This window comes from Iamia sp. SCSIO 61187 (assembly GCF_019443745.1).
Classification (GTDB): Bacteria; Actinomycetota; Acidimicrobiia; order Acidimicrobiales; family Iamiaceae; genus Iamia.
On sequence record NZ_CP050948.1, the window covers coordinates 3,173,160 to 3,286,476 of the forward strand.

Sequence of the window (113,317 nt, forward strand, 5' to 3'; positions counted from 1 at the left end):
GGCCCCGGAGCGGGCGTACGTGGACATCGAGGAACGCTGACCGTCCCCTCCGGCACCCCCTGGGCGCCACCCGCCGGCTGGCGGCGCCCCGATCCGGTCGCCCTGGCGGCGCCCATCGGGCGCCGGCTGTGGTCCCGGGCCATCGACATCGCCCTGGGCCTCCTCATCCTCTACATCGTCTCCCGGATCGTGCCCGAGCCCCGGCTCCTGGCCCGTCTGGTGCTGATGATGGGCGCCATGACGGCCTACGAGGCCCTGTTCACCATCCACCTGCGGGCCACGCCCGGGAAGCTGGCGACCGGGCTGCGGGTCGCCGAGCTCGACCGGGTCCGGGTCGAGCCGACGACGGCGTGGACCCGAGGCGTGGTCACCACCATCGGCAGCCTGGCCGTGATCCTCACCCTGCCGGCCCTCGGCCTGATGACCCGCGACGTCGCCGGCCTCACCTTCGGCGGCACCGTGGTCCTGATCGCCGGCGGCTACGCCCTCACCGTGCTGACCTTCCCGTCGCGGCGGGGCATCGCCGACCGCATCGCCGGCACCATCGTCGTCCCCTTCGAGGCCCCGGAGGTCATCACCTCGGCGGCGGTGGCGGCCGAGGACCAGGCGTCGAAGCCGCAGCCGCTCACGGCCTGGGGGCCGGTGGCCACCGTCGACGCCCGCCGGCGGGCCCGGTCGGCGCGGCTCGACGACGCCCCGCTCCTCGTCCTCGCCCTGGTCGCGGTGACGGTGGCCTGGACCTTCGACGCCGCCCCGGTCGCCATCGCCCTCGCCGTCGTGTTCGCGGTGCTGTTCGTCCTCGACGAGGCGGTCCGCATCGGCCGCGACGGCGGGACCGCCGGGCACCGCAAGGAGGGGCTGGCCGTGCTCGACGAGGCCACGGGCGAGCCCCCGGGGCGGGCGGCGGCGTTGGCCCGGGCGGTGACCCTCGCCGTGTTCTGGCTGTTCCCCCCGTTGCTGGTCGTCCTCGCCCTCTGGGTCCAGCTGTCGCCGACCGGGCGGGGCCCCCACGACCTGGTGGCCGGCACGGTCGTGGTCGAGGTCCCGGGAGGTGCCGGCTGATGGCCGTCCCCCTGCGCGACGACAGCCCCCGCCGGCACGTGCCCTGGGTGGTGCTGGCCCTGATCGGGGTGAACATCGCCGTGTTCCTCCTCCTCCAGCCGGCCAGCCTCCAGCGGGGCGAGGCCGACGCCGGGACGCTCACCGAGGCGTCGGAGCGGGACCTCGTCGAGCACTTCGCCGCCTGGGGGGCGGTGCCGTGCGAGATCCGCAGCCTCGAGTCCCGCAGCGACGGCGCCGTCTGCACCGAGGACGCCGACCGCCCGATCATCGACCGCAAGCCCGTCCCCGCCTCGATCGTCACCGCCATGTTCCTGCACGGGAGCCTGGCCCACCTGGCGGTGAACATGCTCTTCCTCTGGGTGTTCGGCGCCGCCGTCGAGGACCGCTTCGGCCCCGGGCCGTTCCTCGGCCTCTACCTGGTCGGGGGGATCATCGGGACCCTGACGTTCGTGGCGTTCAACACCGGCTCGGCCGCACCCCTCGTCGGCGCGTCCGGGGCCGTGTCGGCGGCCATGGGCGCCTACCTGCTGATCGGCGCGCGCCGGCGCATCCTCGCCTTCGTCGCGCCCCTCCCCCTCATCGCCGTCACCCTGCCGGCGTGGGCCCTGCTCGGCCCCTACCTCGTCAGCCAGCTGGTCACGCCCGACGACGCCGCGGTGGCGTGGCAGGCCCACGTGGGCGGCATGGTGGCCGGCTTCGTGATCGCCGTGGGGCTCCGCTTCTTCATCCCCGAGGCCGGCCTCACCCGGCGGGCCCGCCGTCAGCGCGCCGCCGCCCCGACCCCGGTGGACCCAGCCACCTGGACCCTCCCCGACCGCCCCCCGGTCGAGGCCTGAGGCCGACCGTGCGCGTGCGCCCCGCGACCGCGGCCGACGTCCCCGTCCTGCGGGAGGTGGAGCGGCGGGCCGGGCGGGCCTTCGCCGATGCGGGGCTGCCCGAGGTCGCCGCGGCCGAGCCGCCGTCGGTGGAGGCCCTGGAGGGCCACGCCGCCGACGGCCGGTGCGCGGTGGCCGTCGACGACGACGAGCGTCCGGTGGGCTACGTCATCGTCGACCGGGTCGACGCCTGCGCCCACGTCGAGCAGGTCTCCGTCGACCCCGACCACCAGGGCCAGGGGATCGGCCGGGCCCTCATGGCGTGGGCCGAGGAGTGGGCCCGGGCCGACGGCCGCCAGGGCGTCACCCTGACCACGTTCCGGGACGTGCCGTGGAACGCCCCGCTCTACGAGCGGCTCGGCTACCGCGTCCTGCCCGCCGACGAGGTCGGGCCCGGGCTCATGACCGTCGTGTCCGACGAGGCCGCCCAGGGCCTCGACCCGGCCGCCCGCGTCTGCATGCACAAGGACCTGTCGCCCGCCCCCTCGTGACCTCGCTCGGTCAGTCGCCGACGTCGATGAGGATCTTGCCGACGTTGGCGTTGGCCTCCATGTGGCGGTGGGCCTGGGCGATGTCCGCGAGACGGTAGCGGCGGTCGATCACCGGTCGGATGGTGCCGTCGGCGTACCAGGGCAGCACCTCGCGGGCGAAGCGCTGGGTGACGGCGACCTTCTCCTCGAGCGGTCGGGCCCGCAGCACGGTGCCGACGAGGTGGGCCCGCTTGGGCAGCATGGCGCCGAGGTCGATCTCGGTGCGACCGCCACCCATCACGCCGACCTGGACGATGGTGCCCCCGACCCGCAGGGCCTTGAGGTTGCGGTTGAGGTAGTCGCCGCCGACCACGTCGAGGACCACGTCGACGCCCTGCCCGTCGGTTGCGGCCCACGCCGCCTCGACGAAGTCGTCGACCGTGTAGTCCACGACGACGTCGGCCCCGATGGCCTTGCACGCCTCGACCTTGACCGTCGAGGTCGTCGTGACGACGCACGCCCCCATGGCCTTGGCGATGGGGATGGCGGCGGTGCCGACACCCGAGGCCCCGGCGTGGACCAGGGCGACGCGCCCGCTGGTGAGCCCGCCCCGCACGACGAGGGCGTCCCAGGCGGTGATGCCCACCTCGGGGACCGCAGCGGCGTCGGCCAGGCCCAGAGCGGCCGGGACCGCCATCAGCTGGCGCTCGTGGACGGCGATGCGCTCGGCGTAGGCGCCACCGCTGACGATGCCCATGACCTCGTCGCCGACCTGCCAGGCCGTGGCCCGCTCACCGAGGGCGACGACGGTGCCGGCCAGCTCCATCCCGGGCACCTCGTGGGCCCGGGGCGGCCCGGGCTCCGGGTAGAACCCCCGCCGCTGGAGGAGGTCGGCCCGGTTGAGAGCCGTGGCCCGGACGGCGACCAGGACCTCCTCGGGACCGGGGACCGGCTCGGGGATGTCCTGGAGGGCGAGGACGTCGGCGTCCCCCGGCTCGGTGATCACGACGGCACGCATGGCCCGGAGGGTATTGCAGCCGCGTCCGGCGCGAGCCGTGGCGGGCCGTCCGCCGCCGACCTCCCACCGTTCCTGGTACGGATCATGCGCCTCAGGGACGCGATCGGTCCCAAGAACCGAGCGAGGGGACGCCGACCGCGACGCCCGCCGTCGACGGTGGCCGCGACGATCTGGTTGGGGCCCATCGGGCGGCGCCGCTACAGTCGCTCCGCGCCTCTAGCTCAACGGCAGAGCAATGGACTCTTAATCCACAGGTTGGGGGTTCGAATCCCCCGGGGCGCACCACTCAGAGCGGATGCGCGGCGGCGAGGCCCGGCGGTGCGGAGCAGGCCCCGCGGTTTGGCCCGGCGGCGCGACGGGGAGCACCCCGGTCGCCCGCAGACCGGAGGCCGTCGTGACCGTGGCGCCACCTGCGCTCGTCGGGGGGATCCTCTCCACCGACGCCTACCAGCTGACGATGGCCCAGCTCTACCACCGGATGGGCCTCCACGAGCGCCCGGTCCGCTTCGAGCACCTCTTCCGGTCGTACCCGGACTACGGCACCCACGCCGCCGGCTACTGCATCGCCGCCGGCCTGGCACCGTTCGTCGACTGGGCGCGCAGCGCTGCCGCGACCGACGCCGACGTGGCCGCCCTCCGCTCCCACCGCGGGCGGACGGGTGAGCGGCTGTTCACCGACGACTTCTGCGCCTGGTTCGCCACCGCGTCCTTCGCGGACCTGCGCATCGCCGCCGTGCCCGAGGGCCGTGTCGTCCACCCCAACACCCCCGTGGTCGCGGTCGAGGGCTCGTTGGCCTCGGCCCAGCTGGTCGAGACGGCGCTGCTGAACCAGCTCGGGTTCGCCACGCTCGTCGCCACCAAGGCGTCCCGGGCCGTCGCCGCGGCGCGCGGCAGGCCCGTGGTCGAGTTCGGCATGCGGAGGGCGCAGGGGCGCGGCGCCGACGCCGCCTCGCGGGCTGCGGTCGTCGGCGGGGCGCTGTCGACATCCCACGCCGCCGTCGCCTACCAGCTCGGACTGACGCCGTCGGGCACCCACGCCCACTCGATGGTGCAGGCGTTCATCGCCCTGGGGGAGGGCGAGCTGGGTGCCTTCGAGGCCTACGCCGACGTCTACCCCGACGACTGCCTCCTGCTGGTCGACACCGTCAACACCCTCGAGTCAGGGCTCCCCAACGCGATCCGCGTGTTCGAGCGCCTCGCCCGCGCCGGCCACCGGCCCGTCGGCATCCGCCTCGACTCCGGCGACCTGGCCCACCTCGCCGTGCAGTCGTCCCGGGAGCTCGACGCCGCCGGCTTCGCCGACGCCTCCATCGTCATCTCGAGCCAGCTCGACGAGATGGCGATCTGGCAGATCACCGAGCAGATCGTGGCCGAGGCCCGGCCGACGGGCCAGGACCCCGACCACGTGATCGGCCGGCTCGTCTTCGGCGTCGGCTCCCGGCTGGCCACGAGCCACGGCGCGCCCAGCCTCGACGCCGTCTACAAGCTGGTGGCCATCGAGCGCGACGGGGGGTGGACGCCGACCATGAAGGTCTCCGACGCTGCGACCAAGGTGCTCAACCCGGGGCGGAAGCGCCTCTGGCGGGTCTCCGACGGCGCCGGCATCGCCACCGCGGACGTCATGTCGACCGCCGACGAGGAGCTGACCCCCGGGTCGGACCTCGTCCTGCACCACCACGGCCGGGACGACGTCAGCCGGACCGTCGCGGCCGCAGCCTGGTCCACCGCCGAGGACCTCCACCTCCCGGTGCTCGACCAGCAGGAGATCGTCTACCCCGGCGGCGGCGAGGCCCTGGCCGACCTGGGTGAGGCGTCCCGGCGCCGGGAGGCCGACCTGGCCGCCACCGCCCCGGGTGTGCGGCGGATCATCAACCCCCACGTGCACCACGTCTCCATCACCGAGGAGCTGTTCCGCACCAAGCAGGAGCTCATCGCCCGGATGACGTGAGCCCCGGGGCCGGCACGGGTCACCGCCCGACCCACGTCGATGAGAACAGGTTCTCGCGCCGAGCCGCAGCGCCGACGAGCACGGGGGGTAGAACTCGTTCTACTGTGGGGGCACCGGGCACCCCGTCCGGCGAGGAGCGCACCCCATGCACATCGCGTTCACCGAGGAGCAGGACGCCCTCCGCAAGGAGCTGCGGGCGTACTTCGCCGACCTCATGACCGAGGACGTCCAGGAGGCCATGGCCTCGGGGCAGGGCGAGTACGGCGGGGGCGAGCTCTACAAGCGCCTGGTCCGCCAGATGGGCGAGGACGGCTGGCTCGGCATCGGGTGGCCGAAGGAGTACGGCGGCCAGGCCCGCTCGATGGTCGACCAGCTGATCTTCATGGACGAGGCCAGCCTGGTGGGCGCCCCGGTGCCGTTCCTCACCATCAACACCGTCGGCCCGACCCTGATGCAGTACGGCACCGACGCCCAGCGCGACGAGTTCCTGCCCAAGATCCTCAAGGGCCAGATGCACTTCTCGATCGGGTACTCCGAGCCCGGCGCCGGGACCGACCTGGCGTCGCTCTCCACCCGGGCCGTGCGCGACGGCGACGAGTACGTCGTCAACGGCCAGAAGATGTGGACGAGCCTCATCCAGTACGCCGACTACGTCTGGCTGGCGGCCCGGACCGACCCGGACGCGGCCAAGCACAAGGGCCTGTCGATGTTCCTCGTCAGCACCGACTCGCCCGGGTTCTCGTGGACCCCGGTGCCCACCGTCAGCGGCACCACCACCAGCGCCACCTTCTACGACGACGTGCGGGTCCCCGCCGAGAACCTCGTCGGCGGCGAGAACAACGGCTGGAAGCTGATCACCAACCAGCTCAACCACGAACGGGTCGCCCTCTGCTCGGCCGCCCCGGTGCAGAACATGCTGGCCGAGGTGCGCCGCTGGGCCCACGACACCCACCTCCCCGACGGCCGCCGGGTGATCGACCAGGAGTGGGTGCAGCTGCACCTGGCCCGGGTCCACGCCAAGGTCGAGTTCCTCAAGCTCATCAACTGGAAGATCGCCTGGGGGGTGCGCAACGGCGTCGGGCCCCAGGACGCCTCGGCGACCAAGGTCTTCGGCACCGAGCTCTCGATCGAGGCCTACCGGGCGCTCATGGAGGTGATCGGCCAGGAGGCGACGATCACCCGTGGCTCCCCCGGGTCGGTCCTCAAGAGCCGCCTCGAGCGCATGTACCGGTCCGCGCTGATCCTCACCTTCGGGGGCGGGACCAACGAGGTGCAGCGCGACATCATCGCCATGGTCGGCCTGGGCATGCCCCGGGCCCCCCGCTAGGAGACGACGTGGACTTCGCCCGCACCGAGGAGCAGGACGAGATCGCCGGCCTGGCCGGCACGATCCTCGCCGACCTCGTCACCGTCGACCGGCTCAAGGCCGTCGAGGGCGGCGACGCCGACGGCGACGCCACCGGCGACCGCTTCGACCGGGAGGTCTGGCGGGCCCTCGCCGATGCCGGCCTGCTCGGCGTCGGGCTCCCGGCCGACCTGGGCGGCTCGGGGCTCGGCATCGTCGAGCAGTGCCTCGTGCTGGAGCAGGTCGGCCGCACCGTGGCCCCCGTGCCGGTGCTGGCCTCGTGCGTCCTCGGCGCCCTGCCCATCGCCACCTACGGCTCCGCCGCCCAGCGGTCACGGTGGGTGCCCGGGGCGGTCACCGGCGAGACGATCCTGACCGCGGCCCTGGTCGAGCCGGCCAACCGCTGGCCCGAGCACCCCACGACGACCGCCACCGGGTCGGTCGACGCCGGCTGGCGCCTGACCGGGACCAAGACGTGCGTCCCGGCCGGGACCGTCGCCGACGCCATCGTCGTCTCCGCCACGGGCGAGGACGGGTCGGCGGGCCTGTTCCTCGTCGAGGCGGGAGCCGACGGGATGGCCGTCGAGGCCCAGCGGGTCACCAACCGCGACCTCGAGGCGCAGATCACCCTCGACGGTGTCGCCGCCGAGCTGCTCACCGACGACCCCGGCGCCCTCCCGTGGCTGGTCGAGCGGGCCACGGTCGCCCTGTGCGCCCAGGCCGCCGGCGTGGTGGTTCAGGCACTGGAGATGACCGCGGCCTACACCAAGGAGCGGGTCCAGTTCGACCGCCCCATCGCCACCTTCCAGGCCGTGGGCCAGCGCGCCGCCGACGCCTACATCGACGTCGAGGCCACGCGCCTGGTGCTGTGGCAGGCGGCGTGGCGGCTGGCCGAGGGCCTGCCGGCGTCGACCGAGGTCCAGGTGGCCAAGTACTGGGCCGCCGAAGCCGCCCACCGCGTCGGGCACACCGCCGTGCACCTCCACGGTGGCACCGGCGTCGACGTCGACCACCCGATCCACCGCTACCTCATCGCCGCCCGGGAGCTCGAGCTCACCCTCGGCGGTGCCACCGACCAGCTGCTCCGCATCGGCGCCGCGCTGGCCGCCACCCGCGAGTGACCGCCCCCTGACCACGCTCCCCGGAGCACCCCACGCCGCGACCTAACGTCGCCCGAGCACGAAGAGGAGGCGCATGGACTTCGACGAGAGCGCCGAAGAGGCCGCGTTCCGCAAGGAGGCGCGCGGCTGGCTGGAGACCTACGCCGGATCGGACGAGGCGCGGGGCGTCACGCGCGTCCCGGGCGAGGACGAGGCCGCTTTCGTCGAGCGGGCCCGGCCGTGGCAGGCCCTCCTGGCCGAGCACGGCTGGGCCGGCATCGCCTGGCCGGCGGCGTACGGCGGACGGGGCGGGACGGCCGCCGAGGCCGCCATCTTCCGCGAGGAGGCTCTCCGCTTCGGGCTCCCGACCGGCGCCTTCGCCGTCGGCGTCCAGATGGCGGGTCCGACGATCATCGCCCACGGCACCGACGAGCAGAAGGAGCGGTACCTGGCCCCCCTCCTCCAGGGCGACGAGGTGTGGTGCCAGCTCTTCAGCGAGCCCGGGGCCGGGTCGGACCTGGCCGGCGTCTCGACCCGTGCCGTCCGCGACGGCGACGAGTGGGTCGTGAACGGGCAGAAGGTGTGGACCTCGGGCGCCCACTACAGCGACTTCGGCATCCTGCTGGCCCGCACCGACCCCGACGCCCCCAAGCACAAGGGGATCACCTACTTCCTGATCGACATGCGCCAGCCCGGCGTCGAGATCCGGCCGCTGCGCCAGATCACCGGGGCCTCGCACTTCAGCGAGGTCTTCCTCACCGACGCCCGGGTCCCCCACGATGCCGTGCTCGGCGAGGTCCACGGCGGGTGGGGCGTCGCCATGACGACCCTCGCCAACGAGCGGGCCTTCATGGGCGGCCACAGCAGCGGGCCCACCCTCGACGACCTGCTCGCCCTCGCCCGGGACTGCGGCGCCAGCAGCGATCCCCTCGTGCGCCAGGGGCTGGCGGCGGCGTGGTCCCGCAAGCAGATCATGGGCTACATCGGGATGCGGGTCCGCACCGCCACCAGCCACGGCCGGCCTCCCGGCCCCGAGGCCTCGGTGATGAAGCTCATGGCGGCGTGGAACATGAAGGCCAACGCCGAGCTGGCCCTGGCCATCGAGGGCGCCCACGGCATGCTCGCCGGCCCCGGCGCTCCCGAGCAGGGGCGCTGGCAGCAGCACTTCCTGAGCGCCCCGTCGATCCGCATCGCCGGCGGCAGCGACGAGATCCAGCGCAACGTCATGGGCGAGCGGGTCCTGGGGCTGCCCCCGGACCCCCGCGTCGACAAGACCGTGCCCTTCCGGGACCTCCCCCGTGGCTGACCGGGGCGAGGGCGCGCTCTCGCCCGCCGAGCTCACCGCCGAGCAGCAGGAGCGGCGGCGGCGGCTGATCGACGCCGCCTTCGAGCTGGGCGCCGAGGGCGGCTACGACGCCGTGCAGATGCGCGACGTGGCCGCCACCGCCAACGTGGCCCTGGCCACCATCTACCGGAACTTCTCGTCCAAGGACCACCTGCTGGCCGCGGCCATGACCGAGTGGACGGGCCGGCTGCGGGACCGGGTCGCCCACTCCCCGCCCCGCGGCGACACCGCCACCGAGCAGATGATCGACGTCCTCCAGCGCGCCTGCGGCGCCATGCAGCGCCAGCCCAAGCTGAGCATGGCCCTGGTGCGGGCCCTGTCGTCGTCCGACGCCGGCGTCCGCCAGGGGGGCAGCGAGGTGCGGATGTCGATCGCCTCGATGGGCGAGCCGATCCTGTCCCACCTCGAGCCCGAGGTCCGGGCCGACATCCTCGCCGTGCTCGGGCACGTCTGGTACTCGAGCCTGGTGGGCTGGGCCAACGGGCGCACCGGCTTCGACAACGTCACCGCCGAGCTCGAGCGGGCCTGCCGGGTCCTGATCACTCCCTACGAGGCCTGACCCTCTCGCATTGCGGAACGGTATGCTCCGTGCATGCCACAGCTCGTCACGCGCCTGGACGACGACCTGGCCGAGGCCGTCGATGCCCTCGTCCGCGACGGCGTCGCCACCAGTCGGTCCGACGCCGTGCGACTCGCCCTCCGTCGCCTGGTCGACCGGCACCGCCGGGACCAGATCGGCGACGCCATCGTCAAGGGCTACCGGCGAGTACCCCAGGCCGACGACGAGGCTGCGTGGTCCGACGCCGCCACAGCCGCCATGGTGGCTGAGGAGCCCTGGTGACGACGCCCCTCCAGGGGGACATCTGGTGGGCCGAGACGGAGGGCAAGCGGCGTCCGGTCCTCGTCGTCACGCGGGACGAGGCCATCCCGGTCCTGCGATGGGTCACCGTGGCTCCGGTGACCCGCACCGTGCGCGACATCCCCACCGAGGTACCACTCGGTCCCGACGAGGGACTGCCCGACCACTGCGCCGCTGCGTTCGACAACGTCCAGCCCATCCGACGCGCCCTCCTCACCGAGCACGTGGGGGCGCTGGGACCGCAGCGGCGAGACGAGATCTGCCGTGCGCTGCGAGCCCTGTCGGACTGCTAGCGCGGGTCGTTCACGAGGCGACGACCACCCGGCCGCCGCCGGTGCGCTTGGCCTCGTAGAGGGCGGCGTCGGCCCGGGCGACCAGGTCGTCGAGGCTGGTCCCTGCGCTGGTCACGCCGACGCTGGCGGACACGGCCACGGTCGACCCGTCGGCCAGGACCACCGGCGCCGACACCGCGCCGACGAGGCGCTCGGCGATGACCTGGGCCTCGTCGACCCCGGCCCCGGGGCAGACCACGGCGAACTCGTCGCCCCCCAACCGGACGACGTCGTCGTGGGGGCGGACCGCGCTGCGCATGCGATCGGCCACCTCGACCAGCACGGCGTCGCCGGCCTGATGGCCGATGGCGTCGTTGATGGGCTTGAACCCGTCGAGGTCGACGTACAGCAGCGCGGTCTGCGGGTCGGGCGATCCCGCCCACCGGTGGTGGAAGGCGGCTCGGTTGAGGAGACCGGTGAGGTCGTCGTGGGTCGCCGCCCGGCGCAGCTCGGCGACGGCATCGTCGCGGGCGAGGGCGACGTCGAGCACGGCGATGGCGCGCTCGATGTGCTGGGCCTGGTTCAGGGACGGGAGGCGCGTCGCCGTCGGCCACACGACGAGGGCGGCGTCGGGCGCCTCCCTCCTTGCCGCCGCGCACGGCGTGGCACCACGCCGGTCCTCGGCCGTCGAGGTCGGCGTGGTGCTCGGCCTGGCCCGAGGCCAGCACCCGGCGGGCCATCTGCCGCGACGCCTCGTCGCAGCGCGGCGGCACGTCGCTGCACGCGACCAGCGCGCCGTCGTCGCCCAGCGCCAGGACCATGGCGTCGGCCTCGACCGGCAGGCCGCGCAGGGAGTGGGCCACACCCGTCATGACCACACCCAGGGGATCGCCGGCGGCCACGCCCTGGACGACGTCGAGCAGCAGCCGGTTGGTGGCCTCGTAGGTGATGACCAGGGCGAACCCGTCGATGATCCCGTCATCGTGGCGGTTGCGAGCCCAGACCTCGAGGCTGCGACGCACGCCGTCGACGCCGGTGAGGTGGAACGTGTGCGGTCCGCCGATCTCGTCGGAGTCGATCTGGTGCCCGGACTCCAGGTGGCCCAGCACCGAGGCGACCTCGTCGGCATCGACGAGGTCCACCACGTTGCGGCCCTCCCACGCGTCGCGCGCCAACCCGGCGATGTCGGTGGCCAGCGGGGTGGCCGACTTCAGCTGGCCCGCACCGTCGGTCAGGAACACACCGACCGGGAGGGCGGACAGCACCTCCTCCACACCATCGGGCAGCACCCTCCCCCGTCGGCGGGCCGGGGACCGACCTGAGGGGCGCGCCGCGTGCTTCTGGTCACCCCTGGCGTCAGATGGCGGTGGCCCGGTCGGCCCAGTAGGGGTCGCGCAGCTTGCGCTTGTAGAGCTTGCCGTTGGGGTCCCGGGGCATCTCGGTCGTGTAGTCGATCGACTTCGGCAGCTTGAACTTCGCCAGCCGCTCGGCGCAGTGGGCCAGCAGCTCGGCGGTGAGCTCGTCGCCCGGCTCGGCGCCGGGGGCGGCCTCGACCACGGCCTTGATCTCCTCGCCCCAGTCCGGGTGGGGGATGCCGAAGACGGCGGCGTCGGCGACCTTCGGGTGGGTGAGGAACGCCCCCTCGATCTCGGCCGGGTAGATGTTCACGCCGCCGGAGATGATCATGTCGGACTTGCGGTCGTTGAGGAACAGGTAGCCGTCCTCGTCGAGGTATCCGATGTCGCCGACGGTGAAGAAGCCCTCCTTGCGGTTGGCCTCGGTCTTGTCCCGGTCCTTGAAGTACTCGAAGTCGGCCGTGGCCAGCTTCATGTAGACGGTGCCGGGGACGCCGGGAGGGGCGTCCTGGTCGTCGTCGTCGAGGACGCGGATCTCCGAGGACGGCCACGGCAGGCCGACGGTGCCCGGCTTGGCCAGCCACTGCTCCGGGCTGACGACCGTCCCCCCGCCCTCGGTGGCGGCGTAGTACTCCCAGATCGACGGCCCCCACCAGTCGAGCATCCGCTGCTTGATCTCGACCGGGCACGGTGCCGCGGCGTGGACCATCGACCGGGTGGACGACACGTCGTAGCGGGCCTTGACGTCGTCGGGCAGCGCCAGCAGCCGGTGGAACTGGGTCGGCACCATGTGGCTGGAGGTCACCTTGTACCGGTCGATCAGCTCGAGCATCGACTCGGGCGTCCAGCGGTCCATCAGCACGACGGGGTGGCCGAGGTGGAGCGAGGCCCCCACGAAGGCCAGGACGGCCGTGTGGTAGAGCGGCGAGCCGCAGAGGTGGACGTTGTCGTCGCCCGGCTTCACCCCGAACATGCCGAGGAAGTACTGGCTGCCGACGGCCGAGGCGTCCGGCGGGACGCCCGACAGCTTGCGCCGCACCCCCTTGGGCTTGCCGGTGGTGCCCGACGTGTAGTGCATGGCCTGGCCCCCGGCCCGGTCCTCCGGTGCGATCGTGAGCTGGCCCTCGGTGAGCTCGGCGAAGGGCCGGAAGCCGGGGACGTCGCCGACGGCGAAGCACTGCTCGGGCGGGAGCGAGGTCTCGACGGCGGCCGAGGCGCAGGCGTCGGCGAAGCGCTCGTGGGCGACGAACACGTCGGCCTCGGAGTCCTCGACGATGAAGGCGATCTCCGGTCCCACGAGGTGGTGGTTGATCGGCGTGATGTACCAGCCGGCCTGCAGGGCGGCGAAGTAGAGGGCCAGGACCTCGATGCTGTTGGGCATCACCAGGGCGATGCCGCCGCCGGGCGGCACCCCGGCCTCCCGCAGCCCGTGCACCAGCTGGTTGGCCGTGCGCCCCAGCTCCCCGTAGGTCACCTCCCGCCCGTCGGGCCCCACCACCGCCATCCGATCGGGCTCGGTCTCGGCCAGCGTCCAGAACCCCACGGCGTCGCTCATGGCCGAAGGGTAGAACGCGTTCTCGCCCCTGTCGACCGCATGCCTGGTCACCTGCGGTAGAACCGGTTCTCCCCCTCCGGAACTCGGTGGCAGATGTGGGGTGTTCGTCCCACATCTGCCGCCGAGTTCGGAGGGATCGGCCGGCGCGGGTCAGCCGTCGGCGGGGACGGGGGCGGGGGCGACCGGGGCCAGGGCGACGTCGTCGCGGAGGGGGCGGTCCTGGAGGCGCCAGGCGACGACGATCGACACCACGGCGACCGGGACGGCGGCGAGGAAGACCACCGGGACGGCGTCGGCGAAGGCGGCCGGGCCGCGACCCTCGCCGACGAGCTGGGCGTTGAGGATGCCGCCGAAGATCGGGATGCCGACCGTGTTGCCCAGCGAGCGGAACAGCAGGGCGGTCGAGGTGGCGATGCCGAGGTCCTTGGCCGGGGCCGCGTTCTGGGCGGCCAGCAGCGACGGCTGCATCACGAACCCGGCGCCGGTCCCCAGCACCAGGGCGAAGAGGCCGATCGTCAGCAGCGGCGTCGCCGCCCCGAGCGTGGCCAGCAGGCCCATGCCCACCAGCATCAGGATCGACCCCGAGAACGGCCAGGTGCGGTAGGCGCCCGAGCGCTCGACCCGACGACCGGCGATGAGCGTCCCGGCGGCGGCGCCGAACATGAGCGGCATGAGCGTGAACCCGGCCCGGGTCGGCGTCACCCCCCGCACCTCCTGCACGAACAGGGGGATGAAGAAGATCCCGCACCACAGCAGCAGGCCGCTGGTGAAGTTGACCACCACGCAGACCCGCATCACGCCGTCGCGCAGGAGGGACAGCGGCAGCACCGGCTCCGGCGCCCGCTGCTCCTGACGCACGAAGAGCAGGAAGAGGACCACGGTGCCGATGGCGAGGGCGACCATCCGTCCCGAGCCCCACGGGACCTCGTTCCCGCCCAGGGTGGCGATGAGGACGAGCCCGGCCAGGGCGCTGGCGAGCAGCGCCGAGCCGGGCCAGTCGAGGGCGTGGGGGACGCGCCGGTACGGCAGCTTCAGCCGGGTCACGACGACGAGCATCGACACGGCGCCGACCGGGAGGTTGATCAGGAAGGCCCACCGCCAGCTCAGGTGGTCGACGAAGAACCCGCCGACGAGGGGCCCCGACACGCTGGCCACGGCGAAGATCACGCCCTGGTAGCCCATCCACCGGCCGAGCTGGCGGGCGGGCACCACGTCGGCGATCACGGCCATGGCCAGGGCGCCCAGCCCCCCGCCGCCGAGCCCCTGGACGAAGCGGGCGACGAGGAGGGTGTCCATCGTGGGCGCCAGCCCGCAGCCGGCCGAGGCCACGAGGAACACGGCGATGGCGGCCAGCAGGACCCGCCGCCGGCCGTAGAGGTCGCCGACCTTGCCGTAGAGGGGCATGGTGGCGACCACGCCCAGGACGTAGGCCGTGATGACCCACGTGACCCGGGAGAAGCCCCCCAGCTCGTCGGTGATGGTGGGGAGCGCGGTGGCGACGATGGTGCCGTCGAGCGACGACATCACCTGGGCCAGCTGGACCCCGACGAAGACGAGGAGCGGCCGTGTCGCGGCGCCCGTCGCAGGTGCGCCGGCGTCCCCCGCCCCGGCGCTAGGCGGTCCTGTAGTCGTGGAACGGGCCATCACGCTCCGACAGCGCGTCCTTGAGGCCGATCTCGTCGATGCGGTCGATGAAGGCGGCGAAGCTCTCCTGCTTGGTGCCGAGGGCGCACAGCTCGGTGCCGGCCCGGATCCCCGTCCGCAGGCCCATGACGTCCATCTGCCGGTGGACCGTGCGCTTGTTGAGCGACGAGATGTCGGTGGGGACCAGGGCGATGCGCTGGGCCACGGCCAGCACCTCGTCGTCGAGCTCGGCGGCGGGGAAGGCCCGGTTGGCCCAGCCCAGCTGCACCGCCTCGTCACCGCTGATCGAGTCGCCCGTCAGCATCATCTCCATGGCCTTGCGCATCCCGAGGAACCAGGCGTGGAAGTGCATGTCGGGCACGCCGAAGCGCGTCGCCGGGTAGCCCATCTGGGCGTCGTGGGCCACGTAGACGAGGTCGCAGCCGGTGGCCAGCTCGCTCCCGCCGGCCAGGCAGTACCCGTGGACCTGGGCGATCACCGGCTTCTGGAGGTCCCAGATCCCCATCCACGTCTCGGTGACGTGGCGGGGCCACTGGCCGTCGCCGGGGGCGGTGTGGTGCGGGTACGGCAGGCCCTCGTTGCCGCCGCCGAGGTCGTAGCCCGCCGAGAAGCAGGTCCCGGCGCCCCGGACGATCGAGACGCGGACGGCGTCGTCGACGTCGGCCGCCTCGAGGGCGTCGATGAGGTCGCCCCGCAGCTTGTGGTTGAGGGCGTTGCGCTTCTCGGGCCGGTTGAGGGTGATGCGGCGGATGCCGGGGGCGGGCTCGTCGACGAGGACGAGGCTCTCCCCCGGCACCCGGGGCCCCCGTCCGGCGGGGACCGGCGCCGATCCGTTGCCTCCGCTCGAGTACTGGTCTCCCGACGGGCTCACTTGATGGCCCGGGTGTCCATGTCGGACGAGATGCGGTCGAGCCGCTTGTCGGGGACCTCGTCGATCGGGGTGGCCACCTCGTCGACGCGCGGTCCGACCTTGGCCGCCAGCGGGGCGAGGGCGTCGAGGTCGAAGCCGTACATCTCGGCCGCGTTGCCGGCCAGGATCTGACGCATCTCGGCCTCGGGGGCGTCGTGGAACCGGGCCCGCAGGTTCTCCCGGGTGTACGGGTAGGTGCCCTCGTCGTGGGGGTAGTCGCTCCCCCACATGAACTTGTCGATGCCGATGACGTGGCGGGCGTCGGCGTCGGCCTGGCGGGGCTGGCTCACGCCCATCCACACGTTCTGGTGGAAGTACTCGGTGGCGTCCTTGGGCAGGACGTGGTCGGCGCCGTAGCGGATCTCGCCGGTGGCCCCGGTCTCGCGGATGCCCCGGATGGTCGTGTCGAGCCGCTCGAGCAGCGGCGGGACCCAGGCGCAGCCGGCCTCGGTCAGCACGACCTTGAGGCGGGGGAACCGCTCGAAGACGCCCGAGAGGATCATCTGCACGAGCGGGCGCTCGGTGTAGAAGGACACCTCGTTGATGTAGAGCAGCATCGACACCGGGTACGGCCCGTAGTCCGGGTTGCCGGTGCCGCTGTGCACGTTGATCGGGACCTCGAGGTCCTGGAGGACCTCCCACAGCGGGTCGTAGCAGCGGTCGTAGAGCGGCTTCACCCACTTCACGTCGGGGGCGATGTTGGGCAGCAGGATGCCGCCCCGCAGCCCGTGCTCCTTGATCCACCTGACGTCGGCGATGGCGTCGTCGACGTCGTTGAGGAAGATCTGGCCCACGCCGGCCCGGCGCTCGGGGAACTCGTTGCACCAGTCGACCAGCCACCGGTTGTGGGCGTGGACGCCGGCGTGGCGGTGCCGGTACTCCTCGGCGGTCGGCGGCTTGGCGAAGAGGACGAAGCTGGGGAAGAACGGCGGCACCGTGTTGGGGAACACGACCTCGCCGACGATGCCGTCCTCCTCCTGCTGGGAGTTGCGCATCTCGTTGTCCCAGTTGCGCAGGCGGCGCTTGTCGCCCAGGTCCTTGTACGGGTTCTTGTACTCGCCCCGCCAGGCGTCGAAGTCCTCGTGGAAGGCGGGGTCGAGGTACTCCCGGTAGGCCTTGTGGCTGCCACCGGCGTGGCAGTCGGCCGAGATGATCGTGTAGCGCTCCGCGGCCTCGGGGGGTGCGGTCTGCGGCTCGGTCGTGGTCATGGGATCAGCCTTCCAGGTCGGCCATGAGGCGAGTGGTGACGTCGACGTACTCGTCGACCATGTCGACGACCACCTGCTTGGTGGTGCGGATCTTGTTCATGCGGCTCACGATCTGCCCGACGGGCATGCCGACGAGCTCGCGGGGCGGTGACGACCCCATCTTCTGGCTGGCGTAGGAGTTGAGGATGAACTGGAGCGGCATCGGCAGCGTGCCGGGCGACTCCGGTGCCTCCCACGCCTCGGTCCACGCCGTGCGGAGCTGGCGGGCCGGCTTGCCGGTGTAGGCCCGGGAGCGGACGGTGTCGCTCGAGGTGGCGGCCAGCAGCTTCTCGGTGACGACGGTCGACGAGCCGTTCTCGGCGACGGTGAGCCAGATCGACCCGGTCCACACGCCGGCGGCGCCGAGGGCCATGGCCGCCGCCATCTGGCGCCCGGAACCGATGCCGCCGGCCCCGAGCACCGGCACGGGCGCGACGGCGTCGACGACGTCGGGGATGAGCACCATGGAGGCGACGTCGCCGGTGTGGCCGCCGGCCTCGTAGCCCTGGGCGATGATGATGTCGACGCCGAGCTGGACGTCGCGGACGGCCTGCTCGACCCGCCCGATGAGGGCGGCGACCTTGACGCCCTGCTCGTGGGCCTGGTCGATGGCGGCCTTGGGCGGAGGGCCGAGGGCGCTGGCCAGCAGGGCGATGGGGTGCGACAGGGCGATGTCGATCTGCGGGGAGCCCGTGGCCGCGGTCCAGCCCAGGACCCCGGCGCCCAAGCCGGCGCCCGACTCGAGCTCGCCCGAGCGGGCGGAGGTGTCGACGCCGTGGTCGGCGAGGATCTTGTCGACGTAGTCCCAGTGGTCCTGGGGGATGTGCGACCGCAGCTGGGCGCCGATGTCGGAGACGTCGTCGATCCCGGCGTCGCGGTCGACGGTCTTGACCGGCATGACGACGTCGACGCCGTAGGGCCGGCCGCCGACGTGCTCGTCGATCCAGGTCAGCTCCTGCTCGAGCTCGTCGGGCGAGAACGCCAGCGCTCCGAGGACGCCCATGCCACCGGCGTTGGTGACGGCCGCGACCACGTCGCGGCAGTGGGAGAAGGCGAAGATCGGGTACTCGATCCCGAACGTCTCGGTCAGGCTCGTCATGGGGTCTCCTCCGCGACCTTCCGGGCGCGCGTGTAGTCGGGCTTGCCGCTGGGCTGGCGGGGGACCTCGGCCACGAGGTGCAGCTGGCGCGGCGCCTTGTAGCGGGCGAGGCGGCTGCGGCAGTGGTCGGCCAGCTCGTCGAGGGTGGGGGTCTCGCCCGGACGGGGCTGGACGACGGCGGCGACCTTCTGGCCCCACCGCTCGTCGGCCACGCCGAGCACGAGGGCGTCGAACACCTTGGGGTGGGCCTTGAGGGCCGACTCGACCTCCTCGGGGAAGATCTTCTCGCCGCCCGAGTTGATGCACTGCGACCCGCGCCCGAGGAGGGTCATGGTGCCGTCGAGCTCGAGCCGGGCGATGTCGCCGGGGACGGAGTGGCGCTTGCCGCCGACCTCGATGAACGTGGCCGCCGTCTTGACCGGGTCCTTGTAGTAGCCGATCGGCACGTTGCCGCCCCGGGCCAGGCGGCCCGTCTCCCCCGGCTGCACGGGCTCGTCGTCGATGCCGATGATCACCGAGTCGGGCCCGAGGGGGACGTTGATCAGGCCGTCGCCGGTCTGGGTGGCACCCTTCTCGACGAGGCGCAGGCCGTTGAACCCGCCCTCGGTGGAGCCCACCGCCTCGCTGATGAACAGGTCGGGCAGCAGCTCGAAGAGCTGGTCCTTCACCACCGGCGAGAACACCGCGGCCGTGGAGCTGATGGCGACGAGCGAGGAGGTGTCGTAGCTGCCGGCGCGCAGCTCCTCGATCAGCGGGCGGGCCATGGCGTCGCCGGTGATGGTGATCACGGCGATGCGGTAGCGCTCGACCGCGTCCCACACCAGCGCGGGGTCGAACCTGGGCAGCAGGACGTTGGTGACGCCCTTGAACAGCCCGCCGAGGGTCCCCCACTGGGCGGCGCCGTGCATCAGGGGGGCGAGCACCAGGCCGACCGGCGGCTCGGCCTCGGCTGCGACCCGGGCCAGCTGGTGCTCGTCGGTGATCCGCTCGCCCGTCACGAAGTCGATGCCCCCGCCGAGGGTGCGCCAGACGTCCTCGTGGCGCCACATCACGCCCTTGGGCATGCCCGTGGTGCCCCCGGTGTAGAGGATGTACAGGTCACCGTCGTCGCGTGGGCCGAAGTCCCGCTCGGGCGACTGGGCGGCCAGGGCGTCCTCGTAGGCGACGGCCCCGGTCTCGGTCGGCGCCTCGGTGCCGTCGTCGATCTGGATGAGGTGGCGCAGCATCGGCAGCTCGTCGCGCACGGCGGCGATGCGGTCGGCGAAGGCGGCCTGGAACACGACGGCGACGATGTCGGCGTTGTCGAACAGGTACACCAGCTCGTCGGTGACGTACCGGTAGTTGACGTTGATGGGGACGGCCCGCAGCTTGTAGGCGGCGAGCATGGCCTCGACGTACTCGATGCTGTTGAGCGAGTAGATGGCGACGTGGTCGCGCTCACCGATGCCCTGGGCGGCGAGGTGGTGGGCCAGCCGGTTGGCCCGCGCCTCGAGCTCGGCGAAGGTCACCGACCGGTCACCGCAGATCAGCGCGGTGCGGTCGGGCACGGCGTCGACCGTGTGCTCGGCGAGGTCGGCCAGGTTGAACGCCATGGCCGCAAGTAGAACACGTTCTCTCCGGATCGGCAACGCGTCGCATCGTCCCTGGTCGGGCGGGGTCGGTGGCGGACCCAAGTAGAATGTGTTCTACTTCGCCTGTGCCGTCGGACACAGACACCACGTTCACCATGGAGCTCATGTACCGGCGGAGCCTCGGCCCCGTGGTGGGGGCGTTCCTGACCGGGCTGCGGGACCAGCGGCTGCTCGCCAGCCGCACCGCCGAGGGTCGGGTGATCTGCCCCGCCCTCGAGTACGACCCCGACAGCGGCGACGCCGTCGACGACCTCGTCGAGGTCGGGCCGGGCGGGGTGGTGACGGGGTGGACCTGGGTGCCCGAGCCGCTCCGCAAGCACCCGAGCGACCGCCCCTTCGCCTGGGCCCTCGTGCAGCTGGACGGGGCCGACACGGCGCTCGTCCACGCCCTCGCCGCCGACGGTCCCGACGCCGTGCGGACCGGGATGCGGGTCGTGCCCCGGTGGGCCGACGAGCGCACCGGCCACATCACCGACATCGCCTGCTTCGTCCCCGAGGAGGGCTGATGGCCGAGGACACCGCCACCGAGGACCCGGGTGCGCCGGTGCGGTTCATGCCGCAGCTGATCGGGCTCGACTACACCATCAAGACCAACCCGGTGGCCGCCGCCTTCGGCGCCGCCCTGGCCGACGGGCGCATCACCGGCCACCGCTGCCCGAGCTGCCAGCGGGTCTACGCGCCGCCGAAGGGCTTCTGCCCCATCTGCGTGGTGCCGACGGGCGAGGCCGACCTGGTCGAGGTGGCCGACCGCGGCCTGGTCACCTCGTGGACGGTCCTCACGCCGATCCAGTACGCCGGCCAGAAGGAGCGGGAGGACTACGCCCTCGCCAGCATCCTCCTCGACGGCGCCGACGGGACCATCGGCCAGCAGCGGCTGGTCGACGTGCCCCTCGACGAGATCCGCATGGGCCTCCGCGTCGAGGCGGTGTGGGCCCCACCCGACGAGCGGGTCGCCGACGACCGGGGCTACGGCCTCGGCTCCGCCGTCAGCGGGTGGCGTCCCACCGGCGAGCCCGACGCACCCCCCTCCGCCTACCAGGAGCACACACTGTGAGCGAGCGCAGCGAGCGAACTCGGCGGCACGGGAGCGAGCGAGCTCGACGATACGTGCGCGAGCGCCACGGACGCGAAGTGCCAGGCACCTCGCGTCCGCCTGGACGCAACGTGCCAGGCACCTCGCGTCCAGGACGGGGGCGTGGTCGATGAGAGACGTCGCCATCGTGTCGTTCGCGACCACGGGTCCCCTGCCCGCGGTGGACGACACCGAGACCCAGATGCTGTTCCCGGTGATCTCCGAGGCCATCGAGCGCTCGGGCATCCCCCGGGCCGACATCGGATTCACCTGCTCGGGCAGCGCCGACTACCTGGCCGGCACCCCGTTCGCGTTCGTGGGCAACCTCGAGGCGGTGGGCGCCTGGCCCCCGATCTCGGAGTCGCACGTCGACATGGACGGTGCCTGGGCGATGTACGAGGCATGGGTCCGGCTCCAGCACGGTGACGTCGACGTGGCCCTCGCCTTCTCCTCGGGCATCTCCTCGCGCAGCGACCTGCGGGAGGTCCTGTGCCTCCAGAACGACCCCTACTACCTGATGCCGCTCTGGGCCGACCACGGGTCGCTCGCCGGCCTCCAAGCCCGGGCCGTGGCCGAGGCCGGGTTGGTCGACGAGGTCGTCGACACCGTCGCCGCCCCGCCGGCGTCGGACGGCGCCGCCGCCGTGATCATGGTCGCCGGCGATCGGGCTCGGGAGGTGTGCGAGCGGCCGGCGTGGATCCGGGGCATCGAGCACCGCAGCGACCCCCACTACATCGGCGTGCGCGACCTGGCCGACGTCCCGTCGGCGCAGGTGGCCGCGGCGGCCGCGGGTGTCGGAGGCGGGCCGATCGACCTGGCCGAGCTCTCGGCCGCCCACCCCCACGAGGAGGTCCTGCTGCGGCGGGCCATGGGGCTGGCCGACCTCGTCGAGGTCAACGCCGGCGCCGACCCGCTGATGGTGGCCGGCCTGGCCCACATCGGGGCCGCCGCCACCGCCATCCACGAGGGGCGGGCGGGCCGGACCCTCGGCCACGCCGCCTCGGGCCCGTGCCTGCAGCAGAACCTGGTCTGCGTGATGGAAGGAACCCCCTGATGGCCGAGCGCTGCGCGGTGGTCGGCATCGCCCAGACCCACCACAAGAAGGTCCGCGACGACGTGTCGCTGGCGGGGCTCCTGCGGGAGGCCGGCCAGCGGGCGCTCGACGACGCCGCCATGACGTGGCGCGACGTCGACGCCGTCGTCATCGGGACGGCCCCGGACTCCTTCGAGGGCGTGATGATGCCCGAGCTCTACCTGGCCGACGCCCTCGGGGCCGCGGGCAAGCCGATCATGCGGGTCCACACCGCCGGCAGCGTGGGCGGCTCGACGGCGATCGTCGCCACCCACCTCGTGCAGTCGGGGGTGCGCAAGCGGGTCCTGACCATCGCCTTCGAGAAGCAGTCCGAGGGCGACACCACCTGGGGGCTCTCGGGCGGTCGCAGCGGCGGGGTCGGCGCCGGGGGCTACTTCGCCCCCCACATCCGGGCCTACATCGAGCGGTCGCAGGCGCCCGAGTACGTCGGGTGGATGGTGGCGGTGAAGGACCGCCTCAACGCCCTCAAGAACCCCTACGCCCACCTCAAGGTGCCCGACATCACGCTGGAGAAGGTGCGCGACTCCCCCATGGTGTGGGAGCCGGTGCGCCGGCTCGAGTCGTGCCCGGCCTCCGACGGGGCCTGCGCCATGGTGCTCACCGACGAGGCCGGCGGCGACCGCGCTCCCCGCCCGCCGGCGTGGGTGCACGGCACCGCCATCCGCAGCGAGCTGGGCCAGTTCCCCGGGCGCGACCCGGTCAACCCTCAGGGCGGGCGCGACTGCGCCGCCGACGTCTACGCCCAGGCCGGCATCACCGACCCCCGGCGCGAGGTCGACGTGGTCGAGATGTACGTGCCGTTCAGCTGGTACGAGCCGATGTGGCTGGAGAACCTCGGCTTCGCCGACGTCGGCCAGGGCTGGAAGCTCACCGAGGACGGTGTCACCGAGCTGACCGGCGCCCTGCCCGTCAACTGCTCGGGTGGGGTGCTGTCGTCCAACCCGATCGGTGCCTCGGGGATGCTCCGCTTCGCCGAGGCGGCCATGCAGGTCCGCGGCACCGCCGGCGAGCACCAGGTCGAGGGGGCCCGCACCGCGGTCGGCCACGCCTACGGCGGTGCCGCCCAGTTCTTCGCCATGTGGGTCGTCAGGAGCACCAAGCCGTGAGTCGAGCGGAGCGAGACGAGCAGACGAGATGACGTCAGAGCGCCCAGCACAGCTGCCGACCACCCCTCCCGAGGAGCACCTGCTGGTCGAGCGGGACGGACCGGTCCTGATCCTGACCATGAACCGGCCCGAGCGGCGCAACGCCCTGTCGCCGTCGATGATGGCGGGGCTGTCCGACGCGTGGGACGAGGTCAACGCCAACCCGGAGATCCGGGTCGCCGTCCTCACCGGCGCCGGTGGGTCGTTCTGCGCCGGCGCCGACCTCGACGCCATGACCCAGCAGGCGCCGGGGGACGTCTTCGATGAGGGCGGCGAGGCGACCGACACCATCGCCGCCGGCGTCATCAAGCCACTGCTCAAGGGGTTCCTGCTGGACAAGCCGCTGATCGCCGCGGTCGAGGGGCCGGCCGTCGCCGGCGGCACCGAGATCCTCCAGGGCACCGACATCCGCATCGCCGGCGAGAGCGCCCGCTTCGGGGTGTCCGAGGTCCGCTGGGGCCTGTACCCGCTCGGGGGGTCGGTCGTGCGCCTGCGCCGCCAGATCCCCTACGCCGTCGCCGCCGACATCCTCCTCACCGGCCGCCACGTCCGGGCCCCCGAGGCCCGGGACCTCGGCCTCATCAGCGAGGTCGTCCCCGACGGCACCGCCCTCGACCGGGCCCGCGAGGTCGCGGCCCAGGTGGCGGCCAACGGACCGGTCGCCGTCCAGGCGGTCCTCCGGGCGCTGCGGGCCACCGAGTGCCTCCCCGAGGCCGAGGCCATGCCGATCGACTCGGCCATCGGCATGGAGGTCTTCAAGAGCGACGACGCCAAGATCGGTCCGCTCGCCTTCATGGAGAAGCGGACCCCCGAGTTCACCGGGAAGTAGGAGCCACCATGCCCGACGCCACGCCCGACGCCCGCCCCCAGATCGACCTGCTGGACTTCGACCGCTTCACCGAGGGCATCCCCCACGAGTGGTTCACCTGGCTGCGCCGGAACGAACCGGTCCACCACCACCCCGAGCCCGACGGGCCCGGCTTCTGGGTCATCACCAAGCTCGACGACGTGACCGTGTGCAACCGCGACGCCGGCACCTTCTCGTCGGCCGCCGCCCGGGGAGGGGTGGTCGGGCTCACCGAGCGCCCGCCGACCGAGGGCGACGCCCCCAGCGAGGCCGGCAACCTCATGCTCTTCATGGACCCGCCGGACCACACCCGCTACCGGCGCCTGGTGAACCGGGGCTTCACGCCCCGGATGATCGGCCAGATGGAGGTCCACATCCGGGACCTGACGACGACGATCCTCGATCGGGTGCTCGCCTCCTCAGGCCCACAGGGCGAGTCCGACTTCGTGGTCGACATCGCCGCCGAGCTGCCGCTCGAGGTGATCGCCGAGCTGATCGGCGTGCCCACCGAGGACCGCCACAAGATCTTCGACTGGAGCAACCGCATGATCGGGGCCGACGACCCCGAGTACGCGGTGTCGCAGGAGAAGCTCTTCGAGGCCCAGGTCGAGATGTTCATGTACGCCCAGGGCCTGGCCGAGAAGCACCGCCAGAAGCCCGAGGACGACATCATCAACGCCCTCCTGAGCGCCGAGGTCGACGGCGAGTCGCTCTCGGACATGGACTTCAACCTGTTCTTCCTGCTGCTCTCGGTGGCCGGCAACGAGACGACCCGCAACGCCATCTCCCACGGCATGAACGCCTTCCTGGAGAACCCGGACCAGTGGGAGCTGCTGGCGTCGGACCCGGACCGCCACATCAAGGGCGCGGTCGAGGAGATCCTGCGCTGGGCGTCGCCGGTGCTCTACTTCCGCCGCAACGCGACCCAGGACTTCGAGCTGCGGGGCCACACGATCAGGGCCGGGGACAAGATCAGCATGTGGTACATCTCGGCCAACCGGGACGAGGACCACTTCGAGGACCCGTTCCGGTTCGACATCACCCGGGACCCGAACCACCACATCGCCTTCGGCGGCGGCGGACCCCACTTCTGCCTGGGCGCCCAGCTGGCCCGCATGGAGATCCAGGTGCTGTTCGAGGAGCTGGTGAAGAGGGTCGACCACGTCGAGTCGCTGGGCCCGCCCGACCGCCTGCGCAGCAACTTCATCGGCGGCATCAAGCACCTGCCGGTCCGCTTCCACCCCCGCTGATGGTCGGAGTGGGTCTGACCCACTCCGACCGGTTGGGGTCAGTCGCGGCGGACGGCCTCGACCATGCGGTCGGTCTGGGCCTGCTGCTCCCAGGAGAGGCGGGCCAGCCAGAAGCGCAGGAACTGGGCCATCGAGTAGCGCAGGAACACGGCGGCTCCGACGAGGGCCACGGTGAGGCCGATCAGGGCGATCACGATGGCGTCGCGCTGCTGGAGCGGGTTCGTGGTGCCGTGACCGATCGTGTAGGCGACGATGCCGATCACCACGCCGGCCACCATGAGGCCCACGCCGACGCGGAGGAACGTCCGGTCCCGCGAGCTCGACGTGTCGGGCAGCTTCATGTCGGCGATCTCCGCGGTGAACTGCTCGACGCGGGTCGGGTCCTGGAGCATGGGGTCTCTCCTATCCACCCAGGTACGCCTGGGAGAGGCTGGCTTCGAGGTCGTGGGGGGTCCCGGTCTCGACGATCCGCCCGTGCACCATGACGGCGGCCTCGTCGGCCACGTCCATCACGATGCGGGCGAACTGCTCGACGAGAAGGATCGTCGTGCCCTCGGCGGCCACCTGGCGCACCCGGGCGTAGAGGTCGTCGACGACGATGGGGGCCAACCCCATCGAGAGCTCGTCGAGGACGAGGAGGGCGGGGTCGGTGGCCAGGCCGCGGGCCATGGCCACCATCTGCTGCTGGCCACCCGACAGGGTGCCGGCCGTCTGGGCCATGAGCGGGCCGAGCTGGGGGAAGCGGTCGACGGCCCGGTCGAGCACGGCGTCGAGCCCCCGCCCGCCGTGCGTCATCATCCAGAGGTTCTCGCGCACGGTGAGGTTGGGGAACAGGCCCCGGCCCTCGGGGATGAGGCAGAGGCCCCGCCGGGCCAGGTCGTCGGGGCGGGCGCCGTTGACCCGCCGGCCGGCCACGAGGACGTCGCCGGTCGACGCCGGGAGCAGCCCGGCCACGACCTTGAGGGTGGTGGACTTCCCGGCCCCGTTGGGCCCGAGGATGGCGACGACCCGGCCGGCGGCGACGGTGAGGTCGATGCCGTGGAGGACGTCGATGCCGTCGTAGCCGGCCCGCACGCCGCGCAGCTCGAGGATGGGGACGGGGCCGTCGAGGACCGCCGGCTCGGCGGGCGGCTCCGGATCCTTGGCCAGGCGCGGACGGTGCCCGTTCGTCGACGCGCCCGGGTCGCCGGCTCGCTTGCTGCGCTCGCCCGGGTCGCCGGCTCGCTCGCTCACGGCTCCGCCCCCTCGGCGACCTTCCGGGTGCCGAGGTAGGCCTCGAGCACCGCCGGGTCGGACTGGATGGAGGCGCAGTCGCCCACGGCGATCATGCGGCCCAGGTCGAGGACGTGGACGGTGTCGCACACGTCCATCACCAGCGCCATGTCGTGCTCGACAAGCACCACCGCCGTCCCGGTGGCGGCCAGGTCGGTGAGCAGTCCGCCGAAGCGGGTGGTCTCGGCGTCGTCCTGGCCCGAGGCGGGCTCGTCGAGGAGCAGCACCCGGGGCTTGCACGCCAGGGCCCGGCCCAGCTCGACGAGACGGCCCTGCCCGGTCGGCAGGGCGGTGACCCGCTCGTCGGCCACGGCCCGCAGCCCGACCTGGTCGATGATCTCGTCGGTGAGGGCGGCGGTGTCGGTGCGGTCGCGGGACCAGCGGCGCCGGATGTCGGCGGCGACGCGGATGTTCTCGCGCACCGTGAGCATCGAGAACAGCTCGAGCTGCTGGAAGGTGCGGGCCAACCCGATGCGCGCCCGCCGGTGGAGCTTGAGCCCGGTGACATCGCGGTCGTCGATGAGGATGCGCCCGGAGCTGGGGGCGAGCAGGCCGGTGATGGCGTTGAACATGGTGGTCTTGCCGGCGCCGTTGGGCCCGATGAGACCGGTGATCTGGCCCGCCTCGGCGCGCAGGGAGGCGTGGTCGAGGGCGAGGTGGCCCCCGAAGCGCACGCTGACCTCCCGCACCTCAAGCACGGGCGCCACCCCCCTCGACCGGCGGCGCCGGCTCGCGCCCGGCGGTCACGGCCGCCACCCGCGAGGCGGCGGCGCCGACCGGCGGCGGGTGGTCGAGGTCGAGGTCCTCGAGCGCCAGGGCCTCGTCGATGCGGGCCAGGTGCGCGGCCCGCCAGGGCACGGTGACGCCGACCCAGTCGAGGTCCTCGGGTGCCTCGCCCCGGTCGGGCGCCGGCCCGTCGGACGCAGCCCGGCGGCGGGCCCCCTCGGAGGCGACCAGGTAGGCGGCGGCGACCAGGAGGACGAAGGGCCAGTTGGCGATGACGTCGGCCAGGCGCAGGGCGTAGGCCACGGCCATGGCCCCGACCATGGCCAGCAGCGCCGGCGTGTCGGCCCGCAGCGGGGCCAGCCGGCGCTGGATGATCGGGAGCACACCGCTCGGGTTGCGTCCCAGCCCGATCCCGGTGAGACCGGGCGTGACGGTGTTGATCTTGGCGAGCAGGGGCCCGAGGGCGGAGGTGAGGGGGATGAGGCCGTAGAGGGAGAACCCGGCGAAGAGGGCGGCGCCGACCAGCCCGGCCCCGCCGACGACCACGAGCATGAACAGCGGCAGCCCGGTGATGAGGTTGAAGCGCTCGGGGGCGACGGTGCCCAGCTGCATGCCGTAGAGGGCACCGCCCAGCCCGGCGATGCCCGCCGAGAGCATGAACACCGCCAGCCGGGGCCACATCAGGTTGAGCCCGAAGGTGGCGCAGGCGGCCTCGCTGTCGCGCATGGCCACGAGCGCCCGCCCGAAGGGGCTCCGGCGCACGGCGGCCACGACGAGGGCGACGGCGGCGAAGGCGACGGCCGAGAGGACGACCTGCGACTCGCGGGAGTTGAACTCGTAGCCGAAGACGGACAGCGGGTCGATGCTCGTCGAGCCCAGCTCGAAAAGGCTGATGTGCACCGGCCCGACGTCGAAGTCGGGCAGGTTGAAGATCCAGCGGTCGAGGGCGACGGCGAAGGCGGCGGTGGCCAGGGCCAGGTAGATGCCCGAGAGCCGCAGCACGGGCAGGGCGACGAGGCCGCCCACGGCGGCGGCGAACACGACCGCCAGCACGATGCCGAGAGGCGACCCGCCCTGCCCGTGGTGGGCGGCGGCGATGGCGCCGACCCCGGCGAAGCTCAGCTGGGCGAGGGAGATCTGGCCGGCGTAGCCGACGAGGGGCACGAGCGAGAGGGCGACGATGGCCAACGGGAAGATCTGCCCGTAGGTGATGAGGCTGCTGGTGTCGAGCGTCGTGACCATCACGACGGCGGCGACCACCACGCCGCCGGCCAGCATGGCCATGCCCGAGGTGGACGGGGCCGGGAAGAACTCGCGCAGGTGGCTGCGCGTCCGGAGCCGGGGGTTCGGCAGCGCCAGCAGGACGAGGAAGAGGATGATCGCCGCCGCGGCCGAGCGGAAGGCGGCGAGGTACTGGTTGCTGGGCAGGTAGGCGGCGAGGTAGCCCTCGGTCAGGCCGATGACCATGGCGCCCACGAAGGTGAGCGGCAGCGACCGGAGCCGGCCGAAGATGGCGGCGGCGTAGGCGTTCACGATCAGGAGCGACAGCGAGGCCGATTCCAGCGACAGCGACGGGGCGATGAGGATGCCGCCCACCGCGGCCAGCGAGCAGCCCACCGCCCAGCTGAGCAGGGCGATGCGGTCGGGGCGGGCCCCGTTGAGCAGGGTGAGCGAGCGGTCGTCGACGTTGGCCCGCATCGAGACCCCGATGCGCGTCCGGTACAGGAGGAACCGCAGCCCCAGCGCCACGACCACCGCGGTGACGATGGTGATGGCCTGGTGGTAGGTGATCGAGGTGACGCCGAGGTCGATGCGCTCGCCGTCGAAGAACTTGCTGTTGGGCCGGCTGTTGCCCGGCTCCCAGATCAGGTTGGCCAGCCCGATGGTGCCGACGAGCAGGCTGATCGACACGACCAGCTTGGTGGCCTCGCTCGTCCCGACGAGGCCCCGCATCACCACCCGTTCGAGCAGCAGGCCGAAGCCGGGGGCCAGGACCAGCAGCACGATCCCGAGGGCGATCGGGGCCGGCCACCCCCAGTCGAAGCGCAGCTGCCAGTACGTGAAGGCGGCCAGCATCCCGATGGCGCCGTGGGCGAAGTTGAAGATGCCGGTGGTCGCGTAGGTCAGGACGAGGCCGCTGGAGATGACGGCGTAGATGGCGGCCAGGCTGAGCCCGACGATGGTGAAGACCAGGAACGTCTCCATCCGCGCTACTCCAGCTCGTCGATGCTCTTGCCCACGTCCTCCAACGTGACCCCCTCGCCGTAGTCGCCCTCGAGCGTCACCACGCTGTCGTCGGCGCAGCGGAACAGGCCGTCGGTGGTCTCGAAGTCGTCGGGGACGGCGAACCCGTCGGGGCTGGCCTCGACGACCATGGCGCAGCGGGGGCCCTTCCCGGAGCTGGGGTCGGTGGCGGCGTGGAGCCCGCCACCGGTCCAGTCGGTGATGCCCGAGGCCTCCTCGAAGACGCAGGCCCGGGTGACCTCGGAGCCGCAGGCCTTGACCGCGGTCGCGAACAGGAGCCAGGCGGAGAAGGAGTTGTAGCCCAGCAGGGCCTCGCTCTTGCCCTCGGGGAGGTGCTCCTCGAACAGGTCGAGGTACTGCTGGGTGGCGGGGTTCTCCTCGGCCAGGAACGGGGGGACGACCGACGCCAGCATGAAGACGTTGCGGATCGACGCCCCGCCGACCTCGATGAAGGTGGCGTCGAGGGCGTTGCCGCCGACGACGGCCCAGTCGAGCTCGTAGGAGATGTCGTCGAAGGCCTGGAGCAGCTTGGCGAAGTTCTCGGGCTCCCCGGTGTAGACGAGGCCGCGCACGCCGTCGCTCTGCATGGCCTGGGCGAACGGGGTCCAGCTGGCCTCGCCGATGGCGTTGTACTGGGCCTCGTAGGTGATGTCCCACCCGAGGGACTCCACCGCCTCCTGGTTCTGGGCGTCGACGACCACGGTCGAGGGGACGTTGCCGGTGAGGAACCCGACGTCGCCGGTCGAGTCCGGGAACCGCTGCTCGATGTACTGGAACGTGGCGATGGGCAGCTCGTCGAGGGCGGTCGGCAGCGGGCGCACGGCGAGGTCGGCACCGCGGGCGGCGGAGGACACCTGGTAGGCGGGGATCTCGGGCAGCAGGCACCCGAGGCGCTCCTCCTGGCCGGTGTCGTCGAAGACGCCACCGCCGCCCACCAGCATGAAGTCCTCCTGGCAGGCCTCGGTGATGCGCTGCTTGTACTCGGTGATCTTGGCGTCGCGCTCGACGACCTCGATCTCCCGGCCGTTGATGCCGCCGGCCTCGTTGCACCAGGTGGTGAACACCTCGGTGGCGTCGAAGAGCTCCTGGTTCAGGCCCTGGCGCCCGACGAAGCCGGGGTCGGAGATGGTGCCCACCTGGATGCTGTCCGAGGTCACCCCCTGGGCGGTGTCACCGGTGGCGTCGCCGGGGCCGCAGACGTCCTCGAGGTCGCCGAAGGAGCCGGCGCCGCCGCCGTCGGGCTCGCCGCCCCCACCCTCGGGGGCGGTGGTCTCCTGGGCCCCGGTCTCGGTCTCGTCGTCGCTCCGCGTGCAGCCGGCGGCGACCATGGCGAGGGTGACCAGGACGGCGAGCACGGCGGCGGATCGCCGTCGGGCCGTCGTCCTCGGCCTCGGAACCCGTGCTGCCCTCGAGCCTGACCGCATTAGCGAACCCCCTGGAACCGGTGTGACGGCCGCCACCGTACACGCGATGCGCCCCGCTCGCGAGAACACGTTCTCGCGCCCCTCGGGCCCGGGCGGCCGCCCACCTGGGAGAACGCGTTCTACGTGTTCGCGGCCGAGGTCGGACGGAATAGTTGCACGCGCAACCATGTTCTCCTGAACGACACGTGAAGGAGACGTCATGGCAGAGATCGAGCTCGGGTTGGACACCTTCGGGGACGTCACCGTCGACGGCGACGGCCGTCCGGTCCCCCAGGCCCAGGTCATCCGGGACGTGGTCGAGGAGGCGGTGCGGGCCGACGAGCTCGGCCTCGACTTCATCGGCATCGGCGAGCACCACCGGGCCGACTTCGCCGTCTCGGCCCCCGAGGTCGTGCTGGCCGCCATCGCCGCCCGCACCGAGCGCATCCGCCTGGGCACGGCGGTGACCGTCCTCAGCTCGGACGACCCCATCCGGGTCTTCCAGCGCTTCTCCACCCTCGACGCCCTGTCGCACGGGCGGGCCGAGGTGATCCTGGGTCGGGGGTCGTTCACCGAGTCGTTCCCGCTCTTCGGCCACGACCTGGCCGACTACGAGGTCCTCTTCGAGGAGAAGCTCGACCTCTTCACCGCCCTCCTCGCCGAGGAGCCCGTCACCTGGTCCGGCACCACCCGGGCGCCGTTGGACGGGGCCCGGGCCTACCCCGAGACCGAGGCCGGGCTGCGGGCGTGGGTCGGCGTCGGCGGCAGCCCCGAGTCGGTGGTCCGGGCCGCCCGCCACGGGCTGCCCCTCATGCTCGCCATCATCGGTGGCGACCCGCTGCGCTTCGCCCCGTTCGCCGACCTCTACCGGCGGGCCCTCGCCGAGCTGGGCCAGGACCCGCAGCCCATCGGGATCCACAGCCCCGGCCACGTCGCCGCCACCGACGAGCTCGCCCGCGAGCAGCTGTGGCCCCACTACCGGGCCATGCACGACCGCATCGGCCGCCAGCGGGGCTGGCCCCCCATGACCCGCGAGCAGTTCGACCTGGCCGCCGGCCCCACCGGCGCCCTGGCCGTCGGCTCGCCCGAGACCGTCGCCGCCAAGGTCGTCCGGGCCGTGACCGCCCTCGGCGCCAGCCGCTACGACATGAAGTACAGCGCCGGCACCCTCCCCCACGACCTCATGCTCCGGAGCATCGAGCTCTACGCCACCGAGGTCGCCCCCCGGGTCCGCGAGGAGCTGGCCACCACTGCCGCCGCCTGACCCCGACCGACGCGTTCCTGCGTCAGCAGCAGGAGAGGACCTCCCGGCAGCGGCGCGGGAACGCGGGCGTCAGGTGAGACCGAGGCCCGTCTTGAGGAGCTGGATGTCGTCCATGCGGTGGGCCTCGGACGTCTCGCAGATGACGGGGGCGTCGGCCCGCTTCACGATCTCGACGAGGATGTCGGGGTCGATGGTGCCGTGGCCCAGGTTGGCGTGGCGGTCCCGGCCCGACCCGGCCTCGTCCCGGGAGTCGTTGCAGTGCACCAGGTCGATGCGGCCGGTGATGGCCAGGATGCGCTCGACCGAGCTGGCCAGCTCCTCGCCCGCGGCGTGGGCGTGGCAGGTGTCGAGGCAGAAGCCGATGCCGCTGTCGCCGATGTGGTCCCACAGCCGACCGATGGTGTCGAAGTGCCGGGCCATGGCGTGGTCGCCGCCGGCGGTGTTCTCGAGGTAGACGGGGACGTCGGTCTCGAGCTGGTCCATGGCCTTGGCCCAGCGCTTGAACCCCTCCTCGGCCGAGTCGTCGGCGGTGACGTGGCCGCCGTGCACGATCACGGCCCGTGCCCCGATGTCCGCCGCCGCCTCGCAGGTCTGCTGGAGGATCTTGCGGCTCGGGATCCGGATCTTGTTGTTCGCCGAGGCCACGTTGATGGGGTACGGGGCGTGGACGTAGACGGGGACGGGCGAGGCCCGTAGGGCCTCGGCGTCCTCGCGGGGCGGTGGCTTCTTCCAGCTCTGCGGGTCGCCCAGGAACATCTGGAAGCAGTCCGCCCCCTCGGCCACGGCGGCGGCGATCGGGTCGGAATCGGAGCGGAGGTGCGAGCCGACGAGCATCCCAAAGAGGGTACGGCGTCGGCGGAGCCGACCCTGTCAGGGCGGCGGGCGGGGTCGGAGGACGTGTACGGCGTGGGCGGAGGGTCAGCGGTCGGGCAGGCGCACCACGGTGAAGAAGAACTCGTCGACCTGGCGGACGACGTCGACGAACCGCTCGAAGTCGACAGGCTTGGAGACGTAGGCGTTGGCGTGCAGGTCGTAGCTGCGGAGGATGTCCTCCTCGGCCGACGAGGTCGTCAGCACCACGACGGGGATGCGGCGCAGCTCCGGGTCGGCCTTGATCTCGGCCAGGACCTCGCGACCGTCGCGCCGGGGCAGGTTGAGGTCCAGCAGGATCAGGTCGGGCCGGGTGGCGTCGGCGTACTTCCCCTCCTTGCGGAGGTAGGCCAGGGCCTGCTCGCCGTCCTCGACGGTGGCGAGGGTGTTCGTGACCTTGCTGTGCTCGAGCGCCTCGGAGGTGATGAGGACGTCGCCCGGGTCGTCCTCCACCAGGAGGATGTCGATGGGGCGGGCGTCGGGGGTGAGGCTCACAGGGGGCTCCGTTCGATGGTGGGGAGGGTGATGCGGAAGCGGGCGCCGTCGCCGTCGTGGGCGTCGACCTGGATGGTGCCACCGTGGTGCTCGACGATCTTGCGGCACATGGCCAGGCCGATGCCCGTCCCCTCGTACCGGTCCTTGGCGTGCAGCCGCTGGAAGATGATGAAGATGCGCTCGGCGTACTCGTCCTCGATGCCGATGCCGTTGTCCTCGACGACGATCTCGTGGCCGTCGGGGATCTCGACCGCCGTGATCCGCACGCGGGGAACCACGTCCTCGCGGTGGAACTTCACGGCGTTGGCGACCAGGTTCTGGAACAGGGCGACCAGCAGGGCGGGCTCGCCCCGCACCGTGGGCAGCGGGTCGGCCTCGATGGTGGCACCGGACTCCTCGATGGCGGCGGCCAGGTTGGAGCGGGCCTGGTCGAGGGCGTCGTCGAGCGGCACCTCGACGGCCTCGCCGACCATCCGCCCCACCCGGGAGAACGAGAGCAGGTCGTTGATGAGGACCTGCATGCGCTTGGCACCGTCCACGGCGAACTCGATGTACTGCTCGCCCCGCTCGTCGAGCTGGCCGCCGTAGCGCTTCTGGAGGAGCTGGCAGAACGACGCCACCTTGCGGAGGGGCTCCTGGAGGTCGTGCGAGGCGACGTAGGCGAACTGCTCGAGCTCGGCGTTCGAGCGGCTGAGGTCGGCGTTGGCCTGGTCGAGCTCCTCGGCCTGCTGCTGGAGGGTGAGGTGCGCCATCTCGACCGCGCCGAGGTCGGCCACGATCCGCTCGCGCATCATCTCCATGGCTGCGGCGAGCTCCTGGAGCTCGGCCAGCCCCACCGGCGTGACCTCGTGGTCGAAGGCGCCCTCGGCCACGACCCGGGCGTCGGCCCGCAGGGACTCCAGGGGGACCTCCACCTGGCGACGCACGAGCCACCACAGGGCGCCGACGGCGGCGACCAGGGCCACGGCCGAGAGGCCCAGGATGAGGACGACCAGCGACGTGATCCGGTCCAGCTCCCGGCCGGCGTCGGCCTTTCGCGTCTGGAGCTCGTCTTGCAGGTCGGCGAGGGCGACCCGGAACTCGTCGAAGAGCCGCCGGCCCTCCTCCAGCGACGCCGGCTCGGCCGGCTCGGGGTCGCCCGCCGCGACCATGGCGATCGTCGGCTCGGCGTACTCCGCGCGCCACCGGTCGGCCGTCTCGTCGAGCAGCCGCACCTCGTCGGCGAGGGCGTCCACCCCCTCCAGGCTCTTGGCCAGCTGGATCTGGATCGCCTGGCGGCGGGCGTGACCCCGCTCGTAGGGCGCGAGGAAGGCCTCGTCGCGCCCGATCACGTAGGCCCGGACGCCGGACTCCTTGTCGGACATGGCCGCCAGCAGGCGCTCGGACCCGACGATGGCGGGGTCGATCCGGTCGATCACCCGCTCGCGGGCGTCCAGCAGGGCCGAGAACCCGGCGGCGCCGAGGACCACTGAGAGCACGGCGACGACGATCGAGACGAGGAAGAGGGCCCGCACGCGCCATCGGAGGCTGGCGTGCGCCCGGGGCGGCGTCGGGCTGGGGTCGGGTGCGGGCGGCGGGGTCACTCCCGGGGCCCGCACCACAGCACGGCGGCGTCGTCGTCGAGGTGGCCGCCGTTGCTGGCGATGACCTGGCGGAACAGGCGGTCGAGGAGGTCCTGGGGGCCGGCCGCGTGCGACTCCAGCTCGGTCACCATCTGGGCCAGGGCTTCCATGCCGAGCCGCTCTCCGCCGTCGGCGTGGCCCTCGTAGAGCCCGTCGGTCACGACGAGGAGCTGCCAGTCGCCGGGCAGGTCGAGGTCGAAGGGAGGCGCGACCTGGTGCTCGAACACCCCGAGCGGCATCGCCGGGCGGGCGTCGGACACCCACGTCGCCACCCCGCTGCTGAGGAGGAGCGGGGGCGGGTGGCCGTGGAGCCGGATCCGCACCGAGGTGCCGCCGGGGCGGAAGGTCAGGTCGCAGACGGTGGCGAAGGTCGTGATCTCCCTCCGCTCCATGCGGAGGATGTCGTCGACGCCGGAGAGGACGTCGGCCGGTTCGGCCCCCGACACCACCAGCGACCGCCAGGCGATGCGCAGGGCGACGCCGATGGCGGCCTCGTCGGGACCGTGGCCGCACACGTCGCCGATCACGACGCGCACCGAGCCGTCGGGGCACCCGACGGCGTCGTAGAAGTCGCCTCCCACCAGGGCATCGCGACCGCCCGGGACGTACCGGGTGGCGATGGCGACGTCGCTCTCGTCGAGGTGCAGCGTCGGGAGGAGGCCACGGGCCAGGCGGTCGTTCTCGGCCTGGCGCTGCTCGGCGAGCAGGAGCCGTCGGGCGTCGGCCTCGGCCCGGCGCCGCTCGACCGCGTACCGGATGGCCCGGGAGAGCGAGTCGCCGTCGACCTCCCCCTTGACGAGGTAGTCCTGGGCGCCGGCGGCGAGGGCCTCGATGCCCCGCTGGCGGTCGTTGAGCCCCGTGAGCACGACGACGGCGAGGTCGGGGGCGGCCCGCCGCAGCGCCGTCACCGCCTCGAGCCCGGTGGCGTCGGGCAGACCGAGGTCCACGAGGGCGCACTGGGCGCCGCGGGCCGAGCCGACGGCCTCGGCGAGGGTGGCCGCCCGCTTCAGCGTGATGGCCTCGCCCGAGTCGATCACCAGCTCCTCGACGAGCAGTGCGTCGCCGTCGTCGTCTTCCACCAGCAGCACGTCGGTGGCCAGCAGCGAGACGGCGGGCGACGTCAGCTCGAGGGAGGCCCCGTGCGTCATCGGCAGATGATGGCACGGCCGGCCATCGCCGCCGCCACCCGTCGGAGCGTCCTCACCCGATGGGATGACCGGCGTCAGGTCGGCGTCGTCGACGGCAGGTCGGCGTTGAGGTTGCCCGAGCGCAGGCCGTCGAGGTCGAGGGTGACGCGGTCGTAGCCGGCCCCCCGGACGGCGGTGACGACGGCCTCCCGCGCCGCGACCACGGCGGCGAGCCGGTCGAGGGGGACTTCGACCCGGGCGGTGCCCTCGTAGTGGCGGACCCGCACCTCGGTGAACCCGAGGCGGTGGAGGGCGGCCTCGGCCCGGCCGACGCGGTCGAGGATCGACAGGGTGACGGGGGTGCCGTAGGGGACGCGGGAGGCGAGGCACGCGGCCGCCGGCTTGTCCCACGTCCGCAGGCCGAGCCGGCGCGACGCCTCCCGCACCATGGCCTTGGTGAAGCCGGCGTCGACGAGGGGGAACGTCGCGCCCCGGGCCGACGCCGCCTCCTGTCCGGGCCGGTGGTCGCCCAGGTCGTCGACGTTCACCCCGAGGACGACCGTGGCACCTCCGGACGCGTCGGCCACGGGGCCGAGGACGTCCATCAGCGCCTCCTTGCACCAGCGGCAGCGGTCGCCGGCGTTGGCCTGGTAGCGAGGGTCGTCGAGCTCGACGGTCGCCACCGGCTCCCAGGCGAGGCCCCACTCCCCCGCCAGGCGGCGGCAGTCGTCGAGCTCCTCGGGCGCCAGCGACGGCGACACCGCGGTGATCGCCCGGGCGGCGGCGCCCAGCTCGTCGTGGGCGACGCGGGCGAGGAAGGCGGAGTCGGCGCCGCCGCTGAAGGCGACCACGACCGAGCCCCGGGCCCGGAGGTCGGCGCGCAGGGCGGCCAGGGCGGCGTCCACCTCGTCGGCGCTCATGGCTGGGCCGCCCACCACGCCGCCTCGGCGCGGGCGGCGACCTCGGGGACGGAGCGACCGGTGGCGGCGGCGACGGCGGCGACGTCGTCGTGCTCGGCCTTGGCCCGCACGGGCGACACCTTGATCCGGACGGGGTGGCCGTCGACCTCGACGGCGGCGAAGGCGCGCGCCGCCGGCCAGCGGGCGTGGGTCGTGGCCCGCACGCCGAGGCTGCCGGTGGCGGTGCGCAGGGCCTCGGCCACGGCGGGGGCGGCGCCGGCATCGGCCAGGGCCGACACCACGTGCGCCGGGCGGCCCTTCTTCCCCACGACCGGGGTGATCCAGGCGTCGAGGGCGCCGGCCGCCAGGAGGGCGGGCACGGTGGCACCCAGGACCTCGCCGGTGGCGTCGTCGACGGTCGTCTCCACGGTCACGACCGGCTGGCCGCCGTCGCCGCCGATCGTCGCGCCCGCCGGCGCCGTCCCCAGCACCACCTGGGTGGCGTTGACGACACCGTCGGGGTCGGCGGTCCCCGCGCCGTACCCGGACGCCTCGACGCAGAGGTCGGGCAGCGGCCCGAACCCCGACGCCAGGGCGGCCATGAGGGCGGCCCCGGTCGGGGTGGTGAGCTCCACCGGGGTGTCGATGCCGTGCACCGGGGCGCCGACCTCGGCCAGGACCCGCAGGACGGCCGGCGCCGGGTTGGGGAGGTGGCCGTGGGCGGCCCAGACCCGTCCCCGACCGAGGGCGACCGGCGAGCACCGGACCTCGTCGACGCCCAGGACCTCGAGGGCGGCGCAGGTGCCGACCACGTCGACGAGGGCGTCGATGGCCCCGACCTCGTGGAAGGTGACGTCGTCGGGCTCGGTCCGGTGCAGGGCCCCCTCGGCCCGGGCCAGGAGGGCGAAGGTGGCGGTGGCCCGCTGGTGGACCCGGTCCGGGAGGTCGGCCTCGTCGAGCAGGGCCCGGACGGTGCGCCAGGTGCGGTGGTGGTGCTCGCCCTCCACCCCCCGCACGTGGACCTTGGTGGCGGCGACGCCCGAGCGGAGGACCGGCTCGGCCTCGATCTCCCACCCGTCGACGTCCACCGCCCGGACGACGTCCTCGACGGCCGCCAGGTCGGCGCCGGCATCGACGAGGGCGCCGAGGGCCATGTCGCCGGCGACGCCGGAGAAGCAGTGGAACCAGGCCAGGCGCCGGTCAGGCACGGGCGGCGACCCCCGCCGGGGCGAGGAGGCGGCTGACGGCGCAGGCGGCGCCGTAGCCGTTGTCGATGCCGACGACGGTGATCCCGGCGGCGCACGACGAGAGCATGGCCAGCAGGGCGGTGACGCCCTCGAGCGAGGCGCCGTAGCCCACGCTGGTCGGCACGGCCACGACGGGGGCGCCGGTGAGGCCGCCGACGACCGACGCCAGGGCCCCCTCCATCCCGGCCACCACGACGACGGCGTCGGCGTCCGCCAGCTGGTCGACGTCGGCCAGGAGGCGGTGCACGCCGGCCACCCCTACGTCGGTGAGGCGGGCCGCGGGCAGGCCGAGGGCGGCGAGGGTGGCGGCGCACTCGTCGGCGACGGGCAGGTCGGCGGTGCCGGCGCTCACCACCACGACGTGGGCCGGCCGGGGCGGCGCCGGTCGCCACGTCACGAGGCGGTGGCGGTCGCCGGTGACCACGCCGTCGGGGTGGGCGGCGAGGGCGGCGTCCGCCTGGTCGGCGTCGGCCCGGGTCAGCAGGACGGGACCGCCCTCGCCGGCCAGCAGCTCGCCGACCAGGGCGGCGCACTGGGCGGCCGTCTTCCCCGGTGCGTACACGGCCTCGGGCAGCCCGGTCCGCAGCAGCCGGTGGTGGTCGACCCGGGCGAAGCCGAGGTCGGCGAAGGGCAGGCGGCGGAGGCGCGACACGGCCTCGTCGGGCCCGACCTCGCCCGCCGCCACGGCGGCGACGAGGGCACGCAGCGCGGTCTCGTCCATCCGCTCATCCTGGCACCACCCGTTCCTGCGCCCCCCAGCCAGGGTCGTGCTGGTCCGCGGGCGCAGGCTGCGGGGGTGCTGCCGGTCCGGGCGGCTCAGGCCTCGGCCCAGGGGCAGTGGCGGCAGCCGGTCCCGCAGCACCAGCCCCGCAGGGCGAGGGTGTCGGCGGTCATCGCCATGTACCCGCTGACGGGGTCGACGTACATGCCGTGGCCCGCCTCCAGGGCGGCGGCGTGGGCGGCCAGGATCTCGGCCCGGAGCGGGTGGTCCAGGGGGAGTCGGCTGGGGGCGGGGGTGTCCCTCCACCCGTCGCGCAGAGGCGCGTCGTCGCCGGGTGACGGGGTCATCGGACGAACCGGGAGACGACCTCGACGTGGGCCGTCTGCGGGAACAGGTCCAGCACCCGGCTCCGCTCGAGGCGGAAGCCGGCGGCGACCAGCAGCCCGGCGTCGCGGCCGAGCGCGGCGGCGTCACAGCTGACCAGGACGACGACCCGCGCACCGGTGGCCACCACCCTCTCGACGCCCACCCGACCCAGCCCGGCGCGGGGTGGGTCGGCCACCACCACGTCGGCGGGCTCGGGCGCCCAGCGCTCGATGGTCGAGCGCACGATCCGCACCGGCCGGTCGGCCAGGTTGACCTCGGCGTCGGCCACCGCGGTGGGCGCCGACTCGACGGCCACGACCTCGTCGAAGGCCCCACCGACGGTCCCGGCGAAGAGGCCGACGCCCGACGCGAGGTCGACCAGCCGACCGCCGGCGCTGCGCTCCCCCACCGCGTCCCGGACCTCCTCGACCAGGGCGTCGGCCGCCTCGGGCGAGGGCTGGAAGAAGGAGCGGGCCGACACCCGCCACCGGCGGCCGCCGGCCTCCTCGTGGATGGCACCCCGCTCGCCCCGCTCGACGTCGTCGTCGCCGAGCACGTCGACCGCTCCCGGCAGGTCGACGTCGGCGGCCGTCGGTGCCACCACCGCGACCCGGTCGCCGGTGCGGGCGCCGACGCGGAGCAGGACCTCGGTCGCGGCACCGAAGCGGCCGTCGACCAGGAGCTCCTCCAGGTGGGGGTGCACGACCATGCAGATCCCGGGGGCGATGACATCGTGGGAGCGGCGCCGCCGGTAGCCGGCCCGCCCGTCGACGACGGCGGCCCGGATCGTCGTCCGTCGGGCGTCGGCCGGGAGGGTGGTGCCGTCCTCCACCACGGGCTCGGCGATCCGCCCGATCCGCACCAGCGCGTCGGTGACGATGGTGCGGCGCATCGCCGCCTGGAGCTCGTCGGTGGCGTGCTGCCAGTCGCACCCGCCGCAGCCGTCGGCGACGTGGGGGCACGGCGGCGGCCGTCGGCCCGGGGCGGCGTGCACCACGTCGACGAGCTCGGCGCGCCCGTGGCGCTTGCGGACCTCGAGGACGGTGGCCCGCACCCGCTCCCCCGGCAGGGCGCCGGCCACGAACAGCGTCCGCCCGTCGGGTGCCCGGCCCACGCCCTCGCCCCCGGTGGCGACGCGGACCACGTCGACCTCGACGGCGTCATCCACGGCGACAGCCGCCGACGGCGGGGACGCGGTCACGGGAGCTCCGTCCCGGCGACCAGGGCCCGCTCCAGCGGCGTGCGGAACCGCGGCGTGGCGACCACGCCGCCGAACCAGGCCGCCAGGCGCTCCGCCTCGCCGTCGATCGCCCTCCGGGCGTCGGCGCCGACGTCGGTGCGGAGGTCCACGACGACCTCGCCGTCCGGCCGCTGGGCCCACCCGCCGACCACCCGCCCGTCGGCCCAGACCGTGGGCCCGGCGTTGCCGTTGCGGTCGAAGAGCACGGGCCCGAGCTCGCCCAGGTACCAGTCCCGCCCCTTCCAGCCCATGGTCGTGGGGTCGAGCCCGGGGAGGAGGGCGACCCACGGGTCCGGAGCCGGCACCTCGGCGTCGTCGCCGCCGGCCACGAACGCCGGACCACCATCCACGGCGACCTCTGCGGCCCCGGCGGCGGCGAGGGCGGTGCGCACCTGGGCGGCCGTCCACCTCGTCCACCAGCGCACGTCGGCCTCGGTCACGGGCCCGAAGCGGGCCACGTAGGAGCCGACGACCTCGGCCCGCGCCGCTGCGGGGGTGGGGTCCGGTGGTCGCTCCAGAGCCGAGCCGGGCGCGTAGCGGTACTGCCCCGACACCCACGTCCCCAGGGGGCGGGACCGCACGATGCGGCCCTCGAACCCCAGGATGACCAGCAGGCGGGAGGCGACGCTGACCTCCGTCGGCCACTTGGTGCCCTGCCCGTAGACGACCTTCGTCGCCAGGCCCGGGACCGCCCGGCCCAGCTCGACGGCCGTCGCCTCGCCGGCCTCCTCGACCGCGGCCACCACGGCGTCGCCGAGCTCGTCGAGCCACCGCTCGGGATCGGCGACCTCGCCCGCGGCGGCCAGAGCCTTCACGAGGCGGGCCCGGTCGGGAGCGACGAGCGGCCGGCCGGCGCCGACCCGCACCGCGGGCTCGAGGGCCACGGGCACGACCCAGAGCGTGCGGCGCATGCCGTGCAGGCGGACCAGGGTGCGGTCGGTGTAGAGGGCCCGTTCGAGCTCGGACGGTGCGGCCTCGGTCCGGGCCCACGTCGACAGGTGGACGCTGATCGGGTCGCTCGAGTGGAGGGCGACGACCGCCGCGCAGGCGTGCTCGGGGGAGAGGACCGGCTCGGCCAGGGCGTGGCGCCGACCGAGGCGCGCCCGGCGCTCGGCATCGTCGATCGTGCGGGGGCCGGCCACCACCGGAGGCTACGGGGCGCTCCGGGGGCTCCCGCCTACCATGGCGAGGTGACCGAGCCCCGCCCCATCTCCATCGTCCCGTCGGTGCTCCCGGCCGACTTCAGCCGGCTCGGGGAGGAGTGCGTCGCCCTGGCCGAGGCCGGCGTCGACCGCATCCAGTGGGACGTGATGGACGGTCGCTTCGTCCCCAACCTGACCTTCGGGCCCGACGTCATCGCCAGCTGCCGCAAGCACGTCGACATCCCGTTCGAGGCCCACCTGATGGTGCTCGACCCCGACGAGCTGGCCGGCCGCTACGTCGACGCCGGGTGCGAGATCCTCATCGTCCACGCCGAGACCGCGCCCCACCTCCACCGCACCCTCGCCCGGGTGCGCGAGCTGGGCGCCAGCCCGGCGGTGGCCCTCAACCCGGCGACGCCCGTCGCCGCCGTGCAGCACGTGCTGGACCTGGTCGACATGGTGCTGGTGATGACCGTGAACCCCGGGTTCGGGGGCCAGGACTACATCGCCACCATGGAGCCCAAGGTCGCCGAGGTCCGGGCCCTGGCCGACGCCCAGGGCCTGACGCTCGACGTCGAGGTCGATGGGGGCATCGGGCCCAGCACCATCGCCGGCGCCGTCACCGCCGGCGCCAACGTCCTGATCGCCGGCAGCGCCCTCTACCGCGACCCCGAGGGGCTGGGGCACGCCGTCTCCGACCTGCGGGCCCGGGCCGAGGCGGCCCGGGCCTCGTGAGGCCCATCCCCCGGCGGCGCGCCGCCGCCGCGGCCGTCGCCCTGGCCCTGGTCGTGGCCTCGGCCTGCTCGGACGACGGCGACAGCGGGGCCTTCTGCGAGCGCCTGGGCGACACCGAGCAGCTGAGCACGATCCTCGGCGACCTCGACCCCAGCGACCCGGCCGGGCTCGAGGCGCGGCTGGAGGCGACCCTCGAGCAGTTCAGCGAGCTCGAGGGCGACGCGCCCGGCGCCATCCGCGACGACGTGGCCCGGATCCGCCAGGGCGTGGCCCTCGTCCTGGAGGCCGTCCAGGACAACCCCGACGACCTGCCGGCGGCGCGGGCCGCCATCGCCGGCGAGCTCGACGAGCTGCCGGGCCTGGCCCAGGCCAGCGAGGACGTCGTCGCCTACGCCCGCACCGAGTGCGACCTCGACCTCGGGGAGGGTCCCGCCTCGACCGACGACGAGGACGGCGCCACGACCACCACCACCGAGGGGTAGCACGGAAGGTGCCAGGCACCTTCCGTGGCGTCGCCCGCTACATCATCTCCGTGCGGCGGCTGACGACCTGGTCGATGATCCCGTACTCCTGGGCCTCGGCAGCGGTGAACCAGCGGTCGCGCTCGGAGTCGGCCTCGATCTGCTCGACCGGCTGGCCGGTGTGCTCGGCGATGCGCTGGGCCATGACCTTCTTGACGTAGAGGATCTGCTCGGCCTGGATCTGGATGTCGCTGGCCTGGCCCTGGAAGCCGCCGGAGGGCTGGTGCATCATCACCCGGGCGTGCGGGAGGGCGAAGCGCTTGCCCTTGGCCCCGGCGCACAGCAGGAACTGGCCCATGGAGGCGGCCAGGCCCATGCAGATGGTGCCGACCTCGGGTCCGACGAGCTGCATGGTGTCGTAGATCGCCATGCCGGCGGTGACCGAGCCGCCCGGGCTGTTGATGTACAGCCAGATGTCCTTCTCGGAGTCCTCGCCCTCGAGGTAGAGCAGCTGGGCGGTGATCAGGTTGGCGATCGTGTCGTTGACCTCGGAGCCGAGGAAGACGATGCGGTTCTGGAGCAGGCGGTTGTACACCTCGCCCTGCGGGTCGAACCCGGGGCCGGCGGCGGTGATGGGAGCGAGCGGGGGCTGAGCCATAGGCCTCGGAGGCTAGCGGCCACCTCCCACCGAACAGCGCCCGCTCCGGTCGGAGGTTTGCGAACATACGTTCGTGGACATGATGCATGCATGCCTCCAGCTCGACGGTGGACCGATGCAGACCTGCCCTCGGCAGTGCAGGCCGCGTCATCCTGGCTTGCCGTGTGCCGGCACCTCGGGATCCGCCCAGGCGGGGGGACCTACGCCGCCCTTCGTCGGCATTGCGCAGCACTCGGGCTGGACGTGTCTCACCTGCCCCCGCCCCGGGGCCGGCCCCGTCGTGGGTCGTGGGATGACGACGCTCTGCGTGCCGCAGTGCGGGCCAGCACGAGCTACGCCGAGGTGGCACGTCGACTTGGTTACGCACAGTCGGGCGGCATCCACCGATTCCTCAAGATGCACATCCATCGCGTGGGTGCCGACGTCTCCCACTTCACCGGCCAGGCCTGGAACCGGGGCAAGTCCGCAGTGTGCGCACCAAGACGTTCCACCCAAGAGCTCCTCACCTACGGCTCCGGGGCGACAGGGAGGACGCTCCGCATACGCCTGATCCGCGAAGGCCTCAAGCAGGCCCGCTGCGAGTGGTGCGGCCTGGCTGAGTGGCGCGGACGGCCACTGCCACTCCACCTCGATCACATAAACGGGGACCACCTCGACAACCGGTTGGTCAACCTCCGTATCCTCTGCCCGAACTGCCACGCCACGACCGACACGTGGTGCGGCCGCAATCGCAAGCCCGCCGGCGTACCCCAACTGGCAGAGGGACCAGGTCTAGGCCCTGGACAGTGAGGGTTCGACTCCCTCCGCCGGCACCGAGCATCCTGCTCCCCGATGCCCGAGGGACACACGATCCACGGCCAGGCGCGGGACCAACGGCGGGACCTCGCCGGTCACGCCCTGCGGACCGACGTCGTCCAGGACCGCTTCGCCGGCACCGCCGCCCGCCTCGACGGCCAGGTGCTCGTCGACGTCGAGGCCTACGGCAAGCACCTGTTCCAGGACTGGGAGGACGGATCCGTCGTCCACGTGCACCTCGGCCTCTACGGGAAGTGGCGGCGCCAGCCCACGCCGCCCGAGCCGATGGTCGGCGCCGTCCGGCTCCGGCTCGTCGGGCCAACCCACGCCTGGGACCTGGCCGGGGCGACGGTCTGCACGGTCATCACGCCCGAGGAGCAGGAGCGGATCGTCGGGCGGCTCGGACCCGACCCGCTGCGCGACGACGCCGACCCCGAGAGGTTCCTCGCCAAGGTGGCCCGCAGCGCGACCCCGATCGGTGCCCTGCTGCTCGACCAGGCGGCGGTGGCCGGCATCGGCAACGTCTACCGGGCCGAGGTCCTCTTCACCGGTGGCATCGACCCGCGGCGACCGGCCAAGACGCTCCGGCCCCACGAGCGGGACCGGCTGTGGGCCGAGATCGTCCACCAGCTGCACCTCGGCCTCGAGGTCGGCCACATCGTCAGCGTCCGCGACGAGGAGCTCGACGCGCCGCGCGCCGACGTCGAGCGTCAGGACGGGGTGTACGTGTACCACCGCGACACCTGCCGGGTGTGCGGGACACCCATCCGCACGACGGAGCTGGCCGCCCGGCGGATCGACTGGTGCCCCAGCTGCCAGCCCCGCCGTCCCCGCCGGGACCACGAGCCCCCCGTCGGCCCCCCTCCCGGCGCCCCGCCTGCCGGGGAGGACCTCACGGGCTAGACCTCAGGCGTGCGGATCCACGACCTGCCCACCCCGTGCCTGGTGGTCGACGGCCCGACGTTCGAGGCCAACGTGGCCACCATGTCCGCCCATCGGCCGGGACGGGCCCTGCGCCCGCACGTCAAGGCGTTCAAGGCGACGGCGCTGGCCCGCCAGCTCCACACCGCCGGGCACGACGCCTTCTGCTGCGCCACCCCGGCCGAGGTCGTGGGCATGGCCGCCGTCGGCCTGGGCGCCGACCTGCTCCTGGCCAACGAGGTCCTCGACGTCCGTCGCCTCCACACCATGGTGGCGTCGTCGCTCGGGTCGCGGATCACCGTCGCCGTCGACTCGGTCGACTCCATCGCCGCCGCCTCCTCGGCCGGGGTCCAGGAGGTGCTGATCGACGTCGAGGTCGGCCTGCCCCGGTGCGGGTGCCCGGTCGACGACGCCGGCCGGCTCGCCGACGAGGCCCGCGCCGTCGGCCTCGAGGTCCGGGGCGTCATGGGCTACGAGGGCCACCTGATGATGGAGACCGACGACAAGGCGGCCCGCGTCGAGGCGGCCATGGCCGGGCTGCTCGCCGCCCACGCCGCCGTCGGCGGTGACGTGGTCTCGGGCGGGGGCACGGGCACGTGGGACACCAACACGTGGGTCACCGAGCTCCAGGCCGGGTCCTACACCCTGATGGACGCCGACTACGCCCGCCTCGACAGCCCGTTCCGTCCCGCCCTCGACCTGCTGGCGACGGTCATCTCCGTCAACCGGGCCAAGGGCTGGGCCGTCGTCGACGCCGGGCTCAAGGCGCTGGCCACCGATCACGGCCCGCCCACCATCGACGGGGCCACGGTGTGGTTCTGCTCCGACGAGCACACCACCTTCGCCCCCGCCGACGGGGGCGAGCTCCCGGCCGTGGGCGACCGCATCACGCTCCGGCCGGGCCACGTCGACCCCACCGTCGCCCTCCACGATCGCCTCCACGTCCTCCACGGCGAGGAGGTCGTCGACACCTGGGACGTCGACCTCCGGGGGTGGGACGTCCGCCGGGTCTGACCGCCGGCTCGGCGCCACCCGCCGTCCACCCGGCCGTCACCTCCCGTCCACCCGGGGGGTACCGTCCGCCCGGTGGCAGGCTGGTGGTCGTCCGGGGGCGTGGCCCGTCCCGTCCGTGACCTCGGCACCGTTCTGACACCGCTGCCGGACACCGATGTCGCCTGGCGCGACCAGAACGAGGCTCGAGGCGGCCATCGCCGTTCTGACACCGCACCCGGCCAGGGGTGTCGCCTGGCGCGAACAGAACCGAGGACGGCGACGGAGGTCGCTCGATGAGCGTGACCGCACGGCGACCCCACCCCGACACCCGGGCCGCCATCGACCGGACCGTGCTCACCGACGCCGAACCCAACACCGCGACGACCCCGGCGCACCTGCTCGCCGAGGTCGCGTGACAGCGGAGCGAACCGTGGACGGACCGACGCCGGGGCACGGGGTGCCGCGCGCCGTCCTGCTCGGCGCCGAGTCGACGGGGACGACGTCGCTGACGCAGGCCCTGGCCGCGCACCTCGGCATCCCCTGCACCCACGAGTTCCTGCGCGACGTCTGCGCCCGGAAGGCAGCCGAGAACGGCGGGTCCTTCGTCGACCTGGTGTGGACCACGGAGGACTTCGACGAGGTGGCCGATGGCCAGGACGCCCTGGAGGAGGCGGCGGTGGCCGCCCACCCGGGCCGGCCCGAGCTGCTGGCCTGCGACACCGACGCCCTCGCCACGGCTCTGTGGCACCGACGCTACCTGGGCTGCACGCCGACCCGGTTCCTGCGCCGGGCGGCGCAGAACCCGCCGCAGCTCTACATCCTGACCTCCCCGGACGGGGTGGAGTTCGAGCAGGACGGGTGGCGCGACGGCGAGCACGTCCGCCTGGAGATGCACGGCTGGTTCCGCACCACCCTGACCGCCCAGCCGACGCCGTGGATCGAGGTGGTCGGGTCACCCGAGGAGCGGCTCGACCAGGTGCTGGTGGCCCTCAGATGCGCCGGGCGGTGACGAAGGTGACCTGGCCGATGTCGGCCCGGAGGCGGTCGTGCTCGGCCACGAAGGCGTCGAGCGTGCCGGCCTCGTCCATCTCCTGCACCCGCTCGAGGGCGGCCAGCAGCTCGCCGTCGCTCGCCAGCGACCACGTCGAGTCGCCGTTGCGCCAGGTCGCGTCGAGGACCGAGCGGCCGTCGAAGTACGACGGGCCCTGGATGACGGCGCTGGGCACGAAGCGACCGGTCGGGACCAGCCCGGCCACGTCCATCGCCGCCTCGAGCCCGTCGAGGCCGGCGTAGCGACGCCGGAGGGCCTCGGCCGCCACGGGCACGAGGGCGTAGTACCAGTAGGCGCGCCGCAGCTGGGTCTGCGAGCAGGTGTTGACGATCAGCACGCCGCCGGGGCGGAGCACCCGCGCCAGCTCGCCCAGGACGGCCCGGTGGCCGGCCCACGCCCCACCCTCCTCGTCGCCGAGGTGGTGCAGCACCTGGTTGACGACGACGGCGTCGAAGGTGCCGTCGGCGAAGGGCAGGTCCTGGAGCTCGCCCTTGTGGACCTCGTAGGGGCAGGTGACCTCGAGCCCGGCCAGCTTGGCCTCGGCCTGGGCCAACATGGCCTCAGACGCGTCGACCAGGGTCATCTTCCCCAGCTGGGGGGCGAGGGCGGCGGCGTAGGCGCCCGTGCCGCAGCCGGCGTCGAGCACGTGGGCCGACGCCGGGGGGATGCCGGCCGTCTGGAGCGTGCCGAGCACGACCTCGATGCCCACCGCCACCCGCGTCGCGTCGTAGTCGGCCGACGTCCGGCCGTAGTCCTCGTAGGTGCTCATGGTGCCTCGTCGCAGTCGTGAGCCCGCGACGCTACCGATCGAGGTGGCCCCGCCCCCCACCGACGTCAGGTCGCGACGCCGCCGCGCACCTGCGACTCAGCTGCCGCAGCCTCCTCCGCCGCAGCCGCCACCACCGCAACCTCCGCCACCGCAGCCACCGCCGCCGGAGTCGCCGCCCCCGCCTCCGCAGCCCCCGGAATCCCCACCCCACCCGCCGGAGTCGTGGTCACCCCCCCAGCCGCCGGAGCCGTGGTCGCTGCCCCCGTCGCCGTACCACGCACCGCCCCAGGCGCCGGAGCCGGTCCTCCGCCGGGAGGGCCGGGCCGGGCCCCTTGCTCGCCGGTCGGCCGCCGAGCGCACCACCGCCCACGCGATGAGGGCGAGCGTCCCCAGGACCACGACGCTCACGACCAGGCCCACGACCCACGACGGCCCGTCGCCGTCGGCGGCGGCCGCCGTCAGCGGCACGACCAGGGCGGCCGCCGCCGTCCCGGCGATCAGGGGGGCGCGCCGCACGACGACGTGGGCGCGGGTGTCGACCCGCCGCCAGCGCCGGGCGTCCCGGAACCGCTCGTCGACCGACGGCCAGACGTCCGCCGGGGGCTCCTCGCCGAAGACCTCCCGGTAGCGGTCGAGGGTGGCGGCGTACTGCTCTCGGTAGCGGGTGTCGTCCGCGGCCGTGCCCCCGGTCGGGCCGTGGTGGAGCGGGCGACCCAGGACCTCACCGCACAGGTGGTCCCAGTAGGAGCGGGTGTAGGCGAGGTGGAGGTGCCAGGCCTGGTCGACCTGGTCCGACGGGGTCACGGCGTGCCGCCCGGTGGCGGCGAGCACGAGGAACCGGCGGTACTCGTCGTACACCCGGGCGGCGAACGCCGGCGTCCACCCGTTCTCGCGAGCGAGCCGGGCCCGGAACCCCAGGGGCACGCTCGGATCGTCGTCGACCTCGAACCGCAGCAGCCGGTCGACGAGGCCCGCGGGCTCGCATGCTCCCCCGCCCGGTGCACCACCCATGGCGGCGAGGCTAGGTCACCCCGAGGCGAGGCGGGCGGCGAGGGCCCGCACCGCCCGACCCCTGTGGCTGATGGCGTCCTTGGCCCCGGCGTCCATCTCGGCGAAGGTCCGGCCGTCGCCCTCGTCGGCCACGAAGACGGGGTCGTAGCCGAACCCGCCACCGCCCCGCGGGGCATCGACGATCACGCCGTCGACGACGCCCTCGGCCACGACCTCGCGGCCGTCGGGCCAGCGGACCATGACGACCGTGCGGAACCGGGCCGTCCGCCGCTCGGGGGCGACGGCCGCCAGCTCGCCGAGCAGCTTGGCCACGTTGGCGGCGGCGTCGCCGTCCTCGCCGGCGTAGCGGGCCGAGCGCACGCCCGGTCGACCGTCGAGGGCGTCGACCTCCAGCCCGGTGTCGTCGGCCAGGGCGGGCAGCCCGGTCGCCTCGGCCAGGGCGACGGCCTTCAGCCGGGCGTTGCCCAGCAGGTCCGGGGCGTCCTCGACCACGTCGGGCACGTCGTCGGGGCGGGCCACCAGCTCGACCGGCACCCCGGCGGCGGCGAGGATGGCGCGGATCTCGGTCGTCTTGTGCGGGTTGGCGGTGGCCAGGACGAGCCGCAGCGGCTCGCTCACCGGGGGGCGGGCGGGGTGGCCACCGTGGCCCGCTGGAGGTCGGCCAGCTCGGCGATCCCCTTGGTGGCCAGGTCGAGGAGGGCGTCGAGCTCGTCCCGCCCGAACGGGGCGCCCTCGGCGGTGCCCTGGACCTCGATCAGCTTGTCGTCGGCCATGACCACGTTCATGTCGACCTCGGCCCCGGCGTCCTCCACGTAGGGCAGGTCGAGGAGCGGGGTGCCGCCGACGATGCCGACCGAGATGGCCGTGCAGGTCCCGGTGAGGGGCACGGCCGGGATCTTGCCGGCGGCGACGAGGCGGGAGCAGGCGTCGTGCAGGGCGACCCACGCTCCGCAGATCGACGCCGTGCGGGTGCCGCCGTCGGCCTGGAGCACGTCGCAGTCGACGGTGATCGCCCGCTCGCCGAGGGCGGGCATGTCGCACACGGCGCGGAGGGACCGGCCGATCAGGCGCTGGATCTCCTGGGTCCGCCCCGACGGCTTGCCGTCCTTGACCTCGCGGCGGATCCGCTCCGACGACGCCCCGGGCAGCATCGAGTACTCGGCCGTGACCCACCCCCGGCCGCGACCCCGCATCCAGCGGGGCACGTCCTCGTCGACCGACGCGGTGCAGAGCACGGTCGTCTTGCCGAACCGCACCAGCACCGACCCGAGGGCGGCGTCGGTGTAGTCGCGCTCGAAGGAGGCGGGGCGGAGCTCGTCGGGGGATCGGCCATCGGGGCGCATGGGTCTCCAGGGGTGGATCGGGTGGGCCAGGTTGGGGCACCGGTCGCGGTGGGGCAAGACGGTCGGTCGGCGTCCCCGCTCACCAGGGGACGGCCTCGACCGAGGTGACCTCGGGGCCGAGGAGCCGGGACCCGAGCCGCCGGAACCAGTCGACGTCGCCCGAGGAGAGGAAGGTGTGGAGGGCGGGGCCCGCGCCCGCGGCCCGTGCCGTCGGGCCGCCGGGGTCCTCGAGACCGGCCCGGACCTCGAACGCGGTCTCGTCGGCCGAGGACACCAGGACCACGTCACGGCCCATGACGTCGGAGATGGTCCGGGCGAGGAAGGGGTAGTGGGTGCAGCCCAGCAGCAGGGTGTCGACGTCGGCCTCGACGACCGGGGCGAGCAGGCGCTCGGCCAGCACGTGGACCTGGTCGCTGCGGGTCTCGTCCCGCTCCACGAACTCGACGAAGCCGGGGCACGCCGCGCACGTGAGCTCGACCTCGGCTCCGGTGGCCGCCACCGCCTGCTGGTACGCACCCGACCCGATCGTCCCCACCGTCCCGATCACCCCCACCCGGCCCGACCGGGTGGCCGCCACCAGCGCCCGGGTGCCGGGGTCGATCACGCCGACCACGGGGACGGGCGTCGCCTCCTGGAGCGACCCGAGGGCGGCCGCGGCGGCCGTGTTGCAGGCGACGATCACCAGCTTGGCGTCGTGCTCGTCGAGCAGGAACCGGGTGATCTGGTGGGCGAAGCCGGCCACCTCGGCCTGGTCGCGGGGGCCGTAGGGGTAGCGGCCGGTGTCGCCGACGTAGACGACGTGCTCGTCGGGGAGCAGGTCGATGACGGCCCGGGCGACGGTGAGCCCGCCGAACCCGCTGTCGAACAGGGCGATCGGTCGCTCGTCACCCGCACACCCGGCCACGGCGGTCAGGCTACGGGAGCAGCCCCTGGCGACCCGGTGTCAGCCGCAGGAGCGCTCGACGGCGGCGGCCATCACCTCGGCGATGCGCTGGCGCCCGGCCACGGTGGGGTGCACGAGGTCCGGGGCCACGAGCTCGGCGGCCGGGGTGTCGCCCGCGCCGGCGTCGACGGCGTCGCGCCAGGCGGTCGCCACGTGGACGCCGGCCGCCCCGGCCGTCTCCCGGACCCGGGCGTCGAAGGCCTCCCCCCGCTCGCGGTCCCAGGCCCCCTCGGTCGGGATCAGGACCCACACGGCGCAGTCGACGCCGGCCATCAGGTCGACCACCTCGTCGACGGGGGCGTCCTCCTCGACGCCCTGCCAGACGTCGTTGTACCCGGCCATCACCACCGCGACGGCGGGCCGGTCCTCGCCGCCCAGGGCGTCCTCGACGGTGGGCAGGAGCTCGTCGATGCGGTAGCCGCTGAGCCCGATCACCGAGACCGCCCTCCCGCCCAGGGCCGCCACGATCTCCTGCGCCGACTGGAGCGTCACCGAGTCGCCGAGGACGACGACGTCGGCCTGCGCCGGGGCGACGCCGGCGCTCACGCCGTCGGCGGCCGACACCGGCGGGAGGTCGTCGGGGTCGGGGCGCTCCTCGTCGTCGAAGGGCTGGACGACGAGCACGACCACGACGAGGGCCACGACGGACGCCGCCAGGGCCAGGAGGGCGAGGGTCCGCGGCCGCACCCCTCCGTTGCTACCAGGAACGTGCGACCTGCCGGTGTCACCCCGCGTCAGGGAAGCGGGCGACGGCCCGGGCCGCGTACTCGCCCGACCGGGCCAGGCTCCGGGCCAGGGCCAGATCACCGTCACGGGCGACCCGCCCGGCCCAGAAGGCGAGGCCCTCCGCCTCCGGGGCCCGCCCCAGCAGGTGCTGGTAGAGGCCGGCCACCCGATCCTGGCGCGACTCGAGCGAGCCGTGGATGCGCGCCGCCACCCACGACCGACCCCGCGCCACCGTCTGGCCCACCCAGAACGCCACATCCCCACCCGTCGCCGCCCGCCCCAGGACCAGCGCGTACAGCTCCCCCACCCACGCCTCGTCGGTGCCGCCCGAACGCCGGTGGAGCCCCGACCGCAGCGCCCCCACCCAGAACGCCAGCCCCTCGGCGTCGGGCTCCCGCCCCAGGGTGTCGGCGTAGAGGTCCGTCACGATGGCGCCGAGCCACTCGTCGCTGGTGGTCAGCCGGGCGAGCAGCTGCGCCCGGGTCCCGCCCCGCGGGAGCCGTGCGACCTCCCGGGTGCTCTCGTCCCCCGTCGGTGGGCGGCCCAGGAGGTCCGCGTGGGCGGCGGCGACGAAGGCGCGGTCGGCGACGACGCTGGTCTCGAGGCAGCCGTCGGTGCGCTCGACGACGTTTCCACCATCCACTCCGAGGCCCGCTGCTCGACCAGGTTCGGGTCGAAGAGGGAGTGGCCCGCGTCGGGGACGGTCACCAGCTCCGCCGCCGGGCCGGCGGCGTCCATGGCCGCCTTGGTGGCCCGCGCCCGCTCGTAGGAGACGACCTCGTCCCGGTCGCCGTGGATGAAGAGGTCGCCGGCGTCGCCGGGGTCGACCAGCGCAGGGTCGCCGGCGCCCATCACGGCGATGGCGGTGCACACCCGCGACGAGGATCCCGGTGTCCCGCTGGCACCGGGATCGTCGGGCGTCGTGGCCACGAGACCGCGGTCACGGCGCCGGCGGAGATGCCGCCCACGGCGATGGCGTCCGGGTCGACCCGGTGGGACGCGGCGTGGGCCCGCAACCACCGCACGGCCGCCTGCACGTCGTGCTTGGCCGCCACGACCCGGTCCACCTCGGTGGGCGGCGGCGGGTAGCCGATGGCCACGGCGGCCTCGTCCATCCGGTACTCGACGGAGGCGGCGACGAACCCCCGTCGGGCGTAGGCCGTCGCCAGCACGGCCATGCTCTGCTTGCTCCCCATCACCCAGCTGCCCCCGTGGGCCAGGACGATGAGGGGCCGCGCCATGGCCGTGTCGCCCGCCGGCTCGTAGAGGTCCAGCTCGAGGGTCTGGGTCGTCCCGGTCTCGTCCGGTGCGGCGCCGTAGGTGATGTCCCTGGTGACGGTGACCTCGGGGAACACCCGGTCGAGGTAGCGCCGGCCGGCGCCGGCGGCCGGCGGGGCCGAGGACGAGGCCAGGGTCACCGCCACCAGGGCGAGGGCCAGGACGGGGGCGATGCGCCGGGGGACCACCGGGGAACGGTAGCGGCGACCCGGCTGCGGCCCTCGGCCGCTCACGGCAGACTCGTCCCGTGACCGAGCGGAAGCCCTTCGGGGAGGCCTTCGAGACGTTCGTCGACCGCCAGATCCGCGAGGCCCGCGAGCGGGGCGACTTCGACGACCTCCCCGGCACCGGCAAGCCCCTGCGCGGGCTCGACGAGACCGACGAGCTTTGGTGGGTGCGGCGGAAGCTGGCCGAGGAGGGCCTGAGCTACACCCCGCCGTCGCTGGTGCTGAGGAAGGAGGCCGAGCAGGCCCTCGCCGACGCCCTGGAGGCGGCGACCGAGGCCGGGTGCCGGTCGATCATCGGCGCCGTCAACGACCAGATCAGGGCGGCCAACGGCGTCGGCTCGAGGGCCCGCCGCTGAACCTCGTCCCCTACGACGTCGACGACGTGGTGACCGCCTGGCGCCGTCGCCACCCGACCGCCTGACCGGCGTCCGGGCCGACCGCCCCGCACCCTAGAAGTAGATGATCGACTCGGCCTTGGCCTCGGCGGCGTCGAGGTCGTCGGTGTAGGCACCGGTCGAGAGGTACTTCCACCCGCCGTCGCAGACGATGAACACGATGGTGCCCTCGTCGATCTTCTCGGCGACCTTGACCGCCCCGGCCAGGGCGGCGCCGGAGGAGATGCCGGCGAAGATCCCCGCCTCGGCGACCAGGCGGCGCGTCCACTCGAGGGACTCCCGGGGCCGGACGATGCGCTTGCCGTCGAGGAGGTCGAGGCCGCCCCACTTCTCGAACACGGGCGGGATGTAGCCGTCGTCGAGGTTGCGGAGCCCCTCGACCAGCTCGCCGGCCGGGGGCTCGACCGCGTAGATCTTCACCTCCGGCTTGGTCTCGCGCAGGTAGCGGCCCACGCCCATGAGGGTGCCGCTCGTGCCCAGACCGGCCACGAAGTGGGTCAGCTCGGGGACGTCGCGCAGGATCTCGGGACCGGTGGTCTCGAAGTGGGCGCGAGGGTTGCCCTCGTTGCCGTACTGGTAGAGGAACACCCACTCGGGGTGCTCCTCGGAGAGGGCCTGGGCCCGGCGCACGGCGCCGTTGGAGCCCTCGGCCCCGGGCGACAGGATCACCTCGGCCCCGAAGACCTCGAGGAGCTGGCGGCGCTCGATGGAGACGTTCTCGGGCAGGACGATCTTGAGGGTGTAGCCCCGTGTCCGGCAGATCATCGCCAGGGCGATGCCGGTGTTGCCCGACGAGGGCTCGATGAGGATGCTGCCGGGCTTCAGGGTGCCGTCGGCCTCGGCCTCGTCGATCATCTGCCGGGCGATGCGGTCCTTGACGGAGCCGGCCGGGTTGCCCCCCTCGAGCTTGGCGAGGATCCGGACGCGCGGGTTCGGGCTCAGCTGCGAGACGTCGACGATGGGCGTGTTGCCGATGAGCTCGGTGATCGAGGAGAAGACGGCCACGGGGGCTCCGGGGTGGATCGCGGGACGCCCACCCGGAAACCCGAGTGGACCACTCAGGAATCCTAACCGGGGATGACCCCCGATTCCTTCCCGCTCAGGATGCCGTCGGGGTCCGACCCGTCCCGACCACCACCCGCTCCTCTCGGATCACCCGCCCGTCGAGGAGGAACGACCGGAGCACGGGGGTGGCGTCGCGGAGCGACACGATCACGTAGTGCCACCCCTCGAGCAGGGGGTTGTCCGCCTTGTCCACGTCGGTGGCCGAGGGCCAGGCCTCGGAGTGGGTGTGGGAGTGGGCCACGCCCAGGGTCCACCAGCCGTGCTCGTCGAAGACGGCCTCGGCCGCGGCCCAGCCCTCGGGCCCGATGGAGTACGTGCGCGACGAGGCGTCGTGGTTGCGGGTGGGCACGAAGGCGGCGACCGTCGCGACGGGCAGGCCGTCGGCGTCGGTGCCCGGTCCGACCTCGCCCCCGAGGAGCCCGCAGGCCTCGTCGGGGAAGCCGCCGAGGGCGTGGGCGACGAGGAGCTCGCGGGCGACCGGGTCGAGGATCAGCATCGCAGGGAGGGTACGGCGTCGGCGGAGGCGACCACCCCGCGAGAACAGCAGGCGGCGGAGGGGCGGCCGACGGGTAGCGTCGGCTCTCCCATGAACCCCGGACGCAAGGACGACAGGCTCGTCATCGCCACCAACCGCGTCGCCCGGCGCGACTACGAGATCCTCGACACCTGGGAGGCCGGGATCGTCCTCCGCGGCGCCGAGGTCAAGGCGCTGCGCGAGGCCAAGGTCCAGCTGGCCGACAGCTACGCCCGGCTGGTCGACGGCGAGGTCTGGGTCTTCGGCGTCGGGATCACGGCCTACTCCCACGCCTCGACCCAGGTGCCGCCCGAGCCGCTCCGCGACCGCAAGCTCCTGCTCCACCGGGAGCAGATCGACGTGATCCGGGACCGCACGGTCCGGGAGCGGCTGTCGCTGGTGCCGCTGTCGATGTACTTCACGGGCGGGCGGGTGAAGGTCGAGCTGGCCCTGGCCCGGGGCCGTCGACAGGTGGACAAGCGCCAGGCCATCGCCCGGCGCGACGCCGACATGGAGGCCCGTCGGGCCATGGCCCAGGGCGCCGCCCGTCGGGCCCACGCCGAGGATCGCTAGACGCCCCGAGACCGTTCTGAGCCAGAGGTCGGCCACCCGTGGCCTGATCCTGGCCCAGAACGCCCCGGCGGACGGAGCGCACCCGTTCTGTGCCAGAGGTCGGCCACACGTGGCCGGATCCTGGCTCAGAACGCGCTCCGGGCTCGGGCCCCGACCCGACCCGGACCCCACCCCGCAGTCCGGCACAGACCGCCAACACCCCTGGTCAGAGTGGGTGTCTCACGCTCCGTGATCTCGCGTTGCATCCCCGCCGCCACCGGTGGAGGGTGACACCATTGCAGCCGTGCGCCTCCTCGACCTGGTGCTCGGCGCCGGGGACGATCCGGCTCCCGACGAGCCCGCCCTCATCGCGCCCGACATCACCGTGTCCCGGGGAGAGCTCCGGGCCGAGGTCGACGCCATCGCCGCCGCCGTCGCCGAGCTCGTCCCCCCGGGCGGGCGCGTCGCCGTCGCCGCTGACAACCGCGTCTCGGTGGTCGCCCTCCTCCTGGCGATCCCCGCCGCCGGGCGGGTCGCCGTCCCCCTGAACACCCGTCTCACGCCCGACGACATGCTGGGCCAGGTCGACCGGGCCGGGGCCGAGGTGATGATCGGGACCGCCGACGAGCTGGGCCGGCTGGGCCTGGCCAGCGAGCAGGCGCCGACCCTCCAGACCACCGTGGGCCTCGACCACGGCGTGGGGGACATCAGCCTGGCGGCCCTCACCGCGGCGCCGAGCGTCGCGGCCCGCCCCCTCCCCCTGCCCCACGACGACGACCCGGCCTGGATCATCTTCACCAGCGGCACCACGGGCCGGCCCAAGGGGGCGGTGCTCACCGCCCGCAGCCTCGACGCCGCGGTGGCCACCACCGCCGCTTCCCGCCCGCTGGCCGACGACGACGTCTACCTCTACCCGTTCCCGCTGTACCACGTGTCGGCCTACAACGTCCTCCACGCCCTGCACCGGGGCCGGCCCACCGTGCTCCCCCGCCGCTTCGACGCCGCGACCGTCGCCACCCTCACCGCCGCCCACGCCGTCACCGTGATGTCGCTGGCGCCCACGATGCTCCGCCTGCTGCTCGACCACGTCGCCGCCGCCGGCGCCGACGACCTGGCGAGCCTGCGGACGATCGCCTACGGGGCAGCTCCGCTCGCCCCCGCCCTCCTGGCCGAGGCGACCGAGGTGCTGGGGGTGGGCTTCGCCCAGGGGTACGGCATGACCGAGCTGTCGGGCAACGCCGTGTTCCTCGACCCCGACGACCACCGTCGCGGCCTCGCCGGCGACCCCCGGCTGCTGCGGGCTGCGGGCCGGCCCGGACCGGGTGTCGAGCTGGCGATCCTCGACGACGATGGGGCCGCCGTCGAGCCGGGCGCTCCGGGGGAGGTCTGCGTGCGGGCCGCCCAGGTGTGCGCGGGCTACTGGCAGGACCCCGAGGCCACCGCCGCCGCCTTCCGCGACGGGTGGCTGCGCACCGGCGACGTCGGCACGATCGACCCGGACGGCCTGCTGACGATCGTCGACCGGGCCAAGGACATCATCATCACCGGCGGCGAGAACGTGGCCTCCCGGGAGGTCGAGGACGCCGTGGGGCACCATCCGGCGGTGGCGAGGGTCGCCGTCGTCGGGGTCCCCGACGAGCGGTGGGGGGAGGCCGTGGTCGCCGCCGTGGTCCTCCGGGACGGCGTGGACGCCGAGGCGGTGGCGACCGAGTCGATCGCGGCCGAGGCGGGCCGCCGGCTGGCCCGCTTCAAGGTGCCCAAGCGGGTCGTGGTCGTCGACGACCTGCCCGTCAACGCCGGCGGCAAGGTCGACAAGGTGGAGCTGCGCCGTCGCCTGGGCCCCACCCCGCCCTGACGTGCTCAGATCTCCCGGAGGGTCCGTGACCCCGCCCGCCTACACTGGACGGGCCCCGTCGGTCGGCTCGTCGTCTCCTCGACGGCTGCCCCGGCGGAGGCGCTGGTTCCTTGACATCCGATGATCCAGCACACGGGGCTGACCGGTTTCGACGTCGGGTCAGTGACCCCATCGTGCGACCCGAGTTGCTCAGACTCGTTAAACAGGGCACCAACAGAAGCGCCGATACCGACGACTTCGCTCTCGCCGCCTGATCTAGTCAGGTGAAGAGAGTCATCGCGACCCCTCGAGGGGCACGCGGGGCCTGACCACGACAGCCCGGCAACAGAAGTCGTGGTGGACGGCGGGAGAGACCGCTGACCGCAGGGAAAGACCGCTGACCGCTCGGAAAGACGGGCCGGTGCCGCAAGGCAGCCCACCCGGGGGCGCACCAGCCGACGAGGTGCAGTCACGGGGATGGTCGTAGCGCGGTCGGTGATCGCCTGGCGGACGGGGGTTCGATTCCCCCCAGCTCCACCACCACCCGGAACGAGACGAAGCCCGACGCCCGCCAGGCGTCGGGCTTCGTCGCGCCCGGGGGTCTCGCCGCGCTCAGGGGCGGACGGCGATCACCAGGTTGAAGGGCGTCTCCAGGGCGACCTCGAAGCGGGTGAAGCCGTTGGCCCGGAACAGCTCCTCCATGCGCGCCGGTCCGGCCTGGTTGCCGAGGGCCAGCGGGCCCTGCTGGGCCAGGGCGCAGGGGGTGCACAAGACGGTCGACGCGGCGTAGGACCACTTGGCCAGCGGATGCTGCAGGCTCGTCGCCCGATCGGGGCCGGCCCACGGCTCGACCAGGAGGACGACGCCGTCCTCGGCGATCTCCGAGGCGGCGTGGCGGATCGCCGCCTCCGGGTCGCCCATGTCGTGGAGGGCGTCGAAGAAGCAGATGACGTCGTAGGGGCCGCCGCCGTAGCCGACGGCGGTCGCCAGCTCGTAGGAGGTCGTCGCCTCGACGCCCGACTCGGCCGCCACGGCTCGTGCCCGGTCGAGCGAGGGGGCATGGAAGTCGAAGCCGTGGAAGGTCGACGCCGGGTAGGCGGCGGCCATCAGCGCCGTGGAGATCCCGTGGCCGCAGCCGACGTCGGCCACCCGGGCGCCGCCGCGCAGGGTCTCCTCGAGCCCGGGGACGGCCGGGATCCAACCCTCGACGAGCTGCGAGCGGTAGGAGGTGGCGAAGAAGCGCTCCACTCCGGTGAACATGCACGTGTGGTGATCGCCCCAGTCGATGCCACCGTCGCCGCGGCAGGCGGCCTCGACCCGGGCCTGGTCGGCGTAGAGCGAGCGGATGATCTCCGCCCCCGGGGCGAGGAAGGCCGGGGAGGCCTCGTGGACGAGCACGGCGTCGACGCCGGGGGCCAGGGCGAAGACCTCGCCGTCGGGGTCGTAGGTGACGTAGCCGGCGCCGGCGTTGCTGCTGAGCCACTCGAGCACGAGCCGCTCGTTGCAGCCCGTCTCGGCGGCCACGGCGCCGGCGGTCGACGGGCCGAGCCGGTGGAGGGCGCCGTACAGGCCGAGGGCGTCGCCGAGGGCGACCATGGCCACGAAGGCGGCGCTCGAGAGCTCGCCGGCAAGCCGCTCGGCGGTCGCCTCGGCCAGCTCCTCGGGGGTGGGGGTGGTGGGGATGTCGGTGGTGGTGGTGCTCATGGCGAGCACGATCCCCTCCCGCGCTTGCTGCCCCCCTGCCAGCTCCTTGCGGGGTCCCGTCGGGTCGCGGCGCAGGGCGTCGCCAGCCGGCCGATGCGGCCCAGCTCGACGCCGGGTTCGAGCCCCGGCGGGGGCCCGGGCCGGCCTAGACGACCTCGATGCCGCTGAGGTCGTCGGCCGGCTCGGGGAACTGGGGGTCCATGGCCTCGAGGGTGTCGACCAGGATCGAGCTGACGACCCAGTTCCGGAACCACTTGCGGTCGGCGGGCACGACGTACCAGGGCGCCTCGTCGGTGGTGGTCCGCTCGATGGCCTCGGCGTACGCCGCCTGGTGGTCGTCCCACCGGGCCCGGACGGCCAGGTCCCCCCGGTTGAACTTCCAGTGCTTGGTCGGGTCGTCGAGCCGGTCCCGGAACCGCTGGGCCTGCTCCTCGGGCGAGATGTGGAGGAACAGCTTCACGATCACCGTGCCCTCGGCGGCCAGGTGGTGCTCCCACGCCCAGATCGCGTCGTACCGGGCCCGCCAGACCGGCTCGGGGACCAGCTCGTCGACCCTGACGACGACGACGTCCTCGTAGTGCGAGCGGTTGAAGATCCCGATCTCGCCCCGGGCGGGGACGGCGGCGTGCACCCGCCACAGGAAGTCGTGGGCCCGCTCCTCGGCCGAGGGGGCCTTGAACGAGGTGACCCGGGCGCCGGCCGGGTTCACCGCCCGGAAGATGTGCTTGACCGTGCCGTCCTTGCCCCCGGCGTCCATCGCCTGGAGCACGACGAGGACGCTGCGCCGCCCCTCGGCCCACAGCCGCTCCTGGAGCTCGCCCAACCGGGTGGTGAGCAGCGCCGTGGCCTCGAGCGTGGCCTCCTTGTCCCCCGGCGCGGCGGCGGCGTCGCGCGTGTCGATGGCGGACAGGTCGAGGGTCGTCCCGGGACGGACCCTCCAGCGCTCGACGGTGGCCATGGCGACGCACCGTAGCCAGCCCGCCACCGGGACGGCACGACGGTCAGAGGGCGGCCCGCCGGGCGGCCCGGACGGCCACGGCCAGGCCGTCGAGCCCACCACCGTCGTCGCTCACCAGCCGCCGGCGGACGGCGTCGGCCTCGGAGACGGCAGCAGGGTTGGCCGCCAGGTACCGGTCGACGGCCACAGCGGGGTCGACGGCGTCGGGGGCGGTCTGCAGGGCGCGGCGGGCCGCCTCCCGGCGGATCCCGACGAGGTCGTCGAGGAGGCCCTGGCGAGCGGCGCCCGCCCACGGTCCGCTGACGTCGGCCGTGGCCGCCATGCGGCGCAGGTCGTCGAGCCCGAGACGGCGCGCCACCGCCCGGAAGGCGGCGGCCACGGCCACGGGCTCCCGGCCGAGGTCGCGGGCGACGGCGGCCACGTCGTGGACGACCTCGAGCTCGGGCACGAGGGCGGCGCCGTCGGCGACCTCCGGGGCGAGCCCGCCGGCGGCCAGGCGCACGGCGAGCCGCCGTCGCTCCCGCCCCCGCTCGGGGTCGGCGGCCTCACCCATGTGCTGGACCAGCGCGTCGGCAACGGGACGGTCCTCCTCGATGCGGGCGATCGGGTCCCACGTGCGGCCCTGTCGCCGTTCCCGCTGGGCGCGGAGGAGCTCGGTGCGGGTCATGTCGTGGAGCAGGTCGGCCAGCAGGTCGCCCCCGTCGACCGGGTCGGGGTCGAGGTCGGGCAGGGTGGCCCCCCGGTGGCGGGAGAGGGTGCGCCAGCGGTCCGGTGACCGCAGGATGCCCCGGGCCACCCAGTAGGCCAGGGCCGTCTCCGGCACCGAGGCCCCGACCTCGGCGGCGAGGGTGACGACCGCGGTCAGACCGAGGTGGTCGACGAGGTCGTTGGCCACCTCGGCGGCGATGAGCTCCCGCCGGAGCCGGTGGTCGTCGAGGATGTCGTCGAACCGCTCCCGGAGACCGGGCGGGAAGTAGTCGACGAGGGCGTCGCGCAGCACCGGGTGGTCGGGGGCGGCCGAGGCCAGCAGCTCACCCGCCACCCTCCGCTTCACCCCGGCGAGGAGCACGGCCAGCTCGGGGCGGGTGAAGCCGGCCCCGGCGGCGGCTCGCGCCGCCAGCTCACCGTCGTCGGGGAGGGCCTCGACCTCGGGGTCGAGCACGCCCTCGGCGACGAGGTGGCGGAGCACGGCGATGGTCGCGTCCAGACCCTCGGGGGTGGTCCGCTCGGCCCGGTCGAGGGCCTCGCTCTGGGCCGCGCAGTCGGAGAGCACGGCGTCGACCACGTCGTCGACGTGCTCGACGAGCAGCGCGTCGCGCTCGTCGCGGTCGATGCGGCCGAGCGTCGCCGCCCGGGCCAGGAGGATCTTCAGGTTGACCTCGTGGTCCGAGCAGTCGACCCCGGCGGCGTTGTCGATGGCATCGACGTTGACCCGCGCCCCGCGGCGGGCGATCTCGATCCGGGCCCGCTGGGTGAGGGCCAGGTTGGCCCCCTCCCCCACGACCCGGGCCCGCAGGTCCCGGCCCACGACCCGCACCTCGGCGTTGGCCCGGTCGTCGACGCGGGCGTCGTCCTCCGTCGACGCCCGGACGTAGGTGCCGATGCCCCCGAAGTACAGGAGGTCGACCGGCGCGCACAGCACCGCCCGGACCAGGGCCGCCGGGGTCAGCTCCTCGTCGTCGACCCGCAGCGCAGTCTTCACCTCCGGCGTGAGCGGGACCGCCTTGGCCGTGCGGGGGTGGACGCCGCCGCCGGCCGAGATGAGGTCCGGGTCGTAGTCCGCCCACGACGAGCCGGGCAGCTCGAAGAGCCGGCGGCGCTCGGCGTGGGACGCCTCCGGGTCCGGGTCGGGATCGAGGAACACGTGGCGGTGGTCGAAGGCGGCGATCAGGCGGAGCTTGTCCGAGTGGAGGAGCCCGTTGCCGAACACGTCACCGGACATGTCGCCCACGCCGGCCATGGTGATCTCGTCCCGGTGGGCGTCGAGCCCCAGAGCACGGAGGTGGCGGGCGATGGCCACCCACGCGCCCCGGGCGGTGATGCCCAGCGCCTTGTGGTCGTAGCCCTTCGACCCGCCGGAGGCGAAGGCGTCGCCGAGCCAGAAGCCGCGGGCCTCGGCCAGGGCGTTGGCCCGATCGGAGAACGTGGCGGTGCCCTTGTCGGCGGCGACGACGAGGTACGGGTCGTCGCCGTCCCACCGGCCCGGGACGGGCACGACCCTGTCGCCGTCGAGGTCGTCGGTGACGTCGAGCAGGGCCCCGACGAACTGGTCGTAGGCGGCGGCCACCCGGCCGCGCCGGTCGTCCCCCACCGTCGCCGCCGCCTCCCCCCGGAGGACGAAGCCCCCCTTGGCCCCGGTGGGGACGATCACCGCGTTCTTCAGCACCTGGGCCCGCATGAGGTCGAGGACCTCGGACCGGTAGTCCTGGTCGCGGTCGCTGGCCCGCAGCCCGCCCCGGGCGACGGGCCCGGCCCGCAAGTGGACGCCCTCGACGTCGCGCCCGGAGACGAACACCTCGCGGTGGGGTCGCGGGTCGGGGCAGCCGGGCACGAGCGACGGGTCGAGCTTGAGGGCCAGCGGACCCTCCGGGCGGAGCTCGTGGTTGGCCCGCAGCGTCGCGTCGATCGTCCCGGCCAGGCCCCGCAGGATGCGGTCGTGGTCGAGTCGGGCGAGCCCGTCGCACAGGCGGTGCACGGCCTTCGAGGCCGCGGCGGCCCGGGCCGCCCGCCCCCCCGACTCGGGGTCGGCGTCGGCGTCGGGGTCGGCCCCGAAGCGGGCCCGCCAGAGGGCGACGAGCGCCCGGGCGATCTGGGGGTGGCCGACGAGGACCTCGTCCACGTAGGCCTCGTCGTCCTGGGGCGCCACCTGGTGGCGGTAGCGGCGGTAGGCGCGCAGGACCGCGACGTCGGGCCAGTCCAGCTCGGCGTGGAGGACCAGGCGGTTCAGCCCGTCGACCTCGGCCGGACCGGTGACCAGGGCGGCGACGGCCGCTCCGAGCCGGGCCGCGGTGGCCTTCTCGACGAGGGGTCGCGGGCGTCCCTCGCCGGCGACGGCGCGCACCCGCACCCCCAGGTGGTGGACGAAGAGGTCGTCGCCCACCGGCCACCGGGCCTCGTCGGTGACCCACAGCCCCAGGCTCTCGATCGCCGGCAGCAGCCGGGAGAGCTCGAGGTCGTGATCGACCACCAGGCACAGCCGCTCGGGGTCGTCGGTCGCCCGCCGGGCCCCGAACCACACCGTGACCCGGGGCGGCGCCCCCTTCGCCCCCGCCTGGCGCTCGAGGGCGACCACGTCGTCCACCGCGTCGCGGGGCACCACGGTGTCGCGGAAGGCCTCGGGGAGCCGGTCGGCCCACCGGGCGGCCACGACGGCCGGGTCGCCCAGCTCGTCGGCCGCCGGCGAGGCGGCGAGGGCTCCCGCCAGCTGCTCCTCCCAGGATCGGCAGACCAGCCGCACCTCGCGGGCGACGGCGTCGAGCTGGTCGGGCACCGGGCGGCCGGCCTCCACGTGCACGACCATCCGTGCCGTCACCGCCGACGACCCGCCGCCGATGGACAGGGCCACGTCGACCCGCTCGCCGTCGAGCTGCGCCAGGAGGAAGCGCTCCAGCCGCTGCCGGAGGCCCCGGTTCCAGCGGTCGACGGGCACGGTGACGAGGGCGGCCACGGCGTGCGAGCCGACGACGGGCCGGAGCACCACCCGCACCGAGTGGTCACGGTCCTCGGTCAGGAGCTCGCCGACGAGGGCGTGGAGGGAGTCGGTGTCGAGGCCGAAGAGGTCGTCCTCGGGGAGCGACTGGAACAGGAGCGTCACGTGCTGCTCGTCGTAGGACCCGGGGACGACGTCCTCCCGCTCGAGGAGCGCGTCGAGCTTGCGCCGGAGCAGGGGCACCGACGCCAGCGGGGCACCGGCCGCCCGCCGGGCCACGACCCACAGCAGGTGCTCGGCCGTGCCGCCCCCACCGTCGGCGTCCGGCGCCCACAGGTCGAGCCGGAGCATCGGGACCCGACGGTGGAGCGGGCTGAGGGCGGACAGGCGCACGACCCGGATCGGCTCCTCGGGTCCGACCGGGGCCGGCGTGCCCGCCCGGCCCGCCACCCGGGGGTCGCAGCGCAGCAGGCCGAGGTCGTGCTCACCGTCGGCCGCGGGGCCGTCCAGGGCGACGCCGGGCCCACGCCGACCGAGGCCGAGCAGGAGGGCGTTGCCCTCCAGGAGCCACCGCACGGTCCGGGCCGCGTCGGCGACGGCCACCCGGTTCGCCCCGTCCGCCGCCCCGCGCTCCATCAGGGCGTCGAGGGACAGGGCCGTCTCCAGCAGCCGGTCCCGGATCGCGGCGTGGTCCGCGGTGACGGCCCGCAGCAGCCCGAGCGTCACCTGGAGCCGGGCGGAGAGCGCCGCCGCCGTGCCGTCGTCGAGGTCGGCCACCAGCTCGATCTGGATGAGCGCCTCGGTGTGGGCCGCCCCGCGGGCCGGGCCCACCCCGACCAGCGCCCCGGCCGCGTCCCGCTCGGCGCCGTAGGCCATCGGCACGATGTCCAGGGCGCGCTGGCCGGCGGCCCGCAGCTCCTCCTCGACGGAGGTGACGATGAGCGGGCGATCGTCGCCCGCGATCTCGACCACCGAACCGCGCGCCTGGTGGCCGGCCAGCAGGTCGACGCCCGGCGGGCGCACCCGGACGGTCCACGGGTCCTGGTGCTCCATGGCCAGCGCCAGGGCGGCGTCGACGGCCTCGTCGGAGGGCGGCACCCCCTGGCGACGGCGGGCGACGGCCGCCTCGAAGCCGTCGCGCACGGCGGGCGGTGCGGTCACAGGGGTGGGGGACGGTTCGGCGGCCGACGCCAACGGAAGGACCTCCTCGAGGTCGGGGCCGGATCGTAGCCTTGAGCGGTGCCCGAGCTGCCGGAGGTGGAGACCATCCGTCGAGCGCTCGACCCCCTGCTGCGGGGACGGACGGTCACCGAGGCGGCCGCGCACCCGTCGCCGAAGTTCGCCCCCGCCACCGCCGCGGTGGGCGCCGAGATCGGTGCGGTCCACCGGCGGGGCAAGTACCTCCTCGCCGACCTCGCCGGCCCCGACGGGTCGTGGGAGCTCATCGTCCACCTCGGGATGACGGGCCAGCTCGGGCTCGACCTCGACCCCGACGGCCCCTACGCCCGGGCCTGGTGGGCGCTCGACGACGGGACCACGCTGACCTTCCGCGACGTCCGCCGCTTCGGCCGCATCGCCGTCGTGCCGGCCGGCGACCACCGCGCCCTGCCGACGCTCCACGCCCTCGGCCCCGAGCCCTTCGACCCGGCCTTCACCCCCGACGTGCTGTGGCGGGCGCTCCACGTCAGCCGCGCCCGGGTCAAGACCCAGCTCCTGTCGCAGCGCCCCGTCGCCGGGGTCGGGAACATCTACGCCGACGAGGCCCTGTGGCAGGCCGGGATCAACCCTGCGACCCGCCGGGTCGGCCGCAGCCGGGCGGCGCGGCTCCACGAGGCGATCCGCGACGCCCTGGCCCTCGGCCTGGCCAACGGCGGGACCACCCTCCGGGACTACCGCACCGTCAGCGGCGAGGCGGGCCGCAACCAGGCCGCCCTCGCCTGCTACGGCCGGTCCGGGCAGCCGTGCCTGCGGTGCGGGGCCACCCTGCGCCGCAGCGTCCTCGACGGCCGCAGCACCACCTGGTGCCCCCGCTGCCAGGCCCGGTGACGGGCTCCCGGCGTCGCTCCACCGGCGGTGAAAAACGCCGAAGGCACCGGCCGGAGCCGGTGCCTTCGTCGCCGATCAGAGGGTGATCAGTCGGTCAGCGGGACGCCGTAGGCGTCGGTGCGCGCCTGCTCGTTGCCCACGAGGATCAAGATGCCCTCGATCAGGCCCCAGATGCCGGCGATGCCACAGGTGACGATCGTGGCGACGATCTGGATGATGCCCTTCTTGGAGTTGCCGAGGTAGAAGTTGTGGATGCCCCAGGCGCCCAGGAAGATGCCCAGGAGGCCGGCCACCATCTTCTGCTTCGGCGCCCACCCGGCGGGCGGGCCGTCGGTGACGTTCCACCGGGGCGAGAGCAGCCCGGCGTTGCCCGAGGGGACCGGCGCCGGTCCCCCGCTGTAGCCACCTTGCGCGGGAGGCGGGCCGAGCGGTGCGCCACTGGGCGGAGGGATGTTGCTCATGAGCAGGATCGTCCTTGGACGTAGGGATGGAACGGGGCAAGTGTCGCACACCCGGACGGCTCGGTGGTGAGATCCTGCGTGAGGGATGGCTCCCCGGGGCAGGGTGGGGGGTTCAACCCTTGAGCGGGACCCCGTTGGCATCGGTGCTGATGCTCCCGGTGAGGATCATGATCCCCTCGACCAGGCCCCAGATGGACGACAGCCCGCAGGTCGGGAACAGCAGCAGCACCTGGGCGATCCCCTTGCCGGTGTAGCCCAGGTAGAAGTTGTGGACGCCGATGGAGCCCACGAGGATCCCCAGCAGCCCGGCGGTGAGCTTGTCCTTCTGCACGTAGCCGGGCGGGACGCCGGGCTGGACGGCGGGAGGACCGCCGTAGCCCGGCCCCGGCCCGTAGCCGGGCGGCGGGGCGTAGGCGCCGGGGGCGCCGTAGCCACCGGGGGCGGGACCACCGGGGGGCGGGCCGAACCCTCCGGGCGGCGGACCGCCGGGGGGCGGGCCGAACCCACCGGGCGGCGGGCCCGGGGGCGGGGCCGACGGAGGCCCGGGGGGCGGGCCCGACGGCTTGTCGAGCGAGGGACCCCCGGGCGGGGGCCCGGTGGGCGGGAGCGCGCCCCCGGACTCCGGGGGCGGGGGCAGCGACGCCCCCGACGGGATGACCACGGTCCCCCCGTCGTCGAGGATGCCGTCGGGCTTGGTCAGGTCCGGTCCACCGGCGTCGGGCGGCGGGTCCGCCGGCGGCGGGCCGCTGGGCGGTGGGGGTGGTGGGCTGTCGGACACGTGGGTCCCCTTCTGACCGGCGAGAGGGCGGCGCCCGGCACGGGGCCGGGTGGCCGAGGTTACGCGCTGTCGAGGACGCCCACGGACCGCAGGCGCCGCTCGAGGTGGTGCTCGGCGGCGCGGACGGCGAGCCGGTCGACCTCGGCCGTGGCCGGCGACTCGTCGGCGGCCAGGGCGGCGGCGAGCCGACCGCCGAGGACGTCGCGCAGGAGCTCGAGGGCGGCCGACGAGAGGGGCTGACCCCGTCGGTCGTCACGGCACACGACCCCGCCCTCCATGAGGTCGAAGGCGACGAGGCGGTCGGGCGCCCCGCACACGACGCACCGGTCGAGCACGGGCGCCACGCCCTCGAGGGCGAGGAGCTTCCAGAGGTAGCCGGCCACGACGAGCGGCGACGGGGTGGCGGCCAGGGTCCGGAGGGCGCCGAGCAGCAGGCGGTACTGCGCCGGGTTGGGCTCCCGCTCCAGGGCGACCTGCTGGGCGGCCTCGACCATGGTGAGGGCCTGCCCCAGGGCGTGCAGGTCGGTCCGCAGGGCCCGGAAGTGGTCGACCGACTCGACCTGGGTGATGGTGTCGAGCTCGCCCCGGCCGCGGTAGAGCTGGACGGCGACGTGGCTGGGCGGCTCGAGGCGAGCCCCGAAGCGGCTCTTGGTGCGCCGGACGCCCTTGGCCACGGCCCGCACCTCGCCGTGCTGCTCGGTCAGCAAGACGACGATGCGATCGGCCTCGCCCAGCTTGTAGGTGCGCAGCACCAGGGCGTGGTCGCGGTAGAGCCCGACCTGGTGCTCGCGCTCGCCCCGGCTCATCGGCGATCGCGGGGGGCCGGCACCCCGACCACGCTACCGGCGGGCCCCGGGGCCCGGCGGGACGGTGGGTCGCCGGTCGGGGGACGTGGGTAGCGTGCGCTGGTGGAGAGGCTCGAGGCGCTGGGTGAGCGGTGGCCGTGGTTCGGCACGGCGCTCGCCGTGCACGGGCGGGTGGGCGAGACCAACGGCAGCTCGACGGCGTCGGCCGCCACCGTGCAGTTCTTCGTGGCCCTGTTCCCGCTGATCCTCGTCGTCATCGCCGTCGTCGGCTTCCTGTCCTCCGGTGACGACACCATCGCCGCCGACATCATCGACGGCCTCGGCCTCGAGGGGACCGCCGCCCAGAACATGCAGGACGCCATCGCCACCGCCCAGGACAGCCGCCGCACCGCGTCGGTGGTCGGCATCGTGGGGCTGCTGTGGAGCGGGCTCGGGGTCACGACCGCCGTGTCCCTCGCCGTGCGCACGCCGTGGCAGCGCAAGGTCGAGGGCCTCAAGGGCAAGGGCTTCGGGCTGATCTGGCTCCTCGGCGGGGCGGTGACCTTCGGCGGGGCGCTCGGCGCCGGCGCCCTCCTCAACCGCACCCCCGACGTGGTCCCCCGCCCGGTGACGGCGGCGGGCCTGATCCTGCTGGGCGTGGCCCTCGAGCTCGGGTTCTTCCTGTGGACCTTCTGGATCCTCGGCGACCGGCGAGCCGGCTGGCGGGCCCTCCTGCCCGGCGCGGTCGTCGGCGCCCTGGGCTTCGAGGTCCTGAAGCTGGTCGGCACCGTCCTCGTCCCCCGCATGGTCGCCTCGTCGTCGTCGCTGTACGGGCCCCTCGGCGTCGTGTTCGCCGTCCTCGCCTGGCTCACGATCTTCTCCCGGCTGATCGTCTACGCCTCGGCCCTGAACGCCGTCCGCTACGAGGAGGACCACGGCTTCACGACGCTCGAGATCAAGGCCGTCCGCTTCGAGGGCGAGGTCCCCGTCGAGGCCGACCGTGGGGGTGCCGTCGTCGACGTCGAACCCCAGGCCGACCACAGCTGATCCGGCGATGAGCCTCCGCCCCGCCGACGCGGCCACCGCCGTCACGACCTCCCTGGCCCGGGTCACCGCCGCCCTCCCGGGAGGCGGTGAGGAGCGGCCCGGCCAGGTCGCCATGGCCGAGGCCGTCACCCGCGCCATCGCCGCCGGTCGCCACGTGGTCGTCCAGGCCGGCACCGGCACGGGCAAGTCGCTCGCCTACCTGGTCCCCGCCGCCCTGTCGGGCCAGCCCGTGGTGATCGCCACCGCCACCAAGGCCCTCCAGGACCAGCTCGTGGGCAAGGACCTGCCCTTCCTCGCCGACCACCTCGACGAGCCCCTCACCTACGCCGTGCTGAAGGGGCGCTCGAACTACGTCTGCCGCCAGCGGCTGGGCGAGATCGGCGGGTCGGCCCAGCAGCTGGCCCTCGACGGGCTGGTCGAGCGGGCCCCCGAGGAGGAGCTGCGGGAGATCACCACGTGGGCGGCGACCACCGTCACCGGCGATCGGGCCGAGCTGCCCTTCGAGCCCTCGCCCGAGGCGTGGGCGGCGGTGAGCGTCGGGTCGCGGGAGTGCCCGGGCGCCACCCGGTGCCCGCAGGGCGGGTCGTGCTTCGCCGAGTCGGCGCGGACCGTCGCCGCCGACGCCGACGTCATCGTCGTCAACCTGCACCTCTACGGGCTCCACCTCGAGAGCGGCGGGGTCGTCCTCCCCGAGCACGACGTGGTGATCATCGACGAGGCCCACCAGCTCGAGGACGTCATCTCGTCGACCTTCGGCGTCGACCTCACCGCCGGCCGCTTCGCCGCCCTGGCCCGCCTGGCCGGCGCCGTGCTGGAGGACCCCACGACGCTCGGGTCGGTCGAGGCCGCCGGGGCCCAGGTCGCCGACGCCCTGGCCGAGCACGTGGGCCGCCGGCTGCGCGGCCGCCTGGAGCCGGAGATCGCCGACGCCGTGGCCGACGCCCGCATCGCCGTCGACGGCCTGCTGACCTCGCTCAAGAACGTCCCGACCGACAAGGGGGAGGACACCGCGGCGAAGGCCACGCGGGCGTCCAAGGCCGCCGGCCGTCTGGCCGACGAGCTCGACGCCGTGCTCGAGGTGCGGACCGGTCACGTGATGTGGGTCGAGGGCCCCGAGCGGTCGCCGTCGCTGCGGCTGGCCCCGGTCGACGTGGCCCCGACGCTCGCCGAGCGGCTGTGGGCCGAGACCACCGCCGTGCTCACCAGCGCCACGGTCCCGCCGGCCATCGTCACCCGGCTGGGCCTGCCGGAGGACCGGGTGGACGTCCTCGACGTCGGCAGCCCCTTCGACCACGAGGACCACGCCCTCCTCTACTGCGCCGTCCACCTCCCCGACCCCCGAGAGCCGGCCTACGAGCCCGCCACCCATGCCGAGCTGATGGCCCTGATCGAGGCCGCCGGCGGGCGCACCCTGGCCCTGTTCACCTCCTACCGGGCCATGGACGCCGCCGCCGAGGTGCTGAAGCCCCGCCTGTCGGTGCCGGTGCTCACCCAGCGGGACCTGCCCAAGCCGGCCCTCGTGGCCGCGTTCACGGCCGACGAGCCCACGTGCCTGTTCGCCACCATGGGGTTCTGGCAGGGCGTCGACGTCCCCGGCCGGACCCTCTCGCTGGTCGCCATCGACCGCATCCCGTTCCCCCGCCCCGACGAGCCGCTGATGCAGGCGCGCCGCGAGGCGGCCCGGGCCGACGCCTTCCGCCTCGTCGACCTGGACCGGGCGGCGACGCTGCTGGCCCAGGGCGCCGGCCGCCTGATCCGCTCGTCGGAGGACCGTGGGGTCGTCGCCGTGCTCGACCCCCGCCTGGCCAAGGCCCGCTACCGCTGGGACCTGGTCCGGGCCCTGCCGCCCATGCGCCGCACCAAGGACCGGGCCGAGGCCGAGGCCTTCCTCCGCCAGGTGACCGCCCCCTGACCGAGACCACGACGTGCAAGGAGCGCGAGCGGATGGGCGTGGCCACGACGCCGGTCGGTGCGGTCACCCTCGTCGGAACGACGTCCGTCGCCATCCTCGGTTCTGTTCGCGCCAGGCGACACCGGTGTCCGGCAGCGGTGTCAGAACGGCGATGGCCGCCTCGACGGTCGTTCTGTTCGCGCCAGGCGACATCGGTGTCCGGCAGCGGTGTCAGAACGGCGCCGGCGGCCACGACACCGACCGCCGAGCAGACCACCGACACGCCGGCCTCTGCCTGGCCATCGCGCTCCGGATCACCGCCAGGCTGATCGACCACCGCACCCAGCACCGCCGACCCATCCGCCGAACCCCCAGGCACCTCGTGGCCCAGGGCTGGTCGCGGCGGTGCGCCGGGGGTGAGAGCATCGCGGGATGTCGGCGAGCGCCCCCCAGACCATCTCGTACCCGGCGCCCGGCGCGCGCCCGTCACGGGACGCCGGCGAACGGGTCGCCCCCCACGTCGTCACCCTGTTCGGCGCCACGGGGGATCTGGCCCGGCGCAAGCTCCTGCCCGGCCTGGCCCACCTCGACGCCTCATCGCTCGCCCCCGACATCCGGGTCGTGGGCACCTCGCTCGAGGACCACGACGACGCCTCCTTCCGCGCCTTCGCCCGCCAGGCCGTCGACGAGTTCTCGTCCCACCCCCTGACGCCGGCGCAGTGGGACGCCTTCGCCGAGACGCTCGTCTACGTCCCCCAGTCCGCCGGACCCGAGGCCCTCGCCACCGCCGTCCACGAGGCCGAGGCCCTCCTCGGCGACGGCGCCCTCCGGCTCCACTACCTGAGCGTCCCGCCCCGGGCCGCGCTGGCGGTGATCGACACGCTGCGCGCCGCCGGGCTCGTCGACCGATCCCGCGTGGTGATGGAGAAGCCGTTCGGCACCGACCTGCCGTCGGCCGTCGCCCTGAACCACCAGGTCCACCAGACCTTCGGCGAGGAACAGATCTTCCGCATCGACCACTTCCTAGGCAAGGAGGCGGCGCAGAACATCCTCGCCTTCCGGTTCGCCAACGGCCTGTTCGAGCCCATCTGGAACCGCAACTTCATCGACCACGTGCAGATCGACATCCCCGAGACGCTGGGCCTCGACCGTCGCTCCGCCTTCTACGAGGCCACCGGCGCCTACAAGGACATGGTCGTGACCCACCTGTTCCAGGTGCTCGCCTTCGTCGCCATGGAGCCGCCGACGGCCCTCGAGCCCCGGGCGATCAGCGAGGAGAAGAACAAGGTCTTCCGGTCGCTGCTGCCGGTCCAGCCCGGAGACGTCGTCCGGGGCCAGTACGTCGGCTACCACGACGAGGACGGCGTGGCCCGTGACTCCGACACGGAGACCTTCATCGCCCTCAAGGCCGGCCTCGACAACTGGCGGTGGGCCGGCGTGCCGTTCTACCTCCGCACCGGCAAGCGCATGGCCGAGGGCCTGCGCATCATCTCCATCGCCTTCAAGGAGGCGCCCCGGTCGATGTTCCCGGCGGGCTCGGGGGTGGGCGCCGCCGGCCCCGACCACCTCACCTTCGACCTGGCCGAGGACTCCAAGGTCTCGCTCTCGTTCTACGGCAAGCGGCCGGGGCCGGGCATGAAGCTCGACAAGCTGAGCATGCAGTTCTCGACCCACGAGACCGAGCGGGCCGGCGAGGTCCTGGAGGCCTACGAGCGGCTGATCCTCGACGCCATGTGGGGCGACCACACCCTGTTCACCACGGCCGAGGGCATCGAGAGCCTGTGGGAGCGCTCGATCCCGCTGCTCGACGACCCGCCGCCGGTCAAGCCCTACGCCCCCGGGACCTGGGGTCCCAACGCCATCCACCAGCTGATCGCCCCCCACGCCTGGCGCCTGCCGTTCGAGCGGGGCTGGCGCCAGAGCCGGTAGGTCGCCGTGCCGGCCGCGCTCCCCGACGACCTGGTCGACGCCTACCTCCGGCGACTGGGTCTCGACCGGGAGCCGCCGTCGGCCGACGGCCTCGCCCGCATCCACCGGGCCCACGTCGAGCGGATCCCGTGGGAGACGGCGTGGATCCACGAGGGCCGGGACTGGGGCATCGCCACCACCTCCTCGGCCGCCCGCATCGCCACCACACGGCGGGGCGGGTACTGCTTCCACCTCAACGGAGGGTTCGCCGCCCTGGTCGCCGCCCTCGGCTACCACGTCACCCGGCACGTCGGCCGGGTCCACGGACCCGACGGGCCCTCGGCCGACGGGCCGATCAACCACCTCGCCCTGGTCGTGTCCGACCTGCCCGCGGACGACTGCCCCGAGGGGCGCTGGTACGTCGACGTGGGCCTGGGCGACGGCCTCCACTCCCCGACGCCGCTGGTCGTCGGGCCGATCGAGCAGCCGCCGTTCACCATGGTGCTCGCAGCCGTCACGCCCGAGGGCGTCGGCGAGTGGCACCTCGCCCACGACCCCGCCGGCTCCTTCACCGGCATGAGCTTCGGCGGCCCCCCGACCGGGATGGACGTCTTCGGCGAGCGCCACACGTGGCTCACCACCGACCCGGAGTCGAACTTCGTCCGCTACTTCGTCGTCAAGCGACGGACGGCCGACACGGAGGTCGCGCTGCGGGGCCTGAACCACTCGGTCGTCGCCGCCGACGGGACCACCACGACGATCGTCGACGACCGGTCGTCGTGGCTCGACCTGCTGGCCGAGGAGTTCGGCATCGAGCCGCAGGACCCCGACCGTCTCTGGCCGCGCGTCCTGCGGGCCCACCAGGTGTGGACCGCCGCCCAAGGCTGACAGGTGGCAGGCTGCCGCCCGTGACCGCTCCCCACCGCGTCGTCCAGTGGACGACGGGCAACGTCGCCCGCCAGACCGTGCGGGCCGTCCTCGGCCGCCCCGACCTGGAGCTCGTCGGCGTCTACGCCTTCTCTCCGGCGAAGGAGGGCGTCGACGTCGGCGAGCTGTGCGGGCTCGACGCCCCCGTCGGCGTCTCCGCCACGTCCGACGTCGAGGCCCTGTTGGCCCTCGGCCCCGACTGCGTCGTCTACACACCCCTGCACGTCGACGTGGACGAGGTCGCCACGCTGCTGCGCGCCGGGGTCGACGTGGTGACGTCGTCGGAGCTGCTGACCGGGCGCTCGCTCGGGCCGGCCGCGGTGGAGACGTTGTCGTCCGCCGCCCGCGACGGGGGCGCCACCCTGTTCGGCAGCGGCATGAACCCCGGCTTCGCCCAGCTGGTGGCCGGGGTCCTGGCGGGCGCGTCGCTCGACGTGCGCCACGTCCGGGTCACCGAGTCGGTCGACACCAGCCTGTTCGCCGGCGACTCCAACATGGACGACCTCGGGTGGGGCCGGCCGATCGGGGACCCGGGCCACGCCGAGGACGTGGAGCGGGCGGTGAGGGTCTTCGCCGACGGCGTCGACGTGCTCTGCGCCCTCCTCGGTGTCGCCGTGGAGGAGACCCGCTGCGCCGTCACCTTGGCGGCGGCCACCCGCGACCTCGACCTCTCGGGCCGGCCGATCGCCGCAGGCGGCGTGGCCGGCATCGACGTCCGGTGGTCCGGGTGGGCCGGGGGGCGGGAGGTGGTCGAGCTGGCGCAGCGCTGGGTGATGACCCGGGACCTCGAGCCCGAGATGCCGGTCGAGCACGGCTACCTCGTCGAGGTCGACGGCGACCCCCAGGTGCGAGCCAAGGTCGACATCTGGCCCGACCAGGACCTGGCGACCCTCACCCCGGAGGCCATCCACGCCATCGGCATGCGCATCACCGGCGTCCCCGTCGTCAACGCCATCCCCGCCGTCGTGGCCGCACCGCCCGGAATCCAGACCTACGCCACCCTCGCCATGGTCACCCCCCGCCTGATGGTCTGACGTGGGCCACCGGAGACGGCAGCGCCGCGAACCTTGGACGGAAACCGCCGCATGCTGCGGGGTTCCGTACAAAGCTTGGCCCCCCTGGACGGGATCGGGGGCAGAGTTGCGGCCGTGACCATCGAGTGGAGCGCCGATGTGGCGGTGGCGGACTGGATCGGGCCCCGCCTGATGGGCTTCGCCGAGGGGGTCGGCGCCGTCGTGCCAACCGGGTTCGCCGCCTACGGACGGCTCCTCCACCCCATCGACGACCAGTCGGGTGCCCCGACCCGACGGTGGGCCGAGGTGGCGCAGGCGAACGGGCGCATCGTCCACCCGGAGATGCAGCTCCTCCTGATCAGCACCCGCCCCGGCCAGGCCGCGCACGGGTGGGCTCAGCCGTCGACCGATGTGAGCTGGGGGTCGCTCCCGCCCCGGGAGCTGGCCGTCCTGGCCGAGGTGCTCGGCCGCCACACCACCACGCCCGAGCGGTGCTGGTTCGGCGTCTGGGACGGCTTCGGGCAGCTGAACGGCTCGGCGGTGATGCTCACCTTCGACGGCCGGGGCGAACCCATCCCTTCGCCCGTCCCCCGAGAGGTGCTCGACGGACCCCTCCTACGCCTGCCGAACCGCGACTACCTGCTGGCGATCGGTGCCGTGGCCGAGGTCGTCGACCTCGAGGAGGCCCTCGACCACCAGTCCCCCAACCTCTGGTGGCCCGAGGACCGGGCGTGGTGCGTGGCCACCGAGATCGACCTTGCCTGGACTTTCGTCGCCGGGACGACCGCGCTCATCGAGGAGCTGGTCGCCCACCCGGGGCTCGAGGTGCTGGTGACCGAGCCCACCCACCGGGTGACGTTCGACGGCGACCACCTGAACCAGGCTCTGGATGTCGCGCCCCCGGCTTGACGACCCTCTGCGCGACGAGCGACGGAGAGGAGGCTCGCATCAGCGAGCTCATCGACGGCACCCCCCTCCGCCCCGCCTCCTTGCACCGGCTCCTCTGCGGAGCGCACGTCCACCGGTTGGTGATCTCCGCCGACGGCGAGGTCCTCGACGCCGCCAAAGACATCCACGTCCTCCGACCCCGCCCCCCACCCTGAAGGGGCGGCTCCGCCGCGCCTCACCCATCCGCAACCGAGGCCAACGCCGCGCCCTCCGCTTCCGCCACGCGACGCACTGCGCCTTCCCCGGCTGCGACGCGCCATCGGACTGGACCGAAGCCCACCACGTCATCGACTACGACCCCGACCCCACCAACCACCACGTCCGCACCGACATGGCCAACCTGGTGCCCCTGTGGCGGTACCACCACCACAAGGTCCACGAAGGCGGGTTCACCCTCACCCTCGAGCCCGACGGCACCGTCGAGGTCCACCGACCACCCGACGACCACGGCCGACGATGTCGCACCACCCCCGCCCGCCCCTGGCGCCGACCCCTGGTGCCCGTCGGGTGACAGCGCCATGATCCGACCCGTGGCGCCACCTGAGCGGTCGGCGATCGACCACACCCCCGACCGAGCCCAGCACTGGGACGACTGCGATCCGGATGTCCGGCGCTGGGTCGAGGGGATCGTGTCCGGCGTCGTCGAGGAGCTCCCTCGACCGGTGGGCGTGTACCTGCACGGCTCGTTGGCGATGGGCTGCTACCACCGGGCCCACAGCGACGCGGACCTGCTCGTCGTCGTCGACGTCCTCCCGACCGAGCGGGAGCGCCGCTCGCTCGCCCTCCGCCTGCTCGACGTCTCCGAGCAGCGTCCGACGAGCGCCGGCCTGGAGCTCTCGGTCGTCCTCCGCAGCGCCGTGGAGGCGCCCCGCCACCCGGTGCCGTACGCATGCCACTTCTCCGAGAGGTGGGTCGCCGACGTCCGCTCCGGCGGAGCGGGTCCTCGCGGCACCGACCCCGATCTGGCGGGCCACTGCGCTGTGACCCGCCACCGGGGCATCGCTCTCCTCGGGCCGGAGCCGACCGAGGTGGTGGGCGAGGTCGCGCGCCGCGACCTCGTCGCCTCGGTGCTGGCCGATGTGCGCGACACCCTCGCCGACGGGCTCGTCAGCACGCCGGTGTACGGCGTGCTCAACGCCTGCCGGACCCTGCACCTGCTCGCCCACGATCCGGCGCCGCCGCTCAGCAAGGAGGAGGGCGGCGCCTGGGCCCTCGCCCACCTGCCTCCGACCCATCGCCCGGTCGTCGCCGACGCCCTGGAGTGCTACCGCTCGGCCGCCGAGGTCCCGGCCGACCTCCGCCGCACCCACGGCCATCGGTGGGACGAGGAGGCGTTGCTCGCTCTGGCGGCCTTCGTGCGGGACAGCATCCGCTCGGCGCCGGGAAACCGCTTGCCCCGTGGGGCGACCGGCGCGACGGTGGGCCCCTCGCCGAGTGGAGGAGGTGCCGCGTGACCACGACCGCTGCCCACCGCCCCGCTCGCGCGCACCGGACCTAGCCGCACCTGGCTCTCCCGTCGCCGGCCGGGCGGACCTCCGTCCACCTGCGACCGGGAGACCTCCATGCCCCGACCCGACTGGCTCATCGCCGACGACTACGTCGACACCGAGCTCGGCACCCTGAAGACCGGCAAGGAGGCCGAGATCCGCGTGCTCGAGCGGACCAGCCTCGACGGCGCCCGCCGCCACCTCCTCGCCGACAAGCGCTACCGCCCCAAGACCGTCAGCCACAAGGGCGAGCTCGAGGCGCTCGGCTTCACCACGGCCGCCACCTTCCGCAACGACGTCGGCTACCGCGAGGGCCGGGGCCCACGGGACAGCCGCGGCCGGCGGGCGGTGGCGAACATGAGCCGCTACGGCCGCCAGCTCGTCCGGGCCGACTGGGTCGGCCACGAGCACGACGTCCTCCTCGCCCTGTGGGAGGCCGGCGTCCCCGTGCCGTACCCGGTGGGCACGGACCGCCAGACCTCGGTGGTCCAGCAGTACCTCGGCGACGACGACGGCGCCGCCCCGCGCCTGGCCCAGGCCCGGCTCGGCCCGAGCCAGCTGGCCGCGGCGTGGGACCAGCTCGTCGACGCGGTGCGGACGACCACGCGGGCCGGGTGGGTCCACGCCGACCTCTCCGCCTACAACCTCCTCTGGTGGGAGGAGCAGGTGTGGGTGATCGACGTCCCCCAGGCCGTCGACCTGCACGCCGCCACCAACGGCTACGAGCTGCTCCACCGCGACGTCGTCAACGTGTGCCGCTGGTTCGCCTCCCGGGGCGTCGACGGGGCCGAGGACCCCGACGCCGTCCTCGGGACGGTGCTGGGGTGACTAGAAGCCGAGGCGGTTGAGCTTGTCGGGCCGGCGCTGCCAGTCCTTCTCGACCTTGACCGCCAGCTCGATGAACGTCCCCTCGGGGAGCTGCTCGCGCACCCGGGTGCCGACCTCCTTCAGGACGCTCCCGCCCTTGCCGATCACGATCCCCTTCTGGGAGTCGCGCTCGACGAGGATCTCGACGCGGATGCGGTCGTCCTCCCACTCGGTGACCCGGCAGGCGATCGAGTGGGGGACCTCGTCGTGGGTGACGGCCAACAGCTGCTCGCGCACCAGCTCGGCGACCCACACGTCGTCGGGCGTCTCCCGCACCACCTCGTCGGGGTAGAACGGCGGGCCCTCCGGCATGCGGGCGACCAGCAGCCTCAGCAGGGTGTCGACGCCCTCGCCCGTGCGGGCCGACACCGGCACGTACTCGGAGAAGCCCAGCTCGGACACCGCCACCAGCTGGGCCAGGACCTGGTCCTTGGACGCCAGGTCGACCTTGTTGATCACCACGATGCCGCTCTTCGGGACCCGGGCGGCGACGAACCGGTCGCCGGGGCCGACCTTGGCGGTGGCGTCGATGACGAGGCAGGCGACGTCGACGTCGGGGATCGACGACGTGGCCGTGTCGTTGAGCCGCTGGCCGAGCGTCGTGCGGGGCTTGTGGACGCCGGGGGTGTCGACGAAGACGATCTGGACGTCCTCGTCGGCCCCGTCGACCTCGGTGACGGCGTGGAGGACGCCCCGCACCTGCGAGCGCGTGGTCTGGGGCTTGTCCGAGGTGATCGCCACCTTGGAGCCGAGGATCTGGTTGACGAGCGTGGACTTGCCGACGTTGGGCCGGCCCACGAGCGTCACGAAGCCGGACCTCATGGCGCGTCACCCGCAGGGTCGCCGACGGGGTCGACGCCCGGCTCGGCCTCCGGGGTCACCCGGACCCGCACGATGCGGTGGCCCTCGACGCACTCGGCCTGGAGGCGCACCCCGTCGACCACGGCCTCCTCACCCTCGGAGGGGATGTGCCCGAGGGCCTGGACGAGCACGCCCCCGACGGTATCGACGTCGTCGTCCGGGAGCCTGATCCCCAGCACCTGGCGAGCGTCGTCGATCGTCAGGCGGGCGTCGACGCGGTACGACCCGTCGCCCACCGGCTCGGCCCGGGCGTCCTCGTCGTCGAACTCGTCGACGATCTCCCCGACCAGCTCCTCGATGAGGTCCTCCAGGGTGACGATGCCGGCGGTGCCGCCGTACTCGTCGACCACGATCGCCATGTGGAACGTCTCGGCCTGCATCTCCCGGAGCAGCTCGGCGACGCGCTTGGTCTCGGGGACGAAGCGGGCGGGACGCATGGCCGCGGTGACCGGGTCCTGGCCGTGGCCCTCGCGCTCGACCCGCATGAGGTCGCGGGCGAACACCAGGCCGACGACCTCGTCGAAGCCCTCACCCCCCTCGTAGACGGGGAGCCGGCTGAGACCGTGCGCCAGCACCGTCTCGATGGCCTCGGACGCGCTGGCGGTCGACGTCACCGCCACCACGTCGGTGCGGGGCACCATCACGGTGCGGACGATGGTGTCGCCGAACTCGAGGATGCGATGGATCAGCTGCCGCTCCTCGTCCTCGATCGTCTCCTGCTCCGCCGCCTCCTCGGCCATGGCGAGCAGCTCGTCCTGGGTGACGAACGGCCCCTCGCGGAGCCCCTTTCCGGGCAGCAGGACGTTGGTGAGGCCGATGAGCGCCTTGGAGACCATGCGCAGCGGCCAGAGGATCGTGAGGGCCCGGATGGGGCGGGCGGCGAGCAGCCCGGCGGTGTCGGGGTGCTGCAGCGCCCAGGTCTTGGGAGCGGCCTCGGCCAGGACGAACACGACCACCACGTTCACGAACAGGGCGACGGGCACGCCCCAGCTGCCGAAGAGCTCCTCGGCCAGCAACGTCGTGAGGGCCGTCTGGGCCGACTGCACGATGAGCACCACGAGCAGCAGCGGGTTGATGAACGCCTCGGGGCGGCTGACGAGCCACACGAGGGACCCGCCCGCCCGTCGGCCCTCCTCGCGCAGGGCGGTGGCCCGCGCCTTGGTCATGCGGGTCAGACCGGTCTCGGCGATGGCCAGGAAGATCAGCCCGAGGAGCAGCACCACGAGGGCGCTGAGCATGGCCAGGGTCGCCGGGCTCACCCGCCGCTCCACGGGTCGCCGGCGAGGGGGCCGTGGTGGGCCGCCAGCAGCTCGCGCTCGCGCTGCTGCATCGTCTCCCGCTCGTCGTCCTCGGCGTGGTCGTGGCCCAGGAGGTGGAGGGCCCCGTGCACGACCAGGAGGGCGAGCTCGTCATCGTCGGAGCCGGCGTGGCCGGCAGCGCCGGCCCACGCCACGACCGGGCAGATCACCACGTCGCCCACGACACCGGGCGGGGCATCTCCGTTCCCCCCGGTGGCGGCGAGGCCGTCGATCGGGAAGGCGAGCACGTCGGTCGGCCCGGTCCCGCCCATGTGGGCCTGGTTGAGGGCGGCCATGGCCGACGGCGAGACGAAGGTCAGCCCCGCCGCGGCCCCGGCGGGCACGCCCTCGGCGTGGAGCACGGCGGCCAGCAGGGCGCCCCAGCGGGGGCCGTCGACCTCCTCGTCGCTGTCCTCGGTCACGGTGACCTCGACCGACCGGGGCCCGGCCCGGCCGATCATCGTCGCCGGTCGGAGCGGCCCGCCTTGGGCGCGGCTGCCGAGGCCCGGTCGTAGGCGTCGACGATGTCGGCCACGATGCGGTGGCGGACGACGTCGCGCCGGTCCAGGTGCACGAACGACAGCCCCTCGATGCCGCCGAGGGTCGCCTCGAGGCCGTCGAGGCCGCTCCCCCCGCCCTGCACGTCGACCTGGGTGGTGTCACCGGTGACGACGGCCCGGCTCCCGAACCCGATGCGGGTGAGGAACATCTTCATCTGCTCGGGTGAGGTGTTCTGGGCCTCGTCGAGGATGATGAAGCTCTGGTTGAGGGTGCGCCCCCGCATGAACGCCAGCGGGGCCACCTCGACCGCGCCCCGCTCGAGGAGCCGCTGGCTGCCCTCGGTGCCGACCATGTCGTTGAGGGCGTCGTAGAGCGGCCGCAGGTACGGGTCGACCTTGGCCATCAGGTCCCCGGGCAGGAACCCGAGCCGCTCCCCCGCCTCGACCGCCGGCCGGGTGAGGATGATGCGGTCGACCGTCTTGGCCTGGAGCGCCTGGACGGCCATGGCCACCGCCAGCCACGACTTGCCGGTGCCCGCCGGCCCCAGGCCGAAGGTGACGATGTTGCGGGCGATGGCGTCGACGTAGCGCTTCTGGCCCGCCGACTTGGGCTTCACGCTCTTGCCCCGCCCGGCCCGCAGGACCTCGGCGGTGAGCACCTCCGACGGGCTTTCGTGGGCCCGCACCATGTCGATGGTGCGGCCCAGGGTGGCCGGCTCCAGCAGCTCGCCCCGCTGGACGAGCGTGACTAGCTCGTCGACGAGGCGCGCCACCTCTCCGACGTCGTCGCCGTCGATGACCACCTCGTTGCCCCGGACCACGACCCGCGTGCCGGGGAAGGCCGCCTCGATCAACCGGAGGTGCTCGTCGTGGGTCCCGAGCAGGGGCGCCATCAGGTGGTTGCCGGGGACCTCGATCTTCACCTGCGTGGACGCCAACGATCCTCCGGACCGGCGCCCGGCCGATCCGGCACGCCGGGCCCCAGCGTACCGCCGGTGCCCGCCCGGCCGCCCGGTCGTTCCGCGGCGCGTCCCGCGGTGGCCGGGGGCGCGTAGGTTCACGCCATGGGTGAGGACCTGGTCGGCGACATCACCCGCTGGCTGGCCGAGCAGCGGGCCGACGCCGCCGTGGCCTCGCGGGCCCGGGAGCGCTGGCTCCGGCAGGCGGCCGACGAGGAGGCCGTCGTCGCCGGGGTCCTGCTCGACCTGGCCGAGCGGGCCGCCACCGTCGTGGTCCAGGGCGTCGCCAACCGGACCCACCGCGGCCTGGTGCGGGCCGTGGGCGAGGACTTCGTCGCCCTGCGGACGGGCAACGGTGACGTCCTCGTCCCCTTCGACGCCATCGTCGCCATCCGGGCCGAGGGCCAGCCCACCGGCGGTGGGGAGCGGGCCCACGCCCTCGACATCGCCTTCGCCGAGGCGGTGGCGGCCATCGCCGGCGACCGGCCCCGGGTGCTGGCGGTGTCCCGCGACGGCACCGGGCTGTCGGGCCAGGTGCGCTCGGTGGGCCGGGACGTGGCCGTGCTGCGCCTGGCCGACGGGGCCGACGTGGTCTACGTGCCGCTGGCCTCGCTGGCCGAGCTGGCCGTCGTCGAGGGCTAGGGCGACTCGGTCGCGGCGTCGACCGGGACGGCGTCGGGGTAGAGGTGCTCCAGGCTGCCGGGCTCGATCCGGCAGGTCTGGATGAAGGCGTCGACCTCCTGCTCCTGGAGGCGGATCACCCGTCCCAGCCGGTAGGCGGGCAGCTGCCCGCCGTCGATGAACCGGTAGAGCGTCCGGGGTGTGATGCCGAGTCGCTTGGCCGCCTCGGCGGTGCTGAGCCATCGGGGTGAGTCGGTCACGGGACCGATCCTACCCCGCGACGCGTCTCCGACACCCTCGTTGCACGACGGCCCCCTCCGGCCCCTCTGCACGCACCGGGCGATCCGGCCGCCCGCCCGTCGTGCGGTCCGCCGCCGCCGGGGTGGTCACCCCCCGGACCCCGGTGGCGGCGAGGTTTGGCGCCGGGCGTCGAGCGGTACGACCCGGCGGTCGCACCCCACCGAGGGACCACCATCGCGAAAGGACGTCGTGGCCGCCACCCAGACACGACCCCCAGTGCTCGACAAGGGCACGGGCCCCCCGGCGGGGGAGGGTTCGAGCGGACGCAGGATCCGGCCCCGGCGAGGGCTGCCGGGAGGGCGGGCCGTGGTCGGTGGGCTCCTGGTGGCGGTGGCCGCGGTCGGCATCTTCGCCGCCGTCTCCGGCGCCGGCCGCGGGCCCAGCACCCGGTACTACGTCGCCGCCCGCGACATCGCCCCCGGCTCGACGCTCGGCCCCGACGACCTCGAGGCCGTCGCCATCGAGGTCCCCGACCGGCTCGAGGGCCGGGTCTTCTCCGACCCGGACGCCCTCGTGGGGGCGATCGCCGTCGGCCCCCTGTCGGAGGGTGAGCTCATCCAGGCCGGCGGGCTGGCCACCGGCACCGACGCCGAGATCCCCACCTTCTCGGTGGCCGTCGCCCAGGCCGACGCCAACGCCGGGGAGCTGTCGCGCGGCGACTACGTCCACGTCCTCGCCACCTACGGCACCGACACGTCGGCCACGACCGTCACCCTCAGCGCCGACGCCCGGGTGGTGAGCCTCTCCGAGGACGACGACTCGCTCGCCGCCGCCGGCCAGGTCGTCGTCCGCCTCCAGGTGCCGACGGCCGAGGAGCGGATCGCCATCGTCAACGCCAGCACCGCCGGCAAGATCAGCCTCATCCGGGTCAGCGGGGCCGAGGACGTCGACGTGGCCGAGGTCTTCCGGCCGTCGGTCGAGGTCGACCCGGCGACCGGCGGGTCCACCACGACGACCACCGAGCCGGAGGACGAGGGGTCGGGCGGCTGATGGCCGTCGAGCGCTACGTCCTGCTCGGACTGGGCACCAGCCGCTCGCCGTGGTTCACCGAGGTCGCCCGCTGGGCCACCGTCGGCTCCATCCCGGCCGACTTCGTCAAGTGCGTCGCCGCCGAGGAGGTGCAGGTCCGGCTGACGAGCGGCCGCCCCTTCAGCGCCCTGCTGATCGACGCCACCACCGGTGCCGTCGACCGCGACCTCCTCGACACCGCGGCGCGCCACCAGGTCGCCGTGCTGGTCGTCGACGGGACCGCCCCCGGCGCCGGTCCGGCGTGGACCGAGCTGGGGGCCGCTGCGGTGCTGCCCCCGACCCTGCGCAGGGAGCAGCTGCTCGACGCCCTCGGCGAGCACGCCCGCATGATCGGCTCGGCCACCGAGCTCCCCCTCGACCCGGCCGACGTCCCCGACCCCCCGACGGCGCTGGGCACCCTCGTCGCCGTCACCGGCAGCGGCGGCACCGGGGCGTCGACGCTGGCCATGGCCATCGCCCAGGGCCTGGGCCAGGCCGAGGGCACCCGCGCCCTGGGCCGCCCCGTGCTCGCCGACATGTGCCTCGACGCCGACCAGGCCATGCTCCACGACGCCCGCGACATCGTCCCCGGCCTCCAGGAGCTGGTCGACGCCCACCGCAGCCGCCGGCCCCGTCCCGACGAGGTGCAGGCCCTCACCTTCGACGTGGTGAACCGGGGCTACAACCTCCTGCTCGGCCTCCGGCGGCACCGGGACTGGGCGGTGCTCAAGCCCCGCAGCTTCGAGGCCGCCCTGCTCGGGCTCCGCGACGCCTTCGGCGTGGTGGTCGCCGACGTCGACGACGACCTGGAGGGCGAGGCCGAGTGCGGGTCGATCGACGTCGAGGAGCGCAACGTCATGGCCCGGACCATCGCCAGCCGGGCCGACGCCGTGGTGGTCGTGGGCGCCCCCGGGATCAAGGGCATGCACGGCCTCGTCCGGACGGTGAACCGGTTGCGCGAGCACGGCGTCCCGCCCGAGCGGATCCTCGCCGTGGTCAACCGCTCGGCCAAGACGGCCAAGGGTCGGGCCGAGCTGACCCGCAGCTTCGCCGACCTGAGCGGGGCCCGCGTCGGCGGCGTCGCCGTGGTCGGCCCGGTGCACGTGCCCGAGCGCCGGGGGCTCGACGAGATCCTCCGCGACGGTGGCCGGTTGCCGCAGTCGCTCACCGAGCCCGTGACCCGCGCCCTGGCCGACCTGCTGAGCCGGGCCCCGGTCGGCCCGGCGGCGACCGAGCCGACCCCGGTGCCCATCGCCCCCGGCGAGCTGGGCTCCTGGGCCGAGGAGGAGGCACTCGGGTGAGCGTGCGAACCGAGCAAGAGCAACGGGTGAGCGTGCGAGCCGAGCAAGAGCAACGGGTGAGCGTGCGAGCCGAGCAGGAGCGCAACGGATGAGCAGCGACGTGGACGTCAGCCCGCTGGAGGAGATCGAGCGGGCCGTGCTCGACCGGGCCAAGGGCGTCGCCCTCGACATGGGCAGCGCCGACGGGAACGCCCGGCTGCGGGCGCTCATCGAGGACGAGGTGGCCCAGTGGTCCGCGGACCACAAGCGGGGGCTGCGGGCCTTCGACCTGTCCGACCCGGCCACGGTGGTCGAGCGGGCCTACCGCAACCTGTGCGGCTACGGGCCCCTCGCCCCCCTCGTCGAGGACGACGACGTGTGGGAGGTGATGATCAACGCCCCCGACGAGATCTTCGTCAAGCGCCACGTCGGGCCCTCGGGGTACCACGACGAGGTCTTCCACGACGACGCCCACGTCATCCGGACCCTGACCAAGATCATCGACGACGCCTCCGGCGCCCACCGGAAGCTCGACCCCGCCGAGGGGCTGCAGGACGCCCAGCTCGACAACGGCGCCCGCCTCCACATCGTCCACGGCGACATCGCCCGCGGCGGCCACGTCATGGTGAACATCCGGAAGTTCACCGGGGTCGTGTTCCGCAACCTCGACCAGCTCGTCGACCGCGACATGCTGTCCCGCCCCGTGGCCGCCTTCCTCAAGGCGTGCGTGCGGGCCAACAGCTCGGTGATCTTCGCCGGGGCCCCCGGCTCGGGGAAGACGACGATGCTCTCGTGCTGCGCCGCCGAGCTCGACCCCCGGCTCCGGGTGGTGACGGCCGAGGAGGTCTTCGAGGTCGACATCCCGCTCCCGAACGTGGCGTCGATGCAGACCCGGGCGGCGCGGCCCGAGCGGGCGGCGGTCGACCTCCGCCGCCTGGTCGCCGGCTTCCTCCGCATGGCCCCCGACGTGGCCATCGTCGGCGAGGTCCGCGACCGCGAGGCCCTCCCGCTGCTGCTCACCCTCTCGTCGGGGGTGAAGGGCTTCACCACCATCCACGCCGGGTCGGCCCGCCAGGCCCTGTCCCGCCTCCGGTTCATCTGCCAGCTGTCCGACAACGACCTGCCCCTCAGCGCCCTCAACAGCCTCGTCACCGAGGCCATCGACGTGGTGGTCCACTGCGCCCGCACCCCGGAGGGCCCGCGGGTCACAGAGGTCATCGCCGTCGAGGACCTGTCGGCCAGCCCCGACGGCAACGCCTTCACCGTCACCGAGCTGTTCCGCCGCGACGGCATCGACGCCCCGCTCACCTGGACCGGCCAGCTCCCCCAGCGCCTGGAGCGCCCCTTCCGGGACGCCGGCTACGACCTGCGGTCGATCCTGGACGACGCCCGCGCGCACCCGACGGCCGCGGGGAACGGCAGCGGAGGGCGTCGGTGAGCCCGCTCGTCGCCCTCGTCCTCGCCCTCGCCGGCGCCTACGGCGTGCACCTGCTGTACACCGCCGTCGCCCTCGACTGGAAGGGACTCGCCCCCGGACCCCGGGTCGAGCGCCGCACCCGGACCCGGCGGGGCCCGCAGGACTGGCTGATCCAGGCCGGGCTCGACGACGTCCAGCCGGTGGAGTTCGTCGCCGTGGTCGGCGTGCTCGGGCTGGTGGGAGGGGCGTTCGGCTACGCCATCTTCGCCTCCCCGATCCCCGCCCTGGCCCTGGGTGCCTTCGCCGCCAGCTTCCCGATCGCCTCCTACCGGAACCGGCGGCGGACCCGGCGCACGGTGGCCCAGGAGGCCTGGCCCCGCATGATCGAGGAGATCCGCATCCTCACCGGGTCGTTGGGCCGGTCGGTCCCCCAGGCGCTGTTCGAGGTGGGCCAGCGGGGCCCGCAGGAGATGCGGGCGGCGTTCGACGCCGCCCACCGCGAGTGGCTCATCTCCACCGACTTCCCCCGCACGGTGGCCGTGCTGAAGGACCGCCTCGCCGACCCCACCGCCGACGCCACCTGCGAGACCCTGCTGGTCGCCCACGAGATCGGCGGCTCGGACCTCGACAGCCGCCTGCGCGACCTCATCGAGGACCGCATCCAGGACGTGCAGGGCCGCAAGGACGCCCGGGCCAAGCAGGCCGGCGTCCGCTTCGCCCGCACGTTCGTGCTGGTGGTGCCGCTGGGCATGGCCACCGCGGGCGTGTCGGTCGGCGAGGGCCGGGCCGCCTACGCCACCGCCGGCGGGCAGCTGGCCGTCGTCGCCGCCATCGGCATGATCATCGGCTGCTGGGTGTGGGCCGGGGCGATCATGCGGCTGCCCGAGGAGGAGAGGGTGTTCGAGCGATGAGGAGGGGTGGGTCCGCATGACGCGGCTCTTCGTGCTCTCGGGCCTGGTCCTCTGGGTCGGGGCGACGCTGCTGCTGTCGACGACGCGGTGGTTCGCCCGCCGCCCGCTCACCGAGCGCCTGCGTCCGTACACCCCCGGTGGGCTGGCGCCGGGCAAGGGGGGCGGGCTGCTGTCGCTGGAGAGCTTCCGCGACGTCGTCGGCCCCGTGTCGCGGGGCGTGGGCGAGCAGGTCGCCCGGCTGTTCGGCGTCAGCGAGGACCTCGGCATCCGCCTCACGCGCATCCACTCGCCCCTCGACGTCACCGCCTTCCGGGTCCGCCAGCTCGGGTGGGTCGTGGCCGCCTTCGGGCTCGGCGCCCTGGCGTCGGTCGCCCTCGGCCTCCCGGTCCCGGTGGGCATCCTGCTCACCTTCGGGGCGCCCCTCCTGGCGTTCCTCCTGCTCGAGCAGCAGATCTCGGCCGCCTCGAAGCGGTGGCAGCGCAGCCTGTTCCTGGAGCTGCCGGTGGTGAGCGAGCAGATCGGCCTGCTCCTCTCGGCCGGCTACTCGCTCTCGGGTGCCCTGGCCCGGGTGGCCCAGCGCAGCAACGGTGTCTGCGCCCGCGACATCTCCCGGGTGATCGGACGGGTCCGCCAGGGGCTCAGCGAGACCGACGCCCTGCGCGAGTGGGCTGCGCTGGCCGACGTCGACGGCGTCGACCGGCTGGTCCACGTGCTCGCCCTCAACCGCGAGGCGAGCGACCTGGGCCGCCTGATCAGCGAGGAGGCCCGGGCCATCCGCCGCGACGTCCACCGCGAGCTGCTCGAGCACATCGAGCGCCGGGGCCAGCAGGTGTGGATCCCGGTCACGGTGGCAACGCTGATCCCCGGCGTCATCTTCTTGGCCGTCCCCTTCACCCAGGCCCTCTCGCTCTTCTCGGGCTCCTGATCCCCCACCACGGAGGCACACCATGCAGACCCTCAGCTCGACCCTCGACCACAGCGCCCTCGCCACCTACACGTGGGTGCGCTCCGGCCTGGTGCACGCCCGGCACCGGCTCGAGACCGAGGACCGGGGCGAGGGCGTGATCTCGGCCGCCATCGTGGTGCTGATCATGGCCTTCCTCGGCGTGTTGATGTGGGGCGCCTTCAAGCTGCTCTTCCAGGGCGCGTCCACCAAGACCTCCAACCAGGTCGACCAGATCGGCTCGTGACCGTCCCCACGGCGCCGCCCCGCGACCGGGAGCGGGGCCAGAGCCTCGTCACCTCGGTCGCGGCCATCGCCGTGTTCCTCGGGTTCCTGATGTTCGCCGTGCACATCTGCGTGAACCTGTACGCCAACACCACCGTCACGGCCAACGCCTACGACGCCGCCCGGCGGGTGGCCCGGGCCGAGGCCGAGGGCGGGCGGGCCGGCGCCGCCGCCCGGGCCGAGGCCGACCTGCGCGACAACCTGGGGCGCTACTCGTCCCGCATCGAGGACATCGACTGGACGCTCGGCGACGACGTGATCGAGCTGCGCATCGTCGTCGACAACCCCAGCTTCTTGATCTTCAGCGACGCCGACGTGGGGGTCGGCCGGATCGACAAGACGGTGAGGGTCCGGGTGGAGAAGGTCCGGTGAGGGTCGCCCACCACCGCCCGCCGGCGGCACCCGGCGGGGCGGCCCGGGAGCGGGGGTCCGCCGGCGCCGAGGTCCTGCCGTTCTGCGTGCTGATCTTCGTCTTCGGCACGCTGCTGCTGGTCAACGCATGGGGCGTGATCGACGCCAAGTTCGCCGTCACCTCGGCGGCCCGGGAGGCGGCCCGCACCTACGCCGAGAGCGACGGCGGGTTCGCCGGCGAGGAGGCCGCCCGCGACGCCGCCGAGGACGCCATCGCCTCCTACGGCCGGACGCCGAGCCGGATGGAGCTGAGCGAGCCCACCGGCGCCTTCGTCCGCTGCGGCACGGTGTCGTACACGGCGAGCTATCCCGTGCCGGCCCTGCAGATCCCGGTCATCGGGGGCTTCGGCCGGGCCTTCGACGTGACGTCGTCCCACAGCACGCGCATCGACCGGCTCCGGGCCGGGCTCGACGCCGCCTCCGCGTGCTGAGCCACCACCACCCCGACACCGGCGCCGGGACCGGCCGGGACCGGGGGTCGTCGCTGATGCTCATGCCGGCGGCGGTGCTCGTCTTCGTCGTCCTGGGGGCGTTCTGCGTCGACTTCGGGGCCATCCACCTGGGCCAGCGCGAGCTGGTGACGGCGGCCCAGGGGGCGGCCAACGACGCCGCCGCCGCCGGGTTCGACGAGGCCGCGTTCTACGGCGGCGGCGCCGTCACCCTCGACCCCGTCGCCGCCCGCCAGGCCGCCGAGGTGTCGCTGGCCGACAACGCCCCCGGCGCCGAGATCACCCGGTTCTCGGTCGACGAGGCCGAGGCCACCGTCGAGATCGCCGTCACCATCGACGTCGAGACGGTGTTCTCCAAGGCCCTGCCCGGCGGGCCCGACACCGTGGCCGTCACCGGCCGGGCCACCTCCGACCTGGCCCAGTAGGCCCCCTCCTCCTCCTCCTCCTCATGATCTCTCGTGTCATCTCGCGCACGGCGGGGTAGGCCGGTCCCGTGCCCGAGCGTCCGCCCACCACCCACCGCGTCGTCACCGGTGACGACGGCCGGCCGGTGCTGGTGAAGCGGGCGACCGACCCGGCGGCCGCGGCCCGCCTCACCGGCGAGGCCACCATCCTGCGCGCCCTCGCCCACCCCGGCGCCGTGCAGGTCGTCGCCCACCACCGCGGGCCCACCGGCACCGAGCTCCACCTCGCCTGGGTCGGCCCGCACTCGCTGGCCACCGTCGCCGGGCTGCCCCCGCCCGCCGCCGCCGACATCGTCGCCCAGGTCGCGACCACCGTGGCCGACCTGCACCGGGCCGGCATCGTCCACGGCCGGATCACCGCCGACCACGTCCTGCTCGCCGCTGACGGGCGGGCGGTGCTCACCGGCTTCGCCGACGCCTCCCGGTCCGGCGCGGTCGACCCCGCTGTCGACGTCGCCGCCCTCGGGGCCCTGCTCACGTCGCTGGTGGTCCCGTCCGACGGGGGGCCGGTCATCCCCGACCGGCGCCGGGCCCACGCTGGCGACGACGGCCGCCGGGCGACACTGCTGACCCTGGCCGACCGGGCCCAGGCCGACGACCCGGCCGCCCGCCCGGCGGCGGGTGAGCTGGCCGCGTCGATCCGCGACGCCGTCGGCCCGCCCACCCGCTCCCGCCGCGCTCGTCCGCCGCGGGAGCACGAGTCCCGGGCCCGCCGGGTGGCGCTCCCCCGCCCAGGCCGGCGCACCCTCTCCGGAGTCGCCCTCGGCGCCATCGTGGCCGCCACCGCGGCGGCCGCGGCCTGGATCGCCCCGTCGTCGGCGGACCCGGGGCCCGACAGGGCCGTCCCGACCACCACCGCCCCCCCGCCGACGGACCCGCCCCGCAGCACGACCACCCTCGACGTCCGCCCGGCCCCCACCACCACGGCCCCGGCGCCGACCGCCCCGGACACCACCACGACCACCGCCCCGGGGTGCGCACCGGCCGGCGGTGCGGTCACGGCCGACGTCGACGGTGACGGCTGCCCCGAGGCCGTGGTCGTCGAGGGCGAGCGGGTCACCGTCGAAGGCACGACCTGGCGGGCCGGCGAACCCGGCGACCTCGCCGTGGTCGCCGACTGGGACTGCGACGGCCGGGCGACGGTGGCCACCCTGCGGACCCGCACCGGCGAGGTGTTCGTGTTCGACCGCTGGGTCGAGCCGGCCGAGGCCCTGACGGTCAGCGCCGTCAGCCAGGTGGCCGGGGCGACCGGCCTTCGGGCCGCCGACCCCGACGGCGACGGTTGCGCCGTGCTGGTGGCCGATCGGGGCGACCAGGAGCCGATCGTCGTGGACGTGGCCGCATGACCCGCACGTTCGGCCCCACCCCGCCCGCACCGGCCCAGGAGGTCGCCGACCCGGCGTGGCGGCGCCTGCTCGTGGGGGCGGCCTGGATCGTCGGCCTGGTCGCGACCATCCTGATCCTCAACCGGCTGGGGTCGGGCCAGCTGTCGACCCCGCCGCTGCTCGACCGGTCCGAGCTGCAGCTGTGGCTCGACGACCGCGACGTGGTCGTCGCCGCCTTCGCCCTGATCCGGCTCGTCGGCCTGGCCCTCGCCTGGTACCTGCTGGTCGTCACCGTCCTGGGCCTGGCCGCCCGGCTCAGCCGCATCCCCGCCCTGGTGCGGCTGGCCGACGCGGCCACCCTCCCGGCGGTGCGCAAGATCCTCGGCGCCGTCGCCGGGGTGGGCCTCACCGCGTCGGCGGCGAGCCTCATGGCTGCCAACCTCTTCCCCGACCAGGCGCCCGGCCCCGGCGGCGGGTCGGCGATGGCCGACAACCAGGTCGTGCTCGAGCGGCTGCCCGACGGCGACGACGTGATCCTCCGCCGGCTGCCCGACGCCGAGGGGACGTCGACCCTCGAGGTGGAGGACGTACCGGCCGCCGAGTCCTCGGAGCGGACCTGGACCGCCGCCCCCGGCGACCACCTCTGGCACATCGCCGAGGCGACCCTGGCCGACGCGTGGGGCCGGGCACCGACCGACGCCGAGGTGGTCCCCTACTGGACCGGCCTCATCGAGACGAACCGCGACGTGCTGGTCGACCCGTCCAACCCGGACCTCATCCACCCGGGCCAGACGTTCCAGCTGCCCCCGCCCCCGCCCGCCCCGTAGCCCCACGGATGGTGCCAGGCACCTTCCGTGTCCGGCCACGAATGGTGCCAGGCACCTTCCGTGGCCTCTCCGCACCTTCACCAACGCACCGCCCGGCAGGAGATCAGGCATGGGCCGTCCGCACCGCCGTGAGTCCGAGACCGGCATCCATCACGTGATGAACCGCGGGGTCGACCACCAACCGATCTTCCGCACGGACGCGGACCGCATCGAGCTCGGAGAACGGCTGTCAGACATCCACGGGCGGTTCGACGTCGTCACGCTGGCGTACTGCCTGATGGGCAACCACCTCCACCTCGTGCTGCGGGCCCCCGCGGGGGTCCTGCCCGAGGCGATGCACCACCTGACCAGCGTCTACAGCCGCCGCTTCAACGCGCGCCACGGCCGAGACGGGCCCCTCTTCAACGGGCGGTACCGCTCCATCCCCGTCGAGACCGACGGCTACCTGCTGTGGGTCACCCGCTACGTCCATCGGAACCCCCTCGACATCGCCGGCATCCGATCGCCCCGCGAGTACAGGTGGTCGAGCTACCGGGCCTACCTCGGGCTGCGCCCCGCTCCGACCTTCCTCGACGTCCGGCCGGTCCTGGACCTCGTGGGCGGCCCGGAGGAGCTCGCGTCCCTCACCGAGGGAGACGGTCGAGCCCCGCTGCGCGGGACCGGCGACGTCACCCAGCTGGTTCGATGCGGCCTCGCCGTGGCGGACCTGGCCACCAGCGACGCAGACCGCCCCGCCGCCAAGGTCGAGCGGACCCTGCTGGTGCTCCTCGCCGAACGATCTGACGACCCGGAGCTGAGGCGGGCGGTCGCGGCCCAGCTGGGCCCGCGCCGCCCGGAGGCCGCCCGCGAGGCCGTCCGCCGAGCCGAAGCCCGCCGGCTGGACGACCCCACGGTGGCGTGGACGCTCGAGTGGGTCGAGCAGCAGCTCGCAACCGCGTCGTGAGCCACGGAAGGTGCCTGGCACCTTCCGTGCGGGCCGGCCCCCCGTCAGGTAGCTAGGCGAGGGCGGCGGCGGAGAGGGCGTCGGGGCGGCGGCGGCGGGCGCCGACCCGGGCGGTGCCGAGGGCGGCGTGCACCGCGGCGACGGTGCCGGCGACGTCGTCGGGGACGACGGCGTCGACCACGCCCATGTCCCGGAGACGGCTGCTGGTCAGGGCCAGGTGCTCGGCCACCTCCGGGGCGCGCGAGGCGTCGCGCTCGAGGATGACGGCGGCGCCCTCGGGGGCGATGACGGAGAAGACGGCGTGCTCCTGGATCAGCAGCTCGTCGGCCCAGGCCAGGGCCAGGGCGCCCCCGCTGCCCCCCTCCCCGACGCACACGGCGACGGTGGGGACGGGGACGGCGTCGTAGGCGGCGAAGGTCGCGGCGATCTCGGCCGCGACGCCGGCGTTCTCGCTGGCCGGTCCCGGGTCGGCACCCGGGGTGTCGACCAGGCTGACGACGGGGATCCCGAGCCGTCCGGCCAGGGCCACCGCCCGCTGGGCCTGCCGGAACCCCTGGGGTGTGGGCCGCCCGCCGGCGGTGTGGCGATCGGAGGCCACGACCACGACCCTCCGGCCGGCGACCGTCGCCAGCGCGGTGCGGACCGTCGGGTCGGGTGCGGCCAGGTCCGTCCACGACGAGGCCAGGGCGGCGGCCACGTCGATGCCGGTGGGACGGTCCGCCCGGCGCGCCGCGACGACCTCGGACCACGCCCCCGTGGCCCCGTCGTCGGGCGGGCCGACGGCGTCGTCGACGGCCCGGAGCCGGGCCACGGGCGGGGCCTCGCCCAGGCCGAGGGCGGCGTCCACCCAGCGGTCCAGCTCGGCGGCCGGCACCACGGCGTCGACCAGCCCGGCGGCGTGGGCGGTCTCGGCCGAGTGCGAGACGCCGGCCACCGACTCGCCGGTCGTGTCGGCCACGATGCGCGGCCCGGCGAAGCCGATCACGGCGCCGGCCTCGGCCACCCGCAACGAGCACGTCGAGGCGTAGGAGGCGAACACGCCGCCCGTCGTGGGTGAGCGGAGGACGGCGATCGACAGCAGGCCGGCCTCGGCGTGGCGGCGCACGGCGGCCACCGTCCGTCCCAGCTGGACGAGCGACACCATGCCCTCCTGCATGCGGGCCCCGCCGCTGCGGGTCACGCACACGACCGGGAGCCCGAGGGCGGTCGCCCGGTCGAAGGCCCGCACCACCCGCTCGCCGTGCACCACCCCCATGGACCCACCCAGGACGTCGAAGCGGCCCTCGACCCGCACGTGGGTGGCGGTGCGGCCGGTGGTGACCGACTCCTCGCCCAGCCGGTCGGCGTACCCGGGGAAGCGGAGGGGGTCGGCGCTGCCCAGGTCGTCGTCCCAGACCTCGGTCCACTGCACGGCCACGGCGTGCAGCCTGGCGGGAGGAGCCGACGCGACGCCAACCCGCCCCAGGTCAGAGGGGGACGCGGAGCCGCATGGCGACCTCGTTGGCGAGGAGGCGCCCGGCCCGGGTGAGGACGAGTCGGTCGCCGTCGTCCTCCACCAGGTCGGCGACCACGGCCCGGTCGTCGGGGGCGAGGGCCGCGGCCGGGACGCCGGCCTCGGTCCGGAGCGAGAGCTGCAGGCCCTCGAGGACCCGCTGGTCGGGGTCGAGCCGCTCGGACCCGGCGACCGGGTCCCGGCCCTCCTCGACGGCCCGGACGTAGGACTCGATCTTGGGGTAGGTCCACGAGCGGACCCCGTCGCGGTGGCCGTGGGCCGCGCACCCGATGGCGACGTACTCCCCCATCGACCAGTACAGGAGGTTGTGGCGGCACCGGTGGCCGGGCCGGGCCCAGTTCGAGATCTCGTACCACTCGAACCCGGCGGCCTCGAGCCGGCGGGCGACGACCTCGTACTTGTCGGCCTGGTCGTCGTCAGCCGGGTGGCGGGCCCGGTCGCGCGCCAGCGGGGTGCCGCCCTCGACGGTGAGGGCGTAGGCGCTGACGTGGTCGGGCTCGAGGGCCAGGACCCCCTCGACGGTGGTGGTCCAGTCGGCCACGGACTCGCCCGCTCCGCCGTAGATCACGTCCAGGTTGACGTCGAGGCCGGCGCTGCGTGCCGCGGCGACCGCCGGGGCCACCGCCTCGCGCGGGTGCTGCCGGCCCAGGGCGGCCAGGACGTGCGGGACCAGCGACTGCACGCCGAGCGAGATGCGGGTGACGCCGCCGGCGGCGTAGGCGTGGGCCCTGGCCTCGTCGAGGTCCTCGGGGTTGCACTCGACGGTGACCTCGGCGTCGGCCGCCACGGGGAGCGCAGCGGGCACGGCGAGCAGCAGGTCGGGGGCGACCCGCGACGGTGTCCCGCCGCCGACGAAGACGGTGCCGACCGACGCCAGCCCGGGGGCCAGCCGCTCGGCGTGGGCCCGGCACGCACCCATGTACTGCTCGATCAGGTGGTCGCGGTCGGTCCAGGTCGCGAAGGCGCAGTAGTCGCACTGGTGCCGGCAGAACGGCACGTGCAGGTAGGCACCGATGGCTCCGGAGGACGAACCTCCGGACGGCGTGCCCCCCGGCGGCGTGGTCAGCGGGAGTAGCTCAGGCCCAGCTCGTCGAGGCGCTTGACCGCGCCCTCCTCGCTGGTGTCGAGGATGCAGGCGATGGTGCGCAGGTCGTCGCGGCGGATGGTGAGCACCCGGCCGTTGAAGTCCTGGCGCTGGACCTGGATCATCGTGAGGTAGCGGGTCAGCATCTCGGCGGCCACGCCGCTCAGGGCGTCGAGGCGGGTGAGGTCGATGACGACCTTGCGGCGGTCCGGCAGGGTGACGGTGAGGTCGAGGACGTCGTCGTCGGCGTCGCGGTCGCGGGGCAGCAGCTGGTCGACGGGCACGTTGTAGAACCGGGCCAGGCGCTGCAGGCGGGGCACCGAGATGGCTCGCTCGCCCCGCTCGTAGGCGCCGAGGACCGACGCCTTGAACTCCTGCTCGGACGCCTCCTCGGCCTCCTGGAGCGACAGGCCCTTCTGACGCCGGATGGACCGCAGGCGCTCACCGACCTTGCGGCCGTACAGCTGGGAGGCTGCGTCCTCGATCTCGCTGTCGATGATGCTCATCGCCGTGTCTCTCCTGCGGTGGGTCCCGATCGGAACCGACGGGTGGGTGCCGGGGGGATCGCACCCAGACTACGGCTGGCCATCCCCCGGCTCAGCGACCACACTACGTCGTGGGAGCTGGGCGATCAACCACCGTGCGTGCTCGACGGTGCGGGGCCCTCGGCGACGAGCCCGTGGCGGAGGGCCACGAGCAGCCCGCCGGCGGCGACCGCCGCCGTCTCGGCCCGCAGGACGGTCGGGCCGAGGGCGACGCGCGCCGGCGCGGCGGCGCGCTCGGCGTCGGACCACCCGCCCTCGGGACCGACGAGGACCACGGGCCGGGCCAGGGTCGGGACCGACCCCCCCGGGTCGGCCAGGGCCACTCCCTCGCTGGTCAAGGCGTCGGCGACGGGCACGCCGACGCGGATCGCGGGCAGCCGGCAGCGGCGGCTCTGCATGGCGGCCTCGCGCGCCACGCGGGCCAGGCGGTCGGCGTGGCCGGCGCCCCGCGCCCCCTCCCACCGCACGACCGAGCGATCGGCCACCAGGAGCCAGATGGTGTCGACGCCGAGCTCGGTGAGCTTCTGGACGGCCCACTCCGGCCGCTGGCCCTTCACCGGGGCCAGGCCGATGGTGACGGGCGGCTCCGGGGCCGGGTCGTCGACCACGTCGCCGGTCACCTCGACCTCGGCCCCGAACCGGGCGGCCCGCCACCGGCCGGCGCCGTCGGAGACCGTCAGGGCGTCGCCGGGCCGGAGCCGCAGGGCCTTGGCCAGGTGGTGACGGTCGCGGTCGTCGAGCTCGGGCCGCTCGAGGTCGGCCACGAAGACGTGCGGACCGGTGCCCCGGCCGAGCATCTACTTGAAGGCCGAGCGGAACTTGGACAGCAGCCCCGTGTCGGGGGGCGCTACGTCCTCGCCCCCCAGGGCGGCCAGCTGCCGGTAGAGCGCCTCGCGCTCCTCGTCGAGGGTCTCGGGGACGTCGACGACCACGGTGACGAGCAGGTCGCCGCGACCGCGGCCCCGCACCCGCGGGACGCCCAGGCCCCGGAGGCGGAACACGTGTCCGGGCTGCGTGCCTCGGGGGACGGTGATCTCCTCGACCCCGTCGAGCGTCTCCAGGACGAGCTCGACGCCCAGGGCGGCCTGGCTGGGGCTGATGTGCAGGTCGTGGTGGAGGTCGTCGCCGTCGCGGGTGAACCGGGCGTGGGGCGCGACCCGCAGGTGGACGTACAGGTCGCCGGCGGGCCCGCCCCGGGGACCGGCGGGGCCGTAGCCGGGCAGGCGCAGGGTGTTGCCGGCGGCGACGCCCGGCGGGATGTCGACGGGGTAGGTGCGCTCGACCGGGCGCCGCCCCTCGCCGCCGCAGTCGGGGCACGGCGTCGGGATGACCTGGCCCAGGCCGCCGCACTGCGGGCAGGGCCGGGCCGTGACCATCTGGCCCAGCATCGACTGGCGGACCTGGCGGACCTGTCCGGCCCCGTCGCAGGTGGGGCAGGTGTCGGGGTGGGTCCCGGGCGCGGCGCCCGTCGCCTCGCAGGTGTCGCACGGCGACGGCACCTGGGCCGTCACCGGGGCGTTGGTGCCGAACACCGCCTCCTCGAAGGTGAGGTCGATGACGACCTCCATGTCGCCCCCCCGGGGCGGGCCGCCGCGACGGCCGCCACCGAAGCCCCCGCCGCCGTTGCCGCCGAAGAAGGCGTCGAAGATGTCGCCGAGCCCCCCGCCGAAGGCGTCGCCCAGGTCCGGCCCGCCGGGGCCGTCGGTCCCGTAGGTGTCGTAGCGCTGGCGCCGAGCGGGGTCGGACAGCACCTCGTAGGCCTGGGCCACCTGCTTGAAGCGGGCTTCGGCGCCGGGGTCGTCGGGGTTGGCGTCGGGGTGGTGCTGGCGCGCCAGCCGCCGGTAGGCCTTCTTGATCTCCTCGGCGGTGGCGGAGCGCGACACGCCGAGGACGGCGTAGAGGTCATCGGCCATGGGTCACCCTTCGCTGAGCCGACGGCCCAGGCGCTTGCCGACCACGGCGACGGCGGCCAGGGCCTGGGCGTAGTCCATCCGGGTCGGGCCGAGGACACCGACCGTGCCCACCGCCTCCCCCTCGATCTCGTAGGGGGCGACCACGATCGAGCACTCGGCCAGCGTGGTCATCCCGGTCTCGGACCCGATGGCCACCTGGAGGCCCCGGTCGAGGACGTCGCGCAGCAGGCTCACCACGACCAGCTGCTGCTCGAGCAGGCCGAGCACCTCGCGCACCTGCTCGACGGCCTCGAAGGCGCCGGCCATGCGGTCGGTACCCCCGACGTAGAGGTGGTCACCGTCGGGGTCGTGGGCCTGGCGGGCCGCGTCGACGAGGGCGGCGGCCGACTCCGGGGTCCCCTCCGGCGGGGCGGGCAGCGTCGCCAGGGCGTCGAGGTGGTGCCCGACGAGGTGGGTGGCCAGGTGGGCCGTGGCCCGGGCCAGGTCCTCGTCGGACGGCTCGACCCGGTCGCCGCCGAGGTCGACGGTGGCCTTCTCGACGGCCCCGTTCGAGAGCACGACGACGAGCAGGGCCATGCGGGCGGTCAGCCCGACGAGCTGGACCGACCGCACGACGGCCGTCTCGTGGGGCGGCCCGGTGATGACGGCGGCGGTGCCGGTGAGCCCCGACAGGAGGCGGGAGGTGTCGGCCAGCATCCGCTCCAGCTCGCCGTGGGTCCGATCGAAGAACGCCTTGACCTGCTGGGCGCTGGCCTTGTCGAGGGTCGGCCGGGTGGCCAGGTGGTCGACGTAGTAGCGGTAGCCGGCCTGCGTCGGGATGCGCCCCGCGCTGGTGTGGGGCTGGGCGAGGAACCCCTCCTGCTCGAGGCTCGCCATCTCGTTGCGGACCGTCGCTGAGGAGACGGCGACACCGGGGGCGGACGCGACGTGACCCGAACCCACCGGCAGGGCCGTGTGGATGTACTCCTCCACCACGGCCCGCAAGATCGTCGCCTTGCGTTCGTCGAGCATCTTGGCACTCGATCCTACCGAGTGCTGACGCATCCCCTGCCAGACCGTCGTCCGGGTGTCAGGGGGTCAGACACCATCCGACCGTCAGGGGCCGGGTTCGACCTCTTCGGCGCCGGTCGGAAGGTATCTGACCCCGACGCTCGACGACCGCCGGACCGCATGGTGATCACGACCGGCCCGTCGCTGCTCTCCAGCGGCGGAGCGCCTCATCCCACGTCCGCCGACCCCACCCGCCGCCCTGAGGGCGGCGGTCGGCGGACGCCCTCACGCGCGACCGGTGGCCGCACGCCAGCGGCGGAGCGCCTCATCCCTCTCCATGGCATGGTCCACGATGGGGCGGGGGTAGTCGGGGGCGGTGGCGGCGAACAGGTCGCCGTCGAGGCGGGTCGGGTCGTGGATCGCCTTCCCCGGCACGTCGGCCAGCTCGGGGACCCAGCGGCGGATGTAGGTCCCGTCGGGGTCGAACCGCTCCGACTGGGCGACGGGGTTGAAGACCCGGAAGTACGGCGCCGCGTCGGTCCCCGTCCCGGCGACCCACTGCCAGCCGTGCTGGTTGGACGCCAGGTCCCCGTCGACGAGGTGCTCCATGAAGAAGCGGGCGCCCCGGGTCCAGTCGATGTGGAGATCCTTGACCAGGTAGGACGCCACGATCATGCGCACCCGGTTGTGCACCCAGCCCGCCCCCACGAGCTGGCGCATCCCGGCGTCGACGATGGGGACGCCGGTCCGGCCCTCGCACCACGCCGCCAGGCGGGCGTCGGCCTCGGGGCCGGTGTCGAGCTCCATGCCGGCCATGCGCTCGTCGAGCCCCTGGCGGGCGGACTGCGGCTCGTGGAGCAGGACGTCGGCGTAGAAGTCGCGCCAGGCCAGCTCGGTGGCGAACGTCTCGGGCCCGGCGCCCCGGCCGAGGCGGGCGAGGGCCTGGCGGGGGTGCACGCAGCCCCACTTCAGGTAGGGCGACAGCCGAGACGTCCCGTCCGCCCCCGGGCGGTCTCGGTCGTCGGCGTAGCGCCGGACGTCGCCGTCGAGGAACGCGGCCAGCCGACGTCGACCCGCCGCCTCCCCGGGCGTCGGCAGGTCGGCCGTGACCGCCGGCGCCTCAGGGAGCCCGTCGGAGCGGACGCCCTCGACCCACCGGACCCCGCGGGGGGCGTCGACCGGCTCGTCCCACCCGTGGGCCCGCCAGGCCCGGGAGAAGGGGGTGAAGACCTTGAACGGCGTCCCGCCCTTGGTGCGGAGGGTGCCCGGCGAAACGGCGTAGGGCGTGCCCACGGTCTGCAGGTCGACGTCGTCCTCGCGCAGCGCGGCCCGGACGGCGTCGTCGCGCCGGGTGCCGTACGGGCCGGCGTCGTCGGCGCAGCACACGACCTCGGCCCCGACCTCGCGGGCGACGTCCCGGACGGCTCGCTCGGGCTCGTCCCGCCGCACCACCAGGGCGCCACCGGTCCGGTCGTGCAGCTCGGCCAGGCACCCGGCCAGGAACCACCGACGGTTGGCCCCCGACGGCTCCCGTAGGTGGGCGTCGTCCACGAACAGGGCGACGACCCGGTCGGCCCGGGCCGCCTCGACCAACGCCGGGTTGTCGGCCATCCGCAGGTCCCGCCGGAACCACATCACCGCCGTGCTCACGCTGCTCACCGCGGCCGACCCTGCCCCGGCCGTCGGTCCCTACCCTCCCCGGCGTGGGACGGGACTGGGTGGCGTGGCACGAGGCCTACGAGGACGACGACCACCCGCTGCGGGACCGGCTGGCGGCGGTGGTCGAGCTGGTCGGGGAGGCGGTCGCGGGCGCTCGCGACGGACCGGTGCGGCTGGCCTCGCTGTGCGCCGGCGACGGGCGGGACGTGGCCACCGCGCTGGTGGACCACCCCCGCCGGGCCGACGTCACCGCCCGGCTCGTGGAGCTCGACCCGGCCCTGGCCGACGCCGCCCGCCGGGGCCTGGCCGCCGCCGGGGTGGCCGGCACCGTCGTCACCGGCGACGCCGGCGACAGCGCCGCCCTGGCCGACATCGTGCCCGTGGACGTCCTGCTCCTGTGCGGCGTCTTCGGCAACGTCAGCGACGCCGACGTCGAGCGGACGATCGCCGCCGTCCCGTCGCTCTGCCGGGCCGGTGCCACCGTGATCTGGACGCGCCACCGTCGCCCGCCCGACCTGACCCCCGCCATCCGACGGTGGTTCGACGCCGCCGGGTGCCGCCGCATCGCCCTCCGCACCGGCGGGGACGTCGGCGTGCGGGCCTGGACCGTGGGCGCCGAGCTGGTGGGCGTGCCGACGAGCGACTTCCAGCCCGCCCCCCTGTTCCGCTTCCGCGAGGACCTCCGGTAGCCCGTCGCTACGGTGGCGGGTGACGTGAAGCCGACGAGGGTGTCCCGTACCGGCCGGTGCGAAGACGGGGCTCAGGAGGCGTCATGTCCTGGTTCCTGCTCGTCATCGCCGGCCTGCTCGAGGTGGCCTGGGCGTCCACCCTCCCGGCCACCGAGGGCCTGACCCGGCCGGCGCCCACGGCCCTCTTCCTCGGGCTCCTCGGCGCCAGCATGCTCACCCTGGCCAAGGCCAGCGAGGAGATCCCGCTGGGGACCGCCTACGGGGTCTGGGTCGGGATCGGCGCGGTGGGCGCCGCGGTGGTGGGCATCGCCGTCCACGGGGACCCGGCGACGCCGGCCCGCATCGCCTGCCTCGCCCTCCTGGCGGCGGCCATCGTGGGGCTGAAGGTCACCAGCGCCTAGCGCGGCGACCTCGAGGACGCGATGGGCCCGGCACATCGCGTCGGTTCACCCTGTCGTCGACTCGTCGGCGAGGCCGGCCCAGAAGCGGGTCAGGGCCTCAGCCCCGGCCTCGGGGGCGCTCAGCGGCCAGAAGTGGGTGCCGCCCTCGATCACGGCGAAGTCGGCGCCGACGTCACCGGCGATCCGCTGGGAGGAGGCCACGTTGCCGAAGGCGTCGCCCTCGGCGACCAGGACCAGGCCGGGGACGGGCGACGGGCCGTCGGCGGCCCACACGGTGCCGATCTCGGTCGCCGAGCGGTAGAGGCGGAGGATCGAGTCGACCATCACGTCGTCGACGGCGGCGACCATCGCCGGGGCGTCGGCCTCGGGCACCCCGGTGGCGGCCATCGCCGCGGCGGCGTCGGGTGGCGAGGCGAGCAGGCCGTCGAAGAACGCCTCCCCCTCCTCGGGCGTCTGCCAGAGCTTGGCGAAGTCGTGCCACTCGAAGGCGGGGTCGATGGCGCCGGGGGCGTCGCTCACCCAGCTGCGCAACCCCGCCGGCGCGTAGGTCGCGATGCGGGCCACGAGGATGCCGCCCCAGTCGTGGCCGACGATGTCCACGGGCTCGTCGGCGGCCCTGATCTGGTCGAGGAGCCAGTCGAGGTAGGCCTCCATCGAGCCGTCGTGGCCCTCGGGCCGCGGGGTCCCGAACCCGGGGAGCGGGAGCGCCGTGCTGTCCCGGTCGATCAGGCCCCGGACCCGGTCCCAGATGGCCGCGGTCTCCGGCACGCCGTGCACGAACAACGTCGTCATGCCGGCGGTTCTAGTGCCACCTACGCTCCGCCGCATGGTCACCCAGGAGCGCAAGCTCGTCACCGAGATCCCGGGTCCGCGGTCGGCCGAGCTGCTGGCCCGACGCAAGGCGGCGGTGCCCCAGGGCGTGGGCACGGTGCTGCCCGTCTTCGTCGAGCGGGCCGAGGGCGCGGTGCTCGTCGACGTCGACGGCAACCAGCTGATCGACATGGGGTCGGGGATCGCCGTGGTCAGCGTCGGGCACCACGCCCCGGAGGTCGTCGACCGGGCCGCCGCCCAGCTCGACCGGTTCACCCACACCTGCTTCATGGTCACGCCGTACGCCGGCTACGTGGAGGTGGCCGAGGCCCTCAACCGCCTCACCCCCGGCGACCACGAGAAGCGCTCGTGCCTGTTCAGCGCCGGCGCCGAGGCGGTGGAGAACGCGGTGAAGATCGCCCGCCGCCACACCGGCCGGGACTCGGTGGTCGTGTTCGACCACGCCTACCACGGCCGCACCAACCTGACGATGGCCATGACGGCCAAGAACGCCCCGTACAAGGACGGCTTCGGGCCCTTCGCGTCCGACGTCTACCGGGCGCCCATGAGCTACCCGTTCCGCGACCCCGACGGCATGACCGGCGAGGAGGCCGCCACCCGGGCCCTCGCCGTGATCGAGAGCCAGGTCGGCGCCGAGCGCACCGCCTGCGTCGTGATCGAGCCCATCCAGGGCGAGGGCGGCTTCGTCGACCCCGCCCCCGGCTTCCTGCCCGCCCTGGTCGAGTGGTGCCGCGAGCACGGCGTCGTGCTTGTGGCCGACGAGATCCAGACCGGCTTCGGCCGCACCGGTGACATGTTCGCCTCCGACCACGAGGGCGTCGTCCCCGACATCGTCACCACGGCCAAGGCCCTCGCCGGGGGACTGCCCCTCGCCGGCGTCACCGGCCGGGCCGAGATCATGGACGCCGTCACCCCCGGAGGGCTGGGCGGCACCTACGGCGGCAACCCGGTGGCGTGCGCCGCCGCCCTCGGCGCCATCGAGATCATCGAGCGCGACGACCTGGCGGCCCGGGCCCGGTCGATCGGCGACGTCCTGCTGCCGGGCCTGCGCTCGCTGCAGGCCGCGCACCCCCGGATCGGCGACGTCCGAGGGCGGGGGGCCATGGTCGCCATCGAGCTGGTGGAGCCCGGCACCGTCACGCCCGACCCCGTCGAGGCCGGGCGCATCAGCGCCGCCTGCCACGCCGCCGGCGTCGTCACCCTCACCTGCGGCACGTGGGGCAACGTCGTGCGCCTGCTGCCCCCGCTCACCATCGACGACGACCTGCTGGCCGACGCCCTCGGCGTCCTCGCCGACGCCATCGAGTCGCGCTGACCCCCGGCGCGCCACGGATGGTGCCAGGCACCTTCCGTGCGCACGGAAGGTGCCTGGCACCATCCGTGCGCTCTCCCGCAGGGCGGGTCAGGCGAGGGCGGCGGCCCGGCGGGCGACCGACGCCATCTCGGCGACGACCGGGTCGTCGACCTCGCCGGCCAGCTCGTCCAGGCGGTCGGCCACCTCGGCGAGGGTGGCGGGCGAGGGCTCGGGGCTCCGGAGGGCCTCGGCCAGATCCGCGACCGCGGTCACGACCTGCGTGGCCTCGGGGGCATCGTCGTCCCGCGGCACGTCGAGGGGCGTCGTCGTGACCCGCTCGTCACCGCCCGACGGATCGTCCCACCGGAGCTCGACCGAGCCGAGGGCCACGTCGCCGGTCACGCCCGGGGCGGGCTCGACCTCGTAGAGGGCGACCACGCGGTGCCCGGCACCGAGGTCACCGGCGTCGGTGTCGTCCTCGGCGAAGTCCTCGTCGGCGATGTCGCGGTTCTCGTACCCGATGAGCCGGTAGCGGGCGACGGTGGCCGGGTCGAAGGTGATCTGGGCCCGAGCGTCCTCGGCCACCGTGACCAGCGTGGTGGTGAGCTCGTCGCCGAAGAGGCGCTGGGCCTCGTCGATGGTGTCGACGTAGGCGTAGAACCCGTCGCCCCGGTCGGCGATCTGCTCCATGAGCGTGTCGTTGAACCCGTCGAGGCCGAAGCCGACGGTCACCAGCCTCACGCCCCGGTCGGCGTCGTCGCGGATCAGGTCGACCAGCGACCCCGGGCCCGTCTCGCCCACGTTGGCCACCCCGTCGGAGAGCAGCACGACGCGGGTGAGGCTCTCCTCGTCGGTGACGAGGTCCTCGGCCGTCGCGTAGCCGAGCCGCAGTCCGCCCTCGAGGTTGGTCGACCCCTCGGCCGCGAGCGAGTCGATGGCCTCGACGATCGTCCCCGCGTCGTCGACCGGGGTGGGCGGCAGCGTCGGCTCGGCCTCGTCGTCGAAGGTGACGATCGAGACGGTGTCGGTGTCCCGGAGGTTCTCGACCAGGAGCTCGAGCGAGTCCCTGACCAGCCCGATCTTGCGCTCCTCGTCCATCGAGCCCGACGTGTCGACCACGAACACGAGGTTGACGTCGGGGCGCTCGTCGTCGGCGATCTCGGGCGCCGCCACGCCGAGGCGGAGGAGCAGCCGTTCCCCGACCCGGCCCCCCTCGGCGGTGACGCCGAGGCCCTCCTCGGGGGCCTCGTCGACGTCGCTCAGGGCGTTGACCAGCTCCTCGGTGCGCACCGCCTCCGGCGGCGGGAGGGTGCCGTCGGAGACGAAGCGGCGGGTCACGGTCCACGACCCGGTGTCGACGTCGAGCCCGAAGGTGCTCAGCGGGTCGTCGGTCGGCGCCGTCCACGGGTTGGTCCCGTTCTCGGCGAAGGTGTTGGGGTCGACGGCCGGGTCGGGCGGGAGGGCATCGGCGCCCTCCTCGGCGCCGCCGCCGGCGCTCGAGCTGACGTCTCGGACATCACCGCCGGTGGCGTCGTCGGAGCCGCCGGTGCAGCCGGCGACGAGGGCGACCACGAGGGCCAGGGCGAGGGCGGCGGGGATCGGTCGGGTGCGCATGGCCGGTCCGACGACCGCCCCCGGTGCGCGGTTCCCCACCGCGCCGGGGCCCCCACCCCTGGATCGCCGGACGAGTCACCGCCGCTGGGGGTCGCGCTCCTCCATGCCCCACGGTGCGTCGTGCGCCTCGAGGAGGTCGAGGAACGGGACGCTGTCGAAGGCCTCGGGGCCGAGGACGCCGACGCCGCGCCACGTCCCGGCGGCGAGCAGCTCGAGAGCGATGATCGGGTTCACCGCCGTCTGCCACACGACGCACTGGACGCCGTCGCGGGCCATGGACCACTCGTTGTCGACGACGTGGTGGAGGTAGACCTCGCGGCGCTGGCCGTCCTTGCCGGTGCCGGTGACCCACAGGCCGGCGCAGGTGGCGCCGCGCATGCGGTCGCCGAGGGTGGCGGGGTCGGGCAGGCAGGCGGCGACCACGTCGCGAGGGCTGACGTCGGCCGGGCCGTCGGGGGTGCTCACCCGCACCGGGTCGGTCGCGTCCAGCCCGACGAGGTGCAGCGTCCGCAGCACGTTGATGAAGTCCGCCCCGAGCCCGTACTTGAAGGTGACCCGCTTGGCGTCGACCTCGCGGGGCATGAGCACGACCTCCTCGTGCTCGACGTTGACGCACTCGACCGGGCCGATGCCGCCGGGGAAGTCGAACACCTCGGGCTCGCTGAAGGGCTCGGTGGTGAAGAACCCGCGGTCGCGCTCCCAGACGAGCGGCGGGTTGAGGCACTCCTCGATGGTCGTCCAGATCGAGAACGAGGGGGCGAACTCGTAGCCCTCGACCACCAGGTTCGACCCGTCCCGGGTGCCCAGCTCGTCGATGTCGGAGAAGAGGTGGTCGGCGGCGTAGCGGGCGAAGACGTCGCTGAGGCCGGGCTCGACCCCGATGCCGACGAGGGCGAGCCGGCCGGCCCCCTCCCACGCGTCGTTCCGGGCGAACTGCTCGTCGCCCAGCATCACGCCCGGGACCTCGTAGGGGCGGTCGGGGTCGCGCTGCGACAGGCTCATGGCCATGTCGAGGTAGTCGGCGCCGGCGGCGAGGGCGCCCTCGAAGACGGGCATGACGAAGCGGGGGTCGACGGCGTTGAGCACGTGGGTGATCCCGTGCTCCCGACAGAGGTCGGTGACGCCCTCGGCCGAGGAGGCGTCGACCCGTGCCGAGGTGAAGCGTTCGTCGGACAGGCGATCGACGGCGGCCACGGCGCGGGCCTCGTCCTGGTCGGCCACGACGATCTCCGCGAAGAAGTCCCGGCGGGCGGCGATGGCGGCGGCGGCGGTCCCCACGCCTCCCGCCCCGACGATGAGGATGCGCATGGCGGGACACTACGGCGGCCCGCGCCACGGATGGTGCCTGGCACCATCCGTGTGGGCGTCAGTCGAGGCTGGCCATGACGTGCTTGAGGCGGGTGTAGTCGTCGAAGCCGTAGCGGCTCAGGTCCTTGCCGTAGCCGGAGTGGCCGAAGCCGCCGTGGGGCATCTCGGCGACCAACGGGATGTGGGTGTTGATCCACACGCAGCCGAAGTCGAGGCGGCGGGAGACGCGCAGGGCTCGGCCCACGTCTCGGGTCCACACGCTCGAGGCCAGGCCGTACTCGACGCCGTTGGCCCAGGCGACGGCCTCGTCCTCGTCGGCGACCCGCTGCACGGTGATGACCGGGCCGAACACCTCGTTCTGGATGATCTCGTCGTCCTGGTGCAGCCCCGAGACCACGGTGGGCTGGACGTAGAAGCCCCCGCCCAGCCCGTCGACGCGGGAGCCCCCGGCGTCGATCGAGGCGTGGTCGGGCAGGCGCTCCAGGAAGCCGGTGACCCGGTCGAGCTGGGCCTGGCTGTTGACCGGGCCCATGAAGGCGTCCTCGTCGTGCGGGAGACCGACCTTGGCGTCGCGGGCCTGGTCGGCCAGGGCACCGAGGAAGTCGTCGTGCAGCCGCGGCGTGACCAGGACCCGGGTGGCGGCGGTGCAGTCCTGGCCGGCGTTGAAGTACCCGGCCTCGGCGATGCCGGCGGCGGCGGCCTCCAGGTCGGCGTCGTCGAACACGATGACCGGCGCCTTGCCCCCCAGCTCGAGGTGGACCCGCTTGAGGTCGTCGGCCGCGCTGCGGGCGACCTCCATGCCGGCCCGGACCGACCCGGTGATGGCGACCATGTCGGCCTCGCGGTGCGACACCACCGCCCGTCCCGTGTCGCGGTCGCCGGTCACGACGTTGAGGACGCCCGGCGGTAGGAACTCGGCCGCGATCTCGGCCAGGCGGAGGGTCGTCTCGGGCGTGGTGTCCGACGGCTTGAGCACGACGGCGTTGCCGGCGGCGAGGGCCGGGGCGATCTTCCAGACCGCCATCATCATCGGGTAGTTCCACGGCGCCACCTGGCCGACCACGCCGACCGGCTCCCGGCGGAGCCACGACGTGTAGCCCTCCATGTACTCACCCGCGGCGACGCCCTCCATGGTCCGGGCGGCACCGGCGAAGAACCGGAGCTGGTCGACCATCGGCGGGATCTCCTCCGACGCGGTCAGGGCGTGGGGCTTGCCCGTGTTCTCCGCCTCCAGCTGCACCAGGTCGTCGGCGGCGGCCTCGACCGCGTCGGCGATCCTCAGCAGGGCCAGCTGACGGGTCGACGGGGTGGCGTCTCGCCACCCCGGGAACGCCTCGCGGGCGGCGGCGTAGGCGGCGTCGACGTCGGCCTCCGACGACACCGGCGCCGACGCCACCGCCTCACCGGTGGACGGGTCGACGATGTCGGAGCGGCTGTCGGTGCGGGGCTCGACCTCCGCACCCCCCACGAAGTTCCTGAGCTCTCGCATGGCGTGAAACTACTGCCGGCGCGAGCCTGCGGTGATGGGAGACCTGCAGGTCATCGGGACCGGGTTCGGCCGCACCGGGACCCTGTCGCTCAAGCGGGCCCTCGACCGGCTCGGCTTCGGTCCGACGTACCACATGCAGGAGGCGCTGCGGCGGCCGAGCCACCTGCGCGCCTGGCGCGAGTACTCCCGCACCGGCGTCATCGACTGGGACGAGGTCCTCGGCCCGTACCGCTCGACGGTGGACTACCCCACCTGCCTGGCCTGGCGGGAGCTGGCCGACCGGTACCCGGGGGCCAAGATCGTCCACACCGTCCGCGACGCCGAACGCTGGTGGGAGAGCACGGCGACGACCATCTACCAGGGCCGCACCGTCCTCCCCCACTGGTTCCGCGGCCTCTACGGACCCGCCGGCGACTACGGCGAGGTGAACGAGCGGCTGCTGTGGCAGGGCCTCTTCGGCGGCCGCTTCGAGGACCGCGACCACGCCATCGCCGTCTACCGGCGCCACACCGCCGAGGTCGCCAACGGGCTCGACCCCGAACGCCTGCTGATCTTCGAGGTCGCCGACGGGTGGGCGCCGCTGTGCCGCTTCCTCGGGGTGCCCGAGCCCGACGAACCGTTCCCCCACGTCAACGACGCCGCCTGGATGCGGCGGCGCATCACCGCCGTCCGCTACGGCACGCGCGCCCTCCCGGTGGCCGCCGCCGGCGTCGGCCTGGTCGGGTCCCGCCTGGTCAGTCGTCGAGGCGGAGGGCGCTGACGAAGGCCTCCTGGGGGACCTCGACCCGACCGATCGACTTCATCTTCTTCTTGCCCTCCTTCTGCTTCTCGATCAGCTTGCGCTTCCGGGTGATGTCGCCGCCGTAGCACTTGGCCAGCACGTCCTTGCGCTTGGCCTTCACCGTCTGGCGGGCGATGATCCGCCCGCCGACGGCGGCCTGGATGGGCACGTCGAAGAGCTGGCGGGGGATGAGCTCCTTGAGCTTCTCGCACATGCGCCGGCCGTAGTCCTCGGCCTTGTCGCGGTGCACGATCATGCTGAAGGCGTCGACCGGCTGGCTGTTGAGCAGGACGTCGACCTTCACCAGGGCGGAGATGCCGTAGCCCTCGGGCTCGTAGTCGAGGCTGGCGTAGCCCTGGGTGCGGCTCTTCATCTGGTCGAAGAAGTCGGTGACGACCTCGGCCAGCGGCATGCGGTACTTGAGCTCGACCCGCTCGGGCGACAGGTACTCCAGCTTCTGCATCTCGCCCCGCCGGTTCTGGCACAGCTCCATCAGCGTGCCCGTGTAGTCCGTGGGGGTGAGGAGGCTCACGTTGAGCCACGGCTCCTCGATGGCCTCCACCTCGACCATCGGCGGCATCTCCGACGGGTTGTCGATCTCGACGACGGTCCCCTTCGAGGTGTGCACGAGGTACTCCACCGACGGCGCGGTGGCGATCAGGCTGAGGTCGAACTCGCGCTCGAGGCGCTCGCGGACGATCTCCATGTGGAGCAGGCCGAGGAACCCGCAGCGGAAGCCGAAGCCCAGGGCGCCGGAGCTCTCGGGCTCGTAGGTGAAGCTCGAGTCGTTGAGCCGGAGGCGCTCGAGCGCCTCGCGCAGGTCGGGGAACTCGTCGCCGTCGATCGGGTACAGCCCGCAGAACACCATGGGCTTGGGGTCGCGGTAGCCCTCGAGCGGCTCGGTCGCGGGCTTGACGGCGTCGGTGACGGTCTCACCGGAGCGGGCGGCGCCGACGTCCTTGATGCCGGCGATGAGGTAGCCGGTCTCGCCCGGGCCGAGGGCCTCGACGGGCTGGTGGTCGGGGCTCCGGACGCCGATCTCGTCGGCCCCGTGGGTGGCACCGGCCTGCATGAAGCGGACCTTCTGGCCGCTGCGGAGGGTGCCGTCCATGACCCGGACCGAGCTGACCACGCCGCGGTAGGCGTCGAAGTGGCTGTCGAAGATCAGGGCCCGCAGCGGGTCGTCGGGGTCGCCCACCGGGGCGGGGATGCGCTCGAGCACGGCGTCGAGCAGCTCCTCGACGCCCTCGCCGGTCTTGGCGCTGATGCGGAGCACCTCCTCGGCGGCGATGCCGAGCACGTTCTCGATCTCCATGGCGCACCGGTCGGGGTCGGCGGCGGGCAGGTCGATCTTGTTCATGCAGGCGACGATCTCGAGGTCGTTCTCGAGGGCCAGGTAGCAGTTGGCCAGGGTCTGGGCCTCGATGCCCTGGGCCGCGTCGACGAGGAGGATGACGCCCTCGCACGCGGCGAGGGACCGGCTGACCTCGTAGCCGAAGTCGACGTGCCCGGGGGTGTCGATGAGGTTGATCACGTGGTCGCGCCACGGGATCCGCACCGACTGGAGCTTGATGGTGATGCCCCGCTCGCGCTCGAGGTCCATGGAGTCGAGGTACTGGGCCCGCATGTCGCGGGCGCTGACGATGCCGCTCTTCTCGAGCACCCGGTCCGACAGCGTGGTCTTCCCGTGGTCGATGTGGGCGATGATCGAGATGTTGCGGAGGCGGTCGAGGTCCATGGGCGGTCGGTCGATCCTACTGGCCGCCCCCCGCCGCTCCCGCAGCCGGATCCGCTGGTCGCGGTGACGCTCCGCCCCACCCGCATGTGACGGCGGTGGGGTCCCGCCGGTAGGATCTCCCGGTTCCAAGTTCGAGTACCGACCTCAGTGGTGAGGACAGCCTGCCGTGGCCAACATCAAGAGCCAGATCAAGCGCAACCGTCAGAACGAGAAGCGCCGCCTGCGCAACAAGGCCGTGCGCTCCGACATGCGCACGCGCACCAAGGCGGCGGTCGCCACGGCCGAGGCCGGCGGCGAGGAGGCGGCCGAGGCGCTGCGCATCGCCCTCAAGAAGATCGACAAGGCTGCTGCCAAGGGCGTGATCCACAAGAACCAGGCCGCCCGACGCAAGTCGCGCCTGGTCAAGCGGACCGCCGCCGCCGCCGAGGCCTGATCCTCACTGGTTCGGGCGCCCGGCGACGGGGAGGCGCTCGGCCCGTCCGAGCCTCCGCCCGGACCTCGCCAGCCAGGACACCGGTGGACGACAGGACACGGCTCAGCTACCAGGCCGCGCTCATGGCCATGTCGGCCTGGGTGCTCGGGACCCTGCTCCTCGGGGTCTCGTTCCGCGTCGTCGGCCTGGGCGGCATCGCCGTGCTGCTCGTGACCCTGGTAGCGGTGCGCCTGGTCGACCTGGGCGACGAGTAGCGGGTCGGCCATGAAGGCCTTCCCGATCCGTTCTGTCGCGGCCAGCGGTCACCCGTGAGCGCTCAGCGCGACAGAACGATCGGTGGTGCCGTGGCTAGCGCCGCCGGGCCGCCCGCGCCGTGGCCGCCAGTCGGGCCACCAGGACCTCGAGCACCAGCTCGCCGGGCCAGGCCTGGGCGCCCTTGAGGGCCAGGTCGGCCTCGGCCAGCAGGCCGATCACCCGGCGGATGCCGGGCGACCCGAGGGTGCGGGACACGTCGAGGGCCTTGCGGGCGGGGAACGTGGACCCCCGCAGCCCGAGGACCTGGGCCGCCTCCTTCTCGGAGCGGGCTCCGGCCCCGTCGAGGCGCAGCACCCGGGCGTAGTGGCCCTGGAGGGTCGCCATCACCTGGAGCTCGTGGCGCCCGCCGCCGTGCAGCATCCGGTGCAGCCGGTCGAGGGCGACGTCGGCCTGGCCCTTGTCGATGGCGTCGGTCAGCTCCCACGGTGGGACGCCACCGGCCTCGCCCAGCCAGGGCCGGACCTCGTCGACGCCCAAGGCGGCGCCGGGACCGTGCACGCCGACGAGCCGCTCGGCCAGCTCGACCACGGCCCCGGCGCCCTCACCGAGCTGCTGGGCCACGAGCGTGGCGGCGGCCCGGTCGAGGCGCAGGTCGTGGGCCTTCATCTGGGCCGTGACCCACGCCTCGCGGTTCTTGGCCGGCGGGTCGGCGTCGACGACCTCGGCCCCCGCGGCCTTGAGGGCCTTGGTGAGCGTCGGGGGCACGTTGCCCAGCCGGGTCCCGGGCTCGGGGCTGCGCTCCCACACCAGGACCAGGTCGGTGGTGTCGAGCGGGTCGGCCAGGTAGCCCAGCAGGGGCTTGAGGGCGTCGGCGTTGGGGAACCGACCCAGGTGCCGGGCCAACACGATGCGGCGGTCGGTGAGGAACGGCAGCGTGCTGGCCCCGTCGACCACCGCCTCGAGCTGGTAGTCGGGGCCGGTGTGCTCGTCGACGAGCAGGCCCCGGTCGCCGTCGCCCACGAGCGTGTCGACCAGACCGGTGACCAGCTCCTCGCGGAGGACGTCGTCGGCCCCCTTGACCAGGCGGATCGACCCCATCAGACCCGATCCCCCTGGCCGTGCTCGGCCGCCGACGGTCCTGTCGGCCGGTGGGCCTGGATGGCGCGGATCACCGTGGCCGCCCGGCGGGCCGGGCGGCTGTCGTCGACGGGCCCGCCGTCGATGGCGGCCAGGGCGGCGGCGATGGCGACGTCGGCCCGCGCGCCCGGCGCGCCGCCGTCGGCGGCGGCGGGCGGCGGGACGGCATCGGGCACGGTCGAGGACAGTACCCGGCGCCCGGGGTGCCCTCCCCCGCGTCACCGGACCCGGGCGACGGCGGCCCGCTCGCCGTCGGTGGCGACCGACAGGCGCCCGAGCCGGGTGGTGCCCGGGGGGTCGCGGCCCATCCACCACACCCGC

The 113,317-nt window shown here is 74.2% G+C and carries 116 protein-coding genes, 2 tRNA genes, 1 other RNA gene and 2 pseudogenes (2 of these 121 only partly in view); 60 read left to right on the top strand and 61 right to left on the bottom strand.

Going from position 1 to position 113,317, the window contains the following annotated elements; genetic code table 11:
• The 4 genes from HC251_RS15050 to HC251_RS15065 all read left to right on the top strand — a co-directional run.
• Positions 1-40 carry the 3' portion of a citrate synthase gene (locus HC251_RS15050; protein WP_255566428.1) on the top strand. 1,286 nt of this gene lie to the left of the window's left edge, so the window shows 40 of its 1,326 coding nt (coding positions 1,287-1,326); its start codon lies beyond the left edge, outside the window; the stop codon is at positions 38-40.
• Positions 41-114: 74 nt separating this feature from the next.
• A complete protein-coding gene (locus tag HC251_RS15055) occupies positions 115-1,062 on the top strand; it encodes an RDD family protein (RefSeq protein WP_255566732.1) in 948 nt (315 codons plus the stop codon).
• Positions 1,062-1,898 carry a rhomboid family intramembrane serine protease gene (locus HC251_RS15060; RefSeq protein ID WP_219941421.1) on the top strand — a complete coding sequence of 279 codons (837 nt, stop codon included), beginning with the start codon at positions 1,062-1,064 and terminating at the stop codon, positions 1,896-1,898. Before HC251_RS15055 ends, HC251_RS15060 begins: the two co-directional genes overlap by 1 nt.
• A 14-nt stretch (positions 1,899-1,912) precedes the next feature.
• Entirely contained in the window at positions 1,913-2,428 is a 516-nt protein-coding gene (locus HC251_RS15065; protein WP_219941422.1) for a GNAT family N-acetyltransferase, read from the top strand.
• Between the two features lie 10 nt (positions 2,429-2,438).
• On the opposite strand, the gene HC251_RS15070 is transcribed toward HC251_RS15065, so the two are convergent.
• On the bottom strand, positions 2,439-3,425 hold the full coding sequence (locus HC251_RS15070; RefSeq protein WP_219941423.1) for an NAD(P)H-quinone oxidoreductase: 987 nt from the start codon (positions 3,423-3,425) through the stop codon (positions 2,439-2,441).
• Positions 3,426-3,635: 210 nt separating this feature from the next.
• Between HC251_RS15070 and HC251_RS15075 the strand changes: the two genes are divergently transcribed.
• The 8 genes from HC251_RS15075 (at position 3,636) to HC251_RS15110 (ending at position 10,315) form a co-directional block, all read left to right on the top strand.
• Positions 3,636-3,710: transfer RNA gene (locus HC251_RS15075), tRNA-Lys, on the top strand.
• Between the two features lie 109 nt (positions 3,711-3,819).
• Entirely contained in the window at positions 3,820-5,373 is a 1,554-nt protein-coding gene (locus HC251_RS15080; protein ID WP_219941424.1) for a nicotinate phosphoribosyltransferase, read from the top strand.
• A 145-nt stretch (positions 5,374-5,518) separates the two neighbouring features.
• Positions 5,519-6,700, top strand: a complete 1,182-nt coding sequence (locus HC251_RS15085; protein ID WP_219941425.1) for an acyl-CoA dehydrogenase family protein — start codon at positions 5,519-5,521, stop codon at positions 6,698-6,700.
• Between the two features lie 8 nt (positions 6,701-6,708).
• The gene (locus tag HC251_RS15090) at positions 6,709-7,839 is read left to right on the top strand and encodes an acyl-CoA dehydrogenase family protein (RefSeq protein ID WP_219941426.1); all 1,131 of its coding nucleotides are present in this window, start codon (positions 6,709-6,711) and stop codon (positions 7,837-7,839) included.
• Between the two features lie 73 nt (positions 7,840-7,912).
• The gene (locus HC251_RS15095; RefSeq protein ID WP_219941427.1) at positions 7,913-9,124 is read left to right on the top strand and encodes an acyl-CoA dehydrogenase family protein; all 1,212 of its coding nucleotides are present in this window, start codon (positions 7,913-7,915) and stop codon (positions 9,122-9,124) included.
• Complete coding sequence (locus HC251_RS15100; protein ID WP_219941428.1) at positions 9,117-9,722, top strand: TetR family transcriptional regulator; 606 nt, start codon at positions 9,117-9,119, stop codon at positions 9,720-9,722. The genes HC251_RS15095 and HC251_RS15100 overlap by 8 nt, the downstream gene beginning before the upstream one ends.
• Before the next feature lie 33 nt (positions 9,723-9,755).
• Positions 9,756-10,004 (top strand): ribbon-helix-helix domain-containing protein, encoded by a 249-nt coding sequence (locus tag HC251_RS15105; protein ID WP_219941429.1) that lies wholly within the window; start codon positions 9,756-9,758, stop codon positions 10,002-10,004.
• Positions 10,001-10,315: a type II toxin-antitoxin system PemK/MazF family toxin gene (locus HC251_RS15110; protein WP_219941430.1), complete on the top strand. Its 315-nt coding sequence runs from the start codon at positions 10,001-10,003 to the stop codon at positions 10,313-10,315. Before HC251_RS15105 ends, HC251_RS15110 begins: the two co-directional genes overlap by 4 nt.
• Positions 10,316-10,325: 10 nt before the next feature.
• On the opposite strand, the gene HC251_RS15115 is transcribed toward HC251_RS15110, so the two are convergent.
• The 8 genes and pseudogenes from HC251_RS15115 to HC251_RS15150 form a co-directional block, all read right to left on the bottom strand.
• Positions 10,326-10,910 (bottom strand): GGDEF domain-containing protein, encoded by a 585-nt coding sequence (locus HC251_RS15115; protein ID WP_219941431.1) that lies wholly within the window; start codon positions 10,908-10,910, stop codon positions 10,326-10,328.
• 403 nt (positions 10,911-11,313) lie between these two features.
• Positions 11,314-11,583 (bottom strand): annotated as a pseudogene (locus HC251_RS26235) (PAS domain-containing protein); the annotation flags it as partial.
• A 67-nt stretch (positions 11,584-11,650) separates the two neighbouring features.
• On the bottom strand, positions 11,651-13,204 hold the full coding sequence (locus HC251_RS15125; protein WP_219941432.1) for an acyl-CoA synthetase: 1,554 nt from the start codon (positions 13,202-13,204) through the stop codon (positions 11,651-11,653).
• 150 nt (positions 13,205-13,354) lie between these two features.
• On the bottom strand, positions 13,355-14,848 hold the full coding sequence (locus HC251_RS15130) for an MDR family MFS transporter (RefSeq protein ID WP_219941433.1): 1,494 nt from the start codon (positions 14,846-14,848) through the stop codon (positions 13,355-13,357).
• Positions 14,817-15,644: an enoyl-CoA hydratase-related protein gene (locus HC251_RS15135; protein WP_255566430.1), complete on the bottom strand. Its 828-nt coding sequence runs from the start codon at positions 15,642-15,644 to the stop codon at positions 14,817-14,819. The genes HC251_RS15130 and HC251_RS15135 overlap by 32 nt, the downstream gene beginning before the upstream one ends.
• 71 nt (positions 15,645-15,715) lie before the next feature.
• Positions 15,716-16,966, bottom strand: a complete 1,251-nt coding sequence (locus HC251_RS15140) for an amidohydrolase family protein (protein WP_219941435.1) — start codon at positions 16,964-16,966, stop codon at positions 15,716-15,718.
• Between the two features lie 4 nt (positions 16,967-16,970).
• Positions 16,971-18,104, bottom strand: coding sequence for a nitronate monooxygenase (locus HC251_RS15145; RefSeq protein ID WP_219941436.1), 1,134 nt, complete (start codon positions 18,102-18,104; stop codon positions 16,971-16,973).
• Positions 18,101-19,696: an acyl-CoA synthetase gene (locus tag HC251_RS15150; protein WP_219941437.1), complete on the bottom strand. Its 1,596-nt coding sequence runs from the start codon at positions 19,694-19,696 to the stop codon at positions 18,101-18,103. Before HC251_RS15150 ends, HC251_RS15145 begins: the two co-directional genes overlap by 4 nt.
• Before the next feature lie 104 nt (positions 19,697-19,800).
• Between HC251_RS15150 and HC251_RS15155 the strand changes: the two genes are divergently transcribed.
• From HC251_RS15155 to HC251_RS15180, 6 genes are all read left to right on the top strand, one after another.
• Entirely contained in the window at positions 19,801-20,241 is a 441-nt protein-coding gene (locus HC251_RS15155; protein ID WP_255566431.1) for a Zn-ribbon domain-containing OB-fold protein, read from the top strand.
• Positions 20,241-20,789, top strand: a complete 549-nt coding sequence (locus HC251_RS15160) for a Zn-ribbon domain-containing OB-fold protein (RefSeq protein WP_219941438.1) — start codon at positions 20,241-20,243, stop codon at positions 20,787-20,789. Before HC251_RS15155 ends, HC251_RS15160 begins: the two co-directional genes overlap by 1 nt.
• 148 nt (positions 20,790-20,937) lie before the next feature.
• Positions 20,938-21,861 carry a lipid-transfer protein gene (locus HC251_RS15165; RefSeq protein ID WP_370651253.1) on the top strand — a complete coding sequence of 308 codons (924 nt, stop codon included), beginning with the start codon at positions 20,938-20,940 and terminating at the stop codon, positions 21,859-21,861.
• Positions 21,861-23,006, top strand: a complete 1,146-nt coding sequence (locus HC251_RS15170) for a thiolase domain-containing protein (protein WP_255566432.1) — start codon at positions 21,861-21,863, stop codon at positions 23,004-23,006. The genes HC251_RS15165 and HC251_RS15170 overlap by 1 nt, the downstream gene beginning before the upstream one ends.
• Before the next feature lie 28 nt (positions 23,007-23,034).
• Positions 23,035-23,874 carry a crotonase/enoyl-CoA hydratase family protein gene (locus HC251_RS15175; RefSeq protein ID WP_219941440.1) on the top strand — a complete coding sequence of 280 codons (840 nt, stop codon included), beginning with the start codon at positions 23,035-23,037 and terminating at the stop codon, positions 23,872-23,874.
• Between the two features lie 8 nt (positions 23,875-23,882).
• Positions 23,883-25,142: a cytochrome P450 gene (locus tag HC251_RS15180; RefSeq protein WP_219941441.1), complete on the top strand. Its 1,260-nt coding sequence runs from the start codon at positions 23,883-23,885 to the stop codon at positions 25,140-25,142.
• A gap of 38 nt (positions 25,143-25,180) precedes the next feature.
• On the opposite strand, the gene HC251_RS15185 is transcribed toward HC251_RS15180, so the two are convergent.
• From HC251_RS15185 to HC251_RS15205, 5 genes are all read right to left on the bottom strand, one after another.
• Positions 25,181-25,534, bottom strand: coding sequence for a hypothetical protein (locus HC251_RS15185; protein WP_219941442.1), 354 nt, complete (start codon positions 25,532-25,534; stop codon positions 25,181-25,183).
• Positions 25,535-25,544: 10 nt separating this feature from the next.
• Entirely contained in the window at positions 25,545-26,291 is a 747-nt protein-coding gene (locus HC251_RS15190; RefSeq protein WP_219945722.1) for an ABC transporter ATP-binding protein, read from the bottom strand.
• Positions 26,292-26,371: 80 nt separating this feature from the next.
• Entirely contained in the window at positions 26,372-27,121 is a 750-nt protein-coding gene (locus HC251_RS15195; protein WP_255566434.1) for an ABC transporter ATP-binding protein, read from the bottom strand.
• On the bottom strand, positions 27,105-29,345 hold the full coding sequence (locus tag HC251_RS15200) for an ABC transporter permease (protein WP_219941443.1): 2,241 nt from the start codon (positions 29,343-29,345) through the stop codon (positions 27,105-27,107). Before HC251_RS15200 ends, HC251_RS15195 begins: the two co-directional genes overlap by 17 nt.
• A gap of 5 nt (positions 29,346-29,350) precedes the next feature.
• The gene (locus HC251_RS15205) at positions 29,351-30,739 is read right to left on the bottom strand and encodes an ABC transporter substrate-binding protein (protein ID WP_219941444.1); all 1,389 of its coding nucleotides are present in this window, start codon (positions 30,737-30,739) and stop codon (positions 29,351-29,353) included.
• Positions 30,740-31,007: 268 nt separating this feature from the next.
• Between HC251_RS15205 and HC251_RS15210 the strand changes: the two genes are divergently transcribed.
• Positions 31,008-32,051 carry an LLM class flavin-dependent oxidoreductase gene (locus HC251_RS15210; RefSeq protein WP_219941445.1) on the top strand — a complete coding sequence of 348 codons (1,044 nt, stop codon included), beginning with the start codon at positions 31,008-31,010 and terminating at the stop codon, positions 32,049-32,051.
• Positions 32,052-32,120: 69 nt separating this feature from the next.
• On the opposite strand, the gene HC251_RS15215 is transcribed toward HC251_RS15210, so the two are convergent.
• The 10 genes from HC251_RS15215 to HC251_RS15260 form a co-directional block, all read right to left on the bottom strand.
• Positions 32,121-32,885 carry a deoxyribonuclease IV gene (locus HC251_RS15215; RefSeq protein WP_219941446.1) on the bottom strand — a complete coding sequence of 255 codons (765 nt, stop codon included), beginning with the start codon at positions 32,883-32,885 and terminating at the stop codon, positions 32,121-32,123.
• Positions 32,886-32,969: 84 nt separating this feature from the next.
• Complete coding sequence (locus tag HC251_RS15220) at positions 32,970-33,416, bottom strand: response regulator (RefSeq protein ID WP_219941447.1); 447 nt, start codon at positions 33,414-33,416, stop codon at positions 32,970-32,972.
• Positions 33,413-34,930 carry an ATP-binding protein gene (locus HC251_RS15225; RefSeq protein WP_219941448.1) on the bottom strand — a complete coding sequence of 506 codons (1,518 nt, stop codon included), beginning with the start codon at positions 34,928-34,930 and terminating at the stop codon, positions 33,413-33,415. Before HC251_RS15225 ends, HC251_RS15220 begins: the two co-directional genes overlap by 4 nt.
• A 65-nt stretch (positions 34,931-34,995) precedes the next feature.
• A complete protein-coding gene (locus tag HC251_RS15230; protein ID WP_219941449.1) occupies positions 34,996-36,186 on the bottom strand; it encodes a PP2C family protein-serine/threonine phosphatase in 1,191 nt (396 codons plus the stop codon).
• Between the two features lie 74 nt (positions 36,187-36,260).
• Positions 36,261-37,085, bottom strand: coding sequence for an ATP-dependent sacrificial sulfur transferase LarE (gene larE / locus HC251_RS15235; RefSeq protein ID WP_219941450.1), 825 nt, complete (start codon positions 37,083-37,085; stop codon positions 36,261-36,263).
• Entirely contained in the window at positions 37,082-38,272 is a 1,191-nt protein-coding gene (gene larC, locus HC251_RS15240; RefSeq protein WP_219941451.1) for a nickel pincer cofactor biosynthesis protein LarC, read from the bottom strand. Before larC ends, larE begins: the two co-directional genes overlap by 4 nt.
• Entirely contained in the window at positions 38,265-39,032 is a 768-nt protein-coding gene (gene larB, locus HC251_RS15245) for a nickel pincer cofactor biosynthesis protein LarB (protein ID WP_219941452.1), read from the bottom strand. The genes larC and larB overlap by 8 nt, the downstream gene beginning before the upstream one ends.
• A gap of 95 nt (positions 39,033-39,127) precedes the next feature.
• Complete coding sequence (locus HC251_RS15250) at positions 39,128-39,379, bottom strand: DUF5522 domain-containing protein (RefSeq protein WP_219941453.1); 252 nt, start codon at positions 39,377-39,379, stop codon at positions 39,128-39,130.
• Entirely contained in the window at positions 39,376-40,566 is a 1,191-nt protein-coding gene (locus HC251_RS15255) for a class I SAM-dependent RNA methyltransferase (RefSeq protein ID WP_219941454.1), read from the bottom strand. Before HC251_RS15255 ends, HC251_RS15250 begins: the two co-directional genes overlap by 4 nt.
• Before the next feature lie 29 nt (positions 40,567-40,595).
• Complete coding sequence (locus tag HC251_RS15260; RefSeq protein ID WP_219941455.1) at positions 40,596-41,780, bottom strand: winged helix DNA-binding domain-containing protein; 1,185 nt, start codon at positions 41,778-41,780, stop codon at positions 40,596-40,598.
• A gap of 48 nt (positions 41,781-41,828) precedes the next feature.
• Here HC251_RS15260 and rpe point away from each other — a divergent pair, with 48 nt between their 5' ends.
• Both rpe and HC251_RS15270 read left to right on the top strand, forming a co-directional pair.
• Positions 41,829-42,515: a ribulose-phosphate 3-epimerase gene (gene rpe, locus HC251_RS15265; RefSeq protein WP_255566435.1), complete on the top strand. Its 687-nt coding sequence runs from the start codon at positions 41,829-41,831 to the stop codon at positions 42,513-42,515.
• The gene (locus tag HC251_RS15270; protein ID WP_219941456.1) at positions 42,512-42,997 is read left to right on the top strand and encodes a hypothetical protein; all 486 of its coding nucleotides are present in this window, start codon (positions 42,512-42,514) and stop codon (positions 42,995-42,997) included. The genes rpe and HC251_RS15270 overlap by 4 nt, the downstream gene beginning before the upstream one ends.
• 37 nt (positions 42,998-43,034) lie before the next feature.
• On the opposite strand, the gene HC251_RS15275 is transcribed toward HC251_RS15270, so the two are convergent.
• On the bottom strand, positions 43,035-43,634 hold the full coding sequence (locus HC251_RS15275; RefSeq protein WP_219941457.1) for an ATP-dependent Clp protease proteolytic subunit: 600 nt from the start codon (positions 43,632-43,634) through the stop codon (positions 43,035-43,037).
• A gap of 738 nt (positions 43,635-44,372) precedes the next feature.
• Between HC251_RS15275 and HC251_RS15280 the strand changes: the two genes are divergently transcribed.
• From HC251_RS15280 to HC251_RS15295, 5 genes are all read left to right on the top strand, one after another.
• Positions 44,373-44,446 (top strand) — tRNA-Leu (locus HC251_RS15280).
• A gap of 19 nt (positions 44,447-44,465) precedes the next feature.
• Positions 44,466-45,332, top strand: coding sequence for an Fpg/Nei family DNA glycosylase (locus HC251_RS15285; protein ID WP_219941458.1), 867 nt, complete (start codon positions 44,466-44,468; stop codon positions 45,330-45,332).
• Between the two features lie 9 nt (positions 45,333-45,341).
• Positions 45,342-46,364 (top strand): alanine racemase, encoded by a 1,023-nt coding sequence (locus HC251_RS15290; protein ID WP_255566436.1) that lies wholly within the window; start codon positions 45,342-45,344, stop codon positions 46,362-46,364.
• Positions 46,365-46,636: 272 nt separating this feature from the next.
• Positions 46,637-46,759 carry a hypothetical protein gene (locus tag HC251_RS25675; protein ID WP_255566437.1) on the top strand — a complete coding sequence of 41 codons (123 nt, stop codon included), beginning with the start codon at positions 46,637-46,639 and terminating at the stop codon, positions 46,757-46,759.
• Between the two features lie 14 nt (positions 46,760-46,773).
• Positions 46,774-47,352: an AAA family ATPase gene (locus HC251_RS15295; RefSeq protein ID WP_219941459.1), complete on the top strand. Its 579-nt coding sequence runs from the start codon at positions 46,774-46,776 to the stop codon at positions 47,350-47,352.
• Here HC251_RS15295 and HC251_RS15300 read toward each other — a convergent pair.
• From HC251_RS15300 to HC251_RS15335, 8 genes are all read right to left on the bottom strand, one after another.
• Complete coding sequence (locus HC251_RS15300; protein WP_219941460.1) at positions 47,333-48,163, bottom strand: class I SAM-dependent methyltransferase; 831 nt, start codon at positions 48,161-48,163, stop codon at positions 47,333-47,335. The genes HC251_RS15295 and HC251_RS15300 overlap by 20 nt on opposite strands.
• A 96-nt stretch (positions 48,164-48,259) precedes the next feature.
• Positions 48,260-49,174: a hypothetical protein gene (locus HC251_RS15305; protein WP_219941461.1), complete on the bottom strand. Its 915-nt coding sequence runs from the start codon at positions 49,172-49,174 to the stop codon at positions 48,260-48,262.
• A gap of 15 nt (positions 49,175-49,189) precedes the next feature.
• Positions 49,190-49,792, bottom strand: a complete 603-nt coding sequence (rdgB, locus tag HC251_RS15310; RefSeq protein ID WP_219941462.1) for an RdgB/HAM1 family non-canonical purine NTP pyrophosphatase — start codon at positions 49,790-49,792, stop codon at positions 49,190-49,192.
• Entirely contained in the window at positions 49,789-50,517 is a 729-nt protein-coding gene (gene rph / locus HC251_RS15315; RefSeq protein ID WP_219941463.1) for a ribonuclease PH, read from the bottom strand. Before rph ends, rdgB begins: the two co-directional genes overlap by 4 nt.
• Before the next feature lie 79 nt (positions 50,518-50,596).
• Positions 50,597-51,421: a glutamate racemase gene (gene murI / locus HC251_RS15320; protein ID WP_219941464.1), complete on the bottom strand. Its 825-nt coding sequence runs from the start codon at positions 51,419-51,421 to the stop codon at positions 50,597-50,599.
• Between the two features lie 39 nt (positions 51,422-51,460).
• Complete coding sequence (locus HC251_RS15325; RefSeq protein WP_219941465.1) at positions 51,461-52,147, bottom strand: SGNH/GDSL hydrolase family protein; 687 nt, start codon at positions 52,145-52,147, stop codon at positions 51,461-51,463.
• Between the two features lie 37 nt (positions 52,148-52,184).
• Positions 52,185-52,829, bottom strand: coding sequence for a DUF4214 domain-containing protein (locus tag HC251_RS15330; protein ID WP_219941466.1), 645 nt, complete (start codon positions 52,827-52,829; stop codon positions 52,185-52,187).
• A gap of 208 nt (positions 52,830-53,037) precedes the next feature.
• Complete coding sequence (locus HC251_RS15335) at positions 53,038-53,652, bottom strand: alpha/beta hydrolase (RefSeq protein ID WP_219941467.1); 615 nt, start codon at positions 53,650-53,652, stop codon at positions 53,038-53,040.
• A gap of 59 nt (positions 53,653-53,711) precedes the next feature.
• Here HC251_RS15335 and HC251_RS15340 point away from each other — a divergent pair.
• Positions 53,712-54,112, top strand: a pseudogene (locus tag HC251_RS15340) (DUF1992 domain-containing protein).
• 28 nt (positions 54,113-54,140) lie between these two features.
• Here HC251_RS15340 and HC251_RS15345 read toward each other — a convergent pair.
• Positions 54,141-55,091, bottom strand: a complete 951-nt coding sequence (locus HC251_RS15345; protein WP_219941469.1) for a PLP-dependent cysteine synthase family protein — start codon at positions 55,089-55,091, stop codon at positions 54,141-54,143.
• Between the two features lie 94 nt (positions 55,092-55,185).
• Positions 55,186-55,647 (bottom strand): Mov34/MPN/PAD-1 family protein, encoded by a 462-nt coding sequence (locus tag HC251_RS15350; protein WP_219941470.1) that lies wholly within the window; start codon positions 55,645-55,647, stop codon positions 55,186-55,188.
• 90 nt (positions 55,648-55,737) lie between these two features.
• On the opposite strand from HC251_RS15350, the gene smpB reads away from it, so the two are divergent.
• The 3 genes from smpB (at position 55,738) to ssrA (ending at position 58,591) form a co-directional block, all read left to right on the top strand.
• Positions 55,738-56,238 carry an SsrA-binding protein SmpB gene (gene smpB, locus HC251_RS15355; RefSeq protein ID WP_219941471.1) on the top strand — a complete coding sequence of 167 codons (501 nt, stop codon included), beginning with the start codon at positions 55,738-55,740 and terminating at the stop codon, positions 56,236-56,238.
• Between the two features lie 283 nt (positions 56,239-56,521).
• Positions 56,522-58,072 carry an AMP-binding protein gene (locus HC251_RS15360; protein WP_219941472.1) on the top strand — a complete coding sequence of 517 codons (1,551 nt, stop codon included), beginning with the start codon at positions 56,522-56,524 and terminating at the stop codon, positions 58,070-58,072.
• 134 nt (positions 58,073-58,206) lie between these two features.
• Positions 58,207-58,591, top strand: a transfer-messenger RNA (tmRNA) gene (gene ssrA / locus HC251_RS15365).
• 72 nt (positions 58,592-58,663) lie between these two features.
• Here ssrA and HC251_RS15370 read toward each other — a convergent pair.
• The 3 genes from HC251_RS15370 to HC251_RS15380 all read right to left on the bottom strand — a co-directional run bounded on the left by HC251_RS15370 (position 58,664) and on the right by HC251_RS15380 (position 65,523).
• On the bottom strand, positions 58,664-59,755 hold the full coding sequence (locus tag HC251_RS15370; protein ID WP_219941473.1) for a bifunctional 2-polyprenyl-6-hydroxyphenol methylase/3-demethylubiquinol 3-O-methyltransferase UbiG: 1,092 nt from the start codon (positions 59,753-59,755) through the stop codon (positions 58,664-58,666).
• 145 nt (positions 59,756-59,900) lie between these two features.
• Positions 59,901-60,713 carry a PPK2 family polyphosphate kinase gene (locus HC251_RS15375; protein WP_219941474.1) on the bottom strand — a complete coding sequence of 271 codons (813 nt, stop codon included), beginning with the start codon at positions 60,711-60,713 and terminating at the stop codon, positions 59,901-59,903.
• Between the two features lie 43 nt (positions 60,714-60,756).
• Positions 60,757-65,523, bottom strand: coding sequence for an NAD-glutamate dehydrogenase domain-containing protein (locus tag HC251_RS15380; protein ID WP_219941475.1), 4,767 nt, complete (start codon positions 65,521-65,523; stop codon positions 60,757-60,759).
• A gap of 78 nt (positions 65,524-65,601) precedes the next feature.
• Here HC251_RS15380 and mutM point away from each other — a divergent pair, with 78 nt between their 5' ends.
• The gene (mutM, locus tag HC251_RS15385) at positions 65,602-66,408 is read left to right on the top strand and encodes a bifunctional DNA-formamidopyrimidine glycosylase/DNA-(apurinic or apyrimidinic site) lyase (RefSeq protein WP_219941476.1); all 807 of its coding nucleotides are present in this window, start codon (positions 65,602-65,604) and stop codon (positions 66,406-66,408) included.
• 86 nt (positions 66,409-66,494) lie between these two features.
• On the opposite strand, the gene HC251_RS15390 is transcribed toward mutM, so the two are convergent.
• The 3 genes from HC251_RS15390 to recO all read right to left on the bottom strand — a co-directional run bounded on the left by HC251_RS15390 (position 66,495) and on the right by recO (position 68,453).
• Entirely contained in the window at positions 66,495-66,869 is a 375-nt protein-coding gene (locus HC251_RS15390) for a TM2 domain-containing protein (RefSeq protein WP_219941477.1), read from the bottom strand.
• Between the two features lie 112 nt (positions 66,870-66,981).
• Positions 66,982-67,647: a TM2 domain-containing protein gene (locus HC251_RS26040; protein ID WP_304608280.1), complete on the bottom strand. Its 666-nt coding sequence runs from the start codon at positions 67,645-67,647 to the stop codon at positions 66,982-66,984.
• Between the two features lie 59 nt (positions 67,648-67,706).
• Positions 67,707-68,453, bottom strand: coding sequence for a DNA repair protein RecO (gene recO / locus HC251_RS15400; RefSeq protein WP_219941478.1), 747 nt, complete (start codon positions 68,451-68,453; stop codon positions 67,707-67,709).
• Between the two features lie 102 nt (positions 68,454-68,555).
• Between recO and HC251_RS15405 the strand changes: the two genes are divergently transcribed.
• From HC251_RS15405 to HC251_RS15450, 10 genes are all read left to right on the top strand, one after another.
• Positions 68,556-69,479 (top strand): YihY/virulence factor BrkB family protein, encoded by a 924-nt coding sequence (locus tag HC251_RS15405; protein ID WP_219941479.1) that lies wholly within the window; start codon positions 68,556-68,558, stop codon positions 69,477-69,479.
• Positions 69,480-69,486: 7 nt separating this feature from the next.
• On the top strand, positions 69,487-71,391 hold the full coding sequence (locus HC251_RS15410) for an ATP-dependent DNA helicase (RefSeq protein WP_219941480.1): 1,905 nt from the start codon (positions 69,487-69,489) through the stop codon (positions 71,389-71,391).
• 411 nt (positions 71,392-71,802) lie between these two features.
• Positions 71,803-73,299: a glucose-6-phosphate dehydrogenase gene (gene zwf / locus HC251_RS15415; RefSeq protein WP_219941481.1), complete on the top strand. Its 1,497-nt coding sequence runs from the start codon at positions 71,803-71,805 to the stop codon at positions 73,297-73,299.
• Between the two features lie 6 nt (positions 73,300-73,305).
• Positions 73,306-74,166: an arylamine N-acetyltransferase gene (locus tag HC251_RS15420; protein WP_219941482.1), complete on the top strand. Its 861-nt coding sequence runs from the start codon at positions 73,306-73,308 to the stop codon at positions 74,164-74,166.
• A 20-nt stretch (positions 74,167-74,186) separates the two neighbouring features.
• On the top strand, positions 74,187-75,239 hold the full coding sequence (locus HC251_RS15425; RefSeq protein WP_219941483.1) for a hypothetical protein: 1,053 nt from the start codon (positions 74,187-74,189) through the stop codon (positions 75,237-75,239).
• 114 nt (positions 75,240-75,353) lie between these two features.
• Positions 75,354-76,127, top strand: coding sequence for a hypothetical protein (locus tag HC251_RS15430; RefSeq protein WP_219941484.1), 774 nt, complete (start codon positions 75,354-75,356; stop codon positions 76,125-76,127).
• Positions 76,124-76,321, top strand: a complete 198-nt coding sequence (locus tag HC251_RS15435; RefSeq protein WP_219941485.1) for a hypothetical protein — start codon at positions 76,124-76,126, stop codon at positions 76,319-76,321. The genes HC251_RS15430 and HC251_RS15435 overlap by 4 nt, the downstream gene beginning before the upstream one ends.
• A 176-nt stretch (positions 76,322-76,497) precedes the next feature.
• Entirely contained in the window at positions 76,498-76,677 is a 180-nt protein-coding gene (locus tag HC251_RS15440; protein WP_219941486.1) for a hypothetical protein, read from the top strand.
• A 19-nt stretch (positions 76,678-76,696) separates the two neighbouring features.
• On the top strand, positions 76,697-77,620 hold the full coding sequence (locus tag HC251_RS15445) for an aminoglycoside adenylyltransferase domain-containing protein (protein ID WP_219941487.1): 924 nt from the start codon (positions 76,697-76,699) through the stop codon (positions 77,618-77,620).
• Positions 77,621-77,728: 108 nt separating this feature from the next.
• Positions 77,729-78,481, top strand: a complete 753-nt coding sequence (locus tag HC251_RS15450; RefSeq protein WP_219941488.1) for an RIO1 family regulatory kinase/ATPase — start codon at positions 77,729-77,731, stop codon at positions 78,479-78,481.
• On the opposite strand, the gene era is transcribed toward HC251_RS15450, so the two are convergent.
• Genes era through HC251_RS15470 form a run of 4 tightly spaced genes read right to left on the bottom strand, consistent with a single transcriptional unit; the run spans position 78,482 to position 82,117 of the window.
• Positions 78,482-79,342, bottom strand: a complete 861-nt coding sequence (gene era, locus HC251_RS15455; RefSeq protein ID WP_219941489.1) for a GTPase Era — start codon at positions 79,340-79,342, stop codon at positions 78,482-78,484.
• A complete protein-coding gene (locus tag HC251_RS15460) occupies positions 79,339-80,640 on the bottom strand; it encodes a hemolysin family protein (RefSeq protein WP_219941490.1) in 1,302 nt (433 codons plus the stop codon). Before HC251_RS15460 ends, era begins: the two co-directional genes overlap by 4 nt.
• Positions 80,637-81,101, bottom strand: a complete 465-nt coding sequence (ybeY, locus tag HC251_RS15465; RefSeq protein ID WP_219941491.1) for an rRNA maturation RNase YbeY — start codon at positions 81,099-81,101, stop codon at positions 80,637-80,639. Before ybeY ends, HC251_RS15460 begins: the two co-directional genes overlap by 4 nt.
• Before the next feature lie 35 nt (positions 81,102-81,136).
• Positions 81,137-82,117 (bottom strand): PhoH family protein, encoded by a 981-nt coding sequence (locus HC251_RS15470; RefSeq protein WP_255566438.1) that lies wholly within the window; start codon positions 82,115-82,117, stop codon positions 81,137-81,139.
• A gap of 126 nt (positions 82,118-82,243) precedes the next feature.
• On the opposite strand from HC251_RS15470, the gene HC251_RS15475 reads away from it, so the two are divergent.
• Positions 82,244-82,780, top strand: coding sequence for a hypothetical protein (locus HC251_RS15475; RefSeq protein WP_219941492.1), 537 nt, complete (start codon positions 82,244-82,246; stop codon positions 82,778-82,780).
• Here HC251_RS15475 and HC251_RS15480 read toward each other — a convergent pair.
• The gene (locus HC251_RS15480; protein WP_219941493.1) at positions 82,777-83,019 is read right to left on the bottom strand and encodes a helix-turn-helix domain-containing protein; all 243 of its coding nucleotides are present in this window, start codon (positions 83,017-83,019) and stop codon (positions 82,777-82,779) included. The genes HC251_RS15475 and HC251_RS15480 overlap by 4 nt on opposite strands.
• Before the next feature lie 346 nt (positions 83,020-83,365).
• On the opposite strand from HC251_RS15480, the gene HC251_RS15485 reads away from it, so the two are divergent.
• The 12 genes from HC251_RS15485 to HC251_RS15540 all read left to right on the top strand — a co-directional run bounded on the left by HC251_RS15485 (position 83,366) and on the right by HC251_RS15540 (position 93,322).
• Positions 83,366-84,049: an SAF domain-containing protein gene (locus HC251_RS15485; RefSeq protein WP_219941494.1), complete on the top strand. Its 684-nt coding sequence runs from the start codon at positions 83,366-83,368 to the stop codon at positions 84,047-84,049.
• Positions 84,049-85,368 (top strand): hypothetical protein, encoded by a 1,320-nt coding sequence (locus tag HC251_RS15490; protein WP_219941495.1) that lies wholly within the window; start codon positions 84,049-84,051, stop codon positions 85,366-85,368. The genes HC251_RS15485 and HC251_RS15490 overlap by 1 nt, the downstream gene beginning before the upstream one ends.
• An 88-nt stretch (positions 85,369-85,456) precedes the next feature.
• Positions 85,457-86,785 (top strand): CpaF family protein, encoded by a 1,329-nt coding sequence (locus HC251_RS15495; RefSeq protein WP_219941496.1) that lies wholly within the window; start codon positions 85,457-85,459, stop codon positions 86,783-86,785.
• The gene (locus HC251_RS15500) at positions 86,782-87,675 is read left to right on the top strand and encodes a type II secretion system F family protein (protein ID WP_219941497.1); all 894 of its coding nucleotides are present in this window, start codon (positions 86,782-86,784) and stop codon (positions 87,673-87,675) included. Before HC251_RS15495 ends, HC251_RS15500 begins: the two co-directional genes overlap by 4 nt.
• A 16-nt stretch (positions 87,676-87,691) precedes the next feature.
• The gene (locus HC251_RS26045; protein WP_219941498.1) at positions 87,692-88,600 is read left to right on the top strand and encodes a type II secretion system F family protein; all 909 of its coding nucleotides are present in this window, start codon (positions 87,692-87,694) and stop codon (positions 88,598-88,600) included.
• 22 nt (positions 88,601-88,622) lie between these two features.
• Positions 88,623-88,865 carry a hypothetical protein gene (locus HC251_RS15510; protein ID WP_219941499.1) on the top strand — a complete coding sequence of 81 codons (243 nt, stop codon included), beginning with the start codon at positions 88,623-88,625 and terminating at the stop codon, positions 88,863-88,865.
• The gene (locus HC251_RS15515) at positions 88,862-89,275 is read left to right on the top strand and encodes a hypothetical protein (RefSeq protein ID WP_219941500.1); all 414 of its coding nucleotides are present in this window, start codon (positions 88,862-88,864) and stop codon (positions 89,273-89,275) included. Before HC251_RS15510 ends, HC251_RS15515 begins: the two co-directional genes overlap by 4 nt.
• Complete coding sequence (locus HC251_RS15520) at positions 89,272-89,745, top strand: hypothetical protein (RefSeq protein ID WP_219941501.1); 474 nt, start codon at positions 89,272-89,274, stop codon at positions 89,743-89,745. The genes HC251_RS15515 and HC251_RS15520 overlap by 4 nt, the downstream gene beginning before the upstream one ends.
• Positions 89,739-90,188 (top strand): hypothetical protein, encoded by a 450-nt coding sequence (locus tag HC251_RS15525; RefSeq protein WP_219941502.1) that lies wholly within the window; start codon positions 89,739-89,741, stop codon positions 90,186-90,188. Before HC251_RS15520 ends, HC251_RS15525 begins: the two co-directional genes overlap by 7 nt.
• A 68-nt stretch (positions 90,189-90,256) precedes the next feature.
• Positions 90,257-91,573, top strand: a complete 1,317-nt coding sequence (locus tag HC251_RS15530) for a hypothetical protein (RefSeq protein ID WP_219941503.1) — start codon at positions 90,257-90,259, stop codon at positions 91,571-91,573.
• On the top strand, positions 91,570-92,379 hold the full coding sequence (locus tag HC251_RS15535; protein WP_219941504.1) for a LysM peptidoglycan-binding domain-containing protein: 810 nt from the start codon (positions 91,570-91,572) through the stop codon (positions 92,377-92,379). Before HC251_RS15530 ends, HC251_RS15535 begins: the two co-directional genes overlap by 4 nt.
• A 109-nt stretch (positions 92,380-92,488) precedes the next feature.
• Positions 92,489-93,322 (top strand): transposase, encoded by an 834-nt coding sequence (locus HC251_RS15540; RefSeq protein ID WP_219941505.1) that lies wholly within the window; start codon positions 92,489-92,491, stop codon positions 93,320-93,322.
• A gap of 52 nt (positions 93,323-93,374) precedes the next feature.
• Here the strand turns inward: HC251_RS15540 and HC251_RS15545 are convergent, their stop codons facing one another.
• From HC251_RS15545 to HC251_RS15575, 7 genes are all read right to left on the bottom strand, one after another.
• Positions 93,375-94,739, bottom strand: coding sequence for a carboxyl transferase domain-containing protein (locus HC251_RS15545; RefSeq protein WP_219941506.1), 1,365 nt, complete (start codon positions 94,737-94,739; stop codon positions 93,375-93,377).
• A gap of 49 nt (positions 94,740-94,788) precedes the next feature.
• The gene (gene hemW, locus HC251_RS15550) at positions 94,789-95,832 is read right to left on the bottom strand and encodes a radical SAM family heme chaperone HemW (RefSeq protein ID WP_219941507.1); all 1,044 of its coding nucleotides are present in this window, start codon (positions 95,830-95,832) and stop codon (positions 94,789-94,791) included.
• Positions 95,833-95,897: 65 nt separating this feature from the next.
• Positions 95,898-96,425 (bottom strand): transcriptional regulator, encoded by a 528-nt coding sequence (locus HC251_RS15555; protein WP_219941508.1) that lies wholly within the window; start codon positions 96,423-96,425, stop codon positions 95,898-95,900.
• A 125-nt stretch (positions 96,426-96,550) separates the two neighbouring features.
• Positions 96,551-97,261, bottom strand: coding sequence for an RsmE family RNA methyltransferase (locus tag HC251_RS15560; protein ID WP_219941509.1), 711 nt, complete (start codon positions 97,259-97,261; stop codon positions 96,551-96,553).
• Complete coding sequence (gene dnaJ, locus HC251_RS15565) at positions 97,262-98,377, bottom strand: molecular chaperone DnaJ (protein ID WP_219941510.1); 1,116 nt, start codon at positions 98,375-98,377, stop codon at positions 97,262-97,264. It lies immediately after the preceding gene.
• A 3-nt stretch (positions 98,378-98,380) separates the two neighbouring features.
• A complete protein-coding gene (hrcA, locus tag HC251_RS15570; protein ID WP_219941511.1) occupies positions 98,381-99,388 on the bottom strand; it encodes a heat-inducible transcriptional repressor HrcA in 1,008 nt (335 codons plus the stop codon).
• A 264-nt stretch (positions 99,389-99,652) separates the two neighbouring features.
• Positions 99,653-101,026 carry a deoxyribodipyrimidine photo-lyase gene (locus HC251_RS15575; protein ID WP_255566439.1) on the bottom strand — a complete coding sequence of 458 codons (1,374 nt, stop codon included), beginning with the start codon at positions 101,024-101,026 and terminating at the stop codon, positions 99,653-99,655.
• A gap of 44 nt (positions 101,027-101,070) precedes the next feature.
• On the opposite strand from HC251_RS15575, the gene HC251_RS15580 reads away from it, so the two are divergent.
• Positions 101,071-101,715: a hypothetical protein gene (locus HC251_RS15580; RefSeq protein ID WP_219941512.1), complete on the top strand. Its 645-nt coding sequence runs from the start codon at positions 101,071-101,073 to the stop codon at positions 101,713-101,715.
• Positions 101,716-101,798: 83 nt separating this feature from the next.
• Positions 101,799-102,116 carry a multidrug efflux SMR transporter gene (locus tag HC251_RS15585; protein WP_219941513.1) on the top strand — a complete coding sequence of 106 codons (318 nt, stop codon included), beginning with the start codon at positions 101,799-101,801 and terminating at the stop codon, positions 102,114-102,116.
• 45 nt (positions 102,117-102,161) lie between these two features.
• Here the strand turns inward: HC251_RS15585 and HC251_RS15590 are convergent, their stop codons facing one another.
• Positions 102,162-102,908 (bottom strand): alpha/beta fold hydrolase, encoded by a 747-nt coding sequence (locus HC251_RS15590; RefSeq protein WP_219941514.1) that lies wholly within the window; start codon positions 102,906-102,908, stop codon positions 102,162-102,164.
• Positions 102,909-102,942: 34 nt separating this feature from the next.
• Here HC251_RS15590 and gabT point away from each other — a divergent pair, with 34 nt between their 5' ends.
• Positions 102,943-104,262 carry a 4-aminobutyrate--2-oxoglutarate transaminase gene (gene gabT, locus HC251_RS15595; protein WP_219941515.1) on the top strand — a complete coding sequence of 440 codons (1,320 nt, stop codon included), beginning with the start codon at positions 102,943-102,945 and terminating at the stop codon, positions 104,260-104,262.
• 87 nt (positions 104,263-104,349) lie between these two features.
• Here the strand turns inward: gabT and HC251_RS15600 are convergent, their stop codons facing one another.
• The 3 genes from HC251_RS15600 to HC251_RS15610 form a co-directional block, all read right to left on the bottom strand.
• Positions 104,350-105,855: a von Willebrand factor type A domain-containing protein gene (locus HC251_RS15600; protein WP_219941516.1), complete on the bottom strand. Its 1,506-nt coding sequence runs from the start codon at positions 105,853-105,855 to the stop codon at positions 104,350-104,352.
• 75 nt (positions 105,856-105,930) lie between these two features.
• Entirely contained in the window at positions 105,931-107,163 is a 1,233-nt protein-coding gene (locus HC251_RS15605; RefSeq protein WP_219941517.1) for a saccharopine dehydrogenase family protein, read from the bottom strand.
• A gap of 58 nt (positions 107,164-107,221) precedes the next feature.
• Positions 107,222-108,652, bottom strand: coding sequence for a gamma-aminobutyraldehyde dehydrogenase (locus tag HC251_RS15610; RefSeq protein WP_219941518.1), 1,431 nt, complete (start codon positions 108,650-108,652; stop codon positions 107,222-107,224).
• 34 nt (positions 108,653-108,686) lie between these two features.
• Here HC251_RS15610 and HC251_RS15615 point away from each other — a divergent pair, with 34 nt between their 5' ends.
• Positions 108,687-109,412, top strand: a complete 726-nt coding sequence (locus tag HC251_RS15615; protein ID WP_219941519.1) for a sulfotransferase family protein — start codon at positions 108,687-108,689, stop codon at positions 109,410-109,412.
• On the opposite strand, the gene lepA is transcribed toward HC251_RS15615, so the two are convergent.
• The gene (lepA, locus tag HC251_RS15620; protein ID WP_219941520.1) at positions 109,387-111,171 is read right to left on the bottom strand and encodes a translation elongation factor 4; all 1,785 of its coding nucleotides are present in this window, start codon (positions 111,169-111,171) and stop codon (positions 109,387-109,389) included. The two genes, HC251_RS15615 and lepA, sit on opposite strands and share 26 nt — an antisense overlap.
• Before the next feature lie 166 nt (positions 111,172-111,337).
• On the opposite strand from lepA, the gene rpsT reads away from it, so the two are divergent.
• Both rpsT and HC251_RS15630 read left to right on the top strand, forming a co-directional pair.
• A complete protein-coding gene (gene rpsT / locus HC251_RS15625) occupies positions 111,338-111,604 on the top strand; it encodes a 30S ribosomal protein S20 (RefSeq protein WP_219941521.1) in 267 nt (88 codons plus the stop codon).
• Between the two features lie 83 nt (positions 111,605-111,687).
• On the top strand, positions 111,688-111,858 hold the full coding sequence (locus HC251_RS15630; protein WP_219941522.1) for a hypothetical protein: 171 nt from the start codon (positions 111,688-111,690) through the stop codon (positions 111,856-111,858).
• A 94-nt stretch (positions 111,859-111,952) separates the two neighbouring features.
• Here the strand turns inward: HC251_RS15630 and holA are convergent, their stop codons facing one another.
• The 3 genes in view from holA to HC251_RS15645 are tightly spaced (at most 42 nt apart) and all read right to left on the bottom strand, a layout consistent with a single transcriptional unit that may run on beyond the window.
• The gene (holA, locus tag HC251_RS15635) at positions 111,953-112,957 is read right to left on the bottom strand and encodes a DNA polymerase III subunit delta (RefSeq protein WP_219941523.1); all 1,005 of its coding nucleotides are present in this window, start codon (positions 112,955-112,957) and stop codon (positions 111,953-111,955) included.
• Positions 112,957-113,172, bottom strand: a complete 216-nt coding sequence (locus tag HC251_RS15640; protein ID WP_219941524.1) for a hypothetical protein — start codon at positions 113,170-113,172, stop codon at positions 112,957-112,959. Before HC251_RS15640 ends, holA begins: the two co-directional genes overlap by 1 nt.
• Before the next feature lie 42 nt (positions 113,173-113,214).
• Positions 113,215-113,317: the 3' end of a ComEC/Rec2 family competence protein gene (locus tag HC251_RS15645; RefSeq protein ID WP_219941525.1), read on the bottom strand. It continues 1,703 nt past the right edge of the window; the window shows 103 of its 1,806 coding nt (coding positions 1,704-1,806); its start codon lies beyond the right edge, outside the window — the gene reads right to left on this strand; it ends in the stop codon at positions 113,215-113,217.

Coding starts and splice junctions, on each gene's coding strand:
- HC251_RS15125 (WP_219941432.1), bottom strand. CDS start 13,204: ATGAGCGACGCCGTGGGGTTCTGGACGCTGGCCGAGACCGAGCCCGAT.
- HC251_RS15615 (WP_219941519.1), top strand. CDS start 108,687: ATGGGAGACCTGCAGGTCATCGGGACCGGGTTCGGCCGCACCGGGACC.
- HC251_RS15300 (WP_219941460.1), bottom strand. CDS start 48,163: ATGAGCACCTACGAGGACTACGGCCGGACGTCGGCCGACTACGACGCG.
- HC251_RS15105 (WP_219941429.1), top strand. CDS start 9,756: ATGCCACAGCTCGTCACGCGCCTGGACGACGACCTGGCCGAGGCCGTC.
- HC251_RS25675 (WP_255566437.1), top strand. CDS start 46,637: ATGAGCGTGACCGCACGGCGACCCCACCCCGACACCCGGGCCGCCATC.
- HC251_RS15475 (WP_219941492.1), top strand. CDS start 82,244: ATGGGTGAGGACCTGGTCGGCGACATCACCCGCTGGCTGGCCGAGCAG.
- HC251_RS15450 (WP_219941488.1), top strand. CDS start 77,729: ATGCCCCGACCCGACTGGCTCATCGCCGACGACTACGTCGACACCGAG.
- lepA (WP_219941520.1), bottom strand. CDS start 111,171: ATGGACCTCGACCGCCTCCGCAACATCTCGATCATCGCCCACATCGAC.
- HC251_RS15390 (WP_219941477.1), bottom strand. CDS start 66,869: ATGAGCAACATCCCTCCGCCCAGTGGCGCACCGCTCGGCCCGCCTCCC.
- HC251_RS15410 (WP_219941480.1), top strand. CDS start 69,487: ATGAGCCTCCGCCCCGCCGACGCGGCCACCGCCGTCACGACCTCCCTG.
- HC251_RS15605 (WP_219941517.1), bottom strand. CDS start 107,163: ATGCGCATCCTCATCGTCGGGGCGGGAGGCGTGGGGACCGCCGCCGCC.
- HC251_RS15180 (WP_219941441.1), top strand. CDS start 23,883: ATGCCCGACGCCACGCCCGACGCCCGCCCCCAGATCGACCTGCTGGAC.
- larB (WP_219941452.1), bottom strand. CDS start 39,032: ATGGACGAGACCGCGCTGCGTGCCCTCGTCGCCGCCGTGGCGGCGGGC.
- HC251_RS26045 (WP_219941498.1), top strand. CDS start 87,692: ATGACGCGGCTCTTCGTGCTCTCGGGCCTGGTCCTCTGGGTCGGGGCG.
- dnaJ (WP_219941510.1), bottom strand. CDS start 98,377: ATGGCCGATGACCTCTACGCCGTCCTCGGCGTGTCGCGCTCCGCCACC.
- HC251_RS15370 (WP_219941473.1), bottom strand. CDS start 59,755: ATGAGCACCACCACCACCGACATCCCCACCACCCCCACCCCCGAGGAG.
- HC251_RS15555 (WP_219941508.1), bottom strand. CDS start 96,425: ATGAGCATCATCGACAGCGAGATCGAGGACGCAGCCTCCCAGCTGTAC.
- HC251_RS15375 (WP_219941474.1), bottom strand. CDS start 60,713: ATGGCCACCGTCGAGCGCTGGAGGGTCCGTCCCGGGACGACCCTCGAC.
- HC251_RS15070 (WP_219941423.1), bottom strand. CDS start 3,425: ATGCGTGCCGTCGTGATCACCGAGCCGGGGGACGCCGACGTCCTCGCC.
- HC251_RS15130 (WP_219941433.1), bottom strand. CDS start 14,848: ATGGCCCGTTCCACGACTACAGGACCGCCTAGCGCCGGGGCGGGGGAC.
- HC251_RS15585 (WP_219941513.1), top strand. CDS start 101,799: ATGTCCTGGTTCCTGCTCGTCATCGCCGGCCTGCTCGAGGTGGCCTGG.
- HC251_RS15350 (WP_219941470.1), bottom strand. CDS start 55,647: ATGCTGATCCTCGACCCGGTCGCCCGCGAGCTCCTCGTCGCCCACGCC.
- HC251_RS15215 (WP_219941446.1), bottom strand. CDS start 32,885: ATGCTCGTCGGCTCGCACCTCCGCTCCGATTCCGACCCGATCGCCGCC.
- HC251_RS15175 (WP_219941440.1), top strand. CDS start 23,035: ATGACGTCAGAGCGCCCAGCACAGCTGCCGACCACCCCTCCCGAGGAG.
- HC251_RS15285 (WP_219941458.1), top strand. CDS start 44,466: ATGCCCGAGGGACACACGATCCACGGCCAGGCGCGGGACCAACGGCGG.
- HC251_RS15095 (WP_219941427.1), top strand. CDS start 7,913: ATGGACTTCGACGAGAGCGCCGAAGAGGCCGCGTTCCGCAAGGAGGCG.
- smpB (WP_219941471.1), top strand. CDS start 55,738: ATGAACCCCGGACGCAAGGACGACAGGCTCGTCATCGCCACCAACCGC.
- zwf (WP_219941481.1), top strand. CDS start 71,803: ATGTCGGCGAGCGCCCCCCAGACCATCTCGTACCCGGCGCCCGGCGCG.
- larE (WP_219941450.1), bottom strand. CDS start 37,085: ATGAGCGCCGACGAGGTGGACGCCGCCCTGGCCGCCCTGCGCGCCGAC.
- HC251_RS15165 (WP_370651253.1), top strand. CDS start 20,938: ATGAGAGACGTCGCCATCGTGTCGTTCGCGACCACGGGTCCCCTGCCC.
- HC251_RS15440 (WP_219941486.1), top strand. CDS start 76,498: ATGGCCAACCTGGTGCCCCTGTGGCGGTACCACCACCACAAGGTCCAC.
- HC251_RS15200 (WP_219941443.1), bottom strand. CDS start 29,345: ATGGAGACGTTCCTGGTCTTCACCATCGTCGGGCTCAGCCTGGCCGCC.
- HC251_RS15150 (WP_219941437.1), bottom strand. CDS start 19,696: ATGGCGTTCAACCTGGCCGACCTCGCCGAGCACACGGTCGACGCCGTG.
- HC251_RS15170 (WP_255566432.1), top strand. CDS start 21,861: ATGGCCGAGCGCTGCGCGGTGGTCGGCATCGCCCAGACCCACCACAAG.
- HC251_RS15495 (WP_219941496.1), top strand. CDS start 85,457: ATGAGCAGCGACGTGGACGTCAGCCCGCTGGAGGAGATCGAGCGGGCC.
- gabT (WP_219941515.1), top strand. CDS start 102,943: ATGGTCACCCAGGAGCGCAAGCTCGTCACCGAGATCCCGGGTCCGCGG.
- HC251_RS15230 (WP_219941449.1), bottom strand. CDS start 36,186: ATGACGCACGGGGCCTCCCTCGAGCTGACGTCGCCCGCCGTCTCGCTG.
- HC251_RS15145 (WP_219941436.1), bottom strand. CDS start 18,104: ATGACGAGCCTGACCGAGACGTTCGGGATCGAGTACCCGATCTTCGCC.
- HC251_RS15060 (WP_219941421.1), top strand. CDS start 1,062: ATGGCCGTCCCCCTGCGCGACGACAGCCCCCGCCGGCACGTGCCCTGG.
- HC251_RS15085 (WP_219941425.1), top strand. CDS start 5,519: ATGCACATCGCGTTCACCGAGGAGCAGGACGCCCTCCGCAAGGAGCTG.
- HC251_RS15600 (WP_219941516.1), bottom strand. CDS start 105,855: ATGCGCACCCGACCGATCCCCGCCGCCCTCGCCCTGGCCCTCGTGGTC.
- HC251_RS15610 (WP_219941518.1), bottom strand. CDS start 108,652: ATGCGAGAGCTCAGGAACTTCGTGGGGGGTGCGGAGGTCGAGCCCCGC.
- HC251_RS15275 (WP_219941457.1), bottom strand. CDS start 43,634: ATGGCTCAGCCCCCGCTCGCTCCCATCACCGCCGCCGGCCCCGGGTTC.
- HC251_RS15185 (WP_219941442.1), bottom strand. CDS start 25,534: ATGCTCCAGGACCCGACCCGCGTCGAGCAGTTCACCGCGGAGATCGCC.
- hrcA (WP_219941511.1), bottom strand. CDS start 99,388: ATGCTCGACGAACGCAAGGCGACGATCTTGCGGGCCGTGGTGGAGGAG.
- HC251_RS15490 (WP_219941495.1), top strand. CDS start 84,049: ATGGCCGTCGAGCGCTACGTCCTGCTCGGACTGGGCACCAGCCGCTCG.
- HC251_RS15140 (WP_219941435.1), bottom strand. CDS start 16,966: ATGACCACGACCGAGCCGCAGACCGCACCCCCCGAGGCCGCGGAGCGC.
- era (WP_219941489.1), bottom strand. CDS start 79,342: ATGAGGTCCGGCTTCGTGACGCTCGTGGGCCGGCCCAACGTCGGCAAG.
- HC251_RS15535 (WP_219941504.1), top strand. CDS start 91,570: ATGACCCGCACGTTCGGCCCCACCCCGCCCGCACCGGCCCAGGAGGTC.
- rph (WP_219941463.1), bottom strand. CDS start 50,517: ATGCGCCCCGATGGCCGATCCCCCGACGAGCTCCGCCCCGCCTCCTTC.
- HC251_RS15160 (WP_219941438.1), top strand. CDS start 20,241: ATGGCCGAGGACACCGCCACCGAGGACCCGGGTGCGCCGGTGCGGTTC.
- HC251_RS15510 (WP_219941499.1), top strand. CDS start 88,623: ATGCAGACCCTCAGCTCGACCCTCGACCACAGCGCCCTCGCCACCTAC.
- HC251_RS15560 (WP_219941509.1), bottom strand. CDS start 97,261: ATGCTCGGCCGGGGCACCGGTCCGCACGTCTTCGTGGCCGACCTCGAG.
- HC251_RS15590 (WP_219941514.1), bottom strand. CDS start 102,908: ATGACGACGTTGTTCGTGCACGGCGTGCCGGAGACCGCGGCCATCTGG.
- holA (WP_219941523.1), bottom strand. CDS start 112,957: ATGGGGTCGATCCGCCTGGTCAAGGGGGCCGACGACGTCCTCCGCGAG.
- HC251_RS15250 (WP_219941453.1), bottom strand. CDS start 39,379: ATGACCCCGTCACCCGGCGACGACGCGCCTCTGCGCGACGGGTGGAGG.
- HC251_RS15210 (WP_219941445.1), top strand. CDS start 31,008: ATGGCAGAGATCGAGCTCGGGTTGGACACCTTCGGGGACGTCACCGTC.
- HC251_RS15305 (WP_219941461.1), bottom strand. CDS start 49,174: ATGGGTGGTGCACCGGGCGGGGGAGCATGCGAGCCCGCGGGCCTCGTC.
- recO (WP_219941478.1), bottom strand. CDS start 68,453: ATGAGCCGGGGCGAGCGCGAGCACCAGGTCGGGCTCTACCGCGACCAC.
- HC251_RS15540 (WP_219941505.1), top strand. CDS start 92,489: ATGGGCCGTCCGCACCGCCGTGAGTCCGAGACCGGCATCCATCACGTG.